The following is a 115,343-nucleotide window of genomic DNA, read 5'->3' on the forward strand; positions in this document are numbered from 1 at the left end:
ATCGTAACTTGCGCTACTGTTGGATTTTCAAGATTATTTACCCAAGCGGTACCCATATGTCCTTGTAAATAAGAAAGTAAAACAATGTTATTGAAATCTTCGAACATAGTAACTAATTTTTCTCTTGTATGTATATTCGCTTCATATATCATTTACATTCCTGCTTTCTTTAGAATCAATGTACTTCTACTCTTTTCTACATATAAGCAAACGTCTACTACACTCCATATAATTATAAATTATTCATAAATATAAAATTATTATAACATCTAATATTAAGTAAATGACTTTCTAGTGTATAGGTTTACAGATAATATACTTAATAATAATTCACAATCTATAATCTTTTATTATGTAAAAACCCTCAACATTAGTTTAAGGGTTCATTTAAATATATATGTTATAACTCATTCTTATAAACAAATGATTCTGTTGCCCCGTTTTTATATACTTTAGTCACTTGAACAACTGATGTGTACGTATTATCGTCATTCGATATCATCTTTCTCATCTCTTCTATCTCGGTATTACCAGCTCCACTCTCGATTTTCAAACAGTTCGATATGTTGAGGTATCCACTCGATGCGAAAAGAATAATAAACGTAAGATCAGGGAAATTAATGAACAGTATTCCAAACTTCAAAGGATTCCCAGCCGTATCAGATAAAACTAATCGAAAGTTTAATAGTTCAGGCACTTGAACAAAGTTTTTAGAAACAATCGCTTCCCCAACTATTGTAACCTGCTTCACTACATTACCATTTTCATCTGTAAATTCAGTACAACTAGGTGCATCAATTGTTTTTGCTTGTAGTGATAAATTCAATTCTGGATTGTGAAAGTCAAAAAAGAGTGTACTTCCCTCTGTTAAACATTGCGGACAAACATTTCCAAGTAAACTAAAATCCTCTTCAATAAATTTAACTTTCGTTTTACAACTACACACTTTTCCTATTCGAATTGCATCAATCCTAGAGCAATCTACAAAAATAACATCATTGTCCTCTTGTACGAAGGATACGATACCATTCCTCTTATTAAATGAAAGAAAATACGATACAACAATTTCCTTTCCGGCGACTACAATACTCTCAACTTTTGTAAAAGGCTCTAAATTTCGCAAAAATTCACAAATACTATTTTGGCAACATCGATAATTTCGTTTCGGCTCACAACCCACTGACACTCCATCCCTTCCCTATATGTTTTATCTAATACATATAATATGAGCGGAATATAAGAAAAGCTTGGACAATATAACTTTAACGTAGGAATACAGTTCCCTATTCATAATATGAATAAGGAACTTGCACCAATAATAAGTAATAACACATAATTTTTACTATAAATACATATAACAATTTCATCTTTCCTGAAAAAAACGTTATAATGAGGTGTAGCCTCTACGATTACGTTATAAAGGAGATTAAAACAATGGCTAAAATTAAAGTATACCAAGCAAAAGAAGAAAATATGGAAGCAGTAAAAAACATCATTGATGTTGAAGAACAAAATCCAACTGCTGAAAACTTACAAAATCTATACGCATGTGTATTAGATACTGAAGATATGGCATTGCCTGAATCATACATTGAGGAAGATATCTTAATTGATTCTATTGAAGTTATGGTTAACGCTTCTCAAAGCAAAGTAAGAGACTTAGGTGCTTACGATGTAATCGAAGTTCAAAACAAAGGTAAGAAAACACAAATTTTATTATTGGCAGACGAAGAATACGAAATCATCGAAGGCTAATCTAAATCTGTACATACGAAAAAGCTCCCTTCCAATTGGAAAGGAGCTTTTTCATTACGCTTTTGATGTTTCGCTCTTTTTATTCTTTTGTTGTTTCTTAATTACCATGCGCTCATTTCCCATAAAGAAAATAAATATGAATGCTAAACCAGCTGGTACCAATGCCCACATAAATGTTTGGACAATTGAGCTAGAAAGAGCGTCAATAATTTTATCTAATATTTGCGGTGGAATTTGAGATCTTGCCGATTCTGATAGAATAGCTCTTGAATCCCCTAAAGCGTTTGTATTCATTCCCCCGCTCATACCTTTAAATGCTTCTTCTAATTGATCTTGGAAGCCTGTTCTTTGAATCATTCCGAAGATTGTAATACCAAGCGTCATGCCTAATGAACGAATGAAGTTACTCGTTGAAGTCGCAGACCCTCGCTGTTCCATACCAAAGTTGTGAATAGATGCCATACTTAGTACAGAGAATGAGAATCCAACTCCAAATCCGATAATAATCATATACACTGTTAATAATGCACGACTTGTTTCTGGCGTTAATGTACTTAATAAGAATAGTCCAATTAGCATAATAACCGCAGAAATAATCATAATGTTTCGGTAGCTAAGCTTCGTCGTTAAAAATCCGCCTAATTGCGCTGTTACGACTGATCCTAACATCATCGGTAATAGTAATAATCCTGAGTTTGTTGCGGTACCACCGTATACACCTTGAATGAATAACGGAATGTATACAGTTGCTGACATAAACGCAGCACCGTAACATAAAGCAATAATGGTACTCATTCCGAATAAGCGCTGCTTAAACATCTCAAATGATATGATTGGCTCTTCTACTTTTCGTTCAATAAAAATAAATGCAATGATTAAAATAGCGAATCCGCCAAATAAACTTAAAATAAAGCTAGAATCCCAATCATACTTTTGTCCGCCAAGTTCTAAAGCAAACATTAACAAAACTACTGCACCAACTAAAGTAATTGCGCCAAACCAATCAATTTTTTGCTTTCTATGAACTCGTGACTCTTTATAAAAGAATGAAATAAAAATAAGTGCTAAAATGCCAAGCGGTAAGTTAATGTAAAATACCCAGTGCCAGCTAATATAATCTGTAATATACGCACCAAGCAACGGTCCAAAAATACTTGATAAACCAAATACTGCTCCGAATAAACCACCCATTTTCCCGCGCTTTTCAGGAGGGAAAATATCAAAAACGATAGTAAATGCGATCGGTACTAATGCCCCGCCGCCAATACCTTGAATCGCACGATAAATACCTAACTGTGTAATATTTTCAGCAGTACCACAAAGTGCCGAACCAATCATAAAGACGATTAAACCAAAAATAAAGAACCTTTTTCTACCATACATATCTGATAGTTTACCGAAAATCGGCATACCTGCCATTTCTGCGACCATATAGGCAGAAACGACCCAAACAAAGTTTTCAAGGCCTCCTAAGTCACCAACGATCGTTCCCATCGCTGTTACGACAATGGTATTATCCATTGATGCCATTAAAATACCTAGCAATAAACCCGCCACAACAAAGCCGAGCTTATTATTCTTCTCAACCATATCTCGTATTCTCCCTCGTACTACTTATATTTGTTTATGTTCTTTGACGACTGCATTTCCTTTCTGATTAAAACTAGTATGATATTCTACAACACTAATTTCACATCCAGGGCCAATTGTAACGTTGTTTCCTCTTACTACTTCAGCAATCGTATGTTCTAAATAAACATCATCTCCTTCAATAATTAATGTTTGAAGGTTCCCAGCATGACTTATAAATGGAACGAATCGCGCTTTTTTACGAACGGTAATCTTTTTACCCCCGATTTCTCTTACTTTACTTCCTTCATAACGAAGTGAAATTTCAATATTTTCAGCATTAAGTAATCCATCACTTTCAAGACCACCAGTTAGTGATAGTTCCTCTACTTCAATATCTCCCTTCACATTTAAAGCACCTTTCACATCTACGAAATCACCTGAAAGCTTTCCTCTCACTTCAATCATACCTCTAACTTTTATTTTTTCAATATGAGCATCACCATTTATTTGTGTATTACCGTATACTTTTACATATTCAGCATTTACATTCCCTTGTACTTCACTATCTCCATACACGACATAATTTTTAACTTTCATATTACCGCGCACATCGCTTGTGCCGTACGTTTTAAATTCATTACAACTCATATCGTTAGAAATTGTTCCTTCGCCGCGAATCTTCACTTTATTATAATCTCCGCCTGCCGAACTACCAGAACCATTCACTGTAAGACTATGTTGATGTTCCATACTGATTTCTCCCTTCCTTTACATCTCCTTAATTTCTTTTACATTTGCACTTTGATCAACAGTAAGAACACCAGTATACTCAATGAGTTCAATCTCACAGTTCGGTCCTACTGTAACATTGTTTCCTCTTACCGTTTTTATGTGAGCATAATCAATATCAATATTGTCACCTTCTAATAGTTCCGCTTCTAACTGCAAACCAAATACTGTTTTAAATAGCCTACTTAATGTACCTGATCTATGCCTTACTTTAATCGTTTGACCACCAATTTCTTTCGCTCGACATGTACCGTGAATATTAATATTTATTTCATCAGCGCTTAATAATCCGCCAATTGTAAATTGTCCTTCTGAAGAAAAAGTATCCACTTCACAATTACCATCAATTGTGGCTTGACCATTGACTTTAAACTCTTCACCAGTGACATTTCCACCTATTGTACCTTTTCCTGCAATTTTCAAACTGTTTGCCTTTACATTTTGCGTAATTGTTGCTTTTCCATCAATTCGCATCGTTTCAGCATGAACTGTGCCATCGACTTTACCAGATCCACTAATTCGTGCACGACTACTTTTCAAATCGCCAGTAACTGCACCGTAACCGTTACATTCAAATTGCTCACATTCAACATTCCCATTCACAGTCCCTTTTCCATTTAGTTGTACTTTATAAAACTCACCACCATTCGATGTACCATAACCGTTTATAATTAAATTTTCTGTATGCATTATTTCTCCTCCACTACAATAGTTTAGTTTTTAATGCTTCGGTATATTTCATAATTGCTTCGCGTAAAACAATCTTCGTTCCCTTTTCAAAAATCAAATCTTCAACATTTGATACTAATAAGCATGTAGAAATCCCCATTTTTCGGATCATAACTAAGTCACAATTTTTATGCTTAATCGCTTCATAATTTTCTCGTAAAACTTGCAGAACCATTTTCCCTTCTTCTAAACTAACTTCACCTGACTGTAATAATTCTTCTACTATATACACATAAAGAATATCTACAAATCGAAAGTCTGCCGTTTTGTTCGTTTGCTCTATGAAGAATTGTAAAACCGATTCTGATGTAATCCCTTTACGAATAATATCTTCTTTCGTTAAAAGAATCTCTGTCACACTTGGCGAAAACATATTCGCTAATTCATCTAGTGATAAATCCTCTTTCATCGTTTGGATTTTATCTATACGATCTAATATCTTTTCTTTCGGAAAAAATGTCTCTTGACCAGTGAATGTTGACTTCCGAACAAACCAATCTTCCGGAATTAAATTTTTTCTCTTCCACCTATATAACTGTCCATATGAAATACCAGTAAGCTCTAATAAATCTTTTTTTGAAATTAAATCTGTACTCAACTGTATAACACTCCTTCCTGACAACAATGTAACATAACACTGTTACGCTGTAAATATACTTTTATCACAAGTAGCGTAACAATGTGTAAAATAAACCTATTTTACATACAAAAAAGGCCCTTACACATTTCATGAAAAATGCATAAGAACCTTTATGTATCAAGGTTTAAACCATATTTTATAAAAATCAATCCACCCTTGTGAATTAATCATTATATTTTGTACTTTTTCATGTGTACTTACCTCTTGTTTGTTGCGATATAACGGTATAATATGAATTTGACGTAACAATGTGTCCTCAATATCGCGCAACAATGTGTCCCGTTTCTTTAATTGATTTTCCGTAAAATACGGCTGTAATACTTCAATAAAATTTATATTGCTATGCTGATGAACGAAGCTGTTTTTTGTAAGAAACATGTATAGCAAACTATCTTCTAACCGTTCACTAATCGTTGCGCTATCATGCATCATATCAGCTTTTTGTATCGTATTTATGTGCAGTAACTCTTCTGTTTCAAGAAAATTGACTTCCATATTTACACCATATTTCGCACACTCTTTTTGTATCCAATGGGCATCTTCAACATGGTCCCGTCCTTTAAATGTATAGAGTTGTAGTACTTCATTACGGTAAGTACTCCCCTTAATTAAACCTTGTATATCTTCTTCACTCTTTATTACGATGTCATTTGCTAATAGTAGCTCCTTTGCCACTTCTCCGCGTTCTCCGCCGAGTTGTTGAACGATTGTATCGCCATGAATGATTTTATAAAGCGCTTTCCGGAATAACTCATCTTGCATCGGTCCCTCTTTTGCAAGATTACATGTTATATATGTCACATTCGACTCAAGTCGAGACAGTTCTTTATTATGTTTCTCTCTATCTTTATACTGTGCCTTTACTAAAACATCATATGTATTTACACTTTGATTTACATTCCACAATTCAACTCGATCTAGAAAAGGTCTTTCTCGAAAATATAAATGATGAGCTTCTAATATAAATAGATTTTCACTCCTTTTATTTAACCTAAAAGGCCCTGTCCCAATTAAGTCTCCTGCCTCATCTTCATTTACGATAGAACACTGTTCTGCACTTAGCATATGTAAAAATATTCTATTTTCCATATGTAATTGAATTTCAACAATATAATCATCTACTGCACGGACAGTTGCAACGTGTTGTAACATCCATGCGTGTGGATTGTTATGAGCTTTCTTAAATCGATTCAATGAATAAATAACATCATGTGCAGTAAGTTGTTTTCCGTTATGAAAGCGGACTCCTTTTCGTAAATAAAACGTCCATACCTTGTCAGCATCATTATATTCCCAGTGAAATGCAAGTCTTGGTTCTATAATGTTTGTATTACCGTCTACATATACGAGTGTGTCAAATATATGTTTTACCATATGACATTCCGAGCGCATTGTAGCGTAGACAGGGTCTAATGCGATGTTTAGATTCATTTGTACTTGTAAACGTAGTACATCTTTTCTCCCTTGAAATGTCCGTTCAACTTGATAACCAAATATCGAATCTACCCAAGTTTGAAATTGTGCTTGAAGCGATGGAAAATACGATCCATACCTTTCAATAAAGGCGTTTCCGCTTTTTACATCCCCTTGTCTCGTTATTTCTTTTCCTCTTTCTAAAATTAAACATAGTGGATGTTTTTCAAATGACAATTTCGAACGATTTCCTCTTCCTCTTCCAGGAAACCACATAATCCAATGTAGTTCTTCCAATTTTTTTATGATTAGTTTACTATTTCTCTCTGTACAAAATAACGTTTCAGATATATTTTGTATTGTTATTTCTATTTGTTCTCCTTCTGATCTTCCTTTTCCATACTGAAGCCAAAGGTGCATATATTGCTCCAAAATCGTCATAAAACGCCCCCTAAAAGATGAAAAATCTCCCACTTTCATTCTACCCTTTTTCATTTCTCGCTTCCATCTTATCATTTCAATATAGAGAGGAGGACATAGAAATGAATCAACTGATAAATCGTTATAACAAACCCATTCTCATTCGTTTTTTTGGTGAATTATTAGTCCGAACGACAGAAGCGATGTTAGCCATCATTTTTATTGTTCACGTTAATAAAGTGTTAAATGGAAATATCATCGTAACGATGCTTCTTTTTGGATTACAGCCACTATCTGATATTGTATTTACATTAATTGCTGGGGGTGTAACAGATAAATACGGCCGAAAGAAAATCATGTTAATCGGTTTACTTTTACAAGCTTTTGCTGTAAGTGGATTCGTTTTCGCTGAATCAGTCGTGTTTTTTGCCTTACTGTATATTTTAAATGGTATTGGACGCTCCTTATATATTCCCGCACAGCGGGCTCAAATCGCTGACTTAACAAAGAAAGAACAACAGGCTGAAATATTTGCTGTTTTGCAAACGATGGGAGCGATTGGGTCTGTAATTGGTCCATTACTTGGCGCCTTTTTCTATAATAGCCACCCTGAATATTTATTTATACTGCAAGGTGTAGCCCTTACGCTATATGCCGTACTCATTTGGACGCAGCTTCCTGAAACAGCTCCACTTATGAAAAATGCCGAAACAACGAAAAACATATATTCACCAAAACAATTTATTTCAAAACATTATGCCGTATTTGGTCTTATGGTTTCGACACTTCCTATTAGTTTTTTCTACGCCCAAACCGAATCGAATTATCGAATTTATGCCGAAAGTGTATTTCCAAATTTTCTATTCGTACTCGTATTTATCTCGACTTGTAAAGCTGTTATGGAAGTCATTCTCCAAATATTTCTTGTAAAATGGTCCGAACGATTTTCAATGTCAAAAATCATTATCATTTCCTATACTTGCTATACGTTAGCTTCGATTGGATACGGTTATTCTACAACAATATGGTCATTATTCTTTACACTACTCTTTTTAGTAATTGGGCAAAGCATTGCTTTAAATCATTTACTTCGATTCGTTTCACAAATCGCTCCAAGTCATAGACGCGGATTGTACTTTTCGATTTACGGTATACACTGGGATATTTCAAGAACTTGCGGACCGTTTGTAGGAGCATTATTAGTAAGCACATTTAGTGGTAGCACTCTATTTTATATTTGTGCTTTCTTCTTAATAATTGGCGGGATCATTCAAGCAGTTTTCGTTCAGTCATTAGAACGTACAAAAGTAAAAGAGCTGTCCCTATAGGAACAGCTCTTTTAACCTGCCATTTTATTAATACTATCCTCCGGTGAGAAAACCGAAATATGATGTACTTTACCAGTTGAATTTGGAATAACGAACTTTAATTCAAATTGGTCATTTACTTTATAAACGTATATTTTATCATTACCATTTACTTTAACCGATATCGGCTTTCCTAAAGCTTTTTCAATTTCTTGTAACGTAATTAACCTAAGTTCAGCATGGTAAGAACGAACATCAAAAATTTGTGATCCTTTATTAAATCCAAATGCAACATTTTTATTTGTAAAGGTAGCGTACATTCCGTTACCTGCTTGCTCTGTTTTATCTGCTTTTCCCCACGCTTTTTCGATTTCCTCGATGTCACCTGTATGTGCTGCATACGGTATATTAGGCACTTTACCTTCTTTCGCTTGTTCAAACAACTCTTTAACATAGTTAATTGATTTTTGGTTAAGTGCTTTATTTTTCGAATTAGAATCTGCTGAAGATTTTGTTGAATCTTGATTTTTCGGCTCAGCATCCTCATTCTTGTTACCCATTTCAGAAGTATCATTTTCAGATGTTGAATTTTTTTGTTTCTTTTCCTCCGTATTCGCACAAGCAATCAATGTTATTACACATGTTAAAGTTAGAAGAAATTTCAGTACTCTCAAATATACTTTCATACTTTTTTTACCTCCTATTGATAAACATTCTATAACATCATTTTTAGCTTGCATCAATTTCAACTAAATCGAGATTTTGTCGTTTATGCTTTCCTTATATACACCTTCTCTTTTTACCCTCTATATCCCTCTTCTATCACATGAAATAGAGTGTGTCACAAAAAGTATATGTAAATGCAAAAAATAACAGACTTTATATCAAATAAAAAAGAACTCGAAGTAAAACTAACGGGTTCAGTTTAGGGAGCGAAAAATGCTAATAACCATTAGAAATAACACAATAATTTGTATGCATTTCGCACCCCGTTTCGCATTGTAAATAGCAAACTAAAACGCTCAGAAAATATTCTGAGCGTTTTTATTTCCTTCTTCAACTAAAGCACCAGTTAGTGTAAAAAGCTATTTCACCATTTGTATTGTTAACTTATCTTTTAACATGGACCTATATGAGTCAATTTCATATTTTGTATTATTGATTTTTTCTTTTTTCATTTTTAACATATCGAATATTTCTAACTCTAAATTCCTTCTAACTTCAAGAACTTTTATCGCTCCTTCTACACCTGAATGGTTATGTTCTTTCCCATAGCCTTGGTTAGTGTAATAGTCGACAATTCCTGTGGACCATTCTGGAGCTCTTTCTTTTAATGCCTTCCTAAATGAAAATTCAAGATTATCTTGTTCTACATACAATAACATTGGATTTAAATTCTCTATAATTTTTGCAACTTTCATTACATAATTTATTATTTTTTCTTTTTGTTCACCATATTTAATCATCCCAATAGTTAATGGATTTTGTATGAAACAACATTCAAAGATATAAACCTTATCGTCTTCTAAAGCAATTTCAGCAAAGTCATTCCATTTGTCAGCAATTAATTCAACATTTTTATCGAATGATAATTCGTATATATCGTTTTTAAAAATAGCGTTAAATAATTCGTCCGAAAACTGGTCACCAAACTCATTTTTTATCTTTCTGTATGGTAATAAATAATTGCTTCCTTTTTTTAGAACTCTTTTAAGAAGCACCTCTTTAAAATCTCCACTGTTAGATAATAATCTATCGAATTCAAATTTATTAAAACAAGATACACCATCATAGTCGGCTGGGTGGTTCAAATTTCCCTCTAAAAATAGTTCAACTTCAATTTTATTTTGGCTTAGAATTTCATTTATTAGCTTTGCAGTGGTTGATTTTCCAAATCCAGGTAAACCTTCTACTATTATTAGTTTTGTATTCATAGTTATAAATCCCTTCCTTCAACGTATTTAACCAAGATTAAAAAAATCACTTACTCCACTGCAATCACCCCTTCAAAATATGATGTTCACCATTTCCTTTGAAAAATCCTTCTTAAAGTAACCTGACCGTTAGTTTAAGAACATTTTTTTTACAATCTCTATAATTATTTTAGCATAAATTTTCCATTTGCCTTTTAAAAAATATAGTCCACCATTATTTGAGTGAACTATCTAAAGTAAATTATATCTTTTAAATCAAACACTTTTTCAGTAATCCCCAATCTTTGTGCTGGTGTTTTTACTGTTTTCTTTTTCCCTTCCTTTGTAGTAAATGGCATACAAAAGTTATAATGGGTTCGAAGTATCATTAGAGTCATTTGTGCGTATTTTGGATTAAAATTAGAGTAGATATAACAACCAATTTGGCAATGATTTTAGCACATAAAATAGCAAGAGTACATAAGTCTATGTACCTTTGCTATTTAACTATATAAAAGTGCTTAAACACTGTAATAACAATAAAAAAGGGATGCTAAATCATATGTGATTTACATCCCTAATTTGTTTGTTATTTTATATTTTCTCTTCCGTAACTGAACCCGCTAAAGTAAAACTAAGAGATAAGTGTTAATTTCTTTACATATGTAGTAATTGTACTTTTTACAGTTTCAAAATTATGAGCAAATGTACTATCTCCACACAGTGCCGTTATACATGTTAGACCTGCTGCTTTAATAAAGTGTTTTACATCTAAAAGCATTGAATTAACCTCCAGAAATTTACTTACGCTCATTATAACAGATGTATCGCCATGGAAATGGAAACATGGAAGAAATAAGAAACCTAACGTAAACTCCACTTATTTAGCCTGCAATCTATATGCTCCATATCCTATAATTAAAAAGCTGTCCTAATTAAGGACAGCTTCAAATATGTATATTACACTTCGATTGACTTACCATCTTCAACGATATGGTACAGTAAATGCGCTAAATGATGAATCGGACCATACTCTTCCTCTTCTTCATCTGTCTCGCCATGGAATTCAAGATCGTTTAAGTATAGTGCTAAAAATTGATAGTATAATTTTAAATCAAATCCGTAGCAAGCACTAGGCTCTTCATGATCCCCTTCGTATTGTAACATTAAGTATTGATCATTTCCTTCTGCATCTTCTGCGTCAAAGAATACAAAAAAACCAACGTTTGTATCTAAATCAAATAGATGACGAGTACCTTTTTCTGTCGCTTTATTGAAGTCCTCTTCACTTAGTTTATGTACTGTTGTCGCTTTTGCATTATCTTCTTGATGGAAATTTACTGTAAATGTTTTCAATGCTGACACCTCCTGATTGTATAACAGTAGCATAACAGATTAGACAACATAATTCAAAGGGACTGCTTACAAATGCAAGCAGTCCCTTATATTCATTTTCGCATTGCTCGAAATAGAAAACTTACGATGAAAATCAAAATAATTGCACCTATTAAAGCCGGGACAATTGCATATCCGCCTATAACGGGCCCAAATTTACCAAGTAGCGCCGTACCAAGCCAAGAACCGACAATACCAGCAATAATATTTCCAATTACACCACCAGGTACATCCCTTCCAGTGATTAAGCTTGCAAACCACCCTAATATACCGCCGACAATTAAAGACCAAATCATATGAAACCCTCCTTTATATAGAAACAAAAAATTATAATTAGAAACAATTACTTACCATTAGTTATGTTTCATTTCTCATAAGTTATTCGCTCTTCAAAAATCATTCAGATTGTATATAAAAAACTTAAGGACAATCTGGCTTCAATATCGTCTTCATAAACTCTTCTTTAAAAGCTGGATAGTTAAAACCAACCGCAATTTTTTGTACAGGCCTATTATCAAACGTCGTTGGCTCAGCTATTTTCCTAAAATCCGCAACACTTTGCCCTCTCGTTACATCATTTGTCGTACTTATCCAAACTGCTGATTTTTTATATTCAAAAATATCATCATTTATAAATGAAATGAACGGAAGTAAATCGTGAATCGGACTCCCACCAATACCCGGATACTCTTTTTTATAAAAGTTATCATAGTAAAAATCAATCATTTGCTTAATTAATTTTGCCTGTCCGGTTCCTTGTTTATCGATAACATCGACCATTTCAGGTGTAATAAGTGCTGCTTGCGTTACATTTAACGGATATATAGTAGCGTTCTGCGCATACTTCATAACAATATTCGCAGCAATTGGATCGCCGTAAAAATTCGCTTCAGATACTGGTGTAACATTACCAGGAAATAGGAAAGCGCCTCCCATTATATAATAAGAATAAATACGATTCATTACATTTGGATACAATAAAAATAACGTTGCAAGTGTTGTCAACCGTCCCGTCGCAACAATAATAATCTCTTCTGGACACGGCTCAATTAATGTGATCAACTCACAAAAATTTTCCCTTTTACAATTTCGCATTTCAGGTGGAATAATTGGTCCCAAGCCGTGATCACCGTGAATTTCAGGAAAAAATAAAGGTTCTTCAGCTGTCATAGGCCTACTAGCCCCTTCAATAATTTTCACCTTTGTCGCATAGTATCTTTCTAAAAAATATACATTTTCCGTAACAATTTCCCTCGATACATTCCCATACTCTGCAACAATACCTAAAATATCTAATTTACATGTTTTATTTGCATAAATTAAAGCTACGGCATCATCAATACCAAAATCTCCAAAAAAAATTATTTTCTTATTAACTGTCTTCACCCCTCTTCAGTGGAATCTAATATCATTATTATGCGAAAAAGACAAGGGGGTGAAACCGCACAAAATAAAAAAAGCCACCTATTTATTGGCGACTTCTATCTTTTTATAAGATAAATATGCTAGTACATTTTTACTGGAATCATATTTTGGATTATTTCCTCTTCTCGGTTCTCTCATATGTGTTTTTTCAAAACCAGGAATATCCGGCATTTTCTCCATAAATTCAAGCATTTCTTCCTCAGTTCCTTCAATACGTACACGAATCATTATTACTATTCCTCAATTCTCATTTTCTCTGTACTAAGTATATCGTACTTCGGAAAGACTGCAACATATTTATTCTGCTATTTTCCGGACAGCTCGATTGGTGAAGGCTAGTAATCAGAAAGAAGTGGACACCCTCCCTCTGACTAAAACTCCACTTTATCTTTGTAACGTTGTACTTTTTTTACATATAAACATTGCCATTTCAGTATAGAACGACTCTACTTTATGATTTTCAAATTGAATATTAAAGTATTCTTTCATTTCATTTGGTGTTTTCATCATACACTCTGTTAACTTTTCACGCTTTTGCACTGGTACATCCATCATGTCACACCACCAGTCGAAATCAAACTTTTTATCAAAGGTGAAACATGACTGCATTTGCAAACCGCTTTTTTCCAATAATGTAATCCATTCTGTTTTCTTCAAAGCTCGTTCATGACTCGGATCTCGTTTCTTTTCTATAAAGTTATAGAAAGTATCAAATTCATTATTTTCTGGTGAGACATTATCTATTAATATAAATAGTCCTTTATCCTGTAACGTACGATTCACCTCAAAAATAAATTGCACCGGATTCGTAAAATGATGTGCTGCAATGCGGCATGTAATTGTATCGAAAGAATGATCTGCAAATGGTAAATCTTCTGCGTTTCCAGCTACAAAAGACACATTTTCATGGCCATTTTGCTTTATAAAACCTTTTGCTTTTTCCAACATCGTTTCAGTTAAATCAAGTGCAACTACCTCCTCGAACATAGGTGCTAATATATTTGCAACATGTCCACCACCAGTAGCAATATCAAGAAGTCGAGTATTATGGCGAGTTTCAACTTGTTGAACTACATATTGTAAATCCGGTCCTTGTGCATGTATTTTACTTTTCACATACTTTTCTGCATTATTACCAAACTGTTTCTTTACAAGCTCTTCTTTGGTCATTTTATCATCTTCTTTCTATTATTATTCACATATACGATTCAGTTAATTAATAAGTTCTCGTTCATATTATCAATTCCTCTTTTAGACGTATGACATATAATCCTGAGAAACAAAAAACTGTGAGAACGTATCCCACAGTTTATCTATGTATGTTAAAATCATTTTTTAAATTTAAATCTTTCTATAAAGTTTCTTTTTCCTCTTTTTCATTTCCTGAAACTAAGCTACCTATAGCATCTGCCGTTACTTCAACTACAAATTCACAAATTCCAGCTACAACTTCTCCAATTACTTCATCCATCTTTTTACCCTCTTATTTTATGGAACTTATTTGTATTATAGTAGCAATTGATTAATTGAAACTATCGGAAAAGGTGAAAAAGCTTACAAATTTGTAAGCTCTTTCACCTTCCCGCTTATCCTTAAAACTCCAAGTATTTTTAATAGGGATATCGGCTATCATAATATGAGGCAAGTCATAACTCTGTTAGAGGAGGCGTTTAAAATATATTACGTAAAATTAATTAAAGGTCAATCCTTCTATGCTTTTAATCGTCGTTTTTTAGTCTCTCAAGAAGAAGAAGTATCGGAAAAAACGTATAATTACTTACGCCGAAATGAATTCTTCGAAGTACGTAAAGAAGAATTTTCTGCCTAATTTACACTGAAAGGTCAAACCCCTCTTACATGAGCGGGGTCTGACCTTTTTTATTTCCTATATCGATGTTGATCGATTCTTTTATAAATTGATACGTTTCTAATTCTAATTCTGTCACTTTTTTTCTATATATACCAGATTCATTCACACATATCCATAACCAACCTTTAAACAAGTCTTTTTTTAATTGACCTGTTATATAAACCCCTGTTTTCATAGCTTGTTCTTCATGTAATAAAACATACTCTCTTTCATTCTCTAATAGACATAAAGTTTCCCCAACTATTTCATCTTTACGAAGGAGAAATTTGTATACTTCCTCTTCAAACTTTACGCTAATCAAATATGTGCTACATGGGTTAACTTCACATAGATGTCTTTCTATACTATTCACCTCTCATCGATATTTTAACATGCATATTTTAAAATATTAATAGCGTTATGTAAGAAGTTACAATTGAATTAAACATTCATATTTTTTACACTCTTTTAATATATAAACCTACTAACATTTACACAATCAAAAAGATTGAAATCCACTAATGAAACACGTATTATAGACTCTGACTCTAAAAAAGAGCGTGAAAAAATGATACATAAATAAGGAGGTTTTATATACGAGTTTTTTATTTTAAAAGACGGAGAGGTTTTATAATATGTGGCGTAATAAAAACGTTTGGATTGTTCTAATTGGGGAATTTATTGCTGGTCTGGGATTATGGCTTGGTATACTTGGTAACCTTGAATTCATGCAAAAATATGTCCCTTCTGATTTCATGAAATCAGTTATATTGTTTATCGGATTACTAGCAGGTGTTCTAGTTGGTCCTATGGCTGGTCGTGTTATCGATCAGTATGAAAAGAAGAAAGTTCTTCTATATGCTGGATTTGGTCGAGTTTTAAGTGTTATTTTTATGTTTTTCGCTATTCAATATGAAAGTATCGCCTTTATGATTGCATTTATGATTGCACTTCAAATTTCAGCAGCATTTTATTTCCCTGCATTACAATCTGTAATCCCACTAATTGTTAGTGAACATGAGTTATTACAGATGAACGGTGTCCATATGAATGTAGGTACCATCGCTCGTATTGCAGGTACTTCACTAGGTGGAATTCTTTTAGTTGTAATGAGTTTACAGTATATGTATGCCTTCTCTATGGCAGCATACGCTTTACTATTCCTCTCAACTTTCTTCCTGCAATTTGAAGACAAGAAATCAACAACACCAAGTAAACAATCTGCAAAAGATAATAGCTTTATGGAAGTCTTTCGTATTTTAAAAGGAATTCCGATTGCTTTTACAGCACTTATATTAAGTATTATCCCCCTATTATTTATAGCTGGGTTTAATTTAATGGTTATTAATATTAGCGAAATGCAACATGATCCAACGATTAAAGGATTCATATATACAATTGAAGGTATCGCCTTTATGCTAGGCGCCTTCGTTATTAAACGTCTATCTGACCATTTCAAACCTGAAAAATTACTATATTTCTTCGCAGCTTGTACTGCGTTTGCACACCTTTCGTTATTCTTTAGCGACGTAAAATGGATGGCCCTTGTATCATTTGGTTTATTTGGATTTAGTGTAGGTTGCTTCTTCCCAATAATGTCGACAATTTTCCAAACGAAAGTAGAAAAAAGTTATCACGGACGTCTCTTCTCATTCCGTAATATGTTTGAGAGAGTTATGTTCCAAATCGTATTACTCGGCACTGGGTTCTTCTTAGATACGATTGGATTACAGTACATGGTCTTAATTTTCGGTGTCATTTCCTTGTTAATTATTTTTATTTCCTTATCAAAACAGAAACACTATGAAAAACAGCCTTCACAATCTGCGAATTTATAGTATAAACACCTTAGGCATGGATTTAATTTTATATTGATCCATGCCTTTTTGTTATATAAAGACTAAGTTAATTAAAAATATTTACAGGAGTCAATCATTAGCATTACGAATACATTATATAATCCATAAAAAGGAATTAGAAAGGTGTCTAATAGTATGCAAATATACTTATTATCTTATTTTTTGAAATTATTATGTTTGGCATCATTAACTTTTTAGCTATTTCCCTATCTCAACATAGCTTTAAAAGAAGAATTGTGGCAGGGTTCATATTTTTATTCTTAACCCCTTTTGTATTTTTAACTACTACTGCATTCGCTTCCCTATTTGATAAAGGTGGGTTTAGCTTAGGTACGTTAGCCTTTATTGTTGCCGGTATATATTTTTCAAATGGAATAGTCATTCTTTTTTCCTCTACACTAATCCTAAAAAAACATAACACAATATATACTTCTAAGCATGAATTCTAGTCTTTCGCTAGATTCATGCTTTTTATTTTTGTTCTCCTTTCCCAATTTTTATGTGAAATTAAGTAATTCTTTAAAAAAATTTTAACTTTATTTTTTACAATATTTATATCGTACGTTTTATACGCACTACATACGAAAGGAGCACAAAATGAAAAAGTTTCTATTAATATCCCCTATACTCGCCGTTCTTCTTAGTGGGTGCAGTACTAATGATATATACGGTTCTTGGGAAGTCGTTGACAATAAAAATGGGCAATGCCCCGTATCTTATAAATTTGAAACAATTGTAAAAGAAGAAAAGAAAGTAGAAATTGTACAAAATTTAGTTGAAATGCGAACAACGAAGAAAAAAGAAGATTTATACAAAGGTTCATTTGTAAAAGATTCTAATGTATATCACATAGATTATGGAAACTCATTTACATCGGATCAAACTTTAAAAGTTGTCGATGACAAATTAAATGTATACTTTTATGCAGTGGAAAAATTATGTACATATAAAAAGAAATGATTTCACCTCATATAAAACGCAGAAAATATTTTCTGCGTTATTTTACTTTAAAAAGCTTTCTCACACATATTTCCCTCCTTTCCAAAATAGACAAATCCTCCCTCTAAATTTGTCAATCGTTTTAATTTTCATAAAAAAATGATAAAATATAAACATGTGTTTTCAGAATTATTAAAAACGCAGAAAGAAAACACAGTTTTTAGGAGGGGTTTTGATGACATACACGTTAGCAACTAGAATGAAAGCATTCCAATCTTCTATTTTTAGTGAATTAGGAGCCTATAAAAAAGAAAAAATTGCAGCAGGTCACAAAATGATTGACTTAAGTATCGGGAATCCCGATATGCCCCCTGCTGATTTCGTCAGAGAAACAATGGTACATACAGCGAGTGAAAAAGGCAGTTACGGATATACATTAGCAGGCATTCAAGAATTTCACGAAGCTGTAACTGAATATTATAATGATACTCATAACGTTATATTAAATGCTAATAAAGAAGTTCTATTATTAATGGGTTCACAAGACGGGCTCGTTCATTTACCTATGGTTTATGCGAATCCAGGAGATATAATACTAGTTCCTGATCCAGGATATACAGCATATGAAACCGGTATTCAAATGGCAGGTGCAACATCTTACTACATGCCTTTAACGAAAGAAAATGATTTCCTACCTAACTTACAAGACATCCCGGAAGAAATCGCCGATAAAGCAAAAATGATGATTTTAAACTTCCCAGGAAATCCAGTTCCAGCAATGGCTCACGAAGATTTCTTTAAAGAGGTCATCGCGTTCGCGAAAAAGCATAATATTATTGTTGTCCATGACTTTGCTTATGCTGAATTTTATTTCGATGGTAATAAGCCAATAAGCTTTCTATCAGTCCCTGGCGCAAAAGAAGTTGGCGTTGAAATTAACTCTTTATCAAAAAGTTATAGTTTAGCAGGTAGCCGTATTGGGTACATGATTGGAAATGAAGAAATTGTTGGTGCACTTACACAGTTTAAATCAAATACAGACTACGGTGTGTTTTTACCAATTCAAAAAGCAGCTTGCACTGCCCTTAGAAATGGCGCTGCATTTTGTGAAAAAAACCGCGGTATTTATCAAGAACGTAGAGATACTTTAGTCGATGGATTCCGTACATTTGGCTGGAATGTCGATAAACCAGCTGGCAGTATGTTCGTCTGGGCTGAAATTCCAAAAGGATGGACTTCTATAGATTTCGCTTATGCACTAATGGATCGCGCAAATGTCGTTGTCACACCAGGTCATGCTTTTGGCCCTCATGGTGAAGGCTTTGTACGTATTGCACTCGTTCAAGATAAAGAAGTGTTGCAACAAGTCGTTGAGAACATTAGAAATAGCGGCATTTTTTCTCTTGAAAAAGTAAATGAATTAGTTAAAAATTAATGGTAACTCCCCTGCTTAACTGTAGCAGGGGTATTATTCATTGGAGGTAATTTCATATGTATATTAAAGATACACTTCCCCATCGTTATCCTTTTTTAATGATTGATAAAGTAACAAACATAAAACAAGGTGAATCCGTTACAGGATACAAACTCATTACAAATAACGAATGGTTTATAAATGATAATCAAAAACATATGCCTCATATGTTAATTGTGGAAGCACTGGCTCAGCTTAGTGCATTTGTACATACAAGCGATTCTGAAGGATTAGGCTTTCTCTCCTCTTTAGATGGAGTTGCATTCCACGGAAAAGCATATCCCGGTGATAAACTTGATTTACATTATGAGCTAACCCGCAATCGCCGAGGTTTTATTCTCGGTAAAGGTACTGCAACGGTTAATAATCAGCTGATTGTAACTATAGAAAAGCTATTAATATATCAAGCAGAATAAAGACGATGTAATTCGCCGGAGTATCTTTCTCCTACAAATTCGTCTCATCAACATGAACAGAGTAAACAAATTACTTAGTTAGGAGCAGGCAAATGGAAAGTACTATCGGTATCGATGCTGGGGGAACATTAACGAAAATTGCTTATTTGAACGCAAAAAAGCAATTAGCTTTTGAAAAATTTTATTCAAATGAACAAGATAAAGTAATAGATTGGCTTAAGAACCACACTCTTATCAAACAAATATGTATTACAGGTGGTAAAGCAAAACGATTACAGCAACTACTTTCAAACTCATATAAACTAGTAGAACTGAACGAATTTGAAGCTACTCTTGTAGGTGTCCGATACATATTAAAAAAAGAAAAACACTCTATAAACAACTTTATTTTAACAAATATCGGTACAGGTACTTCCATCCATTACGTTTATAATGACAAATATATTCGTGCAGGGGGAACCGGTGTTGGCGGTGGTACTATTATGGGGCTTTCAAAATTGTTAACAAATATAGATCATTTTGAAGATGTGATTCCTTTAACAAAAGTTGGTTCTAGAAAAGATTTAGACATTACAGTCGGAGACATTTATGGTGATATTCTCTCCCCTATTGATAATAACTTAACAGCTAGTAACTTTGGGAAAGCAACCAATACAGACTCGAATTTTAGTAAATCAGATATAATCGCAACCGTTCAAGGGCTTGTAGGTGAAGTCGTTACCGCACTAAGCCTTCAATTTGCCGAAGCGAAAGACATGGAGCATATTATCTATATCGGTTCGACTTTATGTCATAACTTACACCTTCAAAATATTATTCGTAGTTACACAGAATATCAAAATAAAATACCAGTCTTCCTACAAGATGATGGTTACAGCGGTGCGATTGGTGCTTTACTTCATGTACAAAATTAAAAAGCTGACTTTTGTCAGCTTTTTAATTTTGTAATGGCACTTCAAATTCAATAATGGATTCCCCGTTCTCTCCGATTCGTTCTACACTAATTCTATCAATTACACAATTTAACTTCTTATGAAAACTAGGCATATCCTTAACTACTTCAGCAGCTAACTCGACACTTGTCTTTCTGCCGACTGTTATATGTGGTATGTACGGAATATCTTCTTTCAAAAATTGTAATAAAGGTCCTGTATATAGGATATCATGTAGTTCTTCTATTTGTTCTTTCCCTTTCTTCACCTCCAAAAATAAATAGTTTCCTACACTAGTGATACGATCTGCAAACTCAATTTCAATTTTCCCTACCTCTTTTGATAAATTCAAAATATGAGATTTTAATTCATCATTTGAAACATTACTCTTAAATGGAAATACGATTGTTATATGCGGTGGAATTAATCCAAATAAAGGATCATGTTTTTGTCTAATGTTCTCTATTTCATTGATGGGTATGTTATTTAGAAAAAGTAAAATTGTACGCATTTATATCCACCCTACTTCCTCTCAAATTTTTTATATTTACCATATTGTATGTCAGCTTGCACTTCAACAAATGATTTCAATTACATCTAAAAAGAAAAAACTTCCCGAAAGAGACATTTTTTCTTACATAGCATGATTATTATTTTCCCGCCAAACTTTCCTGAACTTAATAAAACACGCAATTCTCCACGGAATGATATATGATACAGCAACAACGTAAAATAATAAACCGATCGTTTGTTGATCCAAATCAACAATATATTGTCTTGAACCGTATCTTAAAATAATAAGTGCAATAAAAGTAATTAAAAAAGCTGCACTCTTTTTCGTATAAATATTCCCATCATCTCTTCGCTCATAATTTGTTAGAACTATAAGTGGTACAGCGAAAAGAACCCCAATTAATGCTGCTAGTATTACTTGTAAGATAGCTGGATGTACGGGACCAAAAAACCATACAATGCCTGGAGTTAAAAATAGTAATGGCCACAAAATACGTTTTCCTGTACCCTTTATTGGCTTATACATAGAGCGATAACGACGCCAGAATATTAGTAGTGCAATACATAAAAAGACAGTTATTAGTGACGAAGTGTCTCCCATATACTTTCCTTCTCTCTAAAATAATAATCTATCAATATTTTAAACTGTTTGTTCAAATGAAACTTTACGAATAAATATACTACTAGTTATGATATAAAGAGTAGTTAATCCGATTGAAATAACAGTAAAATAAGGAATGTCTATTAAAGATGCATCGTTTGTAAATATTAAACCTGTTATCCCCGCTTCTCCATAAAGTACACTATTCATTGATAAGAAAAGTGTCCCACCAATCATAAGACCGATCCACTTAAATCTTTGCTTAAACACGACTACTAGTTGAAAGAAACATGCTGTCGTAACATAAAATAAAAGTTGTAAAATAAACTGTTGTACCAATTGCCCCCAAAAGTTAACATGTACTAAGTTATAATTTATATCTTGTAAAAGCATTACTTGAAGAAATGAAAACAATGCAGATTGCAGTACAATGTAACAAATTGCTCCGATGAAATATTGAATTCTCGTTACACCAAATGAAACAGCTAAACGAAATACATCATCCTGAATAATGAAAACACTCCCTACGATAAACATCATAATCGCTATTGAAGGGTTAGTGATAAATCCGGGAATATAGCCAATTTTCATTCCATATAAATGAGCTGCATTCATAACTCCTTTTATTAATAGAGCTACCATCCAAAATATTAATAGTGCTTTATAATGAAAATTTATATGTAACTTTAACTGCTTCATTAATATCGTCATTCCAATTCACCACCAGTTATGTGAATAAATAATTTTTGTAATGTTATTCCATCAACTACTAATCCTAATTTTTCAATAGAGTCATAATCTTCATTAGACAATTCTCCCCATATAACAGCAATACCCTTATTTCCATAAACTTCTCGTTCTAACGCTTTTTTATTGATTGAGAACTCGTCCACTTTATCTTTTTGCCCTGAAATAATATGACCTTGTTGTAATAAATCTACCACCGATGATTGAATAACTAATCTTCCTTCTTTTATGATTATCACATCTTCAATAACATGAGTTACTTCTTCTACTAAATGTGTTGATAATATAATTGTTCGTGGATACTCACCGTAATCTTCTAGTAGTAGATTATAAAATAATTCACGGTGTGCTGCGTCTAAACCTGTAGTTGGTTCATCAAAAATAGTAATTGGTGCTCTACTTGCTAATCCTTGAATAATTCCTACGACTGTTTGCATACCATGAGATAGCTTATGGTATTTCTCTGTCATATTCAGCTGAAATTTATCTGCCAGTTCTTCAGCATAAGCTCCATCCCAATTTTTATAAAACATGCTACACATGTTAAAAATTTCTTTTACTTTATAACTTAAATGCGCCTCTTCTTTTACTCTAACAAAACAAATATTTTGCATTGCTTTACTATTTTCAAATACATTTTCACCAAATACAGATACGTTTCCACTACTCGAAATAATTTGTCCTGCTAGTAAGTTTAATAAAGTCGTTTTCCCTGCTCCGTTCCTTCCAAGCAAACCATATATTTTATGCTCTTCCAATGAAATCGTTACTTCATTTACAGCTATTTTCTTTTTATATTTTTTCGTTAACTCTAACGTTTCAAGTGCAATCATCCCTCTTTCCCCTCCTTCGTAATTTTTCGAATCATATCCATCAATTCATCTTTTGATATTTCTAGCACTTTCGCTTCTTCCCACACTTTAGGTAAATATTCGGTCATAAAAGTGTTTTGTCTTTTTTTTAGTACAACTTCCTTCGCTCCCTTTGCAACAAACATCCCGATCCCTCTCTTTTTATATAAAATGCCTTCATCCACTAATACATTTACTCCTTTAGCTGCAGTAGCTGGATTTATTTGTAACATCTTCGCAAATTGATTTGTTGATGGAACTTGTTCTTCTTCAAGCAATATGTCTTTTAAAATATCAGATTCAATGGTTTCTGCAATTTGTATGTATATTAATTTGTTTTGCTCCAGAGTAGGTTTCACAATTTCACCACCTTAGGTTCATAGGTTCATTACTTATGTAATTAACCATATCACATTAAATTATTCATTTCCATAAATTTCTTTTACAAAAAAAGAGAGTCATTTGATTAAGAATGACTCTCTTTCTAAGATTTCAAAGTTTCAACTGAATTATTCCCAACATATTTCTTAAAATCACAAGGTTCAACATCAAATATTCCTTTTATTCTTTCTCATTTTGAACAAGCAGTAATGAATATAAAAATTGTTAGCATAACAACCACATTACAATGCATATATTTCATTTAGCATCCCCCATTTTTATCGCAATCTTGTTAATTACAATACTTCTTGTCAAATCCCTTTAAAACATACGCATTTTAATCAAAATTAAAAATTTTCAATTTTTATGTTTACAATTATCCATTAATTGTATATACTTACTAACGTAAGAAAAATATTCTAAAAGGAGGTCGAAGGAAATGATGAAATTACAATTACATGCATTAACTTTAGCGTTAACTGCACCTGTGTTTTCTGGACAATTAAATATGAATTCGACCACCCTAATGGAGAATTGAAAATCGCACTTTATTTCTATTAATTCATAAATTCGCCACAGGAGGTCGTATACTTTCCTGTGGCTTTTTCACGCGCCTAGCCATAGGAAAACTATAACTTCCTGTGGCTTTTTTGTGCGGTTTTTTAGTCTCTTACATTATTTTTTTAAGAAAGGAGCAACATTCGATGACTATTAGCGTATTGTTTTTAAGTATTACGATTCAAAGAAATACAATTTCCAAAGATGAAATTTTTCATAATGAGCAAATTGAAAAAGCTATGAATGATGTTAAGGAGCGCCAAGCGATTTATTGTGATCACCTGTAATTCCTTTTCGAAAGGAGGAATTCATTTATGACTTTTCATATTTTCTTTTTTACGACTGCACTTCAGAAAAAAACATTATCTGAAGGTGAAATCATTCGTGACCAACAATATAAACACACTATGGATAAAATAACGGACATTAAAAGTTCGTATTATATACAAATGTATTAAAAATATATTTTAAAGGGGCAACATTCTAATGAAATTTAAAGCATTCTTTTTAACTATTACTATTCAAAAGCGTAAGCTTTCACAAAATGAGGTTTTACACGATCAACACGTTCAAAATACTATGGACGAAGTTAAAGAGGTTCAATCATCCCTTTACAACCGTCTTTTCTAAATAAATCCTAAAGGAGCATCATTCTAATGAGATTTAAAGCATTCTTTTTAACTATTACTATTCAAAAGCGTAAACTTTCACAGAAAGAGATTTTACATGAACAACACGTTCAAAATACTATGGACGAAGTTAAAGAGATTCAATCATCCCTTTACAATCGTCTTTTCTAAATAAATCCTAAAGGGGCAACATTCTAATGAAATTTAAAGCATTCTTTTTAACTATTACTATTCAAAAACGTAAGCTTTCACAGAAAGAGATTTTACATGAACAACACGTTCAAAATACTATGGACGAAGTTAAAGAGGTTCAATCATCCCTTTACAATCGTCTTTTCTAAATCACTTATAAAGGAGCAAAAATCCAATGAAATTTAAAGTATTCTTTTTAACCATTATCATTCAAAAAAATAAATTTTCTGAGTCTGACATGCTTCATGAACGACAAATTAATCAGGCTATGGATAATGTAAAAGAAAGACAAAGTCATTACTGTAGTCATCTGTAATTCCGATTTGAAAGGAGGAATTCACATATGAAGTTTCACTTTTTCTTTTTAACTATTACGATTCAAAAAGAAACGATATCTCAAAATGAATTAAAACAAAAACAACAATATAAACAAATTATTGATGAAATTCGTGATTGTAGAAGTAAGTACTACACTCACCTTTAATCGTTTAAATATATAAATTGAAAGGAGTCGATTGTAATGTCGATAGTACGGTGTAAAGAAATGATTTGGATAGTTCAGAGAGATTCCACATAGCTTTATAAAGCATATGTCACACGAGTTTACTGCTACATTTGATATATAAAAAATATATAATAACACCTCATTCATACACTTTTTAATATTTTACAACAAAAAAAGATACACCACTTAAAAAGTGGTGTATCTTTCTCAACGTATACTATTTTCGATTATTTCGTTTTGTCTTGAACAATCTCACTAAGTTCGAAACAACCGTTTTTGTTACTGCATAAACTGGCACTGCTAAAATCATTCCAATAATTCCTGCGAAGTTACCTACCCCTAAAATTAATATAATAATTGTTAACGGGTGGATATTTAATTTTGAACTCATTATACGTGGTGAAATAATGTTACTTTCAAACTGCTGTACAATTGTTACGATGATTATTACGTACAATGCTTGCATCGGGGATACGAACAAACCTACAATTACAGCTGGTGCTGCACCAATGAATGGACCTAAGTTCGGAATAATATTTGTAAATGCTGCAATAATCCCTAAAACGAAAGCGTACGGTAAACCGATAATTAAATAACCGATAAATGTAAAAGCACCTACAAATATACAAACGAGCGATTGGCCTTGAATATACGCAGATAATGTTTCATTCGTTTCCTTAATAATACGAAGTCCTTCTTCTCGGTAAGACTCGGGTAATAGACTAACTGCTTTTCTTGGAAAGGCATGTCCATCTTTAAACATATAAAATAATATGAACGGTACTGTAAATATAACTAACGCAACATTCGTAATTATCCCAAATACAGCCGTTGCACTCGACGTAATTGTGTTTGGGATTTCCTTTAAAGATGCAATCGCATTTTTTTCAATTGTTTCAATGGAAACGTAATTTTGTGTAGATATCCATTCAAACAATCTATGATGGGATAATTCTTGTATGTATATTTTCCCCTCTTTTATGTAAGTTGGCATATTTTTTACTAAATCCATTAACTGTTGTGAGATGGTTGGGACGACTACTCCAATAGCAACCCCAGCTAATGTGATAATAAAAAGATATAGTAGTAAAATCGCTAAATTTCTAGGAACTTTTTTATTCTCCAAAAAGACTAATACAGGGTTAAATACAAAGTATAAAAATAATGCGATTAAAATTGGGAAAAATAATGTTGATATGAAGATACCAATGGGTTGAAATAGAAACGATATTTTTGTGCAAATAAATATGATTCCTACAACCATCAGCACTTCTAATGTCCAAAAGTGCACTTTCGATTTCAAAAAAACGGCCTCCTTTAAACTAGCACTTCTCTTTATTGTACCAAAATAAACATGAATTTCACATAATATTTTCCTTTACAATATTCCAAAATACCTATAAATACACTACAATGAGATTACAAACAAATTTGCAGGTAAAGGTGATAAATATGACACAATGCATCATTTGCAGAAAAGATACGAAAGAACTTAGTGAACAATATGTCATCCCAGAAATATTATGTGGATATTATTTCACAAACTCAATTTGTGATACTTGTCATGAACATATGACAACAAATATTGATCGCCCTTTAATTAGGCATAAATTAAGTCAATATAAGATTGAGCAAATGAAAAAACAAATCGACTCCCCTCTCTATACGAATGAACACGGCGAGGAACTTGCGGCGGCTGAGACAGATGTCGTTGAAGTAAGTGACGAAATACTTTATTCTAATGCATTAATTATGAAACTATGTAAAAAGCACGATATTTCACTACATAATGAAATTTGGAAAGAAGAACGTGTAACGAAGGTAGCTAGCTCTATTCAACGTGAATTACTTTTAGATAACCGTAAATACAAAATGAGTGTATTAAAAATGGCCTATACTTTTGGTGTACAAACAATTGATGGTTACTTTGAAGATCCCGATGCAATTGATATTTCTAACATTCTATCAAATGCCGATTTTATGGAATTAAAAGAAAAGAGCATTGTTCGTGACTTAAGTAAAAGTTCACTATGGAATACATTAAATACAAATAGTGAAAACCATTATTTTATTTTATTAAGCGATAAAGACGGCCTATTTTGTTTCATTCGTCTATTTGATATCTTTGACGTTGTTGTTCATTTATCAGAAAAGCGATATGAACTTCCATCACCAATTGTCGGCGTAAATAACGTAAATAAGCAGGAATTTTATGTCCAAACTTTAAAACAGTATATGGATGGGCTATTTAAAGAAAAAACTCCTTCTATTTAATCGAAATCAGAACATACGGTCTCCTTTCTTGATGAAAAGACACTGTGTTATAATAAGTATGAAAAGAACAATACAATCACATAAACTAATTATTAATTGTATATAAATAAAAAAGACTAGTGTGCGGCTACACACTAGTCCACGTAACTTAGCAGATTGGATTGTTCATTTATCCTATTTGTTTCTTACAAACAAAACAACCCACATTCTATTGGCATAGGTGGGTTGTTATTTTTTGAGCTTGTCTATTAAAACGACGACGAACGTTAACAATGCAACGAGAAACAGTCCACCCTGCAGTAGCAACGCTATTTCACTCACGTATTATCACCTCCCTCCTACTTGGAGAAGTGATAATTGAACAACCAACCGTACCTTAAGTTACTATTTAATTTTACCATATTTTCTAATAGTTTACGATGAAAACCCGCAAGCGAATTACTTGCGAGTTTTTTTAATCCCGTATTAACAGGCAGTAAACAAAATGAAGTAAAACATGGGTGAAACTGTCTGTAGATGCCCTATTGGTTCAACTATGACAATTCATCCAAAGGATTAAAGTTTCACTTTATTTCTCATTATTTTTTAAGTGCATATGCATCAGCTATCATTTCACCAACAATTTTATTTTCTTGTTTCTCTTCTTTCAATAAAGGAAATAACAGTTCTGCCACTTCATATGCTTCTTCTAAATGAGGATATCCCGATAATACAAACGTATCAATTCCTAACGCTTCATATTCTTTTATCCTTTTCGCTACTGTATGCGGATCTCCTACAAGTGCAGTACCTGCACCACCTCTTACAAGCCCAATGCCAGCCCATAAGTTAGGGCTTATCTCTAACGACTCCCGTGTACCTTTATTTAAATGAGTCATCCGTCTTTGACCGACCGAATCATATCTTGCAAATGTTTTTTGAGCAAGCTCGATTGTTTCGTTATCTACATATTGAATTAAACGTTCTGCCTCTTCCCATGCTTCTTCTTCTGTTTCTCTTACAATTACGTGTAATCTAATGCCAAATCGAACTGTACGCCCCTTTTCTTCCGCAAGTTTTCTTACTTCATCTATTTTCTCTTTCACTTGCTTTGGTGGCTCGCCCCACGTTAAATATACATCACTATGTTCTGCTGCAACTTCCTTTCCAGCAGCGGATGATCCTCCGAAATATATAGGAGGGTATGGCGTTTGAACTGGCGGGAACACAACTTTACTATCCGTAACCTTAATATGTTTTCCTTCTAAAGAAATTGTTTCACCTTGCAAGGTCGATTTCCAAACCTTTAAAAATTCATCCGCTGCTTCATATCTTTCATCATGCTCAAGATATAATCCATCACCTTGCAATTCAACCGGATCTCCTCCAGCTACTACATTAATTAGAAGTCTGCCGTCTGACATTCTATCAAATGTAGAAGCCATCCTCGCTGCAACTGTCGGTGACATTAGTCCTGGTCTAACTGCAACTAAAAACTTTAATTTCTCTGTCTCAGCTGCAAGTGCCGATGCTAATACCCATGGATCTTCACAACCTTGACCAGTTGGAAGTAACACACCTGTATATCCTAAATAATCAGCTGCCTGTGCAACTTGTTTATAATAATCATACTCAGCTGCTCTTCCTCTTTTTGTCGTTCCTAAATATCGACCATCTCCATAAGCCGGAATAAACCATAATAATTCCATTTTTTTGCACACCCCTTTATTATTTTGAAATGTATATTAAAGCACTCTATATAAATTACCCCTAATAATTTATATGTTAATTCTCTGTCTCACCTTTAAAATTATCCCTCCATCTTAAAAACTTCACTTCTAGTAAACGTACTAGTGAATCAGAAAACTTTCCAACGAATGCAAAGATAATAATGCCGACAAATACGATATCTGTATTTGAAAATTGCCTTGCATCCATAATCATATAACCAATACCTTCTGTAGATCCCATAAGTTCTGCTACTACTAAGCTCACCCATGCAACGCCTAAAGACAAACGTGCTCCAAGTAATAAATTTGGTAACGCTGCGGGCAAAATTAATTTCGTAATTAATTTTCGTTTACTAAACTCTAACACTCTCGCAACATCGAATAATTTTGAATCTACACCTCGTATTCCTAAAAACGCGTTTACGTATAAAGGAAAAAATGCCCCGTCCGCAATTAATAAGACTTTCGATGTTTCTCCAAAACCGAACCATAATACGAATAGAGGTGCAACAGCTAAGTGAGGTACAGTTCTTAACATTTGTACTGACGGATCTAAATATTGCTCACTCCTTGTTGAAAATCCAACAATTGTTCCTAAAATGATTCCTAAGCTCCCGCCAATAAAGAAACCCGCGGCCGCTCTAAATACACTAATACTTAAATGACCGAATAACTCTCCTGTTTTTATAAGTTCTTGAAAAGCTAGAAATATATCTAATGGTGTTGGTAATACTGTTTTAGAAACTAGATCGAATACGCCGGCTAACTGCCAAATTATTAATATAATAATTGGTATAGTAATCGCTCTTACTAACACTTTTACATTCGTCTTTCGCACTTTTTTTACATTGCTTTTGCCAATCGTTATACTCGCCCTTTTCACAACAGCCTTCGTATTTTCCAATTTACAAAACCTCTTTTCATTTCGCCTTTAATGCTTTTTCTACGAAAGAATTATCTACAACTTTATCTGTTTTTATTTCTTTCTTTATAGAACCGAGTTTATATTGAAAATCTGCTGTCTTTTGCTGTTCTGCAACTATTTCTTTCGTTACCGGAACTAAAATAGGTTTGTCGTGATTAAACACTTCTTTTACAATTTCTGCATCTATTTTCTTTGCAGAGGTATATATTTTTATTGCTTCATCTAAATTTGACTCTTGCCATACGCGTGCTTTTTCATATACTTTAAGAAATTTCTCCACTAATTCTGGATGCTCTTTCGCAAATTTTGTTCTAGCAATTAAAAACTCTGGAGAAGATACATTTAATAGTTCACCATCTGCAATTACCTTCGCCCCTTTATTTACCGTATGTAACGATATGAAAGGATCCCAAATTGCCCATGCATTTACTGACCCTGATTCAAATGCCGGCTGTGCTTCATCTGGTTGTAACTGAATGACATTCACATCTTTCGCATCGATACCTTCTTTATCTAGCGCACGATATAATAAATTAAAAGCACTACTTCCTTTTGCTACTGCTATTTTCTTGCCTTTCAAATCTTTTACACTTGTAATCTTGCTATCTTTTTGAACGAGAATTCCAGTTCCTTTTCTCGCATAACTGGTATTGGCAATTTCGGTGAATCCAATACCTGCTGCTTGCGCTGAAATGACTGGAGAATTTCCAACTTCACCAAAATCTAATCGGTTTGATGCGATAGCCTCAAAATAAGGAGGTCCGCTTTGGAACTCTGTCCACTTTACTTTAACGCCTTCTTTTTTAAACTCTTCTTCAAACCATCCTTTTTTCTGCGCAAGTAATAGTGGGCTTAATCCTTGCTGAATACCAATTTGTACTGTTATATCTTCCTTCTTACTACTTGCTGTGCTTTTTTCGCATCCTAATAAAAATAAAGATATAGCTAAAGCAAAAGAAAGACCTTTGAATTTTTTATACATATATAATCACTCTTTCCCTATATACTTGTTTGAATTAGTCCACCGTGTTCAAACTGCTGTAATACTTTCTTTCGAATTTCTTGGAATGATTCGGAAGTTTTACTACGCGGATAAGGTAAATTATTTTCAATCACTTTATGTATTTTTCCAGGCTTTGCACTCATGATGACAATTCTGTTTGAAAGATATATTGCTTCGTCTATATCATGGGTAACGAATATCATTGTCGTATTTTTTTGTTCCCAAATGTTGAGCAGTACTTCTTGCAAATGACTTCGGGTAAATGCATCCAGTGCGCCAAATGGTTCATCAAGCAATAATACATTGGGATCTCTTAGCAACGCTCTTGCAATCGCAACACGTTGTGACATCCCGCCTGATATTTCTTTCGGATATGATTTTTCAAAACCGTCTAACCGAACAATTTCAACCCATTCCTTTACTTTATCCTTCACATACTTATCTTTTAATGACAAATCAGCTGCAATATTTTCTTCCACTGTTAGCCATGGAAACAATCGATGCTCTTGAAATATAAATCCTTGCTTCTTACTCGGTTTTGTAATACGCTCCCCGTCAATAATGATTTCTCCTTCAAAATCACTGTCTAAGCCTGCAATAATTTTTAATAATGTACTTTTTCCGCAACCACTCGGACCAATTACTGTAACAAAATCCCCTTTCTCTAATTGAAAATTTATATTCTCTAATACTTGAACAGTACGAGTTTGTTTCGAAAAATATTTTGATACTCCATCAATTGAAACAGTCACTTTTCCCCCTCCTTAAAATGATTCATCTAAATGAACAGATTCAATATTTATGCAATAAAAAAACCAAAGGCATTTTATCAATAGATAAAATGCCTTTGGTTTCTCCAATCAGCAATACGTAATAGAATTAAGTACATATTATACAAATATTTCCGATAAGTCAACTAGGTTTTATTAAAAATACATATGATTCGTTTGAACATCCTTATTGTTATTTATTTAAAAATTATTTTTTATGGTTCTTAATCTACTGTAACCAATAAGAAAACTCACATGCCTCAAGAAATACGCTTCTAACCTTAGACTTATCAAAAAAATTAGATCATATAACTTGAGACCACTCAATTCCATTAATCACGTATTCTAACTTCAAATCAATTACACTTTAGTTTAACCTCACCGTTTCTGTCTCTACAATCATTTGAGGAAGCGTCTTTTGAATTATTTCCTCTAATACATAAAGAGCTTCATTCACATAACCACCCTCAAAACCCTTTAAAGGCTCAGGTAACTCATCTTCATCTAAAATAAAGTATTCTCCGCTTGGAAGTACCAAAATATCAATAATTAAGTCTTCAAATGACACTAGTTCGTCTGTTATTTGCGTATTTTTTACAATATTAAAATAAGAGCCTAAATACATTCCATTCTCATCTCTCCATATGTATAAATTGTACGGACGATCTTGCCAATAGTATGCAATGGTGTAACTTCCTTTCGGTATTGTTAAGCTCGAATCATGTGTAGTCATCGTAAATGAATATTGCACCTCATGAAATAACACGATACTTTGCGATTTCTTTTCAAGTATTAAACAATTGTGATCTACTATTGTCGAGTCATATCGAATTTTTCTTTCTATAATTTCACATTTTGCTGTTTGTAATTTATTCATTATTATGTTTCCCCTTATGCTAATTCTAGTCTTAATTATATCGATTTATTTAGTGATGAAGAAGTATTTTGTCTACAATTACACAATAAAACTCCTTCTGATTTAGAAGGAGTTTTTCACTATCCACCATTTATATGTTTTAGCCTTTCAGTAACCGCATCATAAAATTTCCGTTCCTCATCAACATTTAAGTGAACACGACTTACTGTTTTAGAAAATCCATATAACAATTGTGCTTTCACTGGCTCTTTTAGTGTTATTTCAAAAGTAGCAGGTTCTTTTATGAACTCCATAACAGTTGCATCCAATACCTCTTTCTCTTCTTTTGCTTTTGAGGAGTCTCCTTTGTAGAACGCAATATCATCAATTTGTGTAAATGGTAATTCAACTTTCTTTCCTAATCCAATTTGAATGATTACTTGTTCTTCTGTTACGACAATTGGATTTTTACGCATCGCTTGTATTTCAGCTATAAAATAAATCATTGCATATATGTTTAATATGAGTAAAATCCAAGCTACCACTGGATTCCATTGATGAAGCAAATAATGAAAACCGATACTTTCAATTACTGTTGCGTGGATAATCATAATATAAACACCTATAGCACCAGTCTTTTTGTGATAAGAGTATACGGATGCACCTTCTGGCACTTTTTCACGCCACGAGAAAAATACATAATAGATTAACTTACACTCTGTTACAAAGATATCTACTAATTTACTCCTTTTCATTGTAGCGTCAAACGCTGCATCAATTGCATAAGAAAATGAAGAATATTCTCTTTTATATTCTTTATATCTTTTTACAATGTTAGGGAGTATTCTAACAATTTTATATAAAAGGAATAATTCTATGCATACAAATGCAATTTCTCCCGCAACCATAATATAAGAAACGTATGAAAAAGCTTGTAAATAGTCACTTGGAATAATAAACCTCGCAAATATATAACCAGCTATTACAACGGGAAATATATACGTTAACGAATATCTCTTTCGAATAATTAAGAAATACGTGATGACTGGAATTACAAATATACAATCTAATAAAGAACCAAGCACTACTTCTTTCGGTGCGGCTGGTACTATTGGAAGGGCATACAATAAATAGTTTGATAGCATAATTAAAGATACGATCCCCAGCCAAATTCCTTTTCGCTTTCGCGATATGGATACATTCATACGGTCACTCCTCTATTTAAAAACCTCGTTTAAGCGGTCTTTATAAAATGAAATGGCACGTTCAAATTCTTTTACTTCATCTACTTTCACGACGGTTTCAAGTAATAATTTCATCGCGGATTCATGATCATTTACGTTATATTTAGCTAATGATAAAAAAACTTTCATAGCGTCATTCTCCGGAAACTTCTGCACCCCTGCTTCTAAAATTGTAATTGCTTTATCATACTCTCCAATACAACGATATGTACTACCAAGACCAATATAAGCTCCGCAAAGTGACTCACCTTCAAGACCGTTTGCAATTGCCTGTTCATAATACGGCACAGCGTCCATTTCAAGACCCATTACATCATGTATCCAAGCACATTGATAATGCACTTCTGCATCCCTCGTAAAATTTGTTAATCCTATAAGTATCTCTCTGGACTGTGCATATTTCTTTTCGTCCCGGAGTTTAATAGCTTGCTTTAATAAATGTTCCATAGGACCCACTCCTCACCAATTATTCTCTGTATAGATCTTGATTGGTTTACGCTTCACATTCGATTAAAGTCTCGCTCATTTATATACTATGCAGATTCATTCTTATCTAAAAACCAAATTTTACAAAACAGTAATACGACTACATAATATCTCTAAGCTTTTGACAATTTCTTTCGCTGTTTCATCTTTCCCATTACATAACTTACCTTTACCATCTTGACCAATCAAATAGTGTACAGCTCCGCGCGAATATAAAGAATGTGGTGAATTCGCAATCATTACATTCGCCTTTGCTTCTTTCATTCTATTTTTCGCTCTTTCAAACAGTTCTTCCTCATTTAAATCACTTTCAAGTTTAAAACCAACGAGTACTGTTTCTGGATCCCACTCTTTAATTTGTTTTAATACTTTCGGTGCCTTTTTAAAATGTATAATCGGCGCTATATCACTTGAAATTTTCCCATTCATATCAAGAACATTCCCATCTTGATCACAAATCTTGTCCACAACCCAATCTGATCCAGCCGCTGCCATAATGACCGCATCGACTTTTTCATGCGTAATGATACTTTTCATTTTATCTTGTAAATCAACTATTCCTTCAAATGGGTGTAATTCTAATCCTCTATGTACATCGCTTGGTTTTTCAGCGAAATAACCGTGTAAGTATATAACGTGTGCACCTTTCGCTATAAGTTCTTCCGCGATTATCCTTCCGATTGTTCCTTTTGCCATATTTGTATGTCCGCGTACTTGATCCCATTTTTCTAAACAACCACCGCTCGTAATTAATACCTTTTTCCCCTTCATTATAACCATCCCTTACTGATTTTTCTTACGAAACCAATCCGTTCCAAAGTCAACTATATCACGTTGCTTCATAATACGACACGTTGCGTTGCCTATTTTTCCATTTGTTACAGTTCCTTTTTGCTCAAACTGTACACCAATTTCTACAAACGTATCAGAATCGTAATCCATATCAACAAACTCTTTCCATATCCTTTCACCGTTTTCTAAAATTGGTGCTCCTACTTTTATTAACTCACGTGCACCAGAACGTACTTCAGATATATGTACAGACGTATTAGAATCATAGCCAACACCAATTAATAATATGTGTCCATCTAAATCGTATATTTTTCTTAATGGTGATTCCTCTCCAAAGCTCATTGATAACGAATGATCCCTAACTATTTCCTCTGCATGTTTTCCCCATGCAGCAAAACTTCCTAATGGATGATTACTGCGTACTACATTCGGATATGTACGGAAACATTCAACTATTTCCCCCATGCCCCTTGTTGGTGTTATGCGTGGATCAAATGCTGGAACGTTATCACGGATAATCTGCCACCAGTCTTCGGGTACAGGTGGTCTTGACCAATGTTTCGGATCGGATAAATCTGAAGATTGCGTAGGCATAATAATCGTTCCTTCTTTTGTAACAACCTTCATTATCGCTTCTACTACGGCAACCGCGCCACCAGATATCCATCCTATCGAACTTAATGAAGAATGAACGATTATTGTCATTCCTTTTTTAACTCCTAATGCCGCTAAATCTTTTGTAATAGATTCAATTGTATTCGGAAATTGTGTATTCGCTACTATTTCATTCATTTTCATAATGGTTCCCCCACTAGCCATATATTAAAATTTAAACTTACACATAAATATATTATCATATTTTTCTTAATTTTTAACTTAATCATTCCTCATATCTATAAAAATGGTAATATTATTATGTGAGATATTGTTTAATTGTGTTTACAATATCAAAAGAAGGTGAACAAATGAATAAAATTTTATTCTCTATTCTACTATTTGGACTCATTTCCTTAAGTGCATGTGTTTCTGTGCAAGATGACTATGAGAGTTATTGGGTGTTAGAAAAATCAAGATATAATGAAGGTGGATATGGGCCATCAAATTTATATGAAAAAGCACAAGAAGACCCAACTATGGTTCATTACTCGAATGGTAGTATTAGCGAAGGACAAAGAATGGTTTATTTAGCATTTGGAAAGAAATATAAAAACGATAAAATTACAGTACAAGAAGGAAAAGACGAAAAAAACACATCTGTTATCGTATTACATATTGAAAAAGGTAAAGGAAAAGATGAAAATCCTGTACTGTATATTGGTGTACCAAAACTTAGGGACTCTATTAAAATTGTAGATGGCGACGGAAAGAAGATCTTTGAAATGAAGAAAGATGAAGGTTTTACATCACAACAATAAAAAAGCTTTTTTATACATAAACAAAGAACCCATCACAAATGATGAGCTCTTTGTTCACTTTATCCTTCGATTGTAATCCCAGTAAACATTGATAAGTTTCCCGTTATTTTCTCACCTACACGTAAAAATAACCCCGCAGCTCTCCCGCTAATACAATGTGAACCAATTAATAGTTTACCAGTGTATGGGCCATCCCAAGTATTAATGGTGTAGTCAGGCATTTTTATGTATTGCTGGTATATTTTCCGTTGTTCAAAATAATACTCTGTTTTATCTTCAGCTATTAGTTCTTCATTATCGTATATTGATACTCCGCCACCTTCCCGGCCATATAAAGGTTTGGAAACATACGATTCATTTCTTTCTAAAAATGGTTTATTTTTAAAATATGTTGGTAGGAAGTAGTTCTTAATGATTTCTCGCTCGTCTTTCTCAAAGAAAACTTCCTCTTCGAAAAGCTGCCAAATTAATGCGAGTACACTTTTATTTTGCATAAGAAAAGCAGCTGGTGGATTAATGATTTTGACTCTTCCTTGCGCTATATGATCTAAAAACTGGAGTCCAATTCTTTTTCCGTTTTTATCGACATCTGAAACTAAATATTCAATTGGATATAGTCTATATAAATAATGGATTCGTTCACCATCTTGCGTATATATACCATCATCTGCCACGACGATATCTTGTATACCTATGTAATCCGTTGGTTGATCTAAACAATAGCTTCTTAAGAATTGAACTGTTTGATGATCTTCATCGTGCCAATCGTAACTAGTAAAATATATCGTCTCTGTAGGCTCTATATTATAGTCATGCTTAATTTGTTCCCACGCCTGCACAATATGCTCTTCAATATGATTGGGATGATTCACATCATGATAACGGCATAGTACTTCATTTGCGACAGACGGCTCTAAGTACCCTGTTGGTGTGTCACAATTTACTTCTATTAATTTAATATCATCACCATTTACGATAAAATCGAACCTTGTAAAATATGAAAACAAACCAGTATGTTTCATTCTCGCAATTTCCCACGTTTCGGGCGGAAATCCAAGTTTTTGAAAATCTTCTGTCGTATTTACAATAAATTGATATGTTCTATATAACACATACATAACTTCTTCTGTCGCTTTTGAAATAGCGGTATATGTGTTTACTGGCATACGATACATCCCTGTAGCCATATATTGATTCCATTCTTCCTTCTCTAACAGACTCGGCCAAGTAAAGCCATTTCGACCAGCCTCTTCTGCGAGTGAAAACCATACTTTCATATACTCTTTCTGTTCTTGTTCTGTATACATGACTCCATTATCCTTTCATTTTAGGATCCGGCTGGCGCTTTTGCATTCCCAATTCCACTTGAACCAGAATTTACTTTTGGTGTTTGTGTCGTAGATGATTTTGGCGTACTTGTATCTGGCGTCACTTTATTTGCTGTATTCGGTGGTTGCTTATTCAAATCAACTTTATTTGAAGAGTTATTGTTACTGTTAGTGCCGCCGTAATAGCCTCCACCACCACTGCCACCAGTTCTTCTCTCATCTTTTTCACGATAAGGAATAACATTGTTTGTATACGGATTCTTCATTACATTTGACTTTGCTGTATAATTCATATTTGAAGTTCGGCTTGCTAATAAATAGCCTGCTACGAATGGAAGTATCGGTAAATGTGAGTTTTCATGATACGATGAAAATGATGGGTTATTTTCCTTGCATAACTCATCTTTCTCTACATTTTCCATTGTTGGAGTTTTATCGTCACAATTTAATGTTCCTTGTTCATTCCCTTGCTTCGCATCATCCGTTTTAACAGCCGTACTTTCTTTCTGTGCAGTTTCTTCTTCATAATCACCACAACCCGTTAATAAAAAAGATGAAACACCAATTGAAGCAGCGACTTTCATAAATTTACTTTTATCCATTCTCATGTGTTATACACCTAATTTCTTTTATCTATAATTTTCCAGATACCTTTATTATATAATGTAAATATTACTTTTTTCAAACTAAACCCTATATGCACATTTGCATATTTTATACTATTTTTCTAAATAACAATGAAACCTTCCGATTCCCGAATATTTTTCTCCTAGACTTTTGATCTCAAAACCACTTTTCTTATAAAATTCTACAGCCTCATCGTCTGTCTCTGCTTCTATATAAGTAAATTGATGCACTCTTACTATTTCTTTTATCATTCGCAACGCAATTCCTTGATGACGATATTTTGGCATAACAGCAATGTGACATATTCTCGCTTTCATTGATCCAATAACTTCAATACCTATACAAGCTTTCTCTTCGTATTTATATAATGTCCCTTCACTTCCTTGATAAAATAATACTGCTTTCTTTAAGCTTATTTCATTTGGACCGACGGCATACTTTAGTACATTAAAAATTAAATCTTTTTCAATTTGTTCAACACACTGTAAATTCATACTCATATCCCTTTCTATGAAAAAAGATTAGCTCTTTATAAAAAGAGCTAATCTCTCTACGCTGTTATCTTTTCTTCTTTCTTCACAACGACCGCTACATAACTATGTAGTATCATCCCAACAATAACGAGACTCATACCAATCCAAGATAAAGATGATGGAATTGGTGCAGATAACCAAATGAGTTCTCCTGCTAGCGCAAATAAAACTTCACCAGACTGCGTTGCTTCCACTGTTGCTAGTTTTTGCGGATTATCTTTTACAAGATCTGTCGCAAAGAAAAATAGTACTGTCGCGATTAAACCTGAACTAACCGCTACAATAAAACATTGGAACACTTGGCTACTTGACGGTAATCCACCTGTTGATATTTCGTAGCCAGATAGTAAAAACCAAAATGGTAAACTTGCTAATGTCATACCGAGAACCCGCTGGAATACATCTAACTCCCCTTTACAAACTTGCATCATTTTTCGATTTCCAAGAGGATACGCAAACGCTGCAATAAGTACAGGAACGACACATAAAATGGTTTCACGAATGCCTAATGAAGAGGCGTGTTCTACTTGCATAAGTACAACACCACATAAAATAATGCCTGACATTACTAATTCTTTCATTGGAAGTTTTTTATGTAATGGGTCTACCGCAAAAAATGGTGTTAATAAAATACCAGCGACGATTGTTATTTGCCATGTTGATGCAACAAGCCAACCAGGACCAAATGCGCCAGCAAAACTAAGCGGTGCATAAAAGAGACCAAATCCAACAATACTCCATACTAACCATTCTTTCGGATTGTTTTTCATATATTGCAAGAGTTGCTTTAAGTTCCCTCTATACATGACAATAAGTAAAAGCATTGGAACCATAAAGTAATACCGTAATGACGCACTCCAAATCCAGCTTCCGCCCTCTAAGTCCATCGCCCGGTTTAAAACGAAGGTAAAGGCAAAGAAAAATGATGCCAAAATCCCTACTGCAATAGCTTTCATTATAAAACCCCTTGTTTAGTTTCTTCTTAATACTATATAAAAAATGAATATAATTTAAATTCATTTTTTAAAAATTAGATGTAATATAACAAACTTCTCCCCTTAAAGAAACAGTACCATATATTGATCGTCACTATAAACACCATTTATCTTTAAAGCATTTTTTTCTATACCGTACGTTTTAAATTCCATTGATTCATATAATCGTTTGGCTGGTTCGTTCGTTGATACCACGCCTAAATTCAATTGCTCTAACTTCATTTCCCTTGCCCTTTCAATAGCTTTACGTATTAAATCACGCGCAAGACCACTTCTTCGATTATCAATATCTATATACATCGCAACGATATGTCCTTTATGCTTATATGCTTCCTTTTCTTCAGTTAATAACGTAACAACCCCAACTAAACAATTTTCTTTATTAAAAGCGCCAAATGTAAAACTACTGTTAGATGAAAGATTACTAGCAACGCGTTCAAGAGGGTTTTCTTGACGTACTGCTTCTTCATAAGTCGTTACAAATGCTTCTGGATTTACTTGCAGTGCTTGTAAACGTAACTCCCAATATTGTTTTGCATCCACTTTTGTAAGTAATCGGATCATTTTATCTTCCCCTTTTAATTTACATAATATTTTTATAGGCTATTAGTTTTTTGTTCATACTCTTCTCTTAATATACTGTAACGATAGCGATGAATAAACTTCCCCTGACGCAATCGATCATTTCTCATTAACCCTTCACATACAAACCCTGCATTTTCATAACTCTTTCTCGCTTGTTTATTATCTTCATCTACACGTAACCAAATTTTCTCCAATTCGAACTGAGAGAATCCTATTAGTAACATGCTGTTTAGAGCTGCCATTCCAAATCCTTTCCCCCAATAGTCTTTATCTCCAATCGCAATTCCTAGTTCTGCATTTTTATTTGTTTTATCAAAGTTTTTAAGGTCTACCCATCCAATATGTATACCTTTCTCGGTAACGATAGCTCTTTGTTCATAACCATTTATTCCATTTATACATGCCTCAATCCATTTTTCCGTATCTTCACGAGTGAACGGTGGATATTGATCTGGAACAACTAAATGTTTTGTTACTTCTCTATCTAACGACCATCGATATCGATCTTCTACATCATCTAGTGTCAATTCTCTTAATTGAACGAATGGTATATTCATTTTTCTATCCCATTTTTATTTACCAATAGAAAATCCTTCGAACACTCTTCCTCCATACTGTTCTAACGTTTTTTCTATAAAATGAATGAATTCATTTTTCTCTCCTGTTTTATAAAAATGATCAAAAGCCGCTACAAACTCGTTTGCATATTGCTCATCAAATCTTCTTAACACTCTAATAAACCATTTTGAATTTCCGAGCCACATACCATTTACTCTTAATACATATTCATGTACAAGATCCGCTAATAAATTAGCGATAAATAATTCTTCTTCTCTTTTTGATGCACCTATAAAATCATCTAAAGCATCTGTAATAAAATAACGTTTTTGCCTCATCGTTTCCTCGGTCCATTTAGCAGGTCCTTTATTTAGTAAAACATTCGCTTCTCTTTTTAATTTCTCAACAATTTCATTTTTCCCTTTTAATGAAATTCCCTCTGAAACTAATTGTGGTAACGAAGGTCTCCCTCGATCGCAATCCATTTTAAAAAAGGTTTTATACGTTTCAAAATTATGCACGAATACTTCAACGGGCCAACCATTACTATAGAAGGATTCTCTATAACAAGATGTTAAACTATGATCTATTATTACAATATCAAGGTCAGATGTTTTAGTCGCTTCTCCTCGCGCAACACTTCCTCCGAGTAAAGCTACATCACAATTCGGGAATTGTGATGTAATTATGTTTTGTGCCGCTTCAATTGGTTTCATAGCCTTTCCCCTTTTCTTAATTCACTTTCTTTTTTCAGCTCTTTCTCTCGCCTTTTTTATATAGGCTTCAGCGTCGGGTGTTTTACATGACGTTGCGCCGTGATCAACCTGTACTTTTCCAATTTCACGTGCAATTTCAATCGCTTGTCGCTCTAAGTCTTCATTGCGAATTCCTATCGCAATTAAAGCACTATTCATCGCTTCTTTTTTCCGATTTTTTTCATTATGTATATGTGTTTTAATCTCTTCTAAATATGGTAAGAAGAAATCATCATGTAACGTTTTATTTTTAATCGCTATATTCGCTAATAAGGACCAACCTGCTCTTCCGATCCATTCATCATCCAACTTTGTCCATTCTTCCATTCTTTCTATCGCAATTGGCGATGTACATATAGCCGTCATCAAAACGTCCATTAAACAATAATAATCGACTTCTCCAACCCATTCATTTAGCTGCTTTGTCGTAAGCTTCTTCGGATCTAAAACCATCGTCGCCAAAGTCATTGCGTCCATATTTTTTGTTTCCCATAATGAACTCGCTAAATCATGGTCTTTTTTTATCTTCTTTTTTAACAATTTTAAATTCGCAAAACTAACTCCAAATAAAGGCTCTTTCGCCCCATGATTTTTATACGTCTTACGCGTTTGTTCTGTCCCATATTCTTCTAATTGCTGCATTACTTCTTCAAGTAACATATGTCCACCTCATTTTTGTTTTATGTTGACTTCATATATGTATGTACGATATATTCTACATTATTTTTTGATTTTCCTATATTTATTTTTAAATTACGGTATGTGAAATTATTTCCGTTTCAGCCTTTAACAAAATACACTTTTTTTATTTTTCATTCATCCTTTGTATGCAATACTCCTTTAACGCATGTAACGGATCTATTATTCTCCTTCCTATCCGATTTCCAACATTTGTAGCAGCGTCTACCATCGATAATTGTGCCACTGAAATCATTTCGTTTCTGTCTTTCATTCTTTCATATAAGTAATTTTCTAATCTAGTATCATGCACTTCTTTATGACCTTGCATAATTAACTCAAATATACCATCTATCACTTCAATTTTTACATGTATAGATTTATTTTTCTGCTTGGCGTATTGTTTTAAACGTTTTATCGTCCCTGAAACAGTGCTAGTATTCGTAAAAAGTATTGTTTGCGGCTTTTCAATATGACAAATCATTTCAAAAAATGGCTCGTCTATTTTCAAAATAGGAATATTTATCTTAAAATCCTCATTTAATAATGTAATATAATCTGTACAAGTTATTAAAAGTGCATCTATATCACTTTCGGCTATATATTTTATTATATCTTTCAATTTATTTCGAGCTACCGCTCTTTCAAAGCCACTCTCTATTTGTTGTCTTTGTGCTATGATAGGATCTACAAAATGAAGTATTTCTATTTCAAAAGGTTGTAGTACTCGGTCAATGTATTCAACATTTGAATAATGAGCATGTAAACAAGCTAATTTTTTCATGTTTATCCTCCCTTTTCAAAGTAAAAAAAGCAATTTTAAACTGCCATAAATGCAATATATTTCATTCAATTCTTCTTTCATTTCTTCAAACCTGCAATGACGCTAAAATCTTGCATATTATTCATAAACTTTCTTACACTTGTAAAAAAGTTTTTTTGCATTTCCCTACCTATAATTGCTAATATAGTAGAGTAGAACTTTTATAGAGAGAAGGAAAATTATGCACAATGGAATTCGAATGACAACTTTAGTGAAAAGGGCTATGTTGATTTGCGCTGGGGTATTATTTACTTACGAAGCCGCTTTTGGATCAGTACATACCGCTCTAGCAAGTACAGAGGATGAAGCAAAATCAGTTCAACTTGTAAGTGAAATTCAAACCTCCCTTGCACCGAAAGAAGCTCCAAAGCACTATAATGGGCAAGTTAGAAAAGTCGCTTACTTAACATTTGACGATGGTCCTGGAAAATATACAGCTGAACTTTTAGATATGTTAAAAAGAGAAGATGCAAAAGCGACATTCTTCCTAATTGGGTCAAACGTAAAAGCTTTCCCTGATCTTGTAAAACGTGAAGATGCTGAAGGCCACTATGTTGGGATGCACAGTATGACTCATAACTACAAGAAACTTTACACAGAAGGTCATTACGTAGACGAAATGAAAGAAGACCAAGGCTTAATCGCTGGCGTTTTAGGTAAATCACCAGTATTAACTCGTCCTTCTTACGGCTCAATGCCAGGATTAAATGAGGCTCTTCGCAACAAAGTTGTTGAGAATGGCTTAAAAGTTTGGGATTGGACAATCGATTCATTAGACTGGACATATAGCAAAATGCCTGTTGATGCTGCATCAGCTAAAATTGTAGAAAATATTCTAGCTCATGCTACAAATCCAACAGAAGTTATCCTTATGCACGATATTCATCCACAATCCGTAAAAGCAGTACCTGGTATTATTAAAGGGCTGAAAGAAAAAGGATATGAATTAGAAGCCTATAGTGAGAACGAACACTTCCCATTAAACTTCTGGCATGATAATCGTATGTAATGAAAAAAGACTTAATTTCCTCTAGTAGGTTATTGAGTCTTTTTTATCGTTTTGGAAATTTTCTCATATAGAAAACCCATACATGATTTCACCTTTTCTATAATATACGTCCCTTCCCTTTTAGCAAGAAAAGATCAAATGAATGTAACTTTGAAACATCACATGCTATACTATAGCCTAGTTTAAATAAGTAGGTGCCATATGATCGTATATACAGTACAAACTGAAGAAGCTTGGAAGCAATTTAAGAAACTTGGTTATTTAGAAGGTAATAAAAAAATCATCGATTCAGACGATATATATTCATATGACTGGATGGTGCGCGTTGCTAAAACAAGATTGCCTCATTACGAAGGTAACTATCCTATTTGGGTCTGGGAAGCAAATAATTACCCAAACCGAAATCATAAAGCTTGGGGTAGAGAAAATTCAAAAATGGTAATTTTAACACTAGATGTACCGAAAAAATGGGTACTATGGAGCTATTTTGACTATTGGTGCTGCGTTATGACTGATGGATCAAAATATTTATATACAAAAAACAAGTGTACATTAGATGAATGGTATTCCTATATGGATAAAGAATACGGGATAATATTCGATTTCGACTATTTATTATCTCATCCTGATTGGTGTCTAGGCAAAGAGGGTTCATTAGAAAAGCAAGGTGTCATTGGGAGAATTCCCCTTTCCTTCGTAAAAAAAGTACAACGTTTTCGTGCTAAGGAAGATAAATCTATTAATAATATCAAAAGTGATAAATGGGATAACAGAAAAGAAAGCCGTATTAATAAGATGAATCGAAAATTAAGAAAGAAAAAAGATAAGCAAAAAAAACTACAAAAGCGACTTATACGGAATTAAAACACATATACATATCAAAATACAGCCAAAAAATAGGATTGAATATACAAATTCAATCCTATTTTCTATATTATCAACACTTTAGCACATATTACTCTTAAGGAGTGATATATATATGGATTTTCTCTCACCTGAATATTGGTCTGCCTTACTTGCCATTATTGTAATCGATTTAGTATTAGCAGGAGATAACGCTATCGTAATCGGATTAGCAGCAAGACGACTGCCGAAAGATCAACAAAAGAAAGTTATTATTTGGGGAACTATCGGGGCAATTGCTATAAGAGCCGCTGCTACTTTAGTTGTCGTTTGGTTATTAAAAATACCAGGATTACTTCTAATTGGTGGTGTGCTCCTTATATGGATTGCTTACAAATTAATTGCTGAAGGAAAAGATCATGATATTAAGGCAGAAGAAGGATTTTGGTCTGCTATAAAAACAATTATTATTGCTGATGCGTTAATGGGAATTGATAATGTTCTCGCTGTTGCCGGAGCTGCCCATGGCAACTTTTCTTTAGTAATCATCGGGTTATTAGTTTCTATTCCAGTAGTTGTATGGGGCAGTACATTAATTTTAAAATGGGTTGACCGCTTTCCTGTCATCATTACGATCGGAGCCGCTGTTTTAGCTTATACTGCTGCAAAAATGATTGTAGATGAGAAATGGTTCGCTGGATTTTTCGAAAGTAATCCTTTCATTAAATGGGCATTCATCATTATTATCATTGCAGGTGTAGTGTTCTTTGGAAAGGCGAAACAAAAAACAAAAAATCCTTCTTTATAATGATGGAATTATAAACAAGAGCGCTACTTATATAAGTAGCGCTCTTTCATATTTATTTTGTTTCCTCGTCTGCAGTCGTCTTCACCTTCGTTTTATTTTTATCAGGATTGTTATAGTTATATTTAGAACGATCTACCGGTGTAAATCCTTCTGGTGTGTAGAATCGTAATAAGTCACCATTGACAACTTGGTCGGAGTATTTTAGTGATTTTTGAACCATTTGTTCATTTTGTTTTATTTCGTCTGTTAATTCAACAGGTTTTCCAGTAGCAGTATCAAAGTATTTGCCGTTCAGTGCAGTAACTGTTGGGCTTACGTAGTTACCGTTACGGAACGGAACGACTTGTTTATGCTCTGGTGATAATAAATCTGATCCGAATTGGACATAATTTTTCGTATCTGTCCCAAGTAAGTGTAATAGCGTTGGCAACACGTCAATTTCTCCGCCGTATTGATGTTGTACGCCACCTTTCATTCCTGGTACGCGAATGATTAAAGGTACACGTTGTAATTGAGCATTTTCAAATGAGTTCATTTCTTTACCCATTATTTGAGACATTGCCGCACTATGATTATCTGAAATACCGTAATGGTCACCGTACATAACGATAATTGAGTTATCATACAAACCAGATTGTTTCAAGTAATCCATGAATCCTTTTACAGATTCATCTAAATAACGTGCTGTTTGGAAATACGTATCTACTGATGAATCACCTGTATTCGCTGGTTCAATCGTTGCTTCCGCTTTATCAATCGGATAAGGGAAATGGTTAGATAACGTAATAAATTTCGTATAGAACGGTTGTTTCAACGTTTGTAATAATGGAATTGATTCATTAAAGAACGGTTTATCTTTTAAACCATAGTTTACTACATCTTTTTCGTTCATATCATAGTATGACGCATCAAAGAATTTATTAAAACCAAATGATTTATAAATTTCATCACGGTTCCAGAACGTTTTGTAGTTACCATGGAACACTGCTGATGTGTATCCTTGTTGACCTAAAATAGCTGGTGCTGATTGATACGTATTATGAGCTTTATTTGTAAAAACAGATCCTTGCGGTAATCCAAACATTGAGTTCTCTAACATGAACTCCGCATCAGATGTTTTCCCCTGTCCTGTTTGATGGAAGAAGTTATCAAAGTATAACGTATTCGCATCTTTTGTAAATGAATTTAAGAATGGTGTAACCTCTTGACCATTTAACTTATAGTTTAGTAAAAAGTTTTGGAATGACTCTAAATGAATATAAATTACGTTCATTCCTTTTCCTTTACCGAAATACTCAGGATTTGGACTTGCATAAGTTGATGTAAGATAGTTTCTAACTTCTGTCATATTATCTCCATCAGCTAATGCTCGTTCTGTTGATGCTTTCGCACTTTGAATACCATCATAAATCGTAAAGTTGTATGCTCCTAAATATTTCACAATATAATTACGATCGAATGTTCTTGTTAATAGTTCCGGACGGTCAGATTCTGCAAGCCCTAAGTTAATGCTGAATAATAAAATACCTACTACAAATACTAGAGATAATTTATGCTTCGCAACACGGATTGGTTTAGGATTTACAAATTTCATTGCGACTAAAACAATTAGAATAATTGTATCTAAGAAATATAGTGGATCATATACGTGTAGCAATGCAAAAATACTACCACCTAAGTCTCCAAAGTTATTCGATTGTGTTAATGTCGGGAACGTAATAAAGTCGCTAAAAAAGCGGTAATATACTACGTTTGCATATAAAAGTATGGACATTAACAAATTAATAATAATTACCCAAATGTAAGCTCGTTTCCCTTTTGCAAATAATGCAAGTCCTAAAAATAGAACTGCTGAACTAAGCGGGTTAAAAAACAGCAAGAATTTTTGGATTGTATTTGAAATTCCTAAATTAAATTCTGTTACATACGCTGCATATGTTTTGAGCCATAATAATATAACGGCAAACAGAAAGAATCCAAAATGATTGCTTAACACACTTTTACTCTTTAATAAGAACTGTTTCATTTCTCCACCTCTTTTGATCATCCAAGGCTTATTTTTTATAAGTCTGTCTCTCTATTCTATTTTTTCTTCTTCAAATAGAATATTTTTATTTAACTATATGAAGAATATTAGTAATTATAATTTGAAGCTAGTATTTATTCAACTATTTCTTTCTAGACATTTTGACCTTGGTTTCTATTTAACGAAATACATTTGTAACATTTCCTGTTTTCTCCCAGAGATTCATCCACTAATTGTGACATCCCATACTATATACCTTTATAAACACATTCGCAAACAAATCTATCTCCAATTTTGGCACATTTTTCACATGATAAAATAATACAATTCAATTATATTTACCCCGCTTCAACTAGCTCGTTAATTCTTATAATCATTATATTCCTTTTGTACATTAAAATTTTTTATGATTATTAATGTTATATTTGAATAACTATTTGTGTAACCTACCATTGATTTTACGTCTTCTCGACAAAAAACTCGCTCTAAAAAGAGCGAGTTTTTTCATTATATATTATTGACCTTTGTACATTGCGTCTACTTGTTTTTGAAGTTCTTCATTTTCTAAGAACTCATCATAAGTAGCCTCTTTATCGATTACACCGTTTGGCGTTACTTCGATAATACGGTTTGCAATTGTTTGTACGAACTGATGGTCATGAGATGTGAATAACATTGTACCTTTGAATGCGATTAAACCGTTGTTTAATGCAGTGATAGACTCAAGGTCTAAATGGTTCGTTGGATCGTCAAGTGTGATTACGTTCGCACCACTTAACATCATTTTAGATAACATACAACGAACTTTTTCTCCTCCAGATAGTACAGAAACGTTCTTCTTAACTTCTTCACCTGAGAATAACATACGGCCTAAGAAACCACGTAAGAAGCTTTCTGACTCATCTTGTGGAGAGAATTGGCGTAACCATTCAACTAAGTTGTAGTCACTGTTCTCAAAGTACTTAGAGTTATCTCTTGGGAAGTAAGATTGAGAAGTTGTAACGCCCCATTTGAATGAACCGCTATCTGGCTCCATTTCACCCATAAGAATTTTAAATAATGTTGTCATTGCAATATCGTTACGACCGATAAATGCAACTTTATCACCTTTATTTAAAGTGAAGTACACATTATCTAACACTTTTTCGCCATCAATTGTTTTAGAAAGACCTTCAACAGTTAATAAGTCATTTCCTACTTCACGCTCAGGTGTGAAGCCAACGAATGGGTAACGACGAGATGATGGTCTAATATCATCTAATGTAATTTTATCTAATAATTTTTTACGAGAAGTTGCTTGCTTCGCTTTAGATGCGTTTGAGCTAAAGCGCGCAATGAAGTTTTGTAACTCTTTTACTTTCTCTTCTTTTTTCTTATTAGCATCTTGTGTTAATTTTAAAGCTAATTGGCTTGACTCATACCAGAAGTCATAGTTACCAACATAAAGTTGAATTTTACCGAAATCAAGATCAGCCATGTGCGTACATACTTTATTTAAGAAGTGACGGTCATGGGATACAACGATTACTGTATTTTCAAAGTTCATTAAGAAGTTTTCTAACCATTGAATCGCTTTTAAGTCCAAGTGGTTGGTAGGCTCATCTAGTAATAGAATGTCAGGTTTACCGAATAAAGCTTGAGCAAGTAATACTTTTACTTTCTCTGCCCCAGTTAATTCTGACAATTTCTTATCATGAAGATCTTCACCAATACCTAAACCTTTAAGAAGGATTGCAGCTTCTGATTCTGCTTCCCAACCGTTAAGCTCAGCGAATTCACCTTCAAGTTCAGCTGCACGCATACCATCTTCATCACTAAAGTCTTCTTTCATGTAAATGGCATTTTTCTCTTGCATTACTTTGTAAAGTTGCGTGTGACCCATAATAACTGTTTCTAACACTGGGAACTCTTCATATTCGAAGTGGTTCTGTTTTAATACCGCTAAACGCTCACCTGGCGTAATATGTATGTCACCTGTTGATGGTTCAATTTCTCCAGATAAAATCTTTAAAAATGTTGATTTACCAGCACCGTTTGCTCCGATTAAACCGTAGCAATTACCTGGCGTGAATTTTATGTTAACATCTTCAAATAATTTGCGATCCGCGAAACGCAAACTAACGTTACTTACTGTAATCATTTGTGTCCTCCTACTAATAGCGCTTATTTCAGCGTTTTCTCACCGATTGTCTTAAAAAATCGCATATTACGACTCAATTATTGTAGACTATAGCTATTATATAGTAGAAGCTGGATGAATAGCAACGGTTGATTATTATTCAATCATTTTCACCCTTGAATAAATTTTATATTTTTAACAATACACTATCATACTAACGTAAAATACACTTACAATCGGTATTACTTTGAAGAAAACATTAATAAGACATCATGGACAAGTTTATTAAGTAACAAAAAATCCCCCTTTTAAGGGGGATTCAATTATTTTTTATTACTCAATTTCTTTGTATAGCCCTTCAATTTACTTGTTAAACCAATTAAAGCAGGCAATAATATTGGCATAATAATAAGAGCTAATAATAGAAGTCCAATAACAGCAACTGAAGCAACTTGTATAAGAGTTAATACACCTGAAGGTATTAACGCTGCAAACGTCCCACCTAAAATAAGTGCTGCTGATAATACAACTCCTCCTATGTGACGAGATGCAGTTACAATTTTCGTTACCGAATCCCCTTCTAGCTCGTTATATCTCATCATCAAGAAGATGCTATAATCCACTCCTAAAGCGACAAGCATTATGAAACTAAAGAATGGAACATTCCAGCTTAATGATTCAACGTTTAAGACATGTGTACTAATTAGCTCACTTATGCCAAGTGATGCGAAGTACGTTAATAGTAAAGATCCAACAATAAAAATCGAGTTTAAGAATGAACGGGTAATTACAATTAGCACAATCCCAATTCCAATCAACATAATCGTAGCAGTACGCAAGAAATCTTGCCCGGTTACTTCTTTTAAATCAACATTTCTAGCTGTTGTCCCTCCGATTGCTGTTTTCGCATTATTTAATTCCGTCCCCTTCAAAGTACCATCTATCGTTTTATTGATTTCTTGAATAATTGGCATCGCTTCTTTTGAATATGGATTTACGTCTAAAATGATTGTCATTTTAGCAGTCTTTCTATCATGTGACATGTACGTATTCAAAGCTTTTTGGAAATCTTCTCCCTCTAACACTTCTTTTGGAATATAAAACTTCTCAGAACTTTTCGATTCATTTAGCTCGCCTAAATATTTCTGTGCGTCATTCAGGCCGTTACTTACTTTTCCAAGCCCTTCTGTACTTTTAGATAAACCAGATTGTAATTGCCCCATCTGGTCTTGCAAATCTTTTAGTCCAGTTAATAACTGCCCTTGCCCATCGTTTATTTTCGTTAAACCAGATTGTAGCTCAGCTGATTTATTTGCAATTTGTTTTGAACCTGTAGCACCTTCATTCAAGCCATTTTTCAGCTCACCAGCGCCTTTTTGTAACTTAGTAACGCCACTGTTCATTTCTTTTAAACCGTTATCTACTTTCAATAATGACTGATTCGCTTCTTTAAACGAACCCATAGCTGCTTTATGCTGCGTTGCTAATTGATTTAATTCATTTGAAAGCCCACCTAATTGCTTTTGAGCCTCTTTAGCAATACCTATCGTCTGCAGAATGTTAGGATCATTTGCTAATTCTGGTTTCGTTTGAATGAAATTGGTCATTAACATTTCAATTTGCGCATAACCTTTTTTCGCACCATCAATCGCTTGAGAAATACTTCCGAAGTATTGATCGTAAGAACTTAAACCTTTCTCTAACTGTGCATAACCAGCATGTAGCTGCGACGTTGCATTAGATAGAACATTTATATTTTCATTTAGTGAAATTAACCCGCTCTCAATTTGCTGTGCTCCTTGTGCCCCATCATTTATACCACTTGATAATTGATTTAACGCTGTTCCTAATGCTGTTACTCCATTTTTCGCCTCGTTCGTTCCATCAATTAACTTTTGAACATTTGCGAGACCGTTTGAGTCATTATCACCCATTTTATTTTTAGCATCCGTTAATCCATTATTGATTTCTTTTAAGCCACCATTGGCATCTCCTAATCCTGTATTAAGTTCTCCCGCTTGTTTATTTATATATAATTCTTTTATCTTATCACCGGTTGGACGCGTCGGTGAATATACTTCTGAAACTCCCTTAACTTTCAAAATTTTATCAGTTAGTTCATCTAAAGTTTGTAATGAAGTTGCTTCATCTAACTTGTTATTCGATTGAATGACAAACGTACTTGGTGAAGAAAAACCAGACGGAAAATGCTCTTCAATCAAGTTAATCCCCATTTTTGACTCATACTTATTATCGACTTCAAATAAATCATTATAATTAAGCGTGTTAGAGTATTTCACAACAAATGGAATCGATATCACGAATACAATGATTAAAGCGACGAATGGTCTTGCAACTGAGTTTTTCGCAAAGAATCCCCATAAGCGACTATCCTCATGCCCTTTAAATGTTTTAACGGGATAAAACATTCCTTTCCCTAAAAGCACCATAAAAAATGGATTTAATGTCGTCAATACAAGTAGTAATACTGCAACCCCAATTGATACTGCTGAAGTTGATTGATACAATTTAAAATTCGCTAAAATAAGAGATGCAAATCCAATTAATACAGCTATCCCGCTATATATAACTGTTTTCCCTGCCGATTTAAATGTCTCTTTCGTGGCCAAAAATGCATTATCTTGTTTACTTAATTCTTCTTTAAATCTCGTATATAGTAAAATGTTATAGTCTGTTCCAACTCCGAACAGAACGACAACTACAAACACTTGTGTAAAGTTTGAAAATGGAAAATTGAATTGATCTACAAGATGAGCAATTACCCCCATAGAAACTAAATACGATACCCCAACTGTAAGTAGAGAAACAATCGGAACAATAGGTGAACGAAATACAATGATTAATACTACAAGAATGAAAATGATTGAAATAACTTCAGTCTTTTTCACTCCCTCTTGAGAAGATTTAAGAAAATCACCCGCTATTAAGTCACTTCCTGTTAAGTACGTTTTTACCCCTTTCGTTTGCACTTTTTTATGAAGATTATTTGAAACTTTTGATATTTCACCATGTTTTTTATCTATCGATATTTGCGTTAAAATAGTCGTATTATCTTTAGAAACTAATTGTTTCTCCAATTCTTTATTATCTAAATGTGAAACAACTTCTTTAATTCCTAATTGTTCTTTTTCATTTTGCAAAGCGTTGATTGTTTTTGTTATTTCTTCTTTTTGCTCAGTCGTTAAAGCTGTTTTACTACCACTATTAAAAACAGCTATAATGTCATACTTTTCTGTCCCGTCTTTATCCATTTCTTTTATCATTTTGTCAGCAATACTACTTTGTTCTGTATTAGGAATCGTAATGTGCCCTTTTTCTTTCACTAATTTATCCATATTAGGCATCGTTACAATCATTGTAATGGTAATAACTATCCATAATAGTAAAGATAAACTTCTCCAACTTTTTAACTTGCTCATTTGAATCATCTCCCATTATTAGAGTTACAAATGGAATGAATATTCATGTTCATTTAGAAATACTTTTTAGGAATGAACGTTCATTCCTATCACTCTATAAATATATTTTTTTAATTCTATTAAACTACATCTTTCGGAATGAATATTCATTCCATTTGTTATACTAAATTTATCATCTCCAGTTATTCTCTTAATACCTTTCTCGGAATGAATGTTCATTCCTGTCCTTATAACGCTATAGAATCAAATGATTCTAATAGCATTCCAACAACTTTCCTCTAATTCTTTTACCAATTCTTCTGTATATTTTAATTGCCCTGTTTCCATTACTTTAATTAATTTTTCAATTGGTTGATATACAATGATAATTAACGCAATTGGTGGTAATGGACGAAGAAAACCTTTTTCGATTCCATCTTCAATTAAGTTCATGAAGAAGCCCATAAAGTCCTCGAATATTTCATTACTATGTTCATCGAGAAAATAACTATCACAGTGAGAATTTGTAAAAAGAAAAGCATTTGCATTTTGTCTCGCAAATTCAAATAAACGGTTGTACGTATGGCTAAACTGTTCACGAATATTTGCGTTGACTGGAAAGTCGGTTTTTATTAACTCTGATAGCTGTAAAACACTTTTCGTAAATAAAGAATTAACAAGCGCTTCTTTATTTTCAAAATAGCGATAAATGGTACCAGCACCAACTTTTGCTTTTTCAGCAATCATCGGAATTGTTGTACCATCATAACCTCGTTCTGCAAAAAGTTGTATTGCCGCATCAAAAATGTCTTCTTGTTTATTTTTAGCCATTTTTTCACCTCAATTTTCAGGAATGAAAATTCATTCCGTTTTTAATTATAAATTAGATGGATTAAAAGTCAAGTGTGTGACAAGTATCATTGCGTTTTTAATCCCTTGTTTGTGAAAAATTTATATCAGCGATTATTAAAATATATCAGCGCAATTCTGATTATATCAGCGATTTTCAGGATATATCGGCGCATCTCCAATTATATCAGCGATTTTCAAGTTTTATCGACTTTCTTACAAAAATCGACAATTTTTGTAGAAGCTATCCCAAAATTTCATTTGGGATAGCCCGATTTCATTTATGCAAATTAAAAGAAATCATAAATAAACGGCTTGTGCACTGGTACTACATTCTCAAATGCCCGTATTTCCTCTTCGCTTCCGCTAATTAATTCAAGTTCATTTAGTTCTAATGGGCGTTTGTATCCAAACAATATTGTAGATAGTGCATTTATATCTAGCTTGATCCCTTTATCCATTGGTTCTTCTATAATTGTTATTTCATAATTTGCAAGTCTCACTGATACATTATTCCACGGTGCAAATGAATCTGTAATATGTAAAATTACTTCTTGTTGTACATTGTTCCAGTTTAACTCATATTGTTTTAAAAACTGCTCTACATCTACAATTCTTCCCATAAAATATGGTTTTATTTCTGTTTTCACACGTGGTTCTTGCAATGTATATAACAACTGTTCGTTTTCACTTACTGTCATTTCAAGTTCTTTAATCATAGAATCATGCTGGCAAATAAAGTTCCATAGACCATTTCGTGCTTCATTTTGCAATGGTACAAATTCTCCTACAGTCATTTTATAGTTTTCAATTTTATATAACATATAACCAGTTGCAGTATTATTTTCATCGTAGTAAATTGCTAATGTTAAATCATCATAAACAGCTTGTAACCACCATTTTTCACTGCGAACTAGCATACCAGAAAAACGTTCTGCAAATGTTTCATAAAGCTTCTCGACCTCTTCTTGGTGATTTTCTTTATTGAAACGTTTCACAGTACCATTCACTTGTTTTTTCATAACTAAATCACTCTTTGTCATATGACATACAAGAAGATCCGCACAAAGTTCCCAGCCGTATTTACGATAAAATGAAACGGAAAATGGATGTAACATCGATACTGTATATCCGTCTTTTTTCATCGTTTGAAGTGAATGTTGAAGCAATTCTTTCACATAACCGTTTCTTCTGTATTCTGGATACGTCGCTACCCCTGCAACGCCACCCATTTTAAATTTTTCTTTGCCTATGTAAATATGAAACGGAATAAGGTGTAGTTTTGCCGCTAAGTCCTCACCTTCCATAATACCGTATACTTCATGACTTTCCTTCATTCTTGTAAGTTGCTGCTGCATGCGTTCCTCATCTACTTTATATTGAAATGCGTATTCTGATAAACGTAATGCTTCTCTGAATTTATCTTCTTTTAATTGTATGACGTTCATATATTTTTCCTCCCTTATTAATTTTAATTGTAACATAATTCAAAATATTACAGTGCGGTGAATGAAATTATATGGACTTAACGACACAAATTCAATATAAAAAAGCAGATACATCCTGTATCTGCTTCTCATTACTTTATTTAGCTAACGTTTGAAGTTCTTCGAAGAATGTAGGGTATGATACACCAACTGCTTCTGCATCTTCAATTGTTGTTTTTCCTTCTGCAATACACCCAGCAATTGCAAGCATCATTCCGATGCGGTGATCACCGTAACTATTTACTGTATTGCCTTTTAAAGTTGATTTTCCGTAAATGATCATCCCATCTTCAGTTGCTTCTATGCGAGCACCTAGTTTCGTTAATTCCGCTACGACTGTATCAATACGGTTCGTTTCTTTTACTTTTAATTCGTGTGCATCTTTAATAACTGTAATTCCTTCTGCTTGCGTTGCCGCTAATGCAATTACAGGAATTTCATCGATTAATCTAGGGATAATATCTCCGCCGATTTCGATTCCTTTTAATGAAGAGGTTTCGATTGTTATGTTTGCAGCTGGTTCTGAGGCTCCTTCGTTAATTGGCTCTACAGTAAACGTAGCACCCATTTTCTCTAAAACATCAATAATACCTGTACGAGTTGGATTCATCCCTACGTTTTCTAATACTAGTTTACTATTTGGAATGATTGCACCTGCTACTAAGAAAAATGCTGCTGATGATACGTCACCTGGCACTTGAACATCTGTTGCTGTTAACTTCTGTCCACCTGCTAATTTCACTGTTTTTCCCACGCGGGTTACTTTAACTCCAAATGCTTCAAGCATTCTTTCCGTATGGTCGCGTGAAATATGTGGTTCTGTAACAGCTGTTACACCTTCTGCGCGAAGCCCTGCAAGTAAAATAGCTGATTTTACTTGCGCACTTGCAACCGGAGACGAATATTCGATTGCTTTTAATTCGCCGCCGCGTATTGTTAGCGGTGTAAACGTTCCTTCTTCTCGTCCATCAATTTTTGCGCCCATTTGTTTTAATGGATTTGTTACACGTTGCATCGGTCTTTTTGCGATAGATGCATCACCTTGTACGCAAGAGAAAAATGGTGTATTTGCCAAAATTCCTGACATTAATCGTATCGTTGTACCAGAATTACCAACATCTAATACAGCTTTCGGTTCTTGTAAACCTTCTAATCCTTTACCAACTACAGTAACTTCATCACCATTTTGCGTAATGTCTACTCCCATTTCTTTAAAACAAGAAATTGTACTTAAACAGTCTGCACCGGGTAGGAAACCTTTAATTGTCGTTTTTCCTTCTGCAATCGCGCCAAACATAACAGCGCGATGTGAAATGGACTTATCACCTGGAATTGTAATGTTGCCATTCAATCCACTATCAACAGGTTGTATTGTTCTTTCCTTCACGTTTTCACCTTCTCATTTAAATTGTTTCATATGTTTGATATTTTTCTTGTCCAAGCGCTAACCTAGCTTTCATACGATCTTCTTCTCTTTGGAAGCTAATACGTAATACCCCAAGTAACCCTTCACGCGCTTCTAATATTTGTAAATTCGTAATACTAATTTCCTCACGCGCCAAAATACTCGTAATGTGAGCTAATGCCCCTACTTTATCTAAAACATCGACGTATAAGTCGTGATAGGCAGGAATTGCCCCTCTCTTGCGTACTGGTAAAGAGTCACGGTATTCTTTCGCGTCTGCAAAATAGTTTTGAATCTCGCCTGCATCTCCGGTAGAAACTGTTTGATATAAACCTTCCATTTCAGAGATCCACTCTTTTAATAATACCATTAAATGCTCTCGATTTTGCTTTACAATATCACTCCACATTTTCGGACTACTAGATGCAATACGTGTAATGTCTTTAAAACCTCCAGCAGCTAGTTGATGAATGAGCGGATTATCTCCTGCATGTTTCTCTACTTGTTTTACTAAACCTGCTGCAATAAGGTGCGGGAAATGACTAACAATCCCTGTTACATAATCATGTTCTTCTGTATTTAAAACGAGAAAATGTGACCCTGTTCCTTTTAACCATCCTTTTAACTCTTCCACTTGTTCATTTTGTACATGTTTCATCGGTGTTAAAATGTAAAATGCATTTTCAAATAAATGTGCTTTTGCACTTTCAACTCCCGTTTTATGAGAACCTGCCATTGGATGTCCACCAATGAAAGAAATTTCTTTTGAAAACAAAGCTTCCGCTTCGTTCATAATGGTTCCTTTTGTACTACCAACATCAGTCACTATAACATCTTCTCGTAAACGGAATGACGCTAGTTTGTGTAATAATTTCTTCGTTTCTTCAACTGGTGAAGCAAAAACAATTAAATGTGCCTCTTCACATGCATGCTGTAAATCTACTGCCACTTCATCTACTACATGTAATTCTTTCGCTCGTTCTACTTGTTCTTGAAATATATCATAACCTGTTATCGTTACATCGTGCTCTTTCTTAATTGCTAATGCGAGAGAGCCTCCAATTAAACCCGTTCCAATTAAAACTACCTTTTTACGCATTTGCCTCATCTCGAGACTTTCTTTTTTTATTTTCAAAGTGTTGTTTTAACACTGAAATCACTCCTTCATTTTGCTCCCTTGTTCCGACTGTAATACGGACCCCATTCGGGAACGGACGAATAATAAACCCTGCGTGTGCACAAGCTTCATAAATCTCTCCAGCATCCTCAACTGGCAAGAAGATGAAATTAGTTTGTGACTGGTAAAATGGAATTTCATTTTCCTTACAGAAACTTTCGTATTGTTTTAATCCCTCAGCATTCACACGTACAATTTCTTCGATAAATGCTTCATCGTTAAAAGCAATCGTTGCTGCTTTTTGCGCTAATGAAGATACGTTAAATGGTAAACGTACGACATTTAATTTCTCGATTAACTCTTCCTGTCCAATTGCATATCCTACTCGGAAAGAAGCTAATCCGTATGCTTTAGAAAACGTTCTAAGCACAAGAATGTTTTTATGTTTTTCTAAAAGCGGTAATGTCTCTGGGAAATCTTCCGCTATTACATACTCATAGTACGCTTCATCAATGACAATTAACGTATTTTCACTAATGCCCTCAATGAATTGAGTTAATTTCTGCTCATTAACATATGTTCCTGTAGGATTGTTCGGATTACAAATCCATACGATTTTTGTATTGCTATCTACTACAGAAGAAATTTCGTCTAAATCGTATACACCGTTATTTAAAGGAATTTCTTTCACTTCACAGCCTTCAATAATTGCATGGTGACGGTACTGTGGGAATGTTGCACCTGCCGTTACAATGTTATCTCCTGCCTTGAGTACTGCACGACTTATGATTTGAATGACTTCATCTAAACCACTACCGCAAAGTACTTGTTCCATTTGTACATGTAATTTATCTGCAATTGTTTGACGAAGTGTTGTAGCACCTCCGTCAGGATATAAGGCATGTTCTAACCACGATTTTTGCAACTCATCTAAAACACGTGGCGAACAGCCGAATGGATTTTCATTCGATGCTAATTTCACAAATGAATGATCTCCGTACACTTCTTTCATTTGTTCAGGTGATTTACCTGGTTTATATGGTTGTAATGATGATAGTTGATCTTTTACTTGCATGTTAAAACCACCTTTTAATTAAAATTCTTTTGCGTATTTGTTATGTTGCGTAATGTTTTGCTGAATTAACTCCATACGATCTTTTCCGAATTGTTCGACTAATGCATGTGCAAGTTCCCATGCTACAACAGATTCAGCAACTACACCTGCTGCTGGTACTGCGCAACTATCAGACCTTTCAATACTCGCTTGGAACGCTTCTTTCGTATCGATATCAACGCTTGCTAACGGTTTGTATAATGTAGGTATTGGTTTCATAACACCTCTTACGACAATTGGCATTCCTGTTGTCATACCACCTTCTAAACCGCCGGCATTATTCGTTTTTCTCGTGTATCCATTTTCTTCATCCCACAATATTTCATCGTGCACTTTACTTCCTGGCTGTCTTGCCGCTTCAAACCCAACGCCAATTTCAGCACCTTTGAATGCATTAATACTCATAATCGCACCAGCAAGTTTTGCATCTAGTTTACGGTCGTAATGAACGTAACTACCGACGCCAATTGGCATACCTTCTGCAATAACTTCCACAATGCCGCCAATTGAATCTCCGCTACTTTTAGCGTTATCTATCGCATCCATCATTTCTTGTTCTACTTCTTTATCTAAACATCGAACTGGTGAGTTTTCAGTAATTGTTTGAATTTCTTCAATTGGTAAGTTTGAAATATGTTTTGCCTTTACTCCACCAATTTCAAGTACATGCCCTGCAATTTCTATGCCTAATTCTTTTAAAATTTGCTTCGCAACTGCTCCAGCTGCAACCCTTACTGTCGTTTCTCTAGCAGATGAACGCTCTAAAACATTTCTTATATCACGATGCCCATATTTTATTGCCCCGTTCAAATCCGCATGTCCTGGACGTGGTTTTGAAATTGTACGTTTCATTTCTTTACTTTCTTTTTCCGAAATTGGTTCTGCACCCATTACTTTCGTCCAATGTTTGAAATCATCATTTTTAACAATTAACGTAATTGGTGAACCAAGTGTCATCCCGTGACGTACACCACTTACAATCTCAACTGTATCTGTTTCAATTTGCATGCGTCTTCCGCGACCATGCCCCTTTTGTCTTCTTAATAATTCTTTATTAATATGTTCCGCCGTAAGTGTTAAACCTGCAGGTACACCTTCTAAAATAACCGTTAACTGCGGACCATGTGATTCTCCAGCTGTAATGTATCTCATTTCTCTTGCCCCTTTACTATTTTTTTGTACAAAAAAGTCCCTACTGAGCGCTCAGTAGGGACGATATTTATCGCGGTACCACCCTAGTTGTAGACAACTGTCGTCTACCTCTCTTCTTCTTTAACGATCGTTTGACCGTCTTTCCCTCCAAAAGTTGGTGGGAAAGATGCTCCAAGGCTGTAATTCATGCTTACCTTTGTACTGATTCACACCGACCATCAGCTCTCTTTAACAGGGAGATAAGCACTACTGTTTCCTCTTCAGCGCATATATGATATGGAATTAAGATAATTTATTTTTGAATCCTTTTAACTCTTCCATGAATTTATGGAACTCTGGAATATCCATTTGTTGTGCAGAATCTGATAATGCAACTGCTGGGTCTGGGTGTACTTCAGCCATTACTGCATCTGCGCCAATTGCAAGAGCCGCTTTCGCTGTTGGTAATAATAAATCTCTACGTCCAGTTGAATGCGTTACGTCAACAACAACTGGTAAATGTGTTTCTTTCTTTAAAATCGGTACTGCTGAAATGTCTAATGTGTTACGTGTCGCTCTTTCGTATGTGCGGATACCACGCTCACAAAGAATAATTTGGTCGTTACCTTGTGCAATGATGTATTCAGCTGCGTTGATGAATTCATCAATTGTTGCTGCTAAACCACGTTTTAGTAATACTGGCTTGTTAACTTTACCTACAGCTCGTAATAAATCGAAGTTTTGCATGTTACGTGCGCCTACTTGAATTACATCTACGTAGTCTAATGCCATTTCAACATCATTCGGATTTAAAATTTCACTAATGATCGCTAAGTCGAACTCATCTGCTACTTGGCGTAAAATTTGTAATCCTTCTACTCCCAAACCTTGGAAGTCGTATGGAGATGTTCTCGGTTTGAAAGCACCACCGCGCATTAATTTTAAGCCTTGATCTTTCATAGCTTGCCCTACTTGGCGAACTTGCTCTAAGCTTTCTACCGCACAAGGTCCCATGATGAACGTTTGTGTTCCGTTTCCAATCAATTCACCTTTTACATCAACGATTGTATTTTCTTGTTTCTTTTTACGTGATACTAGTAATGCTTTACGGTTATCATCTTCTTGTAGTTCTAAGCTAGCTTTGAAGATTGTTTTGAAAATATGTTGAACTGTTGACGTTTCGAACGGTCCTTCGTTATGCTCTGCGATCATATCAAGTACTTCACGCTCACGTACTGGATCAAAACGTTTCGTACCTTGTACTTGCTTTTGCTCCCCAATTTTTTGAACGATTTCACCACGTTTGTTTAAAAGGTGTAATAGTTGTAAGTTAATTTCATCTACCTGTTTACGTAATTGATCTAATTCATGATTTGCCATTTGGAAATCCTCCTCTAATGTTTTAAAAGTATAGTAAGAGAATGAAAAATTCTCTATTTTCTGAACTGATAAATTATACAAATTTTAAGTGGAATCGATACCTCTTCTTATTTTAAACTAATACTTACTATAAAAACACTATCTAACTAGTTAAAACCCCACTTTTTTGTACAAAAAATCCCTACTGATCCAATCAGTAGGGACGATATTTATCGCGGTACCACCCTAGTTGTAGACTTCTTGCGTCTACCTCTCTTCATTGTTAACGATCATCTGACCGTCTTTTCCTTCATAAAGACAATAACTATCTTTACTACGAAAAAGATGCTCTAGGACTGTAATTCGCTCTTGTTTTTGTACTGGTTCACACCAACCACCAGCTCTCTGTTACAGGGAAACAACAACTACTGCTTTTCCTTTCAACGCATGACTATTTTATTTTCAAGTTGGACCACTGAAATACAAAAAGTCCCTACTGAATAAATCAGTAGGGACGATATTTATCGCGGTACCACCCTAGTTGTAGACTATCTTTCCGTCTACCTCTCTTCACTGTTAACGATCAATTGACCGCTTTTCCTTCATAAAGATGAAAATATCTTTACTACGAAAAAGATGCTCCAAGACTGTAATTCATGATTATCCCTGTACTGGTTCACACCAACCACCAGCTCTCTGTTACAGTAAGACTAACCACTACTGTGATCTCTTCATTGCACTTTGTTTATTCAAATGTTTTTGAAATTGAATAAGTATGATTCGTATTATAGAACGCTTTTCAAAACACTGTCAACAATTTTTTATTTATTTTTTAAAATTCCACTTTCCACCTATAATTCCTTTTGTAAATTCCCTATTACAATTCCAATGCGAATTATTTCATTTTCTATTAAATTTAATACATGTTTATCTACTTCATACTCGATTAATTGTTTTTTAATTTGTATGATTTCACTTTCAAATAAATCGGCTTCCTGACATGTTTGTAGTAAAATAAAAAACACATTTGCATACATTTCTTTATGCGCTTTTATCTTTTCATTCTTATCTAGTATTTCACTAAATAACTGCTTCATTTCCTCCCCTGTACATTTTCCATTCACATCTAAAAATGTACGAGATATAATACCTAATCCTTTTTCTACAATCTCATCCATGTATAAAATAATGCGTAAAAGCATTACATATTCTCTCGTTGTTATTTCTCCCATTTTTGGTCGTTCTCGCAAAAATACATTGAGCCAAGCCGTCCAAAATTTTTGTTGCTCTTTTGTACTTAATGTTTTGACGTAATAGCATACATGCTGCATAAACGTAATTTTATTCTCTTCGTTTCCTTGCATGAGTAACGGGTATAACCAATCTGTTTTTTGCTCCCAGTACAATACACATTTAATAAATACAAAACTAAGCCACTTCAAGAATGCTTCCCGTGTATGCGGATGCAACACTTCCAAATGTTCTACCGCATACTTAATAAATCGCTTCATCTCTGTAAATAACGGTAAATTAATTTGCGTGTAACATAAACCTGCCCACGCATATTTCGTAATCTCATTTTCCTTCTTTAAATCTAAGTACGGTAACAAATATTTTCGGCACCATTGCTTCTCTATATGATATAAAAATGTAATATCTGCTATTAAACGTGCAAACATAAAGTTCGTCCGTTCTGAACTATTTCTTACTTGTTCTTCAAATAAAAATAAATATTCATACACATTACGATCGTATAAATGATCATATGATAAAAGTTTTAATAATACAGCTGTCATTTTTCCAACAGGATGCAGAATCGATTCATTGTAAAAGTCTTGTTTTCCAAGCTTAAAATCCGTATTACTTTTCATGACTTGAGGAAAAACTGAAAAAGCAAAACGTTTTACAACTCGTATACTATTCTCTTCTAACTCTTCTAATCGATTGCTAATTTCATATAGAAAACTACTAATTAACCAATGAAAGGCTGTATTTCTAACAAATCTTTGCAATAGTGGAATGATTTTTTGAATTTGTTCATTTGTCAGTCCCCTGTTATTTCGCCACTCTCTAATACAAACAAACCATACTTCATTACTTATTTCATGCACGCCTACTAATTGATAGGCGAATGAAATACTCCACTCTGTATTCAATTTACATGCTTTAGATAACATCTCTAAATAATGACGTTGTTCGAACACACCGTCTTGAGAAAATTGCCGAACTTGCTTCATAATTTCATCATCTTTTAATTGCAATAAGCCATCCGCAGTCACATTACAAGTAATACTTTGTTCTGTAGTCTCTTTCTTTTGTACACTGTATCGATCAGAATGAAAGTGAGGATGCTTTTGCTTCATTAACTCATATCCTTTTGCTGTAGATGGACTATTCGAATCGCATATAAATAATAAATCTAAGACGAGACATACATCAAATGCTCTTTCCTCTGTAAGGTGTTTCAATACAGTTTGAATGACTTCTTCCTTTGTTTCTTCTAAAGAATGTGTATACTGCCTTTTTAAAAGTTGAAAAACTTCGTGTTTATACGTGAAATCTAAAAGAAGCCCTTCATGTAACAACCATTTCATTTTGTCATCTGCACTAACGAATATATTTTTATTCATCGCATCAATTGCAATTTGCTTTTGAAGTACACTATTCGCTTCTATCATTTCTGTAATATAATAATTCGCTTTTTTCTCATTGTTTCCACATAAATAAGTTAAACACTCTTTTACAATTTGAATTAAAAATGCAAGATCATTTTGATGAAATTCTTTCTCTTCATTTTCCTTATCTCTTTTTTTCAGAGCTGTTTGTCTTAATGACAACAGTCGCATCTTCTCTAATCCCATAATCATTATTGGAACAGCGTAATAAGAAATATGCGGTCGCATCTTCTCGGCCCAAATTTTCTCCACATGAGAAAACGTAGACACTGGTATACGACTCGATTCCTCGAGTTCTATTGATTCTTGCGTATCATTTCCCCACTTTCTTACACGCTTTAATTTAAGTTTACCGTCTAGAATAAACGCTAGTAACAATAATGCAATTTCTTTATGATCAGGAAAAGAACATTTTTGCAGTAAGTATGAAATATTTTCAATAGAGCTACTATCTTTTTCAGCTGTTTCTAATAAAAAGAGTGTCCACCTCGCAAACAACAACGGATCCATCTTTATTTTCATTTCGTTTAAATAGCGACAAATTGTTTGCCATAATAATGGGGATATTTTTGAATGATTTTTATAAATAAGTTGGAATAATTCCTTTTGATGACTAAAAAGAAACTGCTCTACTAACCATTCTGCAAGTAATTCGTCTACCTCGTTATAGTTTGATGTGTGCAAGAATAAATTTCGTAATTTCCCTTCTGCTTCAAGCCATTCCACCCATTCATAATCTCGTGCAAATTCAACAAAGTAACGAACTGTTTCAATTTTCTTTATTGACTGCTTTATGTACGATAATTGTTCCTGCTCTACTGATGGTGGCACTGTTACAATATCCCGAATGCGCATTCTTTTTGTAATATAATTATCGCCCATTAATTCGGCCCATCGCTTCACGGCTTTGACGAGGGACTGATGATTATTCGCTTTGTTTGGATACACAATCGGTCTGATTCCTAAATGCTCCCAATGATATGTATTTTCCCCTTGTGCGACAAATGCATAACGCCTTGTACTTGGTGGTAAACCAGTCGCTAAATATTTCATTACTGGGTCATTGTGGCTATATCCAACGAATAACACGGTATAATTTGAGAATAAATCAACTAAAAACCTTCTCGCCCATCCTTCCGTTAAGTAAGCCCTTCCAAAATCACCGTCTGTTAAAATTAAAGCTTCTTTCTCCTGTTCTACATTACCATGTATATAAGCCAGTCCTTTAAACGCTCTCCCTGTCGGTAAAGCTGGTGCGTAATAAACATTTATCTTCCTATTCATTTCATTAATTACAGTTGTAAAATGTTGATCAAAGTTTGTCGTCACAATACGGACATCTGTATCTAAAGGAAACAACCTTGGAATTGCATAATGGAGGGGATTTGGTTTTGATTTTTCTATATGAACAACATCTCTCGCAACTTGATGTACGTCTTTCGTTTTTGCAATTTTACCAAGATAATAATCATGTGGTTCAGTGATCTCACGTTTTTCGACGTATAACTTTTTTGCAATTTCATCAACTAAATCATCAAAATTTGGTAAGTTTGATTTCCCTTGCATAGAAACTCCTGCTCCAACAAATAACACTAACTTCCCTTGTTCAAGATGATCAATTAACTCATCTGGAATTTCTACTTCTGAAGTAATCCACATCCCGGACTCCCCCTTACCTAAAAATGTCATATGCTCTCATTTTACTATAACATTTTTTCGTTGTTTTTATAATATTTAGACAAAAACAACAACATGAAAAAGTTTTATTTAAATAAATTCGTTACGATGTATGAACTCCTGAATTTATTGCAAAACTATGTATAAATCGGAGGTGTAAATATTGAATGGTTTTACTGTAGTACTTATCAAATTTATATCGTGCATCATCGCTTTTAGCATTGGACTCGCTTTGTTTTTCCCTGCAACGTTTGTTCAAATTATTTCGTTTAGTCTCTTCGTTACAATCGTATCTTATATGTTCGTTGATAAAATGATTTTAGAGCGAATTGGCAATAATGGTGCCATTATGTCAGATTTCTTACTAACATATTTAAGCGTATGGATTTTCGGTAATATTTTATTAGACAACTATATGCAAATTGCATGGGGCAGTATTCTATCTGCAATTGTCTTTACATTATCTGAAGTAATCGTTCATCGCTTTTCTAATTCACACACAAGGCACAACAACGATAACATTCATATTAATCGCCGCTTTGCATATGGCACGGAATTTGCGGAAGAACAGAATATTTCGGATAAAGATAAGAAGAAGTAATTTACTGATGAAGGAACTCCATCGCCATCAACCTAAAAAAAAAGCAAATACCTCAAAACAAATAAATGGCGTCTCCAAGAGAAAATGTACATTTTTTGTTTTGAGGTGTAATAAAACGCTTAAGTTGATGAGCATGTTGTGCTAACCCGTCAAAAAAGTAAAAAGTGTTTATCAAGAGTAAACTAGATTCTGCCTTTTTCATTAATCGCATTGTTCTATTTGGTCGCCTTCTTCACCTGCATTTTCTGCCGAACTATCCGTTCCGCCTCCCACTGCATGTTGCTGTTTAGTATTAGAACTTTCGATAGCAGCGTTGGTTCCAGCTGCACTGTCATCTCCACCACCACTTGCCACTTGAGTAGCACTAGCCTGTTCCTTACGGGTTTTATTAATTTGATTATTGATGATAATTACAAGTTCTTCCTCTTCATCCGAAGTTTCTTTTTTCATTTTATGCGGTTCAATCTGGTCCCCACTAATTCCCTTATTTATGGCTTCGCCTCCAGCGCCCACTGTTTGTTGCTGTCTTGTATTCGATGAATCGATTGCTGCATTACTTCCTGCCGCACTGTTTTGTCCGGCCCCACTGGCAATTTGTGTTGTATTCGGTGCAAATGTAATCTGATTATTAATGACAATGACAATTTTTCGTTTAGCAGCAAGATTTCCTAAATTAATTTCTTCTCCATCTTTTTTTACAAATCGAAACGTGATTTCTTCATTGTTTTCCATGTTCTCCCCCCTTTGTAATATTAAATGACTGGAGAATGATAATGGATTGGACAAGCGTATTTTTTTATAAATATGTGCCCCCGCCCACAATGAAGGATGTATTATCAGATCCCGGTATTTTGCTTGTATTAAGTACGTCGACTTGACGATAGTCCAGCATCCGCCGAATTTCGAGATGCATGGAGAATAATCTTATAGGAGATATAGAAAGAGGGATTAAGAGAAACATTATTATATTAAGGTTTCTAGGTTTCATTTTATTTTTCTACTTTCCTTTTCTTATTTAGATTTATTAGCCAAATATCTAGCATAGTGAATTAAATTTCTAGCTACATCTAATTCGAGATTAAATATATTAGGTACCCCTGGTCTCCAATTCACCTCAAATAACCACAATTTTTGATCTTTATCAATCCCTACATCAATTCCTAACTCATCAAATAATACATCCTTAAATAAAGAATTAAAATGGTTAGAAAAAGTTACTGCAAATCGTTCTAAATACCTTTTAATATTATACCAATCGTTATCAAACTCCGCTTTTAAAAAAACATCTAAATAAGTACTATAACCACCCTTAGCCATATTTGATACAATACTTCCTAATGGACCTATTCTCGGGAATATAGAAGTAACAACCCACCTGCCTTCTCCATTTCTTTGAACATGCAATCGGAAATCATAAACATGACCAGATTTCATTTGACATGAAATAAACTGTTGAACTATGTATCCTTGCTCTTGAATCTTATCAGATATAAAGCTCCGTAATTGTTTTTTATTAATAGATGAAATTTGTTCTGATTCATTCATACTGTAATTCATCCCATTTTTTTCAATGAAAACAATACCACTACCTTGATGACCAGAAATTGGTTTAATAATAAGTTTTTCATAACGATTAATCATGTCAAAAAACTTATTAACATCATTTAATTCATAAAAAGGAATAAGATATTGCTTAAATTTTTTTGCTCTATTTATTCTGTTATATACACTTAATTTATTTCCAATTGAATGACTTGTAAAAGGAACCTTTTCATGTAGATAATCATAGATTTGCTGATTTTTATCACTAATATGAACACTTGCATTATAAATAACATCTGGAAAAGAAAATTCTTGTTCAACCCAATTACCATTTTCATAAGTTTTACCTAAAATCTTCTCCGTTTCTATATTTACCTTCCCTAAAGTAAAATAAAAAAAGTCCACACCTTCAGCTTTAGCTACAGCAGCGTAAGTATATGCTTTCTTTACGTCATTCGGATCTTTCCGATGATGAAGCATACCAATTATAGTCATGTCAGTTCTTCTTCCCTTCTTTCTAAAGGTCTTTTTCAAAACAAATGTCCAATTCATTATATATATATTCATGTTCTCCTTCATTCAACCATTTTTCGAAAAAACCGGAACAAGCTTAACCTCATTTTAATACTCTACCTATAGAAATAATAAATCTGAGGTTTTATAAAATGATAAATGATAAATGATAAAGGTTAAGGTGACATAAAATGGATACTATCGTTTTCATTGAAACAAATAAATCTGGATCAAGTAGAGAAGCAATCAAAGCAGCTGAAAAACTTAATTTTTTTACTGTTTTATTAACTAAAAAAACAAAATTTATTAATGAACGCACTATATTCCCTGATGTACATCAGATGATTTTCACTGATATAAATGATTATGATAATATAATTACAACAATTGAAAAATTAAATAAATCAGGAAAAAACATAAAAGGGATCTTTAGTTTTATTGACTCTTATGTTTATATGGCTGCACGTTTATCAGAAAAATTTTGCTCAAATATTGTATCTACTAAAGCTATCCATCATATGGAAAACAAAATATTAACTCGTAATGTACTTAAAGATTTACCAATCTCACTCAACTATTTAATTTATAATCCAACAGAATCATTATCATCTTTTTTTAAAAAAACTAATAAGATAAATTTCCCTCTTATTGTGAAATCCCCTAAATCAACAGGATCAAAAGATGTATTATTAGTAAAAAATAAAGATCAATTAATTTTATCTATACAAAGTCTTTTGAAGAAATTACCTAATGAAGAAATTCTACTTGAAGAATATATAGATGGACCTCAGTACTTAGTCGAAATTTTAGTTCAAAATGGAAAAGTCCATATTATAGCAGTAATTGAACAAGAAATCACACTTTTTGAACGCTTTATCGTAACGGGTTATTCTTTACTAGGACAGGTAGACAAAAGACTATACAATAGTCTTTTCAATGCAGTTAATTCTGTTATTCAGGCTTTTAATATGAAAAATGGAGCTTGTCATCTAGAACTCCGGAGAATAAAAGATGTTTGGAAATTAATTGAGATAAACCCCAGAATATCAGGTGGAGCAATGAATGACATAATTGAAATTGGGCATGGAATCAACTTAGTACAAGAAACGATCCGATTAATGTTAGGAAATAAACCTTCACTAAATAAAAAACATCATAAATATGTGTATGCTCATTACCTAACAGTTAAATCTAAAGGAGAACTAATTCGAGTTACAGGGAAAAATCGTAGTTCTAGATATCCTGGTGTAGAGAAAGTTTATATAAAACCTAAAAAAGGAACTTTTCTAAAACCACCTACATCAATGGGACATCGATATGGATACGTTATAGCAGCGGCCTATCTTAAAACAGAAGCTAAAAAAATAGCTTTAGAAGCAGCTAAAGAAATTTCATTTGAAATCCAAAAATAATAAATACAACATATATAGACCAACAGATAAAAATATACTAAACATCATATCTCTTATAACTCTAATTATTAGAATCTGTCATTATTCAGAATAAAAAAGCTCACTCCTCATCTATTTTTATATGAGAATTGAGCTTTTTTATATGGGCTATACACCAGCGAAACTCCCATTAATGCCGTACGTTGCGTTAACTTATGCAATTAATTTCAAGCGATTTAATAAATATTTATGCGGCTAGTACAATATGTGTAATTTTCATGCAATCATTAGGTTAGGATCAATCAAATCGATTTATTGACTCACTGTGACAACTTGCTTTCAAATAAAAAAAGCGGCCATTCTTTTAGAAACAGACGCTTTCCCACTTACGCTTCCACTTTCAAATCTTTTAATGCAACAACATCAGCAAACGCTCTAAATACTAAGTTATGATGCTTCACAATGTCTTCAGCACGTAACACTTCAGTATCAAATGTACTATGTCCATCACTTACTAACGTTACTTTATATCCTTCGCTAAACGCTCTGCGTGTAGTCGTATCCACACAGTACTGCGTCTGCATGCCTGAAATAATAACGTGCTCAATTCCTTTTTCTCGTAACACTTCGTTTAAATTTGTTTTATGGAATGAATCTGGCGTCGTCTTTTCAACGATACTGTCCCCATCTTGCGGAGCAATTGCCGCATGGATTTTCCAGCCATCTGTACCTTTTTCCAAAGGATGATCTTTCGGCCCGTTATGTTGTACGTAAATAACCGGAATATCATTTGAACGGCACTCCACTATAAGCTCTTGTAACGTTTCTAAAAACTTTTCCCCATTATGTACTGGCATTCCTGCTGTATACATACCCGCTTGCACATCAATTACTATTAATGCTTTTTTCATTTCACCCATCCCCCTTTGTTTGTATAAGCTATTATTATTGTTTATATTCCATCATCCAGCAATCTTCTAATTTCCCCTCATGCAGTTCATGTTCCTTTAGTATCTTCACCTTTTTAAACCCACATTTTCCGTAACATTTTATCGCACGTTCATTATTTACTTTAGGATCCATTGCGATTGCTTCTGCTCCCTCATTCTCCATAATATATGTAATTGTTGCCTGAACGAGTTTAGTTCCAATTCCTTTCCCCCAATAGGCGGGTTCACCGATAAATTGGTCCATTCCCCATACATTTTGTGATACTTCATAGCCATATAATATTTTCCACTCCGAATCAACTGGATACATTTGAATATAACCAATTGGCACATCTTCAAACTCTATTAAGCATCTTTTTTCATGAATATTTGGATTATGTATAAAATGATCCAGTACCTGTTCTACAGATTGCGGATTATCTCTTCCTTCGTAATATTGTAAAATTTCTGGATCTGATAACCATTTGGAAATGATATGTGCATCATCTTCTATTACGTACCTAACTAATACATTTCCTTTTTGAAATAGCATATGACACCCCTATTGTTCATTTATATTTTTTCTTAATGTTAAATCTTTAATTGCACCTATTAGCACATATGGTAGTAATGTAATCGCAAAAAATACTGTAAACACGTTAAATTGAGGGATTTTATATGGTGTGAACCATTCTGTAAAAAATCGAGAATGTAAAACTCTATTGAAAAATTCTCCGCCAGGTCTAAAATTTGGTGCCCATGCAGTCATTTCACAAATAAAAAACAATAATTGAACAATTAAAAATGCACCTAGATAGCGAAACCACGTTCGTTTCCATATAGGTTGCGCTTTCTTTACTTTCTCTCCCATCTAGCTCCCTCCTTTATATTTCCAACATATTGATTATACACTTTCCTTGTTTAATTTGTTAAAATTTTCTATATAATAAAATACAGAATGAAAGAAGCCGGAGGAAATATATAATGTCACATCCTATATTAACATCAACATTAATCATTCTTAGAGGAAACTCTGCAAGTGGTAAGACAACAATTGCAAAAGAACTACAAGAACATTTCGGACAAGGCACACTCTTAGTCTCTCAAGACGTCGTGCGTAGAGATATGCTTAGAGTACACGACACGATGGGTAATTTATCACATGATTTACTATTTGAAATTACGAAGTACGGAAAAGGAAAATGTAAGTTTGTTATTTTAGAAGGTATTTTAAACAGTCATAGATATGGTGATATGCTGAAAGAATTAATACATTATTTTGAAGGGAACGCCTATACATATTACTTTGATTTATCATTAGTCGAAACGATTCGACGACATAATACAAGGGAAAAGCGGCATGAATTTGGTGAGGATGCATTACAAAAATGGTATAATCCGCACGATACAATTGAGGTTGCTAGGGAAACTATTTTTACAGATGACTTAACGCAAAAAGATATATTTGATGCGATTCTTAATGATGTCATATTACGAAAATAAGACCGACAGAATATGTCAGTCTTATTTTCATTATGTTATATTCTAGATTTATTATAGAATCTTCACTTTAACAGTTTGTCTTCCCCAATTCATCGCTTTACTTTTTGACCCCATTAAAACATCAATACAATTGCCTTTAATAGCACTTCCCGTATCACCAGCGATTGCTTCTCCGTAACCTTCTACCCATACTTTAGATCCTAATGGGATTACTTTCGGATCTACTGCGATAATTCTTATATTCGGATTAGCCGTTAAATCATGCCCCATCGCAGTTAAAACACGTCCACCATATGTACCATTCTCACTTGGATCAGCCGTATATGCTGTCGCCACCACCGTTAATTCACGTTTAGCAGACTGAGTGTTATTTTTAGACTCTTCTTTTGCTTTTAGTTCTTCTCTTGCTTTTGCTTCTTCCTTAGCCTTTGCTATTTCTCGTGCTTTCGCTTCTTCCTTAGCTTTGGCTATTTCTCTTGCTTTTGCTTCTTCTTTCGCTTTGGCTATTTCTTGCGCTTTTGCTTCTTCTTTCGCCTTTGCTATTTCTCGTGCTTTTGCTTCTTCCTTAGCTTTGGCTATTTCTTGTGCTTTTGCTTCTTCCTTAGCTTTGGCTATTTCTTGTGCTTTTGCTTCTTCTTTCGCTTTGGCTACTTCTTTCGCTTTGGCTACTTCTTGTACTTTCACTTCTTCCTTAGACTTTGTTACTTCTTGTACTTTCACTTCTTCCTTAGGTTTTGCTACTTCTTGTACTTTCACTTCTTCCTTAGGTTTTGCTACTTCTTGTACTTTCACTTCTCCCTTAGGTTTTGCTACTTCTTGTACTTTCGCTTCTTCCTTAGGTTTTACTACTTCTTGTACTTTCACTTCTTCCTTAGGTTTTGTTACTTCTTGTACTTTCACTTCTTCCTTAGGTTTAATTGTTTCTTTTGCCTTTGTTACCTTCTGTGTTTTAGCTTCTTCCTTAGCTTTAACCGTTTTTTGTACTTTAGCTACTTGCTTCGTTTTCTCTTCAGCCTTTTTTTCAACTGGTGCTGTACTTGATAAGAAAGAAACATTTGCATAAGCTGTTTTTCCTTTATACTCAAATTTCAGCCATCCATCTTTTACTTGATGCGTTGATTCAATTACATCATCTTTTTTCAATCTGCCAAGAATTTCTGATTCCGTGTTCGATTCAGAACGTACATTTAACAAATCTGCTGTTACATGGTAAATATCTTTAGTAAACTCTGAGCTTACAAATACTTCTTTACCATTCAACTCAATTTTTGACCAGCCATCTTCAGTATTTATGACTTTTAATTCTTCCCCGTTTTTTACTTTTTCGACAACTTTTGATTCCGTAGTCGGTTTTTCACGTACGTTGAGTACATCTGCTGTTACGATTGTTTCTGCGGTAGCAGTTGTAGTAAATGCTCCCAATCCGAAAACAGTTGCTGTTGCTGCGCCAATTACTTTTTTCATATTAGCCTCCATTATATTTTTTTGAATTCTATCAAATGCTTTCGTAAAAATAATAAAATTTAATATCATACCAAAACATTTGCAACATGTATATTAATACGACTTAATATACCGTTATTAAGAATTCTTACTCCAATACTATCAAATTCTTATTTCTAATTCTATATATTATAAGTCTCCTTATCTTCTATAAACGTTTCATGTCCGTCTTCACACTAAATAGTTGTCGCAATTCCTGCCAAAAATAAACTTACAATCGCTAAAAACAAAGTACCTACGATAGCCCCTCTTACATGAAACTTGTAATCTTTATATCCCTTCATACCTTCCGTACTAGGAATAACCACAAATTTCGGGGTAATCCAACAAAAAATAAACCAATCAATTATTAATAAATCTACTAAATTGAAAATCATTAACATGCCAAAAGTATGTAAATAAGCATCCATATACAATAATTTTTCTTGTTGATGCAATATATATGTAGAGATAAAAGGCGTACCAAAGAGAATCGTATAGTATACAACATTAAAGTAAATCGTTTGCTTTTTTTCATTGATTGTTTTCGGAAATACTCTCTTCTGGATGTCTTTCGGATAATCAGTTAACGAAAGACGAGGATTGTAATATAAAGATCCCAAAATCAATACGGATAATACAATAGACATGATGATACCGACATATATCATTTGCTCAAATGAACTCATAATCATCATTCACCCTTTTCTGTAATTACACCATAATGCATCCACTTAATTACCAATTGTATGTACTCTATCCACCAAAGATTAACAATTGTCTTTGTTAATCTTTTATAATTGAAATTATGATATATCTTTTCTGAAGAATAATTAAAAATTAGTTTGGAGTAATATTATGAAGAGGCTATATTTCAATAAATTTGAACCAACAAATTTCAACTTATATTTCCAGCTCGTTTCAAACGCAGAAGTCATGGTGCAAATTACAGAGCGTTCTATTCCTTAACCATGTAACGGTAAATGAGGAAAATGCAAAAGAAGCAGAAATTGGATATATGCTGTTGCCGGAGCACTGGGGGCAAAGATAAGGAAGTGCAATTGCCAAGGAATTAATGAATATTGCGAAACAGACAGATGTAAACGTACTAAAGGCAATTATTGATCCGAACAATATCCCCTCTCGAAAAATTTTACTAAACATCGGTTTTGCATCTGAAATAGTTTGTGAGATTGATGGATTGCCTGGGGAGATTTTAAGTACATACATATAATTATAGAAAGGCCGTGCTTTATATGAAGCACGGCCTTCTTCTCTAATGGAATAATCCTTTCCCTTTATACATTTACTTATAAAGGGAAGTTTTCTGCTTTTCCACATTAAAAACATGTTATTTTGTGAAAAGGAGAGAAGATTGAAATGAGTAATCAAAAAATTGAACTTACTGGTCGAGGCTACATAACATACCTATACGTATGCGCTCTGGACGTCATAATTATGAGGCGTTATTCGTAAGTAATGCTGGCATTGTAATTGATGTAAGTGAAATGAAACAATTACAAATAGATTACAACGAGGGAACTGTAACAATATGAAATATAACATTTCACTCCTTTACTCCTTTACTTCTTTACTTCTTTTCTTATCTATTAAGACTCTTCTTACATTAAAAATAAATGCGATAAAAAATATAATAGCCCCCATTAAAAATGCTAAATTATAACTACGAATAATACCTTTCTTATGTTCCGCCTTTAGTTGCGTGTAAATTTCAAGTGTTCTTATAAGGATATATGAATCAGTAAACTCCCGATATACCTGTTATCAAAGAGAAAAATAGGTTCTGTTGCAATGGATGTGAAGAAATGCATTGTTGCAACAAGTAAATTTACCGACTTTATTATTTTAACAGGGAAGCCCTACTCTTCTTAACCAATTAAAGTTGGGGATATTTCAACCTCAATCCACAATTTGAGTTTTGTATGACATTCATTGAAAACATACAAACAACCATCGTCTCATAGAAAGATGGCTGTTTGTATTTAACACTATTCATTATCTGACATTATGACTGCGTTATTAATAACAGCTAATTGACCTCCCTACTATACAATAGAAAACATCATATACACTCCAACAACGAAGAATACGGCAAGTGTCTTAATTATCGTAATACCAAAAATCTCTTTATAAGCTTCCCGGTGCGTTAATCCTGTAACTGCAAGTAAAGTTATAACTGCTCCGTTATGAGGTAAAGTATCCATACCTCCTGCCGCCATAGCAATTACACGATGCAGCACATCTAACGGAATATCAAAGTTCGCTGCCGCTTCAATATATTTTTCTGCCATTAAACCTAATGTAATACTCATTCCGCCCGAGCCTGATCCCGTCAGCCCGCACAATATATTCGTCATGACTGCTCCACTAATTAAAGGATTTGAGAAAGTCCCCGTTAAATAGTTTTGAATCATGACAAATCCAGGTAACGCAGCTATAACGGCACCAAATCCATACTCAGCTGCAGTGTTCATAGCTGCTAAGATTGAACCACTCACACCAACGCTTGTAATTGATTGAAAATGTTCTTTTACCGCTTGGAAGTTTAATAATATAGCAGATAATATTCCGATAAGAAGTGCCATTTCCACTGACCAAATCCCCACGACTTGTCCCATATCAATTGTTCCGTACTCCCTCAAACCTATGGATGCAAAATCAAATCCCTTTGTATACCAAACAGGAATGAATTCTGTAAAGACTTTATTCATCACTCCAACCAGTACAAGCGGTAAAAATGCCATCCAGTAACTAGCTGGAATTACATCGCTGGAAGCAATCGGATTTTGCACCAATTGCGCGCTAGTTGTAGCAGCCATCTCAGAAGTAGCACCACCTTTTCCGAAGTACCCCTCTCCCTTAGCAGCTGCCTTCTTCCTACATCTTTCCAAATACAACATGCCACATATAAAGATAAACAGTGCTCCTATAATTCCTAATGTAGGAGCGGCATAAATATCTGTTTTAAAGAACGTAGTTGGAATAACATTTTGGATTTGAGGCGATCCAGGAAGTGAATCCATCGAAAACGTAAATGCGCTGAATGCGATTGTTGCTGGAATGAGACGTTTCGGAATATCCGCCTCGCGAAATAATTGCGCCGCAAATGGATAAATCGCAAATACTGCGACAAATAAACTAACACCACTGTATGTAAGAATCGCTCCCATTAATACAATAGAAAGAATTGCTCTTTTCACTCCTATAAAACGGATAATAATTTTCGCGATTTTTTCTGCTATTCCAGTGATTTCTACCACTTTACCGAATATCGCTCCAAGCAAAAATACAGGAAAATATAATTTTATAAATCCAACCATCTTCGCCATAAAAACATTAGAAAAGAATGGTAAAACATTCGCCGGTTCTGTTAAAAACACAGCGAGCAACGCACATAACGGAGCGAATAAAATGACTGAGAATCCTCGATAAGCCACAAAAATAAGCAAGCCAAGCGATAACAATACAATCAATAAATCCATAACCCCAATCCCCCTCAATAATATGGATTTTTTAAATTTGTATCCTTTTCTTTTTGTATATATTGTGGTAATGCCTGCCAGAGGCAGGCATTACTTTTTTGCATATTTATAGTTATAGCTTTTTATTTATGCTGAAAGAGTGGTGCCCTCTTTTCTATAAAGGCCTCCACCCCCTCTCTTACATCACTCGTTTGAAACACATGTCCGAAATTTTCAGCTTCTATTTTTAGTCCTTCCTCAAGAGAAGAAGATATTCCCTTATCGATAGATTGCTTCATCAAAGATAATGCAGGAAGGGAAAACCGAGCCATCTTCACAGCTAATTCCTTCGCCTGATTCAGCGCTTTGCCACGCGGAACAACATGATTCACCAAACCAACTCGCCAAGCTACTTCGGCAGTGAGTGGTTCACCAGTAAACATCATTTCTTTCGCACTTGCAGTTCCAATTAATCGTGGTAAACGTTGCGTTCCTCCCGCACCTGGAAATAAACCTAATTTCACTTCCGGAAGCCCGATTTGGGCGTGTTCTTCTATAATCCGTAAATCACACGATAAAGCTAATTCACACCCGCCTCCAAGCGCTAATCCATTAATAGCAGCGATTACAGGCTTCGGCAATCTTTCTATTTTATTTAACGGATGCTGAAGCCACAATGATTTTCCCTCCGCATATTCAATCCCTTTCCCAATCCATTCCGGAAACGATTTTATGTCCCCTCCTGCAACGAAGGCCTTTTCTCCAGCGCCAGTTAGAAGTACAACAATTACTTCATCATCCCGTTCGATTTCATCGACCGCTATCGTCAGTTGCTCTACCACAGCATCGCTTAATACATTCACAGGTGGATTATCAATGATAATCGTCGCGATTCCATTTTCTTTGGACCATGTAACAACCCGCTTATTTTCCAATTCAATCCCTTCTTTCCGATATGTAATGAGGTAAAATCAGCACATCAACTCGTTCTTTTAATTACATAACCGACCTGTTCGCGATCCCAAGCGCTGCCGATTCCTTCCTCCTGCAGCTTGAACTTTTGAATCCGTTCCGTCGCAGTTTTTGGGAAAGTTTCACTGAACTGAACATATCGAGGTACCATAAAATAAGCCATGCGTTCTTGACACCAATCTATAACCTCTTCATGGGACATCGTTTCATCTTTCTTTACAATCACATATAATTTAACATCCTCTTCTCCCACTTCTGACGGGACACCAATGGCCGCGGATTCAAGTACTTTCGGGTGATCATTCACAACTTTTTCGATTTCCCAAGAGGAGATATTTTCTCCACGCCTCCGGATACACTGTTTGATTCTATCGCTAAAATATAAGTAACCTTCCTCATCTAGATAACCGCGATCTCCTGTATGGAACCATCCCTCCTTCATCGCCTCCTCTGTTTTATCAAGCATTTTATAATAACCTTCCATGAATGCTTGTCCCTGTAAGGAACGAATAAAAATCTCTCCAATTTCACCCGTCCGCACTTCATTTCCATCCTCATTAACAATCTTCGTCTCTACGTAAGAATATGGTTTTCCAATAGAAGGTGGCTTATTGGCATGAAGTGGATTCGTTACACAAAAACCCGTCGTTTCCGTTAATCCGTAACCTTCCACAATCCTAACGCCAAATCGCTCCTCAAACGGCTTCCAAAACTCCTTAGGCGTAGCAGCGCAAGCCGTTACCCTTACTAAATTGTCATTATCGTTTTCCTTTTCTGCCTGCTTGCAGAGAATAGGAATCATAGATCCTAAAGAATTAAAAATGGTTGCACCATGACTGCGAATTTCATTCCAAAATCTAGAAGCACTAAACCGTTTACCAAGCGCGATCGTCGCATTGGAAGAAATAGCTCCGAGTACTGTATGAGCCTGGGCGTTTATATGAAATAACGGAAGCGCTGTAAATAAAACATCTTTTGAACTTGCGCCAACCATATAGTTGGCAAATGACTGCGCAGAATTTACATAAGCAGAATGACTTAACATGACCCCTTTAGGTAAACCAGTCGTTCCAGAGGTATAAAGGATACTGTTAATAGAAGTGGAGGAAACAAATTCAGTTGGAAGATGATGATTATTTGTATGTAGTACATCTTTCAATTCGATTACTAACCGCTCTTTACCATCGTCCGTAATGACTACGCTTTCATTTTTTCCGTAAGCAACAATTTGAATGTCCCTATGTATAACTGTCAAACAAGAGGCAATTTGAGGAACAAATTCCTTATCAACGATAATTAACTTACAATCGGAGTGAGATACAATATACTGCAAACCTTCTCCTTTTAAATGTACATTCAGAGGCACTGCAATTGCTCCCATAAAAGATAAAGCAAACCATACATCCAGATATTCAGGAGTGTTATGAAGCATAATACAAACCTTGTCTCCTTTTTGAATACCGAGCTCACAAAAACCCGCTATGGCTCTTGTAATTCGATGATAAAGTTCCTCATATGTAACCCTTTGTTCTTCAAATTGTAAATACACTTTACTTGGTGTTTTTTCGATACTTTGCATAATAAAATGCGGTAAGCTATGATTTTCCAGCATTGCATTCCATCCCCTTCCTGCTAAAACCTTTTTTATTTATATAGCAAGAAACATGCCAAAAATCGACTCATTCTCTATTCCCTTATTCCTCCGTAATCTCCCTTACTTTTCTAACCTCACATGTCGCATTTGCGCTACAAACATTAGCAACCATGTCGTATCTATAAGAAAATGTCGCAAAAAAGAGACAGTGTTTATTACCACAAACAAAAAAAGGGCCTGTTTGCCCTTTACATTCCTTTATGACATTTCGTATTTTTCTATTTTTCGATATAAGCTGGCCCGATGAATTCCTAAAAGATCAGCTGCCTCTTTTACATTTCCAACTGTTTTTTCCAAAGCTCTCGTAATCGCACGTTTTTCAGCAGACTCTACTTCTGCCTGCAGTAAATAACTCATCTCATGCTTCTCCTGGTCCAACGTAAATATTTCATGGTATAACGTTTCTTCCAAATCTTTTTTCCTTAAATAGGCAGGAAGATGATGTACTTGAATAATCATTCCTTCTATAACATTCATCGCTCGTTCTAACACATTCTCTAGCTCCCTAATATTCCCTGGCCAATCATGCTCCATGAATATATCTCTAACCCTCTCATCCAATGAAATAACATTACTACCTAGCTCACCATTCAATTTCTTAATTAAAAATTCCGTTATATGTATCATATCTTCTTTTCTCTCTCGTAACGGAGGAATGTCAATCTCAAACACATTCAACCTATAATATAAATCCTCCCTGAACTCCCCTCTTTGCACCATTTCACGGAGATTTCGATGTGTTGCCGCAATGAAACGAACATCAATCTTTTGAATTTTCGTACCGCCAATTCTTTCAATCTCTTTCTCTTGTAATACACGAAGCAACTTCACCTGCATGTCCAAAGACATATCACCAATTTCATCTAAAAACAAAGTTCCCTTATCGGCTAACTCAATCTTCCCAGGCTTACCACCTTTTTTCGCTCCTGTAAAAGCTCCTTCTTCGTATCCGAACAATTCAGCCTCCAAAAGTTCTCTCGGAATCGCAGCACAATTCAAACGAATAAATGTGCCACTAGCACGCGGACTTGCACGGTGTACTGCATGGGCAAAGAGTTCCTTTCCAGTACCACTCTCTCCCTTCATCAAAACAGTAGACCGACTTTTAGAAACCTTTAAAGCCATCGTTTTGACTTCTTTCATTTTTACACTTTCTCCTATAATACTTTGAAAAGACAGCCTTCCTTCTTGCAGCCGCTGTAATTCAGTTTGATAGTAAGATAACTTTGATTCCATCTCACTAATTTGATCTCCTAAAGCTTTAAACTGTTGTATATCATGAAACATAATTTTACCAATTGCTCCAATAATCTTTCCTTCCTTAATGATAGGTATGCGCGTTGCGATTATATTCCGATTACTTATACGCTGGATATGCCCAATTTCCATCTGCCCCGTCTTTACAATAATATGCATCCTCGTATTCTCAACAACCTCTGTACAATGCTTTCCAATCGCTTCCTTCGGATCATCAATTCCTAAAAATTGTGCATACGATCCACTTAAAAAATTGACAATCCCTTGTTCATTTACCCCTAGAATGCACTCAGACAGTAAATTTAAGGCACTTTCATATCGACTTATGATACTTTCCAAAGACTGTATACTTTTACCCTTTCTTTCCATAATAGCAATTGATCCGTCTTCTGCCCCATCCTGATATACACAGGATTCATTCACAATTAAAACTTCGTTACCACTCTTACATTCATACCTGTACAAACTATCATTTTGATTCACTACTAGCTTTTTACGTTCAGGAATAATCGTTGATATATGCTCACCTATTATTTCATTTTCTTTTTTATGTAACATGCTACAGAATAGTTTGTTACTATATATGATAATTCCATCACGTCTTATAACAGCAATTCCGTTATTCATTACCTGAAGAGCCTGACTAGTTACCTGCAATTTCATTCGTTCGGTCATATGCATTTGAAAGCCCCCCTATCCAATTGCGCTCTTTTTCGCATGTATTATATATTCATTTTTAATATTTACTTTCCTTTGGTTTTTCCGTTTGAAGTTATAATTTCTTGAATTAATAAAATAGCTAATTCACCGGTGGGTTCTTTTTTGATACTAAGAAGTGTTTAATAAAAAGAAAAAACAGTTGACTAATTGCCTTCCATCAACTGTTTTCATTACGAATAATGGTGATAATAACCATTATTATCACGTTTACTTTAGCATAAAGTCCTATCTCCAAGCTTCCAGCTAAACCATCTACCATGTCCTTCTGTTTCTCCAACCGTTTCACGATATTCGTGTCCGTTAATATAATAATCAATATGAAGATCCCGGTCCCACATGTTGTTATATAGGTGGAATACATCACGTTTTCCGCCGATATCTTGCACTTGTTTTTCTAATTTATGCTTTACTTGTTCAGGTATTTGGTTTGCGACGTGTGTATGGAAAATACAAATTACAGCATCTCCACTTATTTGTTCAATAATGGATGGCAATAACTCTACACCGTCTCCTTCTATTAATTGAACAGATTCATTTTTCACTAAAGATGCTGCTTGGTCAAACAGTTCAAGCCTTTCTTTATGTTCTGGCCAAATTAGTGCACGTAGCCATAAATAATCTTCGTCACTATGTAAATCATTTACATGTAAATCTAGTCCGATTCTTTCTGCGACAGGTGGACTCTCTTTTAATAAATGAGGCACATTCTCCCCTCTTATTTCAGAAGTTAAATGTACATTCGAGTTTATATTTCCGTATGTTTCATCTGTTCCGTACGAATAGCTATATTGATCCCAGAATAATTGTAATCCAGAACTTGTCCCAATTTCAATTAACGCTAACGGTTTGTTCACTTTATTAAATATGTAGCTGAAACTTGGATATAAATATGCACATCGTCTTACTTCATTTGTTTGAACAAGTTTCGTTTGTAATAAAGTAATGATTTCCTCTCGGTACGTTTTACAAAAATCTTTAAAATGATCAAAAGCTTCATCTAAATTTGTATTAGCATTTTCAACTAAGCTACTATAATACGTTTTTAAATGATGTTCTTTCCCTGCTAGTAATAAATAATGTACTGCACCTAATAATAAGTTTGGAACTGGTTGGCCTACTTGAGCGTAGAAAGATAGTGTAAGCACTTCATCATCTTCAGCAATTTTTATAGATAAGTATTCATACAAGTCACTTGACCCTTTACATTCCTTTATTGAAAAATTTCGAAATAAGTTTGAAATTTGTTCTTTTGTACGCATTTGAATCCCTCCTTTTCATTTTTCGGAATAATCTTACCATTACCAAAAGAAAAATCCCATAAAAAGGTACTCAATTTAGTCACTTAAGGAGACGTAAGCTTTTTCGAGATAATTTCAAACCGTAATTTTTATCTATTCATTAACTGAAAAATGCTTGTTAAATAAGAATTTTAGCAAATATAACGTTAAATAGTTTAAAATTATCAGATAACACTAGATATTTTAGTCTATTAATTATTATAATAGAGTATGAGATGGTTATATAATTGAGACAAAAAAGGTATACACCTAGGTGGGGCCTAGGCGGTGTTTTCAATTTTACGGCTTAGATATAGTAAACACCTACTCTTTTTTGCCAATATAGGGGATGGAGAGATTATCATGAGCAACATGCAGCAAAAAACAGACGTTATCTTAATCGGTGCAGGAATTATGAGTGCAACGTTAGGCTCATTGCTGAAAGAATTAGCACCAGAATGGGAAATTAAAGTTTTTGAAAAACTCGCAAGTGCCGGGGAAGAAAGCTCTAACGAATGGAATAATGCAGGTACGGGGCATTCTGCGCTATGCGAGCTTAACTATACTTCCGAAAAATCTGACGGATCTATAGATATTAGTAAGGCTGTAAAAGTGAATGAGCAGTTCCAGCTTTCAAGACAATTTTGGGCATATCTTGTAAAACGAAATTTAATTCGTAATCCACAAGATTTTATTATGCCACTACCCCATATGAGTTTAGTACAAGGGGAAAAAAATGTAGAGTTTCTTAAAAATCGTTTTGAAGCGCTTTCAAAAAATCCGTTATTCCAAGGAATGGAATATTCTGATGCTCCTGAAACATTAAAAAAATGGCTTCCACTCATTATGGATGGCCGTGCATCTAATGAAGCGATGGCTGCAACAAAAATTGATTCTGGAACAGATGTTAACTTCGGTGCGTTAACGCGCATGTTGTTTGATTACTTAAAAACTAAAAATGTCGAGCTAAACTACAAACATAGTGTTGAAAATATTAAACGCACAAAGAACGGTTTGTGGGATGTAAAAGTACATGATATGAACAGTGGAAAAATCGAGCACCATACTGCGAAATTCGTCTTTATTGGAGGCGGTGGTGGTAGTCTACCTCTACTACAAAAGACGGGTATTCCCGAATCAAAACATATCGGTGGATTCCCAGTAAGTGGACTATTTATGGTATGTAAAAATCAAAAGGTTGTTGAGCAACATCATGCAAAAGTATACGGTAAAGCTAAAGTTGGCGCTCCGCCAATGTCTGTTCCTCATCTGGATACGAGATATATAGACAATAAAAAAGCTTTACTGTTTGGACCGTTTGCAGGTTTCTCACCTAAATTCTTAAAAACTGGTTCAAACCTTGATTTAATCGGCTCTGTAAAACCAAATAACGTCTTAACAATGTTAGCAGCTGGTGTAAAAGAAATGGGACTAACAAAATACTTAATCCAACAAGTTATGCTGTCACATGAAAAACGTATGGAAGAATTACGTGAATTCATTCCGAATGCGAAAAGTGAAGATTGGGATATTGTAGTTGCTGGCCAACGTGTGCAAGTAATTAAAGATACTGATGCTGGCGGTAAAGGAACGCTTCAATTCGGTACAGAAGTTGTCAGTGCTGCTGACGGCTCAATTGCTGCGTTACTTGGCGCTTCTCCAGGTGCATCTACTGCCGTTCACGTCATGCTTGAAGTATTAGAAAAATGTTTCCCAGGCCGTATGCTCGAATGGGAGCCAAAAATAAAAGAGATGATCCCTTCTTACGGCATTTCACTCACTGAAAATCCAAAGCTATTCCAAGATTTACACGCTTCCACAGGACGTACACTTGGATTAAACGAAAAAGAAACGGTTCATAATTAATAAAGAAATAAAAACGTCCGATATATTCGGACGTTTTTTCGTTACTAGAAATTATACTTATCAATATTATCTTTCGTAAATACAACTCGTTCTGGCAATACGATAATTCCGTTTCCTTCTGCCTCGTAATCATATCCTTGAATTGAATTAGGCTCTACTTTCACTTTTCCGATACCTTTTACTTCGAAGCTATCCCCTACTTTTAACTTCTTCCCTTTTACAACAATTTCATTTGCAACATACGTTGCGAGAGCGCCTTGTTGTTTTACATCCCATAATCCAAATTGCTGTACTGTCCCTCGTTTTACGTAATCACGCATGACGTTTGGTGTAGAGAATCCAGTTACGGCTACTTTTTTATCCATTTTTAAGTTTTCAGCTGCTTGCGCCATTGCTGGAAGTGCTGTTGCATCTGGACAAATGACTGCGTTAATATCAGGATACGTTTTTAATATGTTCTCCCCTACTGATAATGATTTTTGCGCATTATTTTCACCATACTGCGTCGTTACAATTTCCCAGTTTGGATATTTCTTTTTAATAATTTCTTTTGCTTTCGTTACCCATTGGTTTTGATCTGTTACTGTTGGACTAGAATAAAAAAATGCTACTTTTCCTTTATCTCCAATTTGCTTTGAAGTCATCTCAATTAATAAGTTTGCAAGTTGGTCTGGGGTGCCCTGACTTATATAAAATGAACGATCTTTCGGATTCACATCAGAATCCCACGTTAACACCGTCACCCCTTTTTTCTTAGCACGTTGTAATGATTGCGATAAACCATCTACCGATGTAGAAGAGACCATAATTGCATCATAATTTTGGTTAATGAAATTATTTATATATTTTACTTGCCCTGAAACACTTGCTTCAGACGGTCCATCATACTTCACTTGTACGCCTAACTTATCCCCCATCTCTTTTGCACCTTCACCGCCCGATGTAAAGAAACCAACTCCTGTTAATTTTGGGATAAATGCAAATTTCACATCATCAGCTTTTTTCTTATCTGCCGTTTGACTAGAACAAGCAATTAATCCGATTAAACAAATACATACAATCAACACAATCCCCAGTTTTCTCTTCATGACATTTCCCCCTTATGCAAATTCCTTCTTTTCTCCGCTAAGAATTGATGTAATTTGAAATGTCTCATAATAACTGAAAGAATAAGGATAATACCTATTACTACATTCGATTGTTCATTCGTTAAACCTGTCATTTGTAGACCATACTGCATAATTCCAATGAAAATACTAGCAAGTACAGTACCAAAAATGCTACCTTTTCCACCTGTAATAAGTGTTCCGCCTAATACGACTGCCGTAATAATTGGTAAAATGGTCTCACTTCCAATGTCAGCACGGGCGGAACCGAAATATGCAGTTAAGAAAGCTCCCCCTAATCCACCTCCTAACCCAGAAAGTATGTAAGCAATGATAACTACCCTTTTCGTTTTGATCCCGGTGTATTTCGCTGCATTTTCATTCGCACCTGTTAGTTTAATGTGACGCCCATATATCGTTCTGCGAAACAATGTATTACATATGATTGTTAACACGATAAGTAACCATAATAAGTTAGGTATTCCTATACAACTTCCATTTGCCAGTTGTACAAAACTATCAGGCAAACCACTAATTCCTTCGTATCCAGAAGCACCCGCTCCTCCTGAAATTACGAGTGCAATCCCCCCGTATAAAAACATCGTTCCGAGTGTAACGACGAGTGGTTCTACATCTGTCATTTTTATAATGAATCCGTTTAAAGCTCCTGCTAAGCAACTAATTATTAGGGCAATTATGACAGCAAACAAAATAGGAGTTCCGTTCATCCAAAGTACACCGATCAAGATTGAAGTGAGCCCCATTATTGAGCCGACCGATACATCAATTCCTCCTGTTACAATAACGAAAGTCATTGGTATTGCCGCGATTGCGATAAATAGGAAATCATTTGTACTAAAAAGGAGATTACTAACGTTTAAGAAATCACTATTTAGAAAACTAAAGAGAATGAATTCTATAAGAAGCAATACGATTAGAACACCTTCCCATCTGTAAAAATACTTCATAGATTCATCCTCCTTTCTGATTTCCACTTTTTCATAACACTATCCAATATGATGATAAGTAATAATAGAAAACCTGAAATAGCATTATTCCAAAATGCCGGTATCTTTAAAAAGACGAGTGAACTGCTTATTGTTTCTAAAAATAATGCTCCTAATGCGGCTCCAAATATAGATCCTGTTCCTCCTTTTAAATGAATCCCTCCTAGTACAGCGGCGGCGATTACTTGTAATTCTAATCCTGTACCTGTTTGATTTGGAACGAACCCGATATTCATAACAAATATGCAACCAGCAAGCCCCGCACTTATACCTGATATAATAAACGCATATATCTTCACTTTATCTATAGGTATCCCAATGAGTCTCGCACCGTCTTCATTATCACCAACTGCGTAGAAGTATCTTCCGTACGGCACTTTCATTAAAAAGAAATATAGTAGTAATAAAATAATAAGAACACTCCATACGGTGATTGGCAAACCAAGTATAACGAGTAATGACAGCTGCTTAAAGTCGCTTGGAATATCTTCAATCCACTTTCCGCCTGTAAAAATTAACATCGCACCTCTAATGATCCCTAACATACCTAATGTCATAATAATGGCCGGTACCCGAAACTTTGCAACGCCAACCCCATTTATGAAGCCGATAACTGCTCCTAGCAAAATAGCAGTAAGTATAGACAAAAATGCACTATAGTCATTCGTTAACACCATTCCACAAACCGCCGCACTTATGCCCATAATCGAGCCAACTGATACGTCTATATTTTTCGTAAATAAGACAAAAGATTGGCCAATTGCTAGCACGACTAAAATAACACTTGATTTCATTACTAAAGATAACGAGTTAAATTGAACAAAACTAGGGTTTATTATTCCAACAGTAGCTATATAAATGAATAGTAACAGTATGATAGACGTCTCATGCATTTTAAACAAACGTTTCATTCTGTTACACCTCCGTATGCAAGGCGTGTAACCTCATCCACACTTATTTGTTCTTTCTCCAAATGAGAAACAAATTGCCCATTTCGCATCACATATACACGGTTTGCTAATTGAACAATTTCCTCTACATCTGAAGAGATTAATAATATGGCGAGTCCTTCACCCTTCATTTCTTCTATCGTCTCATACACTTCAAGCCTTGCTTTCGCATCAATTCCGCGCGTTGGTTCATCTAAAATAATGATTTTCGGATTACATGCGAGATATTTGGCAAGCACGACTTTTTGCTGATTACCTCCTGATAAAGATGCAAGTTCTTCATTCGTATTCGGTACAACAATTCGGAACTGCTCTATAAACGATTTTACTAAAGCGCTTTCTTTTTCTCGGTTAATAAAAAAGCGATTATTTTGCTGTAAACATGCTGCTGTCATATTTTCTTTCACAGATGCAATTGAAAAAATCCCATTTCTCGCCCGATCCTCTGGCACGTAAACTAGCCCTTCACTTAGCCTTTTATGTAAAGAACATGTATCAATTGATTTTCCTTCTAATAAAATTGAACCTGATTGTATAGATTTCAATCCAAATACCACTTCTGCCAATTCTGTCCTACCTGATCCAACAATGCCAGCAATACCTACAATTTCTCCAGCATGTACGGTTAGTGATATATTTTCGAATGCGTGACCATTCACATTAATCACTTCTAATATTTTTTTCGTTCTTTCTGTCTCGTGAACTACTTCTTTTTTCTCTTTCTGCTTATACTCTTTTGGTAATAGTCCCTCCATCAATATGTCATATGTATAATCACATACATCCCCTTGGTTTGTAATCATTCCATCACGTAATATCGCTACTTTATTTGCAATTTCAAAGATTTCTGGAAAGCGATGCGTAATGTATATCATTCCAATTCCTTTTTCTTGTAAACTTTTCAGCAACACAAAAAGACTCTTCATTTCGTGAGTTGTTAATGTCGATGTTGGCTCATCTAAAATAAGAATCTCGGCTTCTCGTATTAATCCTCTAACAATTTCTACTAATTGTTGCTGCGCAATGGATAGCGATCCCCCTAGCTCATTCAGATCAATATTCCATCCTAAACTGTCAATCAATTGCTGAATCCTTACTTTTAATTCCTTTTTCTTCCCTTTTAGCCCGATGCATATATTTTCTTCAAGTGTCATATGTGGAAAAATGAGTGGCTCTTGTGGTATTAAGTAAATTCCTTCTCGGTGTGCTTCTTTTGGGTTTGTAAACTTTTGTCTCATACCTTTTACATATATTTCTCCACTATCATACGAATATAACCCCGTTAATATTTTCATTAATGTTGATTTTCCAGCACCATTTCCCCCAACTAAAGCATATATATCACCACGCTCTACTTGTAAGTTCACTTCTTTTAGTACAAGTTGATTTGAAAACGCCTTACTCATTTTTTTTATTTGTAATAAGGGCACGTTCTCCAAATGATGTCACCTGCCTTTATGCAGAACATTTTTTGAGAAAATGATTATTTGTTCTACTTGTTTTGTAGCATTGTATATTCCTTTTTTCATATCTAGAACACTTTTTTCACCAGACTATTAATCGTTTCAACTGGAATAAACAAAATATACGGCACATATGTTTAAGCAGTGGTCAATTGTTGAAAGGGATGAAGAGTATGACACAGCTGAACTTTGAAGAAAATTTATTAACAAAAGTAGCTTGGTACTATTATAAAGATCAATTAACACAACAAGAGATCGCTTCACTTCTTCACATTTCAAGAAATAAAGTCGTTCGCTTATTAGATAAAGCACGCAGTGAAGGAATCGTAACATTTCACATAAAAGGAACTGGTTTACACTGTTTAAGCATTGAACGTGACCTAATGAAAAAATTCCATTTAAAAGATGCTTTCATTATCCCTACTCCAATAGACGATTATGCTGCTTCTCTCGGAAAAGCTGCTGCACAATATTTAGAAACTCAGCTCCAGCAAGGCGATTTACTCGGGATTGGCTGGGGCGAAACGATAAGTAAAATGCTAGAAAACATTCATTTTGAAAGTTCTATTAACCTTTCAATCGTAACGCTAACAGGCGGAGTAAACCACTATCTCCCAAGAAAACAAAGCTATTTACACTACATGCAAGGAGACCTTTACATTATCCCTACTCCTTTTCTAGCGTCTACAACCGAAATGGCACAAAGCATTCTATCAGAACCGAGTGTGAAAGATATGCTTCATGTCGCTTCACTTGCTCAAATGGCAGTTGTAGGTATTGGCGGTTTATCTCAAGATGCCACTATTGTGAAAGAAGAAAAATTAACACTACGTGAAATGACATATATTCGTAGTCAAAACGGCGTTGGCGATATTTTAGGACAGTTTTATAATACGACTGGCAATTTATTAGAGCTTCCGCATCACAATCGCCTAATTGGCACGCCTCTCTCTATTTTGCGTAACATGAATCATGTCGTTGGTGTTGCTGGAGGTGTTCAAAAGATAGATGCCATTTATGGGGCTTTAAAAGGAAAGTTTATTCATACATTAATTACTGATGAAGAAACAGCACTCTCTTTATTACTTAAGGACGGTGATTCTTAATGTCTACTTTGTTAGCTTTCGATGCTGGTACAGGAAGCATTCGAGCAGTTCTTTTTGATTTACACGGTAATCAAATTGCAGTAAGTCAAAAAGAATGGATTCACAAATCTGACCCTCGTTATCCAGGCTCAATGAATTTTGATGTGAAAGAAAACTGGCAGCTTGTACAAGAATGCACAAAAGATGTTCTGCAAAAAAGTAATATATCCCCCTCTTCTATTCAAGCTATTAGTGCTACAAGTATGCGGGAAGGTTTCGTTTTATACGATAAAAACGGGCAAGAAATATGGGCCTGTGCAAATGTTGATGGACGTGCGTCCGCTGAAGTTAGCGAACTAAAAGAAATCCGGGCACATCTGGAGGAAGATTTATATAAAAAATCTGGCCAAACCTTTTCATTAGGTGCTTTACCTCGCCTACTTTGGATTAAAAAACATGAGCCATACGTCTATAGTAATATTCATTCTTTTACGATGTTAAACGACTGGATTTTGTATAAATTAAGCGGCGTACTACAAATCGATTCTTCCAACGGATGTACGTCCGGTATTTTTGACTTACAAAATAGAGTATGGGATAACAATGTCGCTAAAGAGTGCGGTCTCACTTTGCCTTTTTCACCAAAAGTAAATGAAGCTGGCACTGTGATTGGTACTGTTACAAAAGAATGTTCCGTATTAACTGATTTACGAGAAGGGATTCCTGTCGTCGCTGGCGGCGGTGATGCTCAAATGGCATCACTCGGAACTGGAGTTGTTAAGCCGAATCAAACATTCATATGCGGGGGGAGTTTTTGGCAACAAGAAGTGAACATTACAGAGCCAATAACGGATCCACATGCTGCAATTCGCGTAAATTGTCACGTCGTTCCGAACTTATGGCAATATGAAACAATCGCCTTTTTCCCTGGTCTCGTTATGCGCTGGTTTCGAGATGCTTTTTGTCAAGAAGAAAAGAAACTCGCTGAAAAACTTGGTGTAGATGCATATGAATTATTAGAAGAACAAGCGAAAGACGTACCGACCGGGTCACATGGCATTATCCCTACTTTTTCAAACGTTATGAACTACATTTCTTGGCGTCATGCCGCACCTTCTTTTTTAAATTTAAGTTTAGACGCAGAAAAATGCGGTAAGAAAGAAATGTTCCGCGCTATTGAAGAAAATGCTGCTTTCGTTACACTCGGAAACTTAAAATTAATAGAAAACCTCACTGGTACATTCCCTTCTGAAGTTGTTTTTGCTGGAGGTGCAGCTAAAGGAAAACTATGGCCACAAATTCTTTCAGACGTACTCGGCATCCCTGTAAAAGTACCAGTTGTGAAAGAAGCAGCTGCGTTAGGAACTGCAATTGCTGCTGGAGTTGGCGCTGGAATATATAAATCTATGGAAGAGACTGCCGAACAGTTTGTACAATGGGAATACACATTTGAACCAATCACTGAAAATCACGAACTTTATAAGGAGTTCTATGAAACATGGAAAACTGTGTATGACAGTCAGCTCGCTTTAGCCGATAAAGGGCTCACCTCACATATGTGGATTGCCCCCGGCGCTCTGTAACATATTACATAAAGGAGTGAAATGTATGTTAAAAGCGAATGAAAATGATTTCTCCTATCGCTTCGGTGATAACGGGCCGAAATATTTAATACAAGGACCGAATATTGATTTAGGCCTTGTTGTCATTCAGCCTGGGCAAGAGTTTCAAAACCATTATCATACAACGTGCGAAGAAGTCTTCTATGCATTAGAAGGTGAAATAGATTTCTATGTGAATAATGAAAGAGTTCCAATTAAACAAGGGGATGTCCTGCAAGTTCGCCCTCATGAATCTCACTATCTTATTAACCATTCTGACAAACCTTTTAAAGCAGTTTTTATAAAGTCACCACATTTACCAAATAAAGATACGGTACAAACGGAAAATCCAACATTAACGAAGGAGTGATTCCTAATGACTTGGGGATTTAAAAATCGATTAAATACAATTTTACCTGATGGCAGAGCGGTTATGCTTGCGATAGACCACGGCTATTTCTTAGGACCGATTCACGGACTAGAACAACCACTTGAGACAGTTAAAAACTTACTCCCTTATACAGATTCCCTCTTTTTAACGCGCGGTGTACTTAGCTCCTGCATTCCTGAAAACTGCAGTACACCAATGGTTATGCGTGTATCAGGCGGAGCTACTGTCGTCGGTAAAGACTTAGCGAATGAAACAATTGTTACACCTGTAAAAGAAGCAGTGAAACAAAATGCAATTGGCGTCGGTGTTTCTGTTTTCGTCGGGTCCGACTATGAAACACAAACGGTTACGAATCTCGCAAACGTAGTTTCAGAAGCTCACGATTACGGATTACCAGTACTCGGCATTACCGCTGTCGCAAAAGAATTACAAAAACGTGAAGCTCGCTTTCTAGCACTTGCTTCCCGTGTATGTGTTGAAATGGGCGCTGACATTATTAAAACGTACTACTGCGAAGGATTCGAAAAAATAACGAGCACATGCCCTGCCCCAGTCGTAATCGCCGGTGGACCGAAACTAGATTCAATCGAAGACGCATTAAACATTACGTACAATGCACTGCAAGAAGGTGCAATCGGCGTAGACATGGGCCGAAACATATGGCAATCCGAACATCCAGCTGCAATGATTCAAGCAATACATGGTATTGTGAAAAATAGATTGAATGTGAAAGAGGCGCTCCAGTTATATGAAGATGTAAAAAATTAATGTAAATAGACGGACTATGTATTTTGTTCAGTTAATAGGTGTAAAACTTCATTTGACTCTCAAAATACATAAAGAAAAGGATGGCAAGTGCCATCCTTTTTGACATATATTGAACTTTTACTTTTACTGTTACTAATGTAATGCCCTATGTAACAACCCAAAATCTTTAATTAATCTTTAATTTTATAGCTTTTGTCGCAATAAAAGTTTTAATATGCTTATCTAATATCCTTGTTCCACCAAAATCATCCTCATAAAAACCTGTTATTACAAATCCAGCTGCAACTTGACCTTGGATTTGGTCTTCTAGCGTATGAGCATATTCTATTGTTTGATTTGAATTGATATAATCTTGAACTTCATCCTCTGGCAAATAATCCAATGTTGATGAAGGGATGGAATGTTTCACATCAAGAATACCTTTTCTCTCTTCGTTATCATCAAAAATCCATAGTAACGGATTTGTAAATCCAGAAATAAGAATACCTTTATTCTTTAAAACCCTTGAAATCTCATTCCATACAAGATGAACATCTTTTACAAACAAATTAGAAACAGGATTTACGACAATATCAAAATATTCATCTTCAAAATCACTAAGGTCTGACATATCTCCTTGCACTGTTTTTAAAGTTAATCCATCCCGCTCTGCTACTTTTTCATCTTGTTCCAATTGCTTCTTAGATATATCAGTAACTGTTACATCTGCTCCAGCAGCAGCCAAAACAGGCGCTTGTTGCCCTCCACCTGATGCTAAACAAAGTATCTTTAACCCTTCTAATGACTTTGGAAACCAATCTCTAGGAACTGATTTTTCCGTAGTGACTGTAATTTCCCACTCACCTGATTTACTTTTCTCAATAACGTTGCTACTTACAGGTTGCGTGTATCTAGAACCTTCTTCAACCTTCTTATCCCATGCATTACTGTTTTGTTGTGTTGTATCCATTATGATTATTCCTCCTAAATATCTTGTTGCATTTAAAGTTTAACTATTTACACTCTTATCCTATTGACCTACCGATAGTTAATAAATGGTAGTCTATTATTATTTTAACGCATAAGTATTTTATTTTCCTCACTTTTCAAATAATTGGTTATATTTTAAAAACAATGGTCATTTCAGTTATAATTAAATAGGAAAACAAAATAAAGGAGGAATGATCATGAAACGAATGACTTTCGAACGCCCTACCGATTTTTACGATAAACGCTTATTTACCGCCCTATTAAAAGGACGAAAAGAACTTTCAAACAATTACGCTTGATGAGCATCATTACATTTTGAAATTTTCTTACCATCTTTATAGTCAATACATGACACTTCAATTAATAAGCCGTTAAATACTGTAAAATAAAAACCATAACTACTCCCTCTCATTGCATAAGGTTCCTTATCTATTTCAATCCCCCCAGCTACTAAACGATTATACGCTTGATCAACTTCACTTACAGTTTCCACTAAAAAACCAATATGAAAAGCTTCCGGATACGTAACTTCCTTACTTCCCTTAAACGCTTTCGGATCACTTAACACAAGTATAAATCCACTCTCATCACTCATCACTACAAGTGCCTTCCCTTTTTGTTCCAAAAATTGAAAATCAAAAAATGTTTCAAAGAAATGTCTCGCTTCTGATAAATCATCAACACATAGATTTAAATGATTCAACTTCATGTACCCATCTCCTTTTAAACAAGGGTTATACAATAGTATATTAACCCATATTAGTAGCACCTAAATAATAAAGGGGTTGTATTCAATTGTTCATTTTGTAATAGTCTAATACCTTTTTTTATCGTCTAGAACATTTTTTCAATGGAACTTTTAAAATATAGTGAATGAAATTATGTGAACGTCTTGAAACGGGGTATGTATTTACCGATTAAAATTGGCAATCATGTTCGTTTTATTTTTTACTCTCCAAATTCATTAATATCCACTCCATCAAGAAAATTGCTGAAGAGATACGCTCTCGTGCATCCCCTAAAAACAATTTATTTATCAACTCGTCAAAATGATTCGGTCTATTCGATAGCGTTTGTATATACTTCAAAACAGATCCAGCTGGAGGTACTGGCTTATTATTAATAGCCCATATCCCTTCTACCAATGTCCAAGTTGACGTATGAACTATGTATGAAGCTTTTAACTCATCATTTGCTTTCAAAGCAGATTGAATTTTAATAAGCGAGCTATGCAACCAATGAGAAATGCCTTTCACTTTGTCGCTAGAAACACGATAGTTTTCAAATTCATATGTAGCTATTTCCTTTAACTTTTTTAACTCACCGCTTTTATCAAACAAAATTTTCCCTTCTAGAAATGAGTATAGTTCCATCGGATTGTTTTTAAAGTTTACTTGAATTTGAATAAAATCTGCACTCTTGTATTCAACTAAAATATCTTCTCTCGTTTCAGAATGAAATTTCTTCTTTTGTCCGTCTTCTAAAAGAATATAGAAGTCTAAATCAGATTCAGGATATGCATCGCCTCTTGCGACAGATCCAATTAGCATGAATCCATTTACCTTTTCTTTAGATACGATTTCAGCTACTATTGTTTGCACTAATTTTTTATGTTTTTCATTTGTAATGAATAAAATACTTTCTATCATTCCCATCCCCCACACACTAAAAAAGAGGATACATGTTTGCTTCTACAACATGCATCCTCTACTTATATTTTACGACTGCTGATAAGCTGCCTTCGATGATTTCACATAATAAACACCATGTTCAACGTTAATAATATGATCCGGTTTTGGTTTACCACGGCTCGCTCTATGTCCAGCTAAATGTTCTTCACTCGTTTCCCAGTTTTTCCAAGCTTCTTCAGATTCCCAGCGAATCATAACGACTACTTCTTCGTCGCCGCGTCTTACTTTTTTCACAAGAACACTTAAATCGATAAAGCCTTCGAATTTTTCAATAATACCTTCTCCAGTGAAATGTTCTACAACTATATTTGAAGTACCTTCTTTGACTGTAAATGTTTTCGTTTCAATAAACATATATTCCACTCCTTCTTTGTTATACGAATACTAGTATTCTTCTATTATAGTTGATTATGATAATTATTTTCAATTATAAAGTTTCAAATTTTTAGAATTATGCAGATTTTTCTTCGATCGGCTCATCTAAAAATTTAAAATACGGAAGTAATATCCCGATTAAAGAAGTGATACATATAATCGATCCTATGATAAAGTATAGTGCTCTCACTCCCCACATTTCACTCAGTATGCCCCCTAATAACACACCTAACGGCATAGCAGATCGTATGAAAAATAATCGCACTGAAAATACTTTTCCTATCATATTGTTTGGAACTGATTGCTGGCATATTGTCGTGTTATGAGTATTGAAAAATGCAATGCAAATACCTGCTATTACTTCGATTAATATCGCAATGATAATGCTTTGATTAAGCCCTAGTGAAATGTATGTGAGCCCTCCTACAAACAATCCTCCCAGCATAAGTATACGCCGACTTTTATATGTTACTTTTCCGACTAGTATGGATCCAACTACATAGCCAAGCGGGAAACCGGCCATAAAATAACCAAACTCCGCATATCCCGCTGACAGCTCATCTCTTATATAAGGAAGGTTTGTGACCATTGTTACTCCTACTCCAAATTGAACGAAAGTAAGAAAGACACCGAGCCAAACGATAATTGGTTTTGTGAAAAAATATGTAAAACCGTGAAGAAACTGTTTAAGCCACGTTTTTCTTAGTTCTTGTTTTACTCTTGTTTCTTTTATAAAAAATAACAAACCGCCACTTATAAATAAACAAGCGCAAACAAAAAATATCGTTAATTTGATCCCAATAAACTTAATAACGATACCACCTAATACTGGCGCAAGGAACATCATAAGACGAGTCATTCCATCAATATAGCCATTTGCATCTTGAAGGTGCTCTTTACTTACAATGCTCGGTGTGATTGCTTGACTTGCAGGTGTATAAAGGGGCGTAATGAGCCCGATTACAATTTGAACGACATACACGTGCCAAACTTCTATACTGCTACTAATTAGCATGATTAAAGGTAGTAAGAAAACCGTTGCCCGCGCCCATTGAGAAAAAATCATTATCCACTTCCGGCTCCATTTATCAATAAATGGTCCGCTTATTAATTGCAGTATGAGTGACGGGATAAAATATAGTAGCCACATACTGCTTAATGCTGTTTTTGACCCTGTTAACTCATATACTAAAATTGAATTACATAACGTCCCAAAAGCCCCTCCTAATTCTGAAATCGCACTACCTATCCACATATAAAAGAATGAACGATTTTTCAATACACTCTTCACTATAGCTCGCCAACTTTCCTCTTAAATTCCTCCCTTTACGTACCTTCTCGTTGTATATTATCTATTTAGAAACGCCTCTAATTCTTTCGCTAACGACTGAACTGCTTTCTTCCTCAATACATACTTTCCGTCATGTATATCAACTAACTTCGCAGCACGTAACAGTTTCAAATGATGATGTACTGTCGATTTACCTAGTTGCAATCTTTCTGTAATTTCCTGCAATGTACGTTCTTTTTCGAACAACATTTTTACAATCCGTAACCTCGCTTCATCCCCAAGCGCTTTATGCTTTTGAACTAAAAAATAATTTGGTTCATACGGATCTTCAGGATGAATGCTTTCATTCGCAACTGGATAATGAAGCACTTTCGTATCTTCAATATCGGCTTCAATATTCCACGGTCTATATGTCATTTGCGGAATAAGAAGTACGTGATGAACACTTGGCTCTGGCATATAGTTCACACCGCCAGTGGCCCACTCGACAAACTCTTCTGATTTCATTTTTTTATTCATTTCATTCTTTGCTTCATAGTCTCGTTTTAATATAGAAAGTAGTTCTTCTTCCTCTTTCTTAATAACGCTCTCATACCAACCTGTCATAACAGCGATTAAATGAGATTTCAGTACTTGTACATCAACATCACATATAAAACGAATATAAGTAGAGAAAAACTGGTGTTCTTGTGTCAGTTCCATTAGTTCATGTATTGCAGTTATGTTTCCACTTGCCGCTAAAGTTCTTTTCTCTTGATACTTCTCCCCTAAAAACGGTAAACATATAAACTTCAAATCTTCTTCTGAGAGCGAATCAACCTTTACTTTAAACTGCAATAAATCCTGAAAATCCCCTTCATACAACAACTGAAGCAACGCTTTCCACGTATTATGTTCTTCTACAAACTGTAATTGCTCTCTCATCTCTTTTGTTAATGATTGTCTAATCTCTTCCCATTCACTTTGAGACTTTTCAAGTGTATCAATTAACCTTTTATGAGTAATCGCTGCAATGCCAAGTGCACATTCGAAAAGTATCGAATATTTTACTTGAACGTTGTATGTTTCCCTTTTTCTGCTCGTTACATGAAAGACTTCCATTTTATCCCCTCCTTGTTTGTTACGTATTAAATTCTATTTTCATCGAATTATTCCTTCTATTTTTTTAGAATTTTATTACAACTCAAAAAATAATTTGATCAAAGAACAAATAGAAAAAAATCTATAATCGTTTTCATTCTGACTTAATGAAAACGTAGATTGTTAAATGTCATATTAATAAGGAAGATTCTTTTGTGAAAATATCTGTTATACGTTGCATTTCTTTCTCTTGTTCAGCTATAGAGAAGGTGTATTGAAAAGAAAAGAGAATTTATTTCATTAAGAAAAATGAACAGGAGGCTATACGAATGGGAAGAAAAGAAATGTTGCAAAATGGAGTCCAACAAGTTTTTTACGAAGAAGAATGGTACCCACCAATATCAGAAGCGTTAAAGAATCTTACGGCTGAACAAGCATGTTGGCAACCAGAAGGTGCTGCCAGTAATACGATTTGGGAAAATGCGAACCATTTATTAATCTTTAAAGAGCGCCTACTTTCCCGCTTACATGAAGATGATACATTTGTTGCTCCACAAAATAATGATGAAACCTTTATCCAAGGTGAACCTAATGACGATGACGCTTGGCAACAAACAGTGAAGCGAACGCTTCAGGTACATGATGCCTTACAATCTGCATTAACATCCCTTCAAGAAGCAGAACTGGATCAACTAAGCCCTTCTCTACCAGTTTGGCAACAATATTTGAATATTCTTTTACACGATGCTTATCATACCGGACAAATTATACAACTTCGGAAACTCCAAGGTTCATGGCCAACTCATCGTTCTTATTTATAAACGATGTTTACATTTGCTTACGCTTAACATGCAACAAAACTATTGAAAATAGCTACTTGTTTTGTAATTACTGCGATTGCTCAAAATAAAGCAAATTAAAATACATGAATCCCAAACATCATTTACATTCTTCATAACTTCTGATCATAATCCAAATTTGGAAGAATAGAGGCTTTTTTATATACAAATAATAAGCCTCAAGGAGTGGTTGACATGTATTTCATATTAAATATGTTAGGGATTTTCGTTGTCATATTAATCGTTTTCTTATGTTCGCCTAATAAAAAACATATAAAATGGAGACCAATTGTAATTCTCATCATATTGGAGCTTTTTATTACGTGGTTTATGTTAGGCACGAAGCTAGGCAGTATTATCATTAATAAAATAGCGTCATTTTTCAGTTGGCTACTAGCATGTGCGAATGAAGGTATTCGATTTGCATTTCCTTCAGCTATGGACAGTCCACACATTGATTTCTTCTTTAGCGCCTTACTTCCTATCATTTTCGTTATTACTTTTTTCGATATTCTTTCTTATTTCGGAATCTTAACTTGGATTATTGATAAAGTAGGTGCAATTATTTCAAAGATTTCTCGTTTACCAAAATTAGAAAGCTTCTTTTCCATTCAAATGATGTTTTTAGGAAATACGGAAGCACTTGCGGTTGTTCGTGATCAATTATCTGTGTTAAAAGAAAATCGTTTGTTGACTTTTGGAATTATGAGTATGAGTAGCGTAAGCGGATCCATTCTTGGTGCTTATTTATCAATGGTTCCAGCAACATATATTTTCAGTGCTATTCCTTTAAACTGTATTAACGCATTAATTTTAGCCAATGTTTTAAACCCTGTAGAAGTCCCAGCAGAAGAAGATGTCGTTTATTCACCTTCCAAACATGAAAAAAAGGATTTCTTTTCTACTATTTCAAACAGTATGTTAGTCGGGATGAATATGGTTATCGTTATTTTAGCTATGGTAATTGGATATGTAGCTTTAACAGCATGTTTAAATGGGATTTTAGGATTTTTTGTAACAGGTTTAACAATTCAAAAAATCTTCTCCATTATCTTTAGTCCTTTTGCCTTTTTACTCGGTTTATCAGGAAAAGAAGCTATGTATGTAGCTGAATTAATGGGGATTAAAATAACAACGAATGAATTTGTTGCAATGATGAATTTAAAATCAAACTTAAAGTCTTTACAACCGCATACAGTTGCGGTTGCAACAACATTTCTAGCTTCTTTTGCTAACTTTAGTACAGTGGGTATGATTTATGGAACTTACAATTCATTATTTGGTGGCGAAAAATCATCAGTCATCGGGAAAAATGTTTGGAAGCTTCTTGTGAGCGGAATGGCTGTTTCTTTATTAAGCGCAATGCTTGTTGGACTATTTGTATGGTAAATACTTTTTAAAATAAAAGACACCCAAGCCAATTGAGTGTCTTTTATTATTATTTTCGAATTTGTCCATTTCCACGAATCACATATTTTGTCGAAGTTAATGCTGGAAGCCCCATTGGTCCTCTTACGTGTAGCTTTTGTGTACTGATGCCAATTTCTGCTCCGAACCCGAATTCAGATCCATCAGTAAAACGCGTCGATGCATTATGATAAAGTGCCGCGGCATCCACAGAAGTGAAAAATTTGCTGACATTTTCCTCGTTCTCTGTAATAATCGCTTCAGAATGCATAGATCCATACGTATTTATATGATGAATCGCTTCTTCTATAGAGGAAACTACTTTAACCGCCAGCGTGAGAGATAAAAATTCTGTCTCCCAGTCTTCTTCTGAAGCAAGTACAATCGAAGAATCAATTGCCATTGCTTTCTGATCACCACGTAGCTCCACGCCTCTTTCCTTCAATCTAGAAAACAACTCGCTACCATATTGCTGCGCCCACTTCTCATGAAGTACAATCGTTTCAATTGCATTACATACAGATGGACGCTGCGTTTTTGCGTTTATAATAATATCAAATGCCATTTGTTTATCCGCTGTTTCATCAATAAAAACATGACAATTTCCCGCACCTGTTTCAAGTACTGGAACAGACGCTTCTCTTACTACAGTATCAATTAACTGCTTGCCACCTCTTGGGATAAGCACATCCAAATAATCATTTAATGTAAATAACTGCTTCGCGCTATCTCGCGTTGTATCTTCTATAAGCTGTACGCTTTCTTCAGGCAAGCTCGTTTGTTTGAGTGCTCGGTGAATAACGGCAACGATGGCTTTGTTAGAATGAACAGCAGAGGAACTACCGCGTAATATTACTGCGTTTCCTGTTTTCAAACAAATTGTAGCTGCGTCCACCGTCACATTCGGTCTTGCCTCGTAAATCATCCCAACAACACCAAGTGGTACGCGCATCTCCTGAATAGATAGTCCATTTGGTCGTTCCCATGCACTTACACATTCACCAATAGGATCCCGTAAATCAATCAACTGCTTAATTCCCTCTGTCATATCAACAATACGCTGTTCATTCAGCATAAGGCGATCAAGAAGCGCATCAGTAAATCCTTTCGCCTTCCCTTCTTCAATATCACGTTTATTTTCCTCTAAAATATAAGCTGTTTCTGCTATCAACTGATCAGCAACCATAACAAGTGCTTCATTTTTTTGATCTGTCGATTTAAGCACAAGTTCTCTAGCAATTTCCTTCGCTTTTTTCCCTTTTGCCAACACTTCATTCATTTTTGTTTCCTCCTTTTTAAGTTCAAATTAATCTCTAATCTTAAAATGAAACCCAATGGTCCCTATGGATGACTTCATAACTATGCCTTTCGCCTCTTGCTTGAATATCTTGACTTTGCATACCTTTTACTTCCCTTAGTTCCTCTGCGCTATATGTGCATTGTCCTTTTCCTATTACGCGCCCTTGTTGCGTTACAACCTCTACAACTTCACCCACTTGGAAAAATCCTGACACATTCGTAACACCAGCAGGAAGAAGACTTTTTCCTTGCTGAATGATAGCAGTAGCTGCTCCGGCGTCTACTTCAATTTGTCCACTAACAAGTGAATGTAAAGCAATCCATTGCTTGTTCATCTTCATTTCTTTTTGAGGAGCATTTCCGACATACGTTCCATCACCTTTGCCCTTCAAAACATCTACAAACTTCTCTTGTTCACGTCCTGTTCCGATAAATACACTCACACCAAGAGATAGTGCCGTTTTTGCCGCATCAATTTTTGATTTCATACCGCCAGTCCCAAGTTTTGATCCGGCATCTCCAGCAAGAGAAGCGATTTCTTCCGTAACTTCTGGAAGGAAATAATATTTCTTCGCATCTGCATATTTCTGAGGATTTTTGTCATATAGACCGTTCACATCCGTAAAAATCATAAGCATATCCGCCGACACAAGTCCGCTTACTAAAGCTGACAGCATATCATTATCTCCGAACGTTAGCTCCTCTAAAGAGATGGAATCATTTTCATTAATGATTGGAAGAGCAGAACGGTTTAGTAACTCCCCTAAAGTTGCGTAAGCGTTACTATATTGTTCTTTTCTAGAAAAATCACTTCTCGTCAGCAATAGTTGAGCAGTAACGATATCATATTTACGGAATTCCTCCGTGTACGCCTGCATTAACAAACTTTGTCCGACAGCTGCTGCAGCCTGTTTCCCTTTAATTGTTACAGGTCTACTAGGATAGCCTAGGGCCGAAAAACCTGCAGCGACAGCCCCAGATGTAATTAACAAAACTTCATGCCCTTCCTCTTTCAATCGAGCTAATGCGGCAACATGGTCTGAAAGTTGTTCTTTTGAAATGCCTCCGTGACTATCTGCCAGGGAGCTGCTCCCAATCTTTACAACAATTCGTTGTTTTTTCATTTTTGTACCCCCCAAAGTCTAAAATCAAAGTTTTTTATAAATTACACTTTTATTCATACAGCTTGCAGCGATTTCTATTCTTATCAGTGCTGCACCTAGCCTATTAAAGAGCAAAATAAAAATGACCGATTCGCCCTTAATAAAATAAAAAGGACGAAACGGTCATTGTTCCGCGGTACCACCTTAATTGATATACATAGATATCCACTTGGTGCCTGTAACGCAGGCGAACGCCTAAACTTTCATTTAAGACTCAGGGATAGGTTCGATACATTCTATACGAGGAATCTTTCAGCCGGTGAATTCCACTCTCTTTCGCAAGAAGACATATGTACTATTTCCCTTCAACGATTTTCGATTTGATTTTTTTATATTATGCGATATAGTTCGATTCGGTGTCAAGAGGTGTTTTTAAAAATAAATAGAGCCGCAAGTTCCCAAATGAAATGATTGACCTACTGAATGAAAATGCAAATTGATATAACCTAAACTCATACTCATAAACATAAAGCCTTAAATTATAGTGTATATATTTACATAATGTCGAATATAATTAATTTTTATCTTTTAGTGTTGCAAAAAGGTATATATTCTCTTAGAATGTTTCTTTATATTACACAGAGATGTTATTGTTATTTTAAGATAACAATTTCAAAATGATATAATTTATTATAAAAGGAGCAAAATTGAGTTATTATGGATAAACAAATTGGATTCATCGGATGCGGAAATATGGGGATGGCTATAATTGGCGGGATGCTTAACAAAAATATAGTGTCTTCAAATAAAATCATTTGTTCAGATTTAAACACGACGAATTTAAAAAATGCTAGTGAAAAATACGGACTAACTACAACTACTGACAACAATGAAGTCGCTAAGAATGCTGATATTTTAATTTTATCAATTAAACCAGACTTATACCCATCAATAATTAACGAAATTAAAGAAGTGATAAAAAACGATGTTATTATCGTAACGATCGCTGCTGGAAAAAGCATCAAAAGTACAGAGGATTCTTTTGATAAGAAGTTAAAAGTTGTACGAGTCATGCCTAATACACCTGCTCTTGTTGGAGAAGGTATGTCTGCATTATGCCCTAATGAAATGGTGACAGAAAAAGATTTAGAAGATGTGCTAAACATTTTCAATAGTTTTGGTCAATCAGAGATTGTAAGTGAAAAATTAATGGATGTTGTAACATCTGTAAGTGGTTCTTCACCAGCATATGTATACATGATTATCGAAGCGATGGCAGATGCTGCTGTACTAGATGGTATGCCAAGAAATCAAGCATATAAATTCGCAGCTCAAGCTGTGCTAGGCTCTGCAAAAATGGTACTGGAAACAGGAATGCATCCAGGCGCCTTGAAAGATATGGTTTGTTCTCCAGGCGGAACAACTATAGAAGCTGTAGCAGTATTAGAGGAAAAAGGCTTACGAACAGCCATCATTTCAGCTATGCAACGTTGTACACAAAAGTCTGTTGAACTATCTGGTCAGACTAAAAAGTAAAACTATAAAAGAAATCACGTTAGCTATGAATTCACATGAATTTAATTAGAGGTGAACTAAATGATAAACGGCTAAACTCAAATATAGTTGAGTTTAGCCGTTTTGTTTTTAATTATATTAAAATAACTTTATTCAAATCCTCTTTTGGGGTTCTAGTTGTATCCCTTCCCTATTCCCTACTATGCTTGTGTAATTTTATTAGAAACAAGTAATTTTTCAATGCAAATCGGTAACATGTCTAATAACGTTTCAAATGCGTAATTTACATCTAGACGCTCTGTCCATTGATGTGCATCTTTTCCTACTGGCCCCATATTTAATACTGGAACGTCAAACTCTTCTAGTTCCTTTAGTGGAATCGAATAACCTTTATCCCATAATGGCATATTGTCTACAAGTGAACTCATTGAATCTAGTGGATTCTGTAAGCCCACATAGCTCAAATCTGAAATTCCTCCAAAATAGTTTTGGTTTTCAAATGTAATATTATGATTGAAATGTGCATACTTCTCCATTTCTCCAACTACTTCTTTAATTAACTGGTTGTTGCGTGAACTTACAGCTGGATAATATGGCGGTGCAAAGAATTGCACAATCATCGGTGCTTTTTCTTTACATAAAATAGCTAATTTATCTACTAAATCAATCGTTACCGCACGATCATCTTTATCTTCTCTATTTTTTATAATAGTAGATTGAATTTCATCTATTTTCTCTCGCCCATGTTGTTCAATTGCATACGCGATAAGCTCTTCATACGTTAATACATTTACTTTGAGATTAGGTGGTATGAACGGATTATATTTAGAAAAACGATATGCATGTTTTTCATACGACTCTTCTATCTTCTCTGCTACTTTCGTTACTTTTTGACGTAACAATGAAACGACATCTGTCATTGATTTTTCTAATAAAAACAAATTAAACAATGTGACTGCACGATGCGGAATTTGTACAGAATAATCCTCCTTTAAGTCCCTTTGAAGTAAGTTAGTTGGCGGAGGACTCGCTTCCCCTTCTACAATATCACAAAGGTCTGTATTCAACTCTAATTCTGCTGTTATTAATGAAGCCATATAACTCCCATTTAAGCCTGCAAAAGGTTCGCCTACATGTGTCTCTTTTCCATAGCATAGGAAACCAGGTAACACTTTCCCAATAGAACCAGTATAAATATACTTATTTTGGTCACCAGGATGCCTTGAAAACATAGGCTCTGAATTAAGGACTGTTTTATAATCTAAGTCATGTTCTTTTGCTAAATCTAATAATCTCGGAACAGCAGCTCTCATCCCTACCGAGTTCACTTCTTCATCTGGAACAGCTAATAAAAGAACATTCCCATCAAATCTTCCTTCACAAGCTTGCTCAACCATCGCCATTTGTAATGCGAGGCCGCACTTCATGTCCATTGTTCCTCTGCCAAATAGCCAATCTCCTTGTTCTATATCTTCGCGTACATGATCTGGTAGCTCATCTTTATGAGCATAGAACATAGACGTTAACTTTTTAGGGTTAAATGCATCTTCTTTCCACACTCCGTAATCTTGAACATCTACAACATCAAAATGACTAACAAGAATTACGGTATTTTTCGTACTATCACTTTTCTTTACTAGTGCTGTAACGAAATATCGTCCATCCCCCGTAGGATTTTTTTGTAAATGATGCGGATTTTCTTTGAAGTATTGTAAATCAGATAATTGTTCTACAACAAAGTCTGGCAATATTACTTCAGCTTCTGAACCTGTAATACTAGGAATTTCAACAAGATTGCTTAATAATTTCACCAATTGCTCTTTTGATTGCCACTTTGACATATAAATCCCCCTATTTTTTCCGCATTATGAAAATCAATTCCAATATATGAATAAAAAATGACGACAGCTATCAAAATTATAGTTCTGATGTACTGCCGATTTTTATTGAAATCTCATGAGCTGCTTGTTTTACTTTACGAATAAGAAAAGATAATCGATCATCATTGATGCGATGACTAATTAATCCAATACTTAATGCTCCTACTACTTTATGATTAAAACCTATAATAGGTGCCGCTACTGAAACTGTCCCTTCTGTTTTTTCACCATAACTCACCGCATATCCATCATTTCTTATCTGCTCTATTTGATTGAAAAGAATTTGCTTTTGTTCTGGTACAGAAGAAAGTAGCTGTTCTACAATGTATTCCATTTCATTCTGTTTCATATTGGCAAGCATCGTTTTGTTTGCAGCGCCAATAGAAAGAGGAATTTGTTCCCCTAAGTTATCGATAACACGAATTTTTAAAGGGCTATCAATTCTTTCAATGATAATAGAATGTGTTCCGTTTGGAATGTTCAAATAAACACTTTCTTCCACTTCAAAGGCCAACCGCTTCATCACTTCTCTTGCAACAGACCTGTAGTCAACCTTCTCCAATTGACGTAATCCTATTTCCATCCACATTGGCCCAATTTTGTACTGTTTCGTTTCTGAAATTTGCATAACTAACCCATGCTCGATTAGAGAGTTAAGTAACCTATGTACTGTACTAACCGGGAGATGTGTTCTGTCCGCTATATCAGAAATAGCCCAATACTCTTTTTCATTAGTAGAATTCAATAACTTTATAATACTTATCGCTCGATCAATGGACTGTACCATAACTCACCTCAACTTGACTTGTAATTTGTTAGTACGCTCAATTAACTATCAATTTAACAAAAATTCAAAATGAAATCAATCCATTTATTCAATTTTCTAAAAATAAAAATATACCGCCGATATTTTTTTGAAAGCGGAAACAAAAAAATATTGACATTTCTTTTTAATTATCTGAAAATTATAACAAGATTTCACATCACGGAATACATTCCATAATACGGAAAACATCGATTTTCATACTACCAACTACGAAAGTGAGGAAAACAATGACGCAAGTAAGCAATTCAAACAATGAATTAAAACGTACGATGAAAAGTAGACACTTATTCATGATTGCACTCGGTGGTGTGATTGGAACGGGGTTATTTAATGGATCTGGCTTTATTATAAGCCAAGCTGGACCTGGTGGATCCGTACTTGCCTTTATTGCTGGTGGATTATTAATGTATTTCGTTATGCTTTGTCTTGGGGAGCTTGCTGTAGCTATGCCTGTTTCAGGTTCTTTCCAAGAATATGCAACCAAGTTTATTAACCCTGCAACTGGGTTTACAATCGGATGGTTGTATTGGTTAAGCTGGGCGAACACGACTGGACTTGAATTTACAACTGCTGGAATTACAATGCAGCGCTGGTTTCCTGATATTCCTGTCTGGGTTTGGTGTTTAATATTTGGCGTGACAATATTTACCATTAACGCATTATCTGCTCGTAGTTATGCAGAAACAGAATTTTGGTTTTCAAGTATAAAAGTATCTGCCATTATCGCTTTTATTATTCTTGGCGGCGCCGCTATGTTCGGTTTTATTGATTTAAAAGGCGACGAACCAGCTCCGCTATTATCAAATTTCGTAAATCATGGTGGTTTATTCCCAAATGGACTTGCCGCTATTCTTTTAACAATGGTTACAGTCAATTATTCCTTCCAAGGTACAGAACTTGTTGGAATCGCAGCTGGTGAAAGTGAAGATCCAGCAAAGACTTTACCTCGTTCTATTAGAAATATTATATGGCGCACGATGTTTTTCTTCGTCTTAGCAATCTTCGTTCTCGTTGCTTTAATTCCTTGGGAAGAAGCAGGATTAACGAAAAGCCCATTTGTTGCTGTTTTTGATAACATCGGTATTCCATATGCAGCTGATATTATGAACTTTGTTATTCTTACTGCTGTTCTTTCTGTCGCAAACTCAGGACTGTATGCGGCAACTCGAATGCTTTGGTCATTATCAAAAAATGAAATGGCCCCTGCCTTTTTAAAGAAATTATCATCACGAGGAATACCTTTGAACGCTTTAATCATGACAATCGCTATTTCTGGTTTTTCTCTTTTGACTAGCGTTGTAGCTGCTGAAACTGTTTACTTATGGCTTATTTCAATTTCTGGAGTCATTACAATCATTGTTTGGATGTCGATTTGTGTTTCTCAATTCTTTTTCCGTAAACATTATTTAGCTGAGGGTGGAAAATTAGAGGACTTAAAATTCAAGACCCCGCTTTATCCTCTTGTACCAATTCTTGGTTTTGGATTGTACGGCATTATCTTAATAAGTCTTATCTTTATCCCAGAACAACGACTAGGAATCTATTGCACTGTACCATTTATCATCTTTTGCTATACTTATTATCACTTTAAGATTAAGAAAAGAGTCACTACTAACACGCAAACAGAAACTAAAATTAGCGAAACTATGTAATGTAATGCCTATACATAAAAGACCGCACATTGCTTTCACTCTATGTGCGGTCTTTTATTGCTATACTCCTTTGCTTGAATGGAAAGTTCTGCAATGGATGATATCATTTTCCATAGTATAGAAAACACTACAATGCTAGTAATTGTATTTTTTCACTTTTCATAAGTGAATGATTTTCCTTACGATTGCTGTTTTGATATATTGAATATATATTACTTAAAAATTTGAAAATAGACAGGAGTTATGTACGATGATAAAAGGTTTCGGGGGAATATTTTGGAGAACTAAAAATATCGATGTTGTAAAAAAATGGTACAGCGCAGTATTGAAGATTGACATAGAAAAGTGGAATGGAACTGTAATTAAACCCGAATTAGGAAATGAGACTATTTTTTCTTTCTTTACCGAAGATGATAGTTATTTTCCAACAGAACAACAAGTGATGTTAAATTTCCAAGTACATAATATGAATGAGACTATTCAGCATCTTGAACAAATTGGTGTACCCCTTGAAAAGAAAGAAGAAATTAGTGATTTCGGAAAGTTCATTTGGATTAAAGATCCTGAAGGCCGACTAATCGAGCTTTGGGAGAAATAGTCGGTTATAGTCATTCGTGCTTTCATTCAACAATGTAAGTAAAACAGCAATTCCTTATCAGGATCATCTATCTACTATTTAAACAAAGACGCCCCTTAAATCAAAAATGATTAAGGGGCGTCTTATATATGATGAAATTACAGTTCAGATTTCACTCGAATAGAAACATTGTTTTTCACTAAATTTTTGACGTCTTTAAAGCTAACAAAATTGTTGCTTTTCTCATCCCAAAGACGGAAACGGAGTGATCGCAAGCTTGTAGCCAGAGTAATCGTTGGTACATTTTTTAAAGGAAGCGTATTGTTGTGTGCCTCTTCTAGCTTATAGTTAGGTACTCTTGGGCTTAAATGGTGAACATGATGAAATCCAATGTTACCAGTTAAAAATTGCAAGATTTTTGGAAGTTTATAAAATGAACTTCCTTCTACTGCCGCTTTCACATATTCCCACTCTTTATCTTCTTCAAAATAAGAATCCTCGAATGTGTGCTGTACGTAAAACAACCAAATACCTACTGAACCTGCTATTAAGAATATAGTACCATGTACTAACAGAAACGATTGCCACCCAATTGCCCAGCAAAGTATAGCTACTACCGCAACGATTATAATATTCGTCAAATAAGTATTCATACGTTCTTTCTGTCTAGCACCTTTTCGATTAAATCTATTTTTAAGCAAGAAAACATAAATCGGACCTAATCCAAACATAACGAATGGATTGCGATATAAACGATATGCTAAACGGAGTCTAAATGGTGCCGCCAAATATTCATCCACTGTAAGCGTCCAAATATCTCCTGTACCTCGCTTATCCAAATTACCACTTGTCGCATGATGAATCGCATGTTCATGCCCCCATTGATCAAACGGGAATAATGTTAACACACCCATACATGTCCCTACTATTCTATTTGCACGTCGACTTTTAAAGAATGAATAATGGGTACAATCATGAAAAATAATGAAAATTCGTGTCATAAAACCAGCAGCTAACAGAGATGGAACTAATGATAACCAATAAGAAACAGACAAACTTTTATAAGCAAGGTACCATAAAATAAGAAATGGCACGACTGTGTTAATAAGTTGCCACACACTTTTTTTAATCGTTGATTTTTCATACGGAGCAACTTGTTTTTTTAAATTTTTAGTATTTTCTAATGTCATTTTCTCTAATTCCTTTCCTTTATGTTGCTAGTTCATATTATAGCATACTATTAGTAGTAGGTGTTAAGTCTAGATATAAAAAATATTACATACTGTGAAAATCTCTTTTTTCTTCTCATTACTTACGTCCAAAATAGCACTTATAATAGGATTGAAGGAGCATTCCTCCAAGAAAATTCGGGTTTTTTTCCAATAAATACATAAAAACAAAGTGCTTTTTCACTTCTATGTACCTTTTTTCTTTAAATAGTAAAGAGGTATTTTTCAATTTGTATTTATATAGCAATCTCTTTTTCACAATAAGAATAGAGCTGCTATAAGTCAGTTTCAACGACTTATAGCAGCTCCTCTTCGTTTCACATTATTTTATCGATGAAGCCAAACTGCACCTGCAGACTTGTCTTCAGCTTGGCCTACTACTTCAAACTTAAGTCCTAATTTCGGCAACTTACGTCCTGCATCTGGAATTAGGCTGTTGATGTATTGCTTAGAATCATCAAATTTTGCAACGCCTGGTAATCCTTTATAGTCAAAAATACCGCGAGTTGGTGAATCTACTCTCCATGCTGGCGTTTGATCAAACGAGAATGCCGCATCGGCAATTTGATAACGTGTACTGCTCTTCACAGTCGGTTTTCCGTTTAATGTCCCTACGATTGCCTCCGGATGAGAATCTACTACTCCTAGGAATCCTTCACCTGGATGAACCCCTACCCAGTTATCTGTAAAGCTTTGATCCGCATACCATACAACCATTCCTGTATTAAATACTGGACCACGCGCATGTTGTAACGCCGTGTCAGAACCAGCGTAATTTCTCCACTCTACATAGTAGTTATTTTTTTTCTGTTCAAATCCATTTGACACAGTAAAACCTTTTAATGTCATTGCTGGATGCCCTTCTGCATCATCAGAGAAAACAACTTTTCCATCTACAGTTAAAGCGGCATTATCTAATGCAAATCCTTTATAAGCTACTGCAATATCTGTTATATATTCAAATTGCAGTTTTACTTTTTTTCCTTTGAATTTGCTTAAATCATAGGACTTATCAACCCACTTACCATCAGTTGTATCCGCACCGCCTTTTACATCCTTTTCGCCCATTCTATCAATACGTGTCTTCGTTCCATCTTCCGCAATCGCATTTACATCAAGGAAATCATACTTCGCTTCAAGTTCGTAGAATGCTTTATAATCGAACTTAGCATCCGTTGCATTCGTTAAGTCAAATACTGGTGTCTCAAGTGTTGTATGAATGTCATTTCCTTTTGTACTGTAATAGAATTTCTTACCAAATGCCGATTCAATATTTTTTATATCTTTGTCCGGCAAGTTAACACGAATGATTCCTGGTCGTTTTGATTTTGTAGTACTTTGATCTAAATAAGTTGCAACGCCGATTCCCTTGCTAAGTTTATCATAATCAACTTCGAGAATATTCGCCCAGTTCCCCTTCATATTCTTTTGGAAAAACTCTTTGTTTTGCGGTGAGAAACTTGTTGGCTCTGTTCCTGCAATTTTTCCAGCCCAACTACCACCGCTCATAAGAGACCAAGACTCAACAGGCTCACCTTGTCCCGAGTACTTTGTATCATACTCATCTGGTAGGCCTAAATCGTGACCATACTCATGTGCAAACACACCAACTGCTCCGTCTTCAGGCTCGATTGTATAATCGTATGCAGCCATCTTTCCGCCCCAATTCGAAACAGAAGATTTTGTACCATCAATTGCATATGGTTTTGATCCAAGTTTTGAACGATGAGACCAAATCGCATCATCTTTCAATTTACCACCGCCGGCTTCTTGACCCACGCCAGCATGTACAACCATTAAATGATCAATAATACCATCTGGCTCGTTTTTATTTCCATCACCATCTTGATCGTATTGATCAAATTGGTCATAATCTGCTAAATTGATCCCTTTTGCTACTGCTGCTTTTAATGCTTCTTTCACAAAATCACGTGGCCCTAAAGGACCTTTGTTGTCATGACCAGTCCCTGCATCCGCACCGTAATCCGAAGCCTTTCCTGGAACAGTAAGCCATTCCGTTACAGTTCCATCAACTGTGTAACTACCACCAGATTGTTCTTCATAATATTGTTTAAATGTGTTAATTTTTGATCCATCAAATAATGTAAATGGCTCATCACCAAATAACATTTTTTGATAATGTTCACGATTAAAGTCCTTAGAATACATGTATCCTGGCTCTTGATCAATATTATTATGCTTAAAATCACTAAATTCTACGAGTAAAACAAGTACTTTATCTTTTCGAACATCCCCATTGTATTCTTCTTGCTTCGCAGGTGTAGTAGGTACTTTTCCATTTAACTTTCCAGTGCTTAAGCCTGCACCTTGTCCAGCTACCGGTCCTACTTCAGGTTGCTGCGCCTGTTCATTTTCTTTCATTTTTGCATCTTTTACTTTTTTCATAAAATCAGAAGCTTCTTGCGTAAGACTATCTCCTGTCAAAATTTCTTTCCCAGGGTTTTCCCCTTTCTTTTTCTCAACATATTTTTCAACAGCCTTTGATGTTTCAGCTTGTGATGCAGATTGATCAATTACGCCCCGTTGTTTTAGCGCTTCTGCCAAACGCTCTTCCGGTATTAAATGTTCATCTATTGGTAGAGATGATGTTGGTGTCTCTGCATACGCTACATGACTTCCAAAAGCAAATGTACTACTTAGCACTGCCGCTGTTGCTAATACTGATAAAGGTTTTAACTTCTTGTTCTTTTTCAATGCATTTCCTCCCCCGATTGTTGAGAATTATCGTTTTTTATCGATAAGAACATAATATTCGTTATAATGTGAATATTCAATATTTAATTAACGCACAATTGTTGAGAAATATTTTTTATGTAATGTGAAATAAACAA

113 protein-coding genes, 5 pseudogenes and 4 other annotated features are annotated in these 115,343 nt (G+C 34.6%); of the genes and pseudogenes, 36 read left to right on the forward strand and 82 right to left on the reverse strand.

The genetic code is table 11. The annotated features are described in order from the left end of the window. Positions 1–152: pseudogene (locus tag DN410_RS05005) on the reverse strand (GNAT family N-acetyltransferase); the annotation flags it as partial. Between the two features lie 248 nt (positions 153–400). Beyond that, a complete protein-coding gene (locus DN410_RS05010) occupies positions 401–1,180 on the reverse strand; it encodes a BC_2878 family exosporium-associated protein (RefSeq protein ID WP_149175844.1) in 780 nt (259 codons plus the stop codon). 254 nt (positions 1,181–1,434) lie between these two features. On the opposite strand from DN410_RS05010, the gene DN410_RS05020 reads away from it, so the two are divergent. Then, positions 1,435–1,755, forward strand: a complete 321-nt coding sequence (locus DN410_RS05020) for a hypothetical protein (protein ID WP_001062733.1) — start codon at positions 1,435–1,437, stop codon at positions 1,753–1,755. 54 nt (positions 1,756–1,809) lie between these two features. Here DN410_RS05020 and DN410_RS05025 read toward each other — a convergent pair whose 3' ends face one another. The 5 genes from DN410_RS05025 to DN410_RS05045 form a co-directional block, all read right to left on the reverse strand. Beyond that, entirely contained in the window at positions 1,810–3,345 is a 1,536-nt protein-coding gene (locus DN410_RS05025) for an MDR family MFS transporter (RefSeq protein ID WP_149175611.1), read from the reverse strand. 24 nt (positions 3,346–3,369) lie between these two features. Then, positions 3,370–4,077 (reverse strand): polymer-forming cytoskeletal protein, encoded by a 708-nt coding sequence (locus tag DN410_RS05030; RefSeq protein WP_149175612.1) that lies wholly within the window; start codon positions 4,075–4,077, stop codon positions 3,370–3,372. A gap of 18 nt (positions 4,078–4,095) precedes the next feature. Further along, a complete protein-coding gene (locus DN410_RS05035) occupies positions 4,096–4,806 on the reverse strand; it encodes a bactofilin family protein (RefSeq protein WP_149175613.1) in 711 nt (236 codons plus the stop codon). 13 nt (positions 4,807–4,819) lie between these two features. After that, entirely contained in the window at positions 4,820–5,443 is a 624-nt protein-coding gene (locus DN410_RS05040; protein WP_149175614.1) for a YhbD family protein, read from the reverse strand. 159 nt (positions 5,444–5,602) lie between these two features. Beyond that, positions 5,603–7,339: an ABC transporter substrate-binding protein gene (locus DN410_RS05045; protein ID WP_149175615.1), complete on the reverse strand. Its 1,737-nt coding sequence runs from the start codon at positions 7,337–7,339 to the stop codon at positions 5,603–5,605. A gap of 101 nt (positions 7,340–7,440) precedes the next feature. On the opposite strand from DN410_RS05045, the gene DN410_RS05050 reads away from it, so the two are divergent. Beyond that, positions 7,441–8,646, forward strand: coding sequence for an MDR family MFS transporter (locus DN410_RS05050; protein WP_149175616.1), 1,206 nt, complete (start codon positions 7,441–7,443; stop codon positions 8,644–8,646). Between the two features lie 11 nt (positions 8,647–8,657). Here DN410_RS05050 and DN410_RS05055 read toward each other — a convergent pair whose 3' ends face one another. From DN410_RS05055 to DN410_RS05095, 9 genes and pseudogenes are all read right to left on the reverse strand, one after another. Then, positions 8,658–9,311 carry a YjgB family protein gene (locus tag DN410_RS05055; RefSeq protein WP_149175617.1) on the reverse strand — a complete coding sequence of 218 codons (654 nt, stop codon included), beginning with the start codon at positions 9,309–9,311 and terminating at the stop codon, positions 8,658–8,660. A gap of 399 nt (positions 9,312–9,710) precedes the next feature. Next, complete coding sequence (locus DN410_RS05060) at positions 9,711–10,559, reverse strand: P-loop NTPase family protein (protein WP_149175618.1); 849 nt, start codon at positions 10,557–10,559, stop codon at positions 9,711–9,713. Between the two features lie 227 nt (positions 10,560–10,786). Continuing rightward, positions 10,787–10,972, reverse strand: a pseudogene (locus DN410_RS28340) (hypothetical protein); the annotation flags it as partial. 200 nt (positions 10,973–11,172) lie between these two features. Next, on the reverse strand, positions 11,173–11,319 hold the full coding sequence (locus DN410_RS05070; protein ID WP_149175619.1) for a chorismate mutase: 147 nt from the start codon (positions 11,317–11,319) through the stop codon (positions 11,173–11,175). A gap of 179 nt (positions 11,320–11,498) precedes the next feature. Next, on the reverse strand, positions 11,499–11,894 hold the full coding sequence (locus DN410_RS05075) for a hypothetical protein (RefSeq protein WP_000847585.1): 396 nt from the start codon (positions 11,892–11,894) through the stop codon (positions 11,499–11,501). A gap of 92 nt (positions 11,895–11,986) precedes the next feature. Continuing rightward, positions 11,987–12,229, reverse strand: a complete 243-nt coding sequence (locus tag DN410_RS05080; protein ID WP_149175620.1) for a GlsB/YeaQ/YmgE family stress response membrane protein — start codon at positions 12,227–12,229, stop codon at positions 11,987–11,989. 124 nt (positions 12,230–12,353) lie between these two features. Beyond that, the gene (locus DN410_RS05085) at positions 12,354–13,319 is read right to left on the reverse strand and encodes a nucleoside hydrolase (protein ID WP_149175621.1); all 966 of its coding nucleotides are present in this window, start codon (positions 13,317–13,319) and stop codon (positions 12,354–12,356) included. 78 nt (positions 13,320–13,397) lie between these two features. After that, positions 13,398–13,586, reverse strand: coding sequence for a DUF3970 family protein (locus DN410_RS05090; RefSeq protein WP_071711923.1), 189 nt, complete (start codon positions 13,584–13,586; stop codon positions 13,398–13,400). 156 nt (positions 13,587–13,742) lie between these two features. Further along, positions 13,743–14,528, reverse strand: a complete 786-nt coding sequence (locus DN410_RS05095) for a class I SAM-dependent methyltransferase (RefSeq protein WP_149175622.1) — start codon at positions 14,526–14,528, stop codon at positions 13,743–13,745. A gap of 505 nt (positions 14,529–15,033) precedes the next feature. Between DN410_RS05095 and DN410_RS05100 the strand changes: the two genes are divergently transcribed. Then, positions 15,034–15,186: a YqbF domain-containing protein gene (locus DN410_RS05100; protein ID WP_071712142.1), complete on the forward strand. Its 153-nt coding sequence runs from the start codon at positions 15,034–15,036 to the stop codon at positions 15,184–15,186. Between the two features lie 25 nt (positions 15,187–15,211). Here DN410_RS05100 and DN410_RS05105 read toward each other — a convergent pair whose 3' ends face one another. Next, entirely contained in the window at positions 15,212–15,529 is a 318-nt protein-coding gene (locus tag DN410_RS05105; protein WP_255446672.1) for a hypothetical protein, read from the reverse strand. 313 nt (positions 15,530–15,842) lie between these two features. On the opposite strand from DN410_RS05105, the gene DN410_RS05110 reads away from it, so the two are divergent. The 6 genes from DN410_RS05110 to coaW all read left to right on the forward strand — a co-directional run bounded on the left by DN410_RS05110 (position 15,843) and on the right by coaW (position 20,809). Further along, the gene (locus DN410_RS05110; protein WP_149175624.1) at positions 15,843–17,045 is read left to right on the forward strand and encodes an MFS transporter; all 1,203 of its coding nucleotides are present in this window, start codon (positions 15,843–15,845) and stop codon (positions 17,043–17,045) included. 194 nt (positions 17,046–17,239) lie between these two features. Beyond that, entirely contained in the window at positions 17,240–17,515 is a 276-nt protein-coding gene (locus DN410_RS28345) for a hypothetical protein (protein WP_149175625.1), read from the forward strand. A gap of 148 nt (positions 17,516–17,663) precedes the next feature. Continuing rightward, positions 17,664–18,026 carry a hypothetical protein gene (locus DN410_RS05120; protein ID WP_149175626.1) on the forward strand — a complete coding sequence of 121 codons (363 nt, stop codon included), beginning with the start codon at positions 17,664–17,666 and terminating at the stop codon, positions 18,024–18,026. Between the two features lie 214 nt (positions 18,027–18,240). Further along, on the forward strand, positions 18,241–19,440 hold the full coding sequence (locus tag DN410_RS05125) for an LL-diaminopimelate aminotransferase (RefSeq protein WP_149175627.1): 1,200 nt from the start codon (positions 18,241–18,243) through the stop codon (positions 19,438–19,440). Between the two features lie 56 nt (positions 19,441–19,496). Further along, on the forward strand, positions 19,497–19,895 hold the full coding sequence (locus tag DN410_RS05130; protein WP_149175628.1) for a 3-hydroxyacyl-ACP dehydratase FabZ family protein: 399 nt from the start codon (positions 19,497–19,499) through the stop codon (positions 19,893–19,895). 92 nt (positions 19,896–19,987) lie between these two features. After that, complete coding sequence (gene coaW, locus DN410_RS05135; protein WP_149175629.1) at positions 19,988–20,809, forward strand: type II pantothenate kinase; 822 nt, start codon at positions 19,988–19,990, stop codon at positions 20,807–20,809. A 22-nt stretch (positions 20,810–20,831) separates the two neighbouring features. Here coaW and DN410_RS05140 read toward each other — a convergent pair whose 3' ends face one another. From DN410_RS05140 to DN410_RS28350, 6 genes and pseudogenes are all read right to left on the reverse strand, one after another. Then, positions 20,832–21,338 (reverse strand): 2'-5' RNA ligase family protein, encoded by a 507-nt coding sequence (locus tag DN410_RS05140; protein ID WP_149175630.1) that lies wholly within the window; start codon positions 21,336–21,338, stop codon positions 20,832–20,834. 123 nt (positions 21,339–21,461) lie between these two features. Then, the gene (locus DN410_RS05145) at positions 21,462–21,941 is read right to left on the reverse strand and encodes a CcdC family protein (protein ID WP_149175631.1); all 480 of its coding nucleotides are present in this window, start codon (positions 21,939–21,941) and stop codon (positions 21,462–21,464) included. A 39-nt stretch (positions 21,942–21,980) separates the two neighbouring features. Then, positions 21,981–22,652 carry a DUF4052 family protein gene (locus tag DN410_RS05150; protein WP_149175632.1) on the reverse strand — a complete coding sequence of 224 codons (672 nt, stop codon included), beginning with the start codon at positions 22,650–22,652 and terminating at the stop codon, positions 21,981–21,983. Then, positions 22,649–23,521, reverse strand: coding sequence for an ABC transporter ATP-binding protein (locus DN410_RS05155; protein WP_149175633.1), 873 nt, complete (start codon positions 23,519–23,521; stop codon positions 22,649–22,651). Before DN410_RS05155 ends, DN410_RS05150 begins: the two co-directional genes overlap by 4 nt. After that, on the reverse strand, positions 23,518–23,898 hold the full coding sequence (locus DN410_RS05160) for a GntR family transcriptional regulator (protein ID WP_149175634.1): 381 nt from the start codon (positions 23,896–23,898) through the stop codon (positions 23,518–23,520). Before DN410_RS05160 ends, DN410_RS05155 begins: the two co-directional genes overlap by 4 nt. A gap of 146 nt (positions 23,899–24,044) precedes the next feature. Then, a pseudogene (locus DN410_RS28350) lies at positions 24,045–24,182 on the reverse strand (DUF4825 domain-containing protein); the annotation flags it as partial. Between the two features lie 442 nt (positions 24,183–24,624). Between DN410_RS28350 and DN410_RS05165 the strand changes: the two are divergent. From DN410_RS05165 to DN410_RS05195, 7 genes are read left to right on the forward strand one after another with little or no spacing between them, the layout of a single operon-like run. Further along, a complete protein-coding gene (locus DN410_RS05165) occupies positions 24,625–24,765 on the forward strand; it encodes a YrzI family small protein (RefSeq protein ID WP_149175635.1) in 141 nt (46 codons plus the stop codon). A gap of 27 nt (positions 24,766–24,792) precedes the next feature. Further along, the gene (locus DN410_RS05170; RefSeq protein WP_149175636.1) at positions 24,793–24,936 is read left to right on the forward strand and encodes a YrzI family small protein; all 144 of its coding nucleotides are present in this window, start codon (positions 24,793–24,795) and stop codon (positions 24,934–24,936) included. Positions 24,937–24,964: 28 nt separating this feature from the next. Beyond that, positions 24,965–25,108: a YrzI family small protein gene (locus DN410_RS05175; protein ID WP_149175637.1), complete on the forward strand. Its 144-nt coding sequence runs from the start codon at positions 24,965–24,967 to the stop codon at positions 25,106–25,108. Between the two features lie 26 nt (positions 25,109–25,134). Continuing rightward, a complete protein-coding gene (locus tag DN410_RS05180; RefSeq protein WP_149175638.1) occupies positions 25,135–25,278 on the forward strand; it encodes a YrzI family small protein in 144 nt (47 codons plus the stop codon). Positions 25,279–25,304: 26 nt separating this feature from the next. Beyond that, a complete protein-coding gene (locus tag DN410_RS05185) occupies positions 25,305–25,448 on the forward strand; it encodes a YrzI family small protein (protein WP_149175639.1) in 144 nt (47 codons plus the stop codon). A 26-nt stretch (positions 25,449–25,474) separates the two neighbouring features. Next, complete coding sequence (locus DN410_RS05190; RefSeq protein WP_149175640.1) at positions 25,475–25,615, forward strand: YrzI family small protein; 141 nt, start codon at positions 25,475–25,477, stop codon at positions 25,613–25,615. Between the two features lie 27 nt (positions 25,616–25,642). Continuing rightward, positions 25,643–25,783 (forward strand): YrzI family small protein, encoded by a 141-nt coding sequence (locus tag DN410_RS05195; RefSeq protein ID WP_149175641.1) that lies wholly within the window; start codon positions 25,643–25,645, stop codon positions 25,781–25,783. Between the two features lie 238 nt (positions 25,784–26,021). On the opposite strand, the gene DN410_RS05200 is transcribed toward DN410_RS05195, so the two are convergent. Then, positions 26,022–27,107, reverse strand: coding sequence for an AI-2E family transporter (locus DN410_RS05200; protein ID WP_149175642.1), 1,086 nt, complete (start codon positions 27,105–27,107; stop codon positions 26,022–26,024). A gap of 149 nt (positions 27,108–27,256) precedes the next feature. Here DN410_RS05200 and DN410_RS05205 point away from each other — a divergent pair, with 149 nt between their 5' ends. Continuing rightward, a complete protein-coding gene (locus DN410_RS05205; protein ID WP_149175643.1) occupies positions 27,257–28,078 on the forward strand; it encodes an HNH endonuclease in 822 nt (273 codons plus the stop codon). A gap of 228 nt (positions 28,079–28,306) precedes the next feature. Here the strand turns inward: DN410_RS05205 and DN410_RS28355 are convergent, their stop codons facing one another. The 10 genes from DN410_RS28355 to DN410_RS05250 form a co-directional block, all read right to left on the reverse strand. Beyond that, positions 28,307–28,399 carry a putative holin-like toxin gene (locus DN410_RS28355; protein WP_001289320.1) on the reverse strand — a complete coding sequence of 31 codons (93 nt, stop codon included), beginning with the start codon at positions 28,397–28,399 and terminating at the stop codon, positions 28,307–28,309. 257 nt (positions 28,400–28,656) lie between these two features. Continuing rightward, the gene (ssuD, locus tag DN410_RS05210; RefSeq protein ID WP_149175644.1) at positions 28,657–29,766 is read right to left on the reverse strand and encodes an FMNH2-dependent alkanesulfonate monooxygenase; all 1,110 of its coding nucleotides are present in this window, start codon (positions 29,764–29,766) and stop codon (positions 28,657–28,659) included. A 76-nt stretch (positions 29,767–29,842) separates the two neighbouring features. Then, a complete protein-coding gene (locus DN410_RS05215; RefSeq protein ID WP_149175645.1) occupies positions 29,843–30,691 on the reverse strand; it encodes an ABC transporter permease in 849 nt (282 codons plus the stop codon). A gap of 16 nt (positions 30,692–30,707) precedes the next feature. Further along, entirely contained in the window at positions 30,708–31,694 is a 987-nt protein-coding gene (locus tag DN410_RS05220) for an aliphatic sulfonate ABC transporter substrate-binding protein (protein WP_149175646.1), read from the reverse strand. Between the two features lie 17 nt (positions 31,695–31,711). Further along, positions 31,712–32,467, reverse strand: coding sequence for an ABC transporter ATP-binding protein (locus DN410_RS05225; RefSeq protein WP_149175647.1), 756 nt, complete (start codon positions 32,465–32,467; stop codon positions 31,712–31,714). Between the two features lie 385 nt (positions 32,468–32,852). After that, positions 32,853–33,362, reverse strand: a complete 510-nt coding sequence (locus DN410_RS05230; RefSeq protein WP_149175648.1) for a ribonuclease FAU-1 family protein — start codon at positions 33,360–33,362, stop codon at positions 32,853–32,855. Between the two features lie 119 nt (positions 33,363–33,481). Further along, positions 33,482–34,546, reverse strand: coding sequence for a hypothetical protein (locus tag DN410_RS05235; protein ID WP_149175649.1), 1,065 nt, complete (start codon positions 34,544–34,546; stop codon positions 33,482–33,484). A gap of 12 nt (positions 34,547–34,558) precedes the next feature. Beyond that, positions 34,559–35,032 carry a tetratricopeptide repeat protein gene (locus tag DN410_RS05240; RefSeq protein ID WP_149175650.1) on the reverse strand — a complete coding sequence of 158 codons (474 nt, stop codon included), beginning with the start codon at positions 35,030–35,032 and terminating at the stop codon, positions 34,559–34,561. Positions 35,033–35,152: 120 nt separating this feature from the next. After that, complete coding sequence (locus tag DN410_RS05245) at positions 35,153–35,842, reverse strand: phosphopantothenoylcysteine decarboxylase domain-containing protein (RefSeq protein ID WP_149175651.1); 690 nt, start codon at positions 35,840–35,842, stop codon at positions 35,153–35,155. Between the two features lie 12 nt (positions 35,843–35,854). Further along, positions 35,855–36,655, reverse strand: coding sequence for an AAC(3) family N-acetyltransferase (locus DN410_RS05250; RefSeq protein WP_149175845.1), 801 nt, complete (start codon positions 36,653–36,655; stop codon positions 35,855–35,857). 173 nt (positions 36,656–36,828) lie between these two features. Between DN410_RS05250 and DN410_RS05255 the strand changes: the two genes are divergently transcribed. Next, the gene (locus DN410_RS05255) at positions 36,829–37,278 is read left to right on the forward strand and encodes a hypothetical protein (protein WP_149175652.1); all 450 of its coding nucleotides are present in this window, start codon (positions 36,829–36,831) and stop codon (positions 37,276–37,278) included. Positions 37,279–37,337: 59 nt separating this feature from the next. Here the strand turns inward: DN410_RS05255 and DN410_RS05260 are convergent, their stop codons facing one another. From DN410_RS05260 to DN410_RS05300, 9 genes are all read right to left on the reverse strand, one after another. Next, on the reverse strand, positions 37,338–38,585 hold the full coding sequence (locus tag DN410_RS05260; RefSeq protein WP_149175653.1) for a glutathionylspermidine synthase family protein: 1,248 nt from the start codon (positions 38,583–38,585) through the stop codon (positions 37,338–37,340). Between the two features lie 20 nt (positions 38,586–38,605). Beyond that, entirely contained in the window at positions 38,606–39,214 is a 609-nt protein-coding gene (locus DN410_RS05265) for a hypothetical protein (protein ID WP_149175654.1), read from the reverse strand. Positions 39,215–39,325: 111 nt separating this feature from the next. Then, on the reverse strand, positions 39,326–39,727 hold the full coding sequence (locus DN410_RS05270; RefSeq protein WP_149175655.1) for a GNAT family N-acetyltransferase: 402 nt from the start codon (positions 39,725–39,727) through the stop codon (positions 39,326–39,328). Positions 39,728–39,783: 56 nt separating this feature from the next. Next, positions 39,784–40,722, reverse strand: coding sequence for a DMT family transporter (locus DN410_RS05275; protein WP_149175656.1), 939 nt, complete (start codon positions 40,720–40,722; stop codon positions 39,784–39,786). A gap of 102 nt (positions 40,723–40,824) precedes the next feature. After that, positions 40,825–41,325 carry a GNAT family N-acetyltransferase gene (locus DN410_RS05280; protein WP_149175657.1) on the reverse strand — a complete coding sequence of 167 codons (501 nt, stop codon included), beginning with the start codon at positions 41,323–41,325 and terminating at the stop codon, positions 40,825–40,827. Between the two features lie 32 nt (positions 41,326–41,357). Beyond that, entirely contained in the window at positions 41,358–41,903 is a 546-nt protein-coding gene (locus tag DN410_RS05285; RefSeq protein WP_149175658.1) for a GNAT family N-acetyltransferase, read from the reverse strand. 15 nt (positions 41,904–41,918) lie between these two features. Further along, entirely contained in the window at positions 41,919–42,620 is a 702-nt protein-coding gene (locus DN410_RS05290; protein ID WP_149175659.1) for a nucleotidyltransferase domain-containing protein, read from the reverse strand. Positions 42,621–42,641: 21 nt separating this feature from the next. Beyond that, the gene (locus DN410_RS05295) at positions 42,642–43,319 is read right to left on the reverse strand and encodes a DNA alkylation repair protein (RefSeq protein ID WP_149175660.1); all 678 of its coding nucleotides are present in this window, start codon (positions 43,317–43,319) and stop codon (positions 42,642–42,644) included. A gap of 145 nt (positions 43,320–43,464) precedes the next feature. Further along, on the reverse strand, positions 43,465–44,121 hold the full coding sequence (locus DN410_RS05300; RefSeq protein ID WP_149175661.1) for a class I SAM-dependent methyltransferase: 657 nt from the start codon (positions 44,119–44,121) through the stop codon (positions 43,465–43,467). A gap of 220 nt (positions 44,122–44,341) precedes the next feature. Here DN410_RS05300 and DN410_RS05305 point away from each other — a divergent pair, with 220 nt between their 5' ends. The 3 genes from DN410_RS05305 to DN410_RS05315 all read left to right on the forward strand — a co-directional run bounded on the left by DN410_RS05305 (position 44,342) and on the right by DN410_RS05315 (position 46,820). Beyond that, positions 44,342–45,169 carry a peptidoglycan-N-acetylglucosamine deacetylase gene (locus tag DN410_RS05305; protein ID WP_149175662.1) on the forward strand — a complete coding sequence of 276 codons (828 nt, stop codon included), beginning with the start codon at positions 44,342–44,344 and terminating at the stop codon, positions 45,167–45,169. A gap of 201 nt (positions 45,170–45,370) precedes the next feature. Further along, on the forward strand, positions 45,371–46,033 hold the full coding sequence (locus tag DN410_RS05310) for a DUF3841 domain-containing protein (protein WP_149175663.1): 663 nt from the start codon (positions 45,371–45,373) through the stop codon (positions 46,031–46,033). A 115-nt stretch (positions 46,034–46,148) separates the two neighbouring features. Next, positions 46,149–46,820, forward strand: coding sequence for a TerC family protein (locus DN410_RS05315; protein WP_149175664.1), 672 nt, complete (start codon positions 46,149–46,151; stop codon positions 46,818–46,820). 52 nt (positions 46,821–46,872) lie between these two features. Here DN410_RS05315 and ltaS read toward each other — a convergent pair whose 3' ends face one another. The 11 genes from ltaS to DN410_RS05370 all read right to left on the reverse strand — a co-directional run bounded on the left by ltaS (position 46,873) and on the right by DN410_RS05370 (position 67,180). Then, positions 46,873–48,846, reverse strand: coding sequence for a lipoteichoic acid synthase (gene ltaS / locus DN410_RS05320; protein WP_149175665.1), 1,974 nt, complete (start codon positions 48,844–48,846; stop codon positions 46,873–46,875). A 514-nt stretch (positions 48,847–49,360) separates the two neighbouring features. Next, complete coding sequence (locus tag DN410_RS05325) at positions 49,361–50,986, reverse strand: ABC-F family ATP-binding cassette domain-containing protein (RefSeq protein WP_048526047.1); 1,626 nt, start codon at positions 50,984–50,986, stop codon at positions 49,361–49,363. A 302-nt stretch (positions 50,987–51,288) separates the two neighbouring features. Next, positions 51,289–54,405 (reverse strand): MMPL family transporter, encoded by a 3,117-nt coding sequence (locus DN410_RS05330; protein WP_149175666.1) that lies wholly within the window; start codon positions 54,403–54,405, stop codon positions 51,289–51,291. 243 nt (positions 54,406–54,648) lie between these two features. After that, on the reverse strand, positions 54,649–55,215 hold the full coding sequence (locus DN410_RS05335; RefSeq protein WP_149175667.1) for a TetR/AcrR family transcriptional regulator: 567 nt from the start codon (positions 55,213–55,215) through the stop codon (positions 54,649–54,651). A 308-nt stretch (positions 55,216–55,523) separates the two neighbouring features. Then, positions 55,524–56,681 carry a GNAT family N-acetyltransferase gene (locus DN410_RS05340; protein ID WP_149175668.1) on the reverse strand — a complete coding sequence of 386 codons (1,158 nt, stop codon included), beginning with the start codon at positions 56,679–56,681 and terminating at the stop codon, positions 55,524–55,526. Between the two features lie 136 nt (positions 56,682–56,817). Next, a complete protein-coding gene (gene aroA / locus DN410_RS05345; RefSeq protein ID WP_149175669.1) occupies positions 56,818–58,107 on the reverse strand; it encodes a 3-phosphoshikimate 1-carboxyvinyltransferase in 1,290 nt (429 codons plus the stop codon). Between the two features lie 16 nt (positions 58,108–58,123). Further along, entirely contained in the window at positions 58,124–59,224 is a 1,101-nt protein-coding gene (tyrA, locus tag DN410_RS05350; RefSeq protein WP_149175670.1) for a prephenate dehydrogenase, read from the reverse strand. After that, the gene (gene hisC / locus DN410_RS05355) at positions 59,217–60,317 is read right to left on the reverse strand and encodes a histidinol-phosphate transaminase (protein ID WP_149175671.1); all 1,101 of its coding nucleotides are present in this window, start codon (positions 60,315–60,317) and stop codon (positions 59,217–59,219) included. Before hisC ends, tyrA begins: the two co-directional genes overlap by 8 nt. Positions 60,318–60,335: 18 nt before the next feature. Then, positions 60,336–61,508: a chorismate synthase gene (aroC, locus tag DN410_RS05360; protein WP_149175672.1), complete on the reverse strand. Its 1,173-nt coding sequence runs from the start codon at positions 61,506–61,508 to the stop codon at positions 60,336–60,338. A 53-nt stretch (positions 61,509–61,561) separates the two neighbouring features. Continuing rightward, positions 61,562–61,781, reverse strand: a binding site (T-box leader). A 9-nt stretch (positions 61,782–61,790) separates the two neighbouring features. Beyond that, complete coding sequence (locus DN410_RS05365; protein ID WP_149175673.1) at positions 61,791–62,867, reverse strand: bifunctional 3-deoxy-7-phosphoheptulonate synthase/chorismate mutase; 1,077 nt, start codon at positions 62,865–62,867, stop codon at positions 61,791–61,793. Between the two features lie 195 nt (positions 62,868–63,062). Further along, positions 63,063–63,299 (reverse strand) — a binding site (T-box leader). A gap of 54 nt (positions 63,300–63,353) precedes the next feature. Further along, positions 63,354–63,590 (reverse strand) — a binding site (T-box leader). A 107-nt stretch (positions 63,591–63,697) separates the two neighbouring features. Beyond that, positions 63,698–67,180, reverse strand: a complete 3,483-nt coding sequence (locus DN410_RS05370; protein ID WP_149175674.1) for a DUF4020 domain-containing protein — start codon at positions 67,178–67,180, stop codon at positions 63,698–63,700. Positions 67,181–67,361: 181 nt separating this feature from the next. On the opposite strand from DN410_RS05370, the gene DN410_RS05375 reads away from it, so the two are divergent. Continuing rightward, the gene (locus DN410_RS05375; protein WP_149175675.1) at positions 67,362–67,799 is read left to right on the forward strand and encodes a YndM family protein; all 438 of its coding nucleotides are present in this window, start codon (positions 67,362–67,364) and stop codon (positions 67,797–67,799) included. 201 nt (positions 67,800–68,000) lie between these two features. Here DN410_RS05375 and DN410_RS05380 read toward each other — a convergent pair whose 3' ends face one another. Beyond that, entirely contained in the window at positions 68,001–68,531 is a 531-nt protein-coding gene (locus DN410_RS05380; protein ID WP_149175676.1) for a hypothetical protein, read from the reverse strand. A 279-nt stretch (positions 68,532–68,810) separates the two neighbouring features. Continuing rightward, positions 68,811–69,908 carry a YheC/YheD family endospore coat-associated protein gene (locus DN410_RS05385; RefSeq protein ID WP_149175677.1) on the reverse strand — a complete coding sequence of 366 codons (1,098 nt, stop codon included), beginning with the start codon at positions 69,906–69,908 and terminating at the stop codon, positions 68,811–68,813. A 137-nt stretch (positions 69,909–70,045) separates the two neighbouring features. Here DN410_RS05385 and DN410_RS05390 point away from each other — a divergent pair, with 137 nt between their 5' ends. Next, a complete protein-coding gene (locus tag DN410_RS05390) occupies positions 70,046–71,266 on the forward strand; it encodes an ATP-grasp domain-containing protein (RefSeq protein ID WP_149175678.1) in 1,221 nt (406 codons plus the stop codon). A gap of 365 nt (positions 71,267–71,631) precedes the next feature. Here the strand turns inward: DN410_RS05390 and DN410_RS05395 are convergent, their stop codons facing one another. The 3 genes from DN410_RS05395 to DN410_RS05405 are packed head-to-tail and all read right to left on the reverse strand — an operon-like array spanning position 71,632 to position 73,045. Next, positions 71,632–72,156 carry a cysteine hydrolase family protein gene (locus tag DN410_RS05395; protein ID WP_149175679.1) on the reverse strand — a complete coding sequence of 175 codons (525 nt, stop codon included), beginning with the start codon at positions 72,154–72,156 and terminating at the stop codon, positions 71,632–71,634. A 34-nt stretch (positions 72,157–72,190) separates the two neighbouring features. After that, positions 72,191–72,727: a GNAT family N-acetyltransferase gene (locus DN410_RS05400; RefSeq protein ID WP_149175680.1), complete on the reverse strand. Its 537-nt coding sequence runs from the start codon at positions 72,725–72,727 to the stop codon at positions 72,191–72,193. A 9-nt stretch (positions 72,728–72,736) separates the two neighbouring features. Beyond that, a complete protein-coding gene (locus DN410_RS05405; RefSeq protein ID WP_149175681.1) occupies positions 72,737–73,045 on the reverse strand; it encodes a YfzA family protein in 309 nt (102 codons plus the stop codon). A gap of 113 nt (positions 73,046–73,158) precedes the next feature. Between DN410_RS05405 and DN410_RS05410 the strand changes: the two genes are divergently transcribed. Further along, entirely contained in the window at positions 73,159–73,677 is a 519-nt protein-coding gene (locus tag DN410_RS05410) for a kinase (protein ID WP_149175682.1), read from the forward strand. 51 nt (positions 73,678–73,728) lie between these two features. On the opposite strand, the gene entB is transcribed toward DN410_RS05410, so the two are convergent. Continuing rightward, positions 73,729–75,141, reverse strand: a complete 1,413-nt coding sequence (gene entB / locus DN410_RS05415) for a cell wall-binding protein EntB (protein ID WP_149175683.1) — start codon at positions 75,139–75,141, stop codon at positions 73,729–73,731. A 215-nt stretch (positions 75,142–75,356) separates the two neighbouring features. Next, positions 75,357–75,848, reverse strand: a complete 492-nt coding sequence (locus DN410_RS05420) for a nitroreductase (RefSeq protein ID WP_149175684.1) — start codon at positions 75,846–75,848, stop codon at positions 75,357–75,359. 169 nt (positions 75,849–76,017) lie between these two features. Between DN410_RS05420 and DN410_RS05425 the strand changes: the two are divergent. Further along, positions 76,018–76,393: pseudogene (locus DN410_RS05425) on the forward strand (GNAT family N-acetyltransferase). Positions 76,394–76,565: 172 nt separating this feature from the next. Then, positions 76,566–76,712: pseudogene (locus DN410_RS05430) on the forward strand (FAD-binding protein); the annotation flags it as partial. A gap of 513 nt (positions 76,713–77,225) precedes the next feature. Here DN410_RS05430 and DN410_RS05435 read toward each other — a convergent pair. The 5 genes from DN410_RS05435 to DN410_RS05455 form a co-directional block, all read right to left on the reverse strand. After that, complete coding sequence (locus DN410_RS05435) at positions 77,226–78,662, reverse strand: GntP family permease (protein WP_149175685.1); 1,437 nt, start codon at positions 78,660–78,662, stop codon at positions 77,226–77,228. A gap of 122 nt (positions 78,663–78,784) precedes the next feature. Next, positions 78,785–79,576 carry an enoyl-CoA hydratase gene (locus DN410_RS05440; RefSeq protein ID WP_149175686.1) on the reverse strand — a complete coding sequence of 264 codons (792 nt, stop codon included), beginning with the start codon at positions 79,574–79,576 and terminating at the stop codon, positions 78,785–78,787. A 44-nt stretch (positions 79,577–79,620) separates the two neighbouring features. Next, positions 79,621–81,225, reverse strand: a complete 1,605-nt coding sequence (locus tag DN410_RS05445; RefSeq protein WP_149175687.1) for an ATP-dependent acyl-CoA ligase — start codon at positions 81,223–81,225, stop codon at positions 79,621–79,623. Between the two features lie 240 nt (positions 81,226–81,465). Beyond that, complete coding sequence (locus DN410_RS05450; protein ID WP_149175688.1) at positions 81,466–83,205, reverse strand: sigma 54-interacting transcriptional regulator; 1,740 nt, start codon at positions 83,203–83,205, stop codon at positions 81,466–81,468. A gap of 251 nt (positions 83,206–83,456) precedes the next feature. Next, positions 83,457–84,503: a DUF2332 domain-containing protein gene (locus tag DN410_RS05455; protein WP_149175689.1), complete on the reverse strand. Its 1,047-nt coding sequence runs from the start codon at positions 84,501–84,503 to the stop codon at positions 83,457–83,459. A gap of 381 nt (positions 84,504–84,884) precedes the next feature. Between DN410_RS05455 and DN410_RS05460 the strand changes: the two genes are divergently transcribed. After that, complete coding sequence (locus tag DN410_RS05460) at positions 84,885–86,387, forward strand: malate:quinone oxidoreductase (protein ID WP_149175690.1); 1,503 nt, start codon at positions 84,885–84,887, stop codon at positions 86,385–86,387. Between the two features lie 44 nt (positions 86,388–86,431). On the opposite strand, the gene lsrB is transcribed toward DN410_RS05460, so the two are convergent. From lsrB to DN410_RS05480, 4 genes are read right to left on the reverse strand one after another with little or no spacing between them, the layout of a single operon-like run. After that, on the reverse strand, positions 86,432–87,475 hold the full coding sequence (gene lsrB, locus DN410_RS05465) for an autoinducer 2 ABC transporter substrate-binding protein LsrB (RefSeq protein ID WP_149175691.1): 1,044 nt from the start codon (positions 87,473–87,475) through the stop codon (positions 86,432–86,434). After that, complete coding sequence (locus tag DN410_RS05470; protein WP_149175692.1) at positions 87,472–88,461, reverse strand: ABC transporter permease; 990 nt, start codon at positions 88,459–88,461, stop codon at positions 87,472–87,474. Before DN410_RS05470 ends, lsrB begins: the two co-directional genes overlap by 4 nt. Then, entirely contained in the window at positions 88,458–89,411 is a 954-nt protein-coding gene (locus tag DN410_RS05475) for an ABC transporter permease subunit (protein ID WP_149175693.1), read from the reverse strand. The genes DN410_RS05470 and DN410_RS05475 overlap by 4 nt, the downstream gene beginning before the upstream one ends. Beyond that, on the reverse strand, positions 89,408–90,889 hold the full coding sequence (locus DN410_RS05480) for a sugar ABC transporter ATP-binding protein (protein ID WP_149175694.1): 1,482 nt from the start codon (positions 90,887–90,889) through the stop codon (positions 89,408–89,410). The genes DN410_RS05475 and DN410_RS05480 overlap by 4 nt, the downstream gene beginning before the upstream one ends. 179 nt (positions 90,890–91,068) lie before the next feature. Between DN410_RS05480 and DN410_RS05485 the strand changes: the two genes are divergently transcribed. The 4 genes from DN410_RS05485 to lsrF are packed head-to-tail and all read left to right on the forward strand — an operon-like array spanning position 91,069 to position 94,758. Further along, complete coding sequence (locus DN410_RS05485; protein WP_149175695.1) at positions 91,069–92,019, forward strand: sugar-binding transcriptional regulator; 951 nt, start codon at positions 91,069–91,071, stop codon at positions 92,017–92,019. Next, positions 92,019–93,581: an autoinducer-2 kinase gene (gene lsrK, locus DN410_RS05490; RefSeq protein WP_149175696.1), complete on the forward strand. Its 1,563-nt coding sequence runs from the start codon at positions 92,019–92,021 to the stop codon at positions 93,579–93,581. The genes DN410_RS05485 and lsrK overlap by 1 nt, the downstream gene beginning before the upstream one ends. A gap of 25 nt (positions 93,582–93,606) precedes the next feature. Beyond that, positions 93,607–93,969, forward strand: a complete 363-nt coding sequence (locus DN410_RS05495) for a cupin domain-containing protein (RefSeq protein ID WP_000909986.1) — start codon at positions 93,607–93,609, stop codon at positions 93,967–93,969. Between the two features lie 6 nt (positions 93,970–93,975). Then, a complete protein-coding gene (gene lsrF, locus DN410_RS05500) occupies positions 93,976–94,758 on the forward strand; it encodes a 3-hydroxy-5-phosphonooxypentane-2,4-dione thiolase (RefSeq protein ID WP_149175697.1) in 783 nt (260 codons plus the stop codon). Positions 94,759–94,924: 166 nt separating this feature from the next. On the opposite strand, the gene DN410_RS05505 is transcribed toward lsrF, so the two are convergent. The 6 genes from DN410_RS05505 to DN410_RS05530 all read right to left on the reverse strand — a co-directional run bounded on the left by DN410_RS05505 (position 94,925) and on the right by DN410_RS05530 (position 100,185). Continuing rightward, positions 94,925–95,707, reverse strand: a complete 783-nt coding sequence (locus DN410_RS05505) for a class I SAM-dependent methyltransferase (protein WP_149175698.1) — start codon at positions 95,705–95,707, stop codon at positions 94,925–94,927. Positions 95,708–96,016: 309 nt separating this feature from the next. Next, positions 96,017–96,436, reverse strand: a complete 420-nt coding sequence (locus DN410_RS05510; protein ID WP_149175699.1) for a VOC family protein — start codon at positions 96,434–96,436, stop codon at positions 96,017–96,019. Between the two features lie 232 nt (positions 96,437–96,668). Then, complete coding sequence (locus tag DN410_RS05515; RefSeq protein WP_149175700.1) at positions 96,669–97,376, reverse strand: nucleotidyltransferase family protein; 708 nt, start codon at positions 97,374–97,376, stop codon at positions 96,669–96,671. A gap of 69 nt (positions 97,377–97,445) precedes the next feature. Continuing rightward, positions 97,446–97,772, reverse strand: a complete 327-nt coding sequence (gene hmoA, locus DN410_RS05520; RefSeq protein WP_071711829.1) for a heme-degrading monooxygenase HmoA — start codon at positions 97,770–97,772, stop codon at positions 97,446–97,448. A gap of 97 nt (positions 97,773–97,869) precedes the next feature. Next, positions 97,870–99,084, reverse strand: a complete 1,215-nt coding sequence (locus DN410_RS05525; RefSeq protein WP_149175701.1) for an MFS transporter — start codon at positions 99,082–99,084, stop codon at positions 97,870–97,872. Positions 99,085–99,141: 57 nt separating this feature from the next. Continuing rightward, positions 99,142–100,185: an ArsR/SmtB family transcription factor gene (locus tag DN410_RS05530; protein ID WP_149175702.1), complete on the reverse strand. Its 1,044-nt coding sequence runs from the start codon at positions 100,183–100,185 to the stop codon at positions 99,142–99,144. A gap of 308 nt (positions 100,186–100,493) precedes the next feature. Here DN410_RS05530 and DN410_RS05535 point away from each other — a divergent pair, with 308 nt between their 5' ends. Both DN410_RS05535 and DN410_RS05540 read left to right on the forward strand, forming a co-directional pair. Continuing rightward, complete coding sequence (locus DN410_RS05535; protein WP_149175703.1) at positions 100,494–100,985, forward strand: DinB family protein; 492 nt, start codon at positions 100,494–100,496, stop codon at positions 100,983–100,985. A 213-nt stretch (positions 100,986–101,198) separates the two neighbouring features. Next, positions 101,199–102,392: a NupC/NupG family nucleoside CNT transporter gene (locus DN410_RS05540; protein WP_149175704.1), complete on the forward strand. Its 1,194-nt coding sequence runs from the start codon at positions 101,199–101,201 to the stop codon at positions 102,390–102,392. Between the two features lie 49 nt (positions 102,393–102,441). Here the strand turns inward: DN410_RS05540 and DN410_RS05545 are convergent, their stop codons facing one another. Together DN410_RS05545 and proB are read right to left on the reverse strand one after the other, a co-directional pair. Beyond that, the gene (locus DN410_RS05545; protein ID WP_149175705.1) at positions 102,442–103,689 is read right to left on the reverse strand and encodes a glutamate-5-semialdehyde dehydrogenase; all 1,248 of its coding nucleotides are present in this window, start codon (positions 103,687–103,689) and stop codon (positions 102,442–102,444) included. 40 nt (positions 103,690–103,729) lie between these two features. After that, a complete protein-coding gene (proB, locus tag DN410_RS05550; RefSeq protein ID WP_149175706.1) occupies positions 103,730–104,833 on the reverse strand; it encodes a glutamate 5-kinase in 1,104 nt (367 codons plus the stop codon). Positions 104,834–104,979: 146 nt separating this feature from the next. After that, positions 104,980–105,190 (reverse strand) — a binding site (T-box leader). A gap of 339 nt (positions 105,191–105,529) precedes the next feature. Between proB and proC the strand changes: the two genes are divergently transcribed. Next, the gene (gene proC, locus DN410_RS05555) at positions 105,530–106,348 is read left to right on the forward strand and encodes a pyrroline-5-carboxylate reductase (RefSeq protein WP_149175707.1); all 819 of its coding nucleotides are present in this window, start codon (positions 105,530–105,532) and stop codon (positions 106,346–106,348) included. Positions 106,349–106,527: 179 nt separating this feature from the next. Here proC and DN410_RS05560 read toward each other — a convergent pair whose 3' ends face one another. Next, a complete protein-coding gene (locus DN410_RS05560; protein ID WP_149175708.1) occupies positions 106,528–108,168 on the reverse strand; it encodes a M20/M25/M40 family metallo-hydrolase in 1,641 nt (546 codons plus the stop codon). A gap of 76 nt (positions 108,169–108,244) precedes the next feature. Further along, complete coding sequence (locus DN410_RS05565; RefSeq protein WP_149175709.1) at positions 108,245–108,994, reverse strand: IclR family transcriptional regulator; 750 nt, start codon at positions 108,992–108,994, stop codon at positions 108,245–108,247. Between the two features lie 266 nt (positions 108,995–109,260). On the opposite strand from DN410_RS05565, the gene DN410_RS05575 reads away from it, so the two are divergent. Then, positions 109,261–110,685 (forward strand): amino acid permease, encoded by a 1,425-nt coding sequence (locus DN410_RS05575; protein WP_149175710.1) that lies wholly within the window; start codon positions 109,261–109,263, stop codon positions 110,683–110,685. Positions 110,686–110,935: 250 nt separating this feature from the next. Then, positions 110,936–111,283 (forward strand): VOC family protein, encoded by a 348-nt coding sequence (locus DN410_RS05580; protein ID WP_149175711.1) that lies wholly within the window; start codon positions 110,936–110,938, stop codon positions 111,281–111,283. Between the two features lie 137 nt (positions 111,284–111,420). Here DN410_RS05580 and desA read toward each other — a convergent pair whose 3' ends face one another. Both desA and DN410_RS05590 read right to left on the reverse strand, forming a co-directional pair. After that, positions 111,421–112,452, reverse strand: a complete 1,032-nt coding sequence (desA, locus tag DN410_RS05585) for a Delta(5) desaturase DesA (RefSeq protein ID WP_149175712.1) — start codon at positions 112,450–112,452, stop codon at positions 111,421–111,423. Between the two features lie 366 nt (positions 112,453–112,818). Further along, entirely contained in the window at positions 112,819–115,206 is a 2,388-nt protein-coding gene (locus tag DN410_RS05590; protein WP_149175713.1) for an immune inhibitor A domain-containing protein, read from the reverse strand. Positions 115,207–115,343 lie beyond the last annotated feature (137 nt).

It is taken from the genome of Bacillus sp. SH5-2 (assembly GCF_008368905.1).
Taxonomy (GTDB): domain Bacteria; phylum Bacillota; class Bacilli; order Bacillales; family Bacillaceae_G; genus Bacillus_A; species Bacillus_A luti.

Coding starts and splice junctions, on each gene's coding strand:
- DN410_RS05515 (WP_149175700.1), bottom strand. CDS start 97,376: ATGATAGAAAGTATTTTATTCATTACAAATGAAAAACATAAAAAATTA.
- DN410_RS05150 (WP_149175632.1), bottom strand. CDS start 22,652: ATGACGATATTAATGAAGCAGTTAAAGTTACATATAAATTTTCATTAT.
- DN410_RS05020 (WP_001062733.1), top strand. CDS start 1,435: ATGGCTAAAATTAAAGTATACCAAGCAAAAGAAGAAAATATGGAAGCA.
- DN410_RS05070 (WP_149175619.1), bottom strand. CDS start 11,319: ATGCTTTTAGATGTAAAACACTTTATTAAAGCAGCAGGTCTAACATGT.
- DN410_RS05045 (WP_149175615.1), bottom strand. CDS start 7,339: ATGACGATTTTGGAGCAATATATGCACCTTTGGCTTCAGTATGGAAAA.
- DN410_RS05220 (WP_149175646.1), bottom strand. CDS start 31,694: ATGTATAAAAAATTCAAAGGTCTTTCTTTTGCTTTAGCTATATCTTTA.
- DN410_RS05230 (WP_149175648.1), bottom strand. CDS start 33,362: ATGAATAAATTACAAACAGCAAAATGTGAAATTATAGAAAGAAAAATT.
- DN410_RS05240 (WP_149175650.1), bottom strand. CDS start 35,032: ATGGAACATTTATTAAAGCAAGCTATTAAACTCCGGGACGAAAAGAAA.
- hisC (WP_149175671.1), bottom strand. CDS start 60,317: ATGCAAGTAAAAGATCAACTATCATCATTACAACCATATAAACCAGGT.
- proB (WP_149175706.1), bottom strand. CDS start 104,833: ATGAAAAAACAACGAATTGTTGTAAAGATTGGGAGCAGCTCCCTGGCA.
- DN410_RS05460 (WP_149175690.1), top strand. CDS start 84,885: ATGAGCAACATGCAGCAAAAAACAGACGTTATCTTAATCGGTGCAGGA.
- DN410_RS05455 (WP_149175689.1), bottom strand. CDS start 84,503: ATGCGTACAAAAGAACAAATTTCAAACTTATTTCGAAATTTTTCAATA.
- DN410_RS05180 (WP_149175638.1), top strand. CDS start 25,135: ATGAGATTTAAAGCATTCTTTTTAACTATTACTATTCAAAAGCGTAAA.
- DN410_RS05580 (WP_149175711.1), top strand. CDS start 110,936: ATGATAAAAGGTTTCGGGGGAATATTTTGGAGAACTAAAAATATCGAT.
- DN410_RS05505 (WP_149175698.1), bottom strand. CDS start 95,707: ATGGATACAACACAACAAAACAGTAATGCATGGGATAAGAAGGTTGAA.
- DN410_RS05390 (WP_149175678.1), top strand. CDS start 70,046: ATGGATACTATCGTTTTCATTGAAACAAATAAATCTGGATCAAGTAGA.
- DN410_RS05280 (WP_149175657.1), bottom strand. CDS start 41,325: ATGATCCGATTACTTACAAAAGTGGATGCAAAACAATATTGGGAGTTA.
- DN410_RS05155 (WP_149175633.1), bottom strand. CDS start 23,521: ATGATTGCACTTGAAACGTTAGAGTTAACGAAAAAATATAAAAAGAAA.
- DN410_RS05300 (WP_149175661.1), bottom strand. CDS start 44,121: ATGAAAAAATTAGCTTGTTTACATGCTCATTATTCAAATGTTGAATAC.
- DN410_RS05130 (WP_149175628.1), top strand. CDS start 19,497: ATGTATATTAAAGATACACTTCCCCATCGTTATCCTTTTTTAATGATT.
- DN410_RS05335 (WP_149175667.1), bottom strand. CDS start 55,215: ATGGCTAAAAATAAACAAGAAGACATTTTTGATGCGGCAATACAACTT.
- DN410_RS05290 (WP_149175659.1), bottom strand. CDS start 42,620: ATGAAACCAATTGAAGCGGCACAAAACATAATTACATCACAATTCCCG.
- DN410_RS05205 (WP_149175643.1), top strand. CDS start 27,257: ATGACACAATGCATCATTTGCAGAAAAGATACGAAAGAACTTAGTGAA.
- DN410_RS05120 (WP_149175626.1), top strand. CDS start 17,664: ATGAAAAAGTTTCTATTAATATCCCCTATACTCGCCGTTCTTCTTAGT.
- DN410_RS05170 (WP_149175636.1), top strand. CDS start 24,793: ATGACTTTTCATATTTTCTTTTTTACGACTGCACTTCAGAAAAAAACA.
- DN410_RS05080 (WP_149175620.1), bottom strand. CDS start 12,229: ATGATTTGGTCTTTAATTGTCGGCGGTATATTAGGGTGGTTTGCAAGC.
- DN410_RS05380 (WP_149175676.1), bottom strand. CDS start 68,531: ATGGAAAACAATGAAGAAATCACGTTTCGATTTGTAAAAAAAGATGGA.
- DN410_RS28345 (WP_149175625.1), top strand. CDS start 17,240: ATGTTTGGCATCATTAACTTTTTAGCTATTTCCCTATCTCAACATAGC.
- DN410_RS05265 (WP_149175654.1), bottom strand. CDS start 39,214: ATGAGAATGGATAAAAGTAAATTTATGAAAGTCGCTGCTTCAATTGGT.
- DN410_RS05050 (WP_149175616.1), top strand. CDS start 7,441: ATGAATCAACTGATAAATCGTTATAACAAACCCATTCTCATTCGTTTT.
- DN410_RS05315 (WP_149175664.1), top strand. CDS start 46,149: ATGGATTTTCTCTCACCTGAATATTGGTCTGCCTTACTTGCCATTATT.
- DN410_RS05395 (WP_149175679.1), bottom strand. CDS start 72,156: ATGAAAAAAGCATTAATAGTAATTGATGTGCAAGCGGGTATGTATACA.
- ltaS (WP_149175665.1), bottom strand. CDS start 48,846: ATGAAACAGTTCTTATTAAAGAGTAAAAGTGTGTTAAGCAATCATTTT.
- lsrK (WP_149175696.1), top strand. CDS start 92,019: ATGTCTACTTTGTTAGCTTTCGATGCTGGTACAGGAAGCATTCGAGCA.
- DN410_RS05495 (WP_000909986.1), top strand. CDS start 93,607: ATGTTAAAAGCGAATGAAAATGATTTCTCCTATCGCTTCGGTGATAAC.
- DN410_RS05535 (WP_149175703.1), top strand. CDS start 100,494: ATGGGAAGAAAAGAAATGTTGCAAAATGGAGTCCAACAAGTTTTTTAC.
- DN410_RS05025 (WP_149175611.1), bottom strand. CDS start 3,345: ATGGTTGAGAAGAATAATAAGCTCGGCTTTGTTGTGGCGGGTTTATTG.
- DN410_RS05165 (WP_149175635.1), top strand. CDS start 24,625: ATGACTATTAGCGTATTGTTTTTAAGTATTACGATTCAAAGAAATACA.
- DN410_RS05545 (WP_149175705.1), bottom strand. CDS start 103,689: ATGAATGAAGTGTTGGCAAAAGGGAAAAAAGCGAAGGAAATTGCTAGA.
- DN410_RS05575 (WP_149175710.1), top strand. CDS start 109,261: ATGACGCAAGTAAGCAATTCAAACAATGAATTAAAACGTACGATGAAA.
- DN410_RS05185 (WP_149175639.1), top strand. CDS start 25,305: ATGAAATTTAAAGCATTCTTTTTAACTATTACTATTCAAAAACGTAAG.
- DN410_RS05250 (WP_149175845.1), bottom strand. CDS start 36,655: ATGAATGAAATAGTAGCGAATACACAATTTCCGAATACAATTGAATCT.
- DN410_RS05530 (WP_149175702.1), bottom strand. CDS start 100,185: ATGGAAGTCTTTCATGTAACGAGCAGAAAAAGGGAAACATACAACGTT.
- entB (WP_149175683.1), bottom strand. CDS start 75,141: ATGAAAAAAGTAATTGGCGCAGCAACAGCAACTGTTTTCGGATTGGGA.
- DN410_RS05095 (WP_149175622.1), bottom strand. CDS start 14,528: ATGACCAAAGAAGAGCTTGTAAAGAAACAGTTTGGTAATAATGCAGAA.
- DN410_RS05475 (WP_149175693.1), bottom strand. CDS start 89,411: ATGAAACGTTTGTTTAAAATGCATGAGACGTCTATCATACTGTTACTA.
- DN410_RS05260 (WP_149175653.1), bottom strand. CDS start 38,585: ATGTATACAGAACAAGAACAGAAAGAGTATATGAAAGTATGGTTTTCA.
- DN410_RS05340 (WP_149175668.1), bottom strand. CDS start 56,681: ATGAACGTCATACAATTAAAAGAAGATAAATTCAGAGAAGCATTACGT.
- DN410_RS05450 (WP_149175688.1), bottom strand. CDS start 83,205: ATGCATATGACCGAACGAATGAAATTGCAGGTAACTAGTCAGGCTCTT.
- DN410_RS05030 (WP_149175612.1), bottom strand. CDS start 4,077: ATGGAACATCAACATAGTCTTACAGTGAATGGTTCTGGTAGTTCGGCA.
- DN410_RS05195 (WP_149175641.1), top strand. CDS start 25,643: ATGAAGTTTCACTTTTTCTTTTTAACTATTACGATTCAAAAAGAAACG.
- DN410_RS05405 (WP_149175681.1), bottom strand. CDS start 73,045: ATGGGAGAGAAAGTAAAGAAAGCGCAACCTATATGGAAACGAACGTGG.
- DN410_RS05295 (WP_149175660.1), bottom strand. CDS start 43,319: ATGTTACTTGAAGAAGTAATGCAGCAATTAGAAGAATATGGGACAGAA.
- DN410_RS05245 (WP_149175651.1), bottom strand. CDS start 35,842: ATGAAGGGGAAAAAGGTATTAATTACGAGCGGTGGTTGTTTAGAAAAA.
- DN410_RS05175 (WP_149175637.1), top strand. CDS start 24,965: ATGAAATTTAAAGCATTCTTTTTAACTATTACTATTCAAAAGCGTAAG.
- ssuD (WP_149175644.1), bottom strand. CDS start 29,766: ATGGAATTATTATGGTTTATTCCGGCTTATGGAGATGGTCGATATTTA.
- DN410_RS05470 (WP_149175692.1), bottom strand. CDS start 88,461: ATGAAGTATTTTTACAGATGGGAAGGTGTTCTAATCGTATTGCTTCTT.
- DN410_RS05420 (WP_149175684.1), bottom strand. CDS start 75,848: ATGAGTTCATTTGAGCAAATGATATATGTCGGTATCATCATGTCTATT.
- coaW (WP_149175629.1), top strand. CDS start 19,988: ATGGAAAGTACTATCGGTATCGATGCTGGGGGAACATTAACGAAAATT.
- hmoA (WP_071711829.1), bottom strand. CDS start 97,772: ATGTTTATTGAAACGAAAACATTTACAGTCAAAGAAGGTACTTCAAAT.
- DN410_RS05370 (WP_149175674.1), bottom strand. CDS start 67,180: ATGTGGATTACTTCAGAAGTAGAAATTCCAGATGAGTTAATTGATCAT.
- DN410_RS05400 (WP_149175680.1), bottom strand. CDS start 72,727: ATGCTATTTCAAAAAGGAAATGTATTAGTTAGGTACGTAATAGAAGAT.
- DN410_RS05255 (WP_149175652.1), top strand. CDS start 36,829: ATGAATAAAATTTTATTCTCTATTCTACTATTTGGACTCATTTCCTTA.
- DN410_RS05235 (WP_149175649.1), bottom strand. CDS start 34,546: ATGAATGTATCCATATCGCGAAAGCGAAAAGGAATTTGGCTGGGGATC.
- DN410_RS05190 (WP_149175640.1), top strand. CDS start 25,475: ATGAAATTTAAAGTATTCTTTTTAACCATTATCATTCAAAAAAATAAA.
- lsrF (WP_149175697.1), top strand. CDS start 93,976: ATGACTTGGGGATTTAAAAATCGATTAAATACAATTTTACCTGATGGC.
- proC (WP_149175707.1), top strand. CDS start 105,530: ATGGATAAACAAATTGGATTCATCGGATGCGGAAATATGGGGATGGCT.
- desA (WP_149175712.1), bottom strand. CDS start 112,452: ATGACATTAGAAAATACTAAAAATTTAAAAAAACAAGTTGCTCCGTAT.
- aroC (WP_149175672.1), bottom strand. CDS start 61,508: ATGAGATACATTACAGCTGGAGAATCACATGGTCCGCAGTTAACGGTT.
- DN410_RS05270 (WP_149175655.1), bottom strand. CDS start 39,727: ATGAATTTACAGTGTGTTGAACAAATTGAAAAAGATTTAATTTTTAAT.
- DN410_RS05510 (WP_149175699.1), bottom strand. CDS start 96,436: ATGAAGTTGAATCATTTAAATCTATGTGTTGATGATTTATCAGAAGCG.
- lsrB (WP_149175691.1), bottom strand. CDS start 87,475: ATGAAGAGAAAACTGGGGATTGTGTTGATTGTATGTATTTGTTTAATC.
- DN410_RS05445 (WP_149175687.1), bottom strand. CDS start 81,225: ATGCTGGAAAATCATAGCTTACCGCATTTTATTATGCAAAGTATCGAA.
- DN410_RS05090 (WP_071711923.1), bottom strand. CDS start 13,586: ATGATTCGTGTACGTATTGAAGGAACTGAGGAAGAAATGCTTGAATTT.
- DN410_RS05275 (WP_149175656.1), bottom strand. CDS start 40,722: ATGAAAGCTATTGCAGTAGGGATTTTGGCATCATTTTTCTTTGCCTTT.
- DN410_RS05140 (WP_149175630.1), bottom strand. CDS start 21,338: ATGCGTACAATTTTACTTTTTCTAAATAACATACCCATCAATGAAATA.
- DN410_RS05385 (WP_149175677.1), bottom strand. CDS start 69,908: ATGAATATATATATAATGAATTGGACATTTGTTTTGAAAAAGACCTTT.
- DN410_RS05435 (WP_149175685.1), bottom strand. CDS start 78,662: ATGGATTTATTGATTGTATTGTTATCGCTTGGCTTGCTTATTTTTGTG.
- DN410_RS05110 (WP_149175624.1), top strand. CDS start 15,843: ATGTGGCGTAATAAAAACGTTTGGATTGTTCTAATTGGGGAATTTATT.
- DN410_RS05325 (WP_048526047.1), bottom strand. CDS start 50,986: ATGATTACAGTAAGTAACGTTAGTTTGCGTTTCGCGGATCGCAAATTA.
- DN410_RS05035 (WP_149175613.1), bottom strand. CDS start 4,806: ATGCATACAGAAAATTTAATTATAAACGGTTATGGTACATCGAATGGT.
- DN410_RS05365 (WP_149175673.1), bottom strand. CDS start 62,867: ATGGCAAATCATGAATTAGATCAATTACGTAAACAGGTAGATGAAATT.
- DN410_RS05410 (WP_149175682.1), top strand. CDS start 73,159: ATGTCACATCCTATATTAACATCAACATTAATCATTCTTAGAGGAAAC.
- DN410_RS05305 (WP_149175662.1), top strand. CDS start 44,342: ATGCACAATGGAATTCGAATGACAACTTTAGTGAAAAGGGCTATGTTG.
- DN410_RS05560 (WP_149175708.1), bottom strand. CDS start 108,168: ATGTCAAAGTGGCAATCAAAAGAGCAATTGGTGAAATTATTAAGCAAT.
- DN410_RS05565 (WP_149175709.1), bottom strand. CDS start 108,994: ATGGTACAGTCCATTGATCGAGCGATAAGTATTATAAAGTTATTGAAT.
- DN410_RS05330 (WP_149175666.1), bottom strand. CDS start 54,405: ATGAGCAAGTTAAAAAGTTGGAGAAGTTTATCTTTACTATTATGGATA.
- DN410_RS05310 (WP_149175663.1), top strand. CDS start 45,371: ATGATCGTATATACAGTACAAACTGAAGAAGCTTGGAAGCAATTTAAG.
- DN410_RS05145 (WP_149175631.1), bottom strand. CDS start 21,941: ATGGGAGACACTTCGTCACTAATAACTGTCTTTTTATGTATTGCACTA.
- DN410_RS05060 (WP_149175618.1), bottom strand. CDS start 10,559: ATGAATACAAAACTAATAATAGTAGAAGGTTTACCTGGATTTGGAAAA.
- DN410_RS05285 (WP_149175658.1), bottom strand. CDS start 41,903: ATGAATATACCATTCGTTCAATTAAGAGAATTGACACTAGATGATGTA.
- DN410_RS05055 (WP_149175617.1), bottom strand. CDS start 9,311: ATGAAAGTATATTTGAGAGTACTGAAATTTCTTCTAACTTTAACATGT.
- DN410_RS05125 (WP_149175627.1), top strand. CDS start 18,241: ATGACATACACGTTAGCAACTAGAATGAAAGCATTCCAATCTTCTATT.
- tyrA (WP_149175670.1), bottom strand. CDS start 59,224: ATGCGTAAAAAGGTAGTTTTAATTGGAACGGGTTTAATTGGAGGCTCT.
- DN410_RS05540 (WP_149175704.1), top strand. CDS start 101,199: ATGTATTTCATATTAAATATGTTAGGGATTTTCGTTGTCATATTAATC.